The 112,951-nt window shown below is 70.9% G+C and carries 107 protein-coding genes and 2 tRNA genes (2 of these 109 running past the window's edge); 39 read left to right on the top strand and 70 right to left on the bottom strand.

The annotated features are described in order from the left end of the window. The 21 genes from nuoG to FHY05_RS03920 form a co-directional block, all read right to left on the bottom strand. Positions 1-1,257: the 5' portion of an NADH-quinone oxidoreductase subunit NuoG gene (gene nuoG, locus FHY05_RS04020; RefSeq protein WP_183943125.1), read on the bottom strand. It extends 738 nt beyond the left edge of the window; only the first 1,257 of its 1,995 coding nucleotides appear in the window; its start codon is at positions 1,255-1,257; its stop codon lies beyond the left edge, outside the window. Then, entirely contained in the window at positions 1,257-2,567 is a 1,311-nt protein-coding gene (nuoF, locus tag FHY05_RS04015) for an NADH-quinone oxidoreductase subunit NuoF (RefSeq protein ID WP_183943124.1), read from the bottom strand. Before nuoF ends, nuoG begins: the two co-directional genes overlap by 1 nt. Then, the gene (locus FHY05_RS04010; protein WP_132910437.1) at positions 2,567-2,800 is read right to left on the bottom strand and encodes a hypothetical protein; all 234 of its coding nucleotides are present in this window, start codon (positions 2,798-2,800) and stop codon (positions 2,567-2,569) included. The genes nuoF and FHY05_RS04010 overlap by 1 nt, the downstream gene beginning before the upstream one ends. Beyond that, complete coding sequence (locus FHY05_RS04005; protein ID WP_183943123.1) at positions 2,800-3,471, bottom strand: NAD(P)H-dependent oxidoreductase subunit E; 672 nt, start codon at positions 3,469-3,471, stop codon at positions 2,800-2,802. The genes FHY05_RS04010 and FHY05_RS04005 overlap by 1 nt, the downstream gene beginning before the upstream one ends. Next, positions 3,471-3,698 (bottom strand): hypothetical protein, encoded by a 228-nt coding sequence (locus tag FHY05_RS04000; protein ID WP_183943122.1) that lies wholly within the window; start codon positions 3,696-3,698, stop codon positions 3,471-3,473. The genes FHY05_RS04005 and FHY05_RS04000 overlap by 1 nt, the downstream gene beginning before the upstream one ends. Beyond that, positions 3,695-4,930: an NADH-quinone oxidoreductase subunit D gene (locus FHY05_RS03995; RefSeq protein ID WP_183943531.1), complete on the bottom strand. Its 1,236-nt coding sequence runs from the start codon at positions 4,928-4,930 to the stop codon at positions 3,695-3,697. Before FHY05_RS03995 ends, FHY05_RS04000 begins: the two co-directional genes overlap by 4 nt. Positions 4,931-4,971: 41 nt before the next feature. After that, positions 4,972-5,820, bottom strand: a complete 849-nt coding sequence (locus tag FHY05_RS03990; protein ID WP_183943121.1) for an NADH-quinone oxidoreductase subunit C — start codon at positions 5,818-5,820, stop codon at positions 4,972-4,974. Next, positions 5,817-6,407: an NADH-quinone oxidoreductase subunit B family protein gene (locus FHY05_RS03985; RefSeq protein WP_221190999.1), complete on the bottom strand. Its 591-nt coding sequence runs from the start codon at positions 6,405-6,407 to the stop codon at positions 5,817-5,819. The genes FHY05_RS03990 and FHY05_RS03985 overlap by 4 nt, the downstream gene beginning before the upstream one ends. Then, on the bottom strand, positions 6,377-6,751 hold the full coding sequence (ndhC, locus tag FHY05_RS03980; protein ID WP_183943120.1) for an NADH-quinone oxidoreductase subunit A: 375 nt from the start codon (positions 6,749-6,751) through the stop codon (positions 6,377-6,379). Before ndhC ends, FHY05_RS03985 begins: the two co-directional genes overlap by 31 nt. Positions 6,752-6,914: 163 nt before the next feature. Further along, the gene (locus FHY05_RS03975) at positions 6,915-7,727 is read right to left on the bottom strand and encodes an inositol monophosphatase family protein (RefSeq protein WP_183943119.1); all 813 of its coding nucleotides are present in this window, start codon (positions 7,725-7,727) and stop codon (positions 6,915-6,917) included. A 118-nt stretch (positions 7,728-7,845) separates the two neighbouring features. Continuing rightward, positions 7,846-8,409 (bottom strand): elongation factor P, encoded by a 564-nt coding sequence (gene efp / locus FHY05_RS03970; RefSeq protein ID WP_183943118.1) that lies wholly within the window; start codon positions 8,407-8,409, stop codon positions 7,846-7,848. Between the two features lie 68 nt (positions 8,410-8,477). Further along, the gene (locus FHY05_RS03965) at positions 8,478-9,080 is read right to left on the bottom strand and encodes a M23 family metallopeptidase (RefSeq protein ID WP_183943117.1); all 603 of its coding nucleotides are present in this window, start codon (positions 9,078-9,080) and stop codon (positions 8,478-8,480) included. A 7-nt stretch (positions 9,081-9,087) separates the two neighbouring features. Continuing rightward, the gene (locus FHY05_RS03960; RefSeq protein WP_183943116.1) at positions 9,088-10,089 is read right to left on the bottom strand and encodes a L,D-transpeptidase; all 1,002 of its coding nucleotides are present in this window, start codon (positions 10,087-10,089) and stop codon (positions 9,088-9,090) included. Between the two features lie 40 nt (positions 10,090-10,129). Then, positions 10,130-10,819 carry a thiamine phosphate synthase gene (gene thiE / locus FHY05_RS03955; protein ID WP_183943115.1) on the bottom strand — a complete coding sequence of 230 codons (690 nt, stop codon included), beginning with the start codon at positions 10,817-10,819 and terminating at the stop codon, positions 10,130-10,132. 186 nt (positions 10,820-11,005) lie between these two features. Continuing rightward, positions 11,006-11,914: a class I fructose-bisphosphate aldolase gene (locus FHY05_RS03950; RefSeq protein WP_183943114.1), complete on the bottom strand. Its 909-nt coding sequence runs from the start codon at positions 11,912-11,914 to the stop codon at positions 11,006-11,008. Positions 11,915-11,937: 23 nt separating this feature from the next. Next, a complete protein-coding gene (locus FHY05_RS03945) occupies positions 11,938-12,318 on the bottom strand; it encodes a type II toxin-antitoxin system PemK/MazF family toxin (protein ID WP_183943113.1) in 381 nt (126 codons plus the stop codon). Further along, positions 12,309-12,551, bottom strand: coding sequence for a ribbon-helix-helix protein, CopG family (locus tag FHY05_RS03940; protein WP_311732365.1), 243 nt, complete (start codon positions 12,549-12,551; stop codon positions 12,309-12,311). Before FHY05_RS03940 ends, FHY05_RS03945 begins: the two co-directional genes overlap by 10 nt. A gap of 285 nt (positions 12,552-12,836) precedes the next feature. Continuing rightward, positions 12,837-13,235: a hypothetical protein gene (locus tag FHY05_RS03935; RefSeq protein WP_183943111.1), complete on the bottom strand. Its 399-nt coding sequence runs from the start codon at positions 13,233-13,235 to the stop codon at positions 12,837-12,839. Positions 13,236-13,242: 7 nt separating this feature from the next. Beyond that, the gene (dxs, locus tag FHY05_RS03930; protein ID WP_183943110.1) at positions 13,243-15,162 is read right to left on the bottom strand and encodes a 1-deoxy-D-xylulose-5-phosphate synthase; all 1,920 of its coding nucleotides are present in this window, start codon (positions 15,160-15,162) and stop codon (positions 13,243-13,245) included. Positions 15,163-15,214: 52 nt separating this feature from the next. Continuing rightward, complete coding sequence (locus FHY05_RS03925) at positions 15,215-15,682, bottom strand: Fur family transcriptional regulator (RefSeq protein ID WP_183943109.1); 468 nt, start codon at positions 15,680-15,682, stop codon at positions 15,215-15,217. 46 nt (positions 15,683-15,728) lie between these two features. Then, a complete protein-coding gene (locus tag FHY05_RS03920; RefSeq protein ID WP_183943108.1) occupies positions 15,729-16,118 on the bottom strand; it encodes a MerC domain-containing protein in 390 nt (129 codons plus the stop codon). A gap of 111 nt (positions 16,119-16,229) precedes the next feature. Between FHY05_RS03920 and recJ the strand changes: the two genes are divergently transcribed. The 3 genes from recJ (at position 16,230) to FHY05_RS03905 (ending at position 18,842) form a co-directional block, all read left to right on the top strand. Then, on the top strand, positions 16,230-17,975 hold the full coding sequence (recJ, locus tag FHY05_RS03915) for a single-stranded-DNA-specific exonuclease RecJ (protein ID WP_183943107.1): 1,746 nt from the start codon (positions 16,230-16,232) through the stop codon (positions 17,973-17,975). 69 nt (positions 17,976-18,044) lie between these two features. After that, positions 18,045-18,119 (top strand) — tRNA-Glu (locus FHY05_RS03910). Between the two features lie 243 nt (positions 18,120-18,362). Beyond that, complete coding sequence (locus tag FHY05_RS03905; RefSeq protein WP_260181255.1) at positions 18,363-18,842, top strand: GNAT family acetyltransferase; 480 nt, start codon at positions 18,363-18,365, stop codon at positions 18,840-18,842. A gap of 102 nt (positions 18,843-18,944) precedes the next feature. Here the strand turns inward: FHY05_RS03905 and FHY05_RS03900 are convergent, their stop codons facing one another. From FHY05_RS03900 to FHY05_RS03835, 14 genes are all read right to left on the bottom strand, one after another. Further along, positions 18,945-20,168, bottom strand: a complete 1,224-nt coding sequence (locus FHY05_RS03900) for an SfnB family sulfur acquisition oxidoreductase (protein WP_183943105.1) — start codon at positions 20,166-20,168, stop codon at positions 18,945-18,947. Beyond that, positions 20,165-20,488: a hypothetical protein gene (locus FHY05_RS03895; protein ID WP_183943104.1), complete on the bottom strand. Its 324-nt coding sequence runs from the start codon at positions 20,486-20,488 to the stop codon at positions 20,165-20,167. The genes FHY05_RS03900 and FHY05_RS03895 overlap by 4 nt, the downstream gene beginning before the upstream one ends. Then, positions 20,488-21,666, bottom strand: coding sequence for an LLM class flavin-dependent oxidoreductase (locus FHY05_RS03890; protein ID WP_183943103.1), 1,179 nt, complete (start codon positions 21,664-21,666; stop codon positions 20,488-20,490). The genes FHY05_RS03895 and FHY05_RS03890 overlap by 1 nt, the downstream gene beginning before the upstream one ends. Next, positions 21,663-23,102, bottom strand: coding sequence for an NtaA/DmoA family FMN-dependent monooxygenase (locus FHY05_RS03885; protein WP_183943102.1), 1,440 nt, complete (start codon positions 23,100-23,102; stop codon positions 21,663-21,665). The genes FHY05_RS03890 and FHY05_RS03885 overlap by 4 nt, the downstream gene beginning before the upstream one ends. Next, positions 23,095-24,735: an ABC transporter ATP-binding protein gene (locus tag FHY05_RS03880; RefSeq protein WP_221191060.1), complete on the bottom strand. Its 1,641-nt coding sequence runs from the start codon at positions 24,733-24,735 to the stop codon at positions 23,095-23,097. Before FHY05_RS03880 ends, FHY05_RS03885 begins: the two co-directional genes overlap by 8 nt. After that, positions 24,732-25,691, bottom strand: a complete 960-nt coding sequence (locus FHY05_RS03875) for an ABC transporter permease (protein WP_221190997.1) — start codon at positions 25,689-25,691, stop codon at positions 24,732-24,734. Before FHY05_RS03875 ends, FHY05_RS03880 begins: the two co-directional genes overlap by 4 nt. A gap of 18 nt (positions 25,692-25,709) precedes the next feature. Beyond that, positions 25,710-27,059 (bottom strand): LLM class flavin-dependent oxidoreductase, encoded by a 1,350-nt coding sequence (locus FHY05_RS03870; protein WP_183943100.1) that lies wholly within the window; start codon positions 27,057-27,059, stop codon positions 25,710-25,712. 3 nt (positions 27,060-27,062) lie between these two features. After that, on the bottom strand, positions 27,063-28,361 hold the full coding sequence (locus FHY05_RS03865) for an acyl-CoA dehydrogenase family protein (protein WP_183943099.1): 1,299 nt from the start codon (positions 28,359-28,361) through the stop codon (positions 27,063-27,065). A 40-nt stretch (positions 28,362-28,401) separates the two neighbouring features. Then, on the bottom strand, positions 28,402-29,331 hold the full coding sequence (locus FHY05_RS03860; protein ID WP_183943098.1) for an ABC transporter permease: 930 nt from the start codon (positions 29,329-29,331) through the stop codon (positions 28,402-28,404). Beyond that, positions 29,328-31,028, bottom strand: a complete 1,701-nt coding sequence (locus FHY05_RS03855; protein ID WP_183943097.1) for an ABC transporter substrate-binding protein — start codon at positions 31,026-31,028, stop codon at positions 29,328-29,330. The genes FHY05_RS03860 and FHY05_RS03855 overlap by 4 nt, the downstream gene beginning before the upstream one ends. Then, the gene (locus FHY05_RS03850) at positions 31,025-32,731 is read right to left on the bottom strand and encodes an ABC transporter substrate-binding protein (protein ID WP_183943096.1); all 1,707 of its coding nucleotides are present in this window, start codon (positions 32,729-32,731) and stop codon (positions 31,025-31,027) included. Before FHY05_RS03850 ends, FHY05_RS03855 begins: the two co-directional genes overlap by 4 nt. Continuing rightward, positions 32,728-34,950, bottom strand: coding sequence for a TonB-dependent receptor domain-containing protein (locus tag FHY05_RS03845; RefSeq protein WP_183943095.1), 2,223 nt, complete (start codon positions 34,948-34,950; stop codon positions 32,728-32,730). Before FHY05_RS03845 ends, FHY05_RS03850 begins: the two co-directional genes overlap by 4 nt. Positions 34,951-35,581: 631 nt before the next feature. After that, complete coding sequence (locus FHY05_RS03840; RefSeq protein WP_183943094.1) at positions 35,582-36,496, bottom strand: NADP-dependent oxidoreductase; 915 nt, start codon at positions 36,494-36,496, stop codon at positions 35,582-35,584. Positions 36,497-36,708: 212 nt separating this feature from the next. After that, positions 36,709-39,036, bottom strand: coding sequence for an FdhF/YdeP family oxidoreductase (locus tag FHY05_RS03835; RefSeq protein ID WP_183943093.1), 2,328 nt, complete (start codon positions 39,034-39,036; stop codon positions 36,709-36,711). A 125-nt stretch (positions 39,037-39,161) separates the two neighbouring features. Here FHY05_RS03835 and FHY05_RS03830 point away from each other — a divergent pair, with 125 nt between their 5' ends. Next, positions 39,162-39,470, top strand: coding sequence for a hypothetical protein (locus FHY05_RS03830; protein WP_183943092.1), 309 nt, complete (start codon positions 39,162-39,164; stop codon positions 39,468-39,470). Between the two features lie 627 nt (positions 39,471-40,097). On the opposite strand, the gene FHY05_RS03820 is transcribed toward FHY05_RS03830, so the two are convergent. After that, entirely contained in the window at positions 40,098-40,268 is a 171-nt protein-coding gene (locus tag FHY05_RS03820) for a hypothetical protein (protein WP_183943090.1), read from the bottom strand. Positions 40,269-40,338: 70 nt separating this feature from the next. On the opposite strand from FHY05_RS03820, the gene FHY05_RS03815 reads away from it, so the two are divergent. Beyond that, positions 40,339-40,761: a response regulator gene (locus FHY05_RS03815; RefSeq protein WP_183943089.1), complete on the top strand. Its 423-nt coding sequence runs from the start codon at positions 40,339-40,341 to the stop codon at positions 40,759-40,761. Between the two features lie 480 nt (positions 40,762-41,241). Further along, positions 41,242-42,459: an NADH-quinone oxidoreductase subunit D gene (locus FHY05_RS03810; RefSeq protein ID WP_183943530.1), complete on the top strand. Its 1,218-nt coding sequence runs from the start codon at positions 41,242-41,244 to the stop codon at positions 42,457-42,459. 3 nt (positions 42,460-42,462) lie between these two features. Here FHY05_RS03810 and FHY05_RS03805 read toward each other — a convergent pair whose 3' ends face one another. The 10 genes from FHY05_RS03805 to FHY05_RS03765 all read right to left on the bottom strand — a co-directional run bounded on the left by FHY05_RS03805 (position 42,463) and on the right by FHY05_RS03765 (position 52,521). Beyond that, positions 42,463-43,203, bottom strand: coding sequence for a Crp/Fnr family transcriptional regulator (locus FHY05_RS03805; protein WP_183943088.1), 741 nt, complete (start codon positions 43,201-43,203; stop codon positions 42,463-42,465). A gap of 85 nt (positions 43,204-43,288) precedes the next feature. Beyond that, positions 43,289-45,151 carry a M61 family metallopeptidase gene (locus FHY05_RS03800; protein WP_183943087.1) on the bottom strand — a complete coding sequence of 621 codons (1,863 nt, stop codon included), beginning with the start codon at positions 45,149-45,151 and terminating at the stop codon, positions 43,289-43,291. 5 nt (positions 45,152-45,156) lie between these two features. Next, entirely contained in the window at positions 45,157-45,369 is a 213-nt protein-coding gene (locus FHY05_RS03795; protein WP_183943086.1) for a hypothetical protein, read from the bottom strand. Between the two features lie 249 nt (positions 45,370-45,618). Next, entirely contained in the window at positions 45,619-46,671 is a 1,053-nt protein-coding gene (locus tag FHY05_RS03790; RefSeq protein ID WP_183943085.1) for a zinc-binding dehydrogenase, read from the bottom strand. Position 46,672: 1 nt separating this feature from the next. Next, positions 46,673-47,686 carry a beta-propeller fold lactonase family protein gene (locus FHY05_RS03785; RefSeq protein ID WP_183943084.1) on the bottom strand — a complete coding sequence of 338 codons (1,014 nt, stop codon included), beginning with the start codon at positions 47,684-47,686 and terminating at the stop codon, positions 46,673-46,675. Beyond that, positions 47,683-48,057, bottom strand: coding sequence for an SDR family oxidoreductase (locus FHY05_RS22230; protein ID WP_221190996.1), 375 nt, complete (start codon positions 48,055-48,057; stop codon positions 47,683-47,685). Before FHY05_RS22230 ends, FHY05_RS03785 begins: the two co-directional genes overlap by 4 nt. Then, positions 48,003-48,398 (bottom strand): SDR family NAD(P)-dependent oxidoreductase, encoded by a 396-nt coding sequence (locus FHY05_RS22225; protein ID WP_221190995.1) that lies wholly within the window; start codon positions 48,396-48,398, stop codon positions 48,003-48,005. Before FHY05_RS22225 ends, FHY05_RS22230 begins: the two co-directional genes overlap by 55 nt. A gap of 1 nt (position 48,399) precedes the next feature. After that, positions 48,400-50,649, bottom strand: coding sequence for a hypothetical protein (locus tag FHY05_RS03775; protein ID WP_183943083.1), 2,250 nt, complete (start codon positions 50,647-50,649; stop codon positions 48,400-48,402). 29 nt (positions 50,650-50,678) lie between these two features. Further along, positions 50,679-51,095, bottom strand: a complete 417-nt coding sequence (locus tag FHY05_RS03770; RefSeq protein WP_183943082.1) for a DUF4383 domain-containing protein — start codon at positions 51,093-51,095, stop codon at positions 50,679-50,681. Between the two features lie 415 nt (positions 51,096-51,510). Beyond that, a complete protein-coding gene (locus tag FHY05_RS03765; RefSeq protein ID WP_183943081.1) occupies positions 51,511-52,521 on the bottom strand; it encodes a polyprenyl synthetase family protein in 1,011 nt (336 codons plus the stop codon). Positions 52,522-52,622: 101 nt separating this feature from the next. Here FHY05_RS03765 and FHY05_RS03760 point away from each other — a divergent pair, with 101 nt between their 5' ends. Next, positions 52,623-52,904, top strand: a complete 282-nt coding sequence (locus FHY05_RS03760; protein WP_183943080.1) for a chorismate mutase — start codon at positions 52,623-52,625, stop codon at positions 52,902-52,904. Between the two features lie 6 nt (positions 52,905-52,910). Here FHY05_RS03760 and FHY05_RS03755 read toward each other — a convergent pair whose 3' ends face one another. After that, positions 52,911-53,426 carry a GAF domain-containing protein gene (locus tag FHY05_RS03755; protein WP_183943079.1) on the bottom strand — a complete coding sequence of 172 codons (516 nt, stop codon included), beginning with the start codon at positions 53,424-53,426 and terminating at the stop codon, positions 52,911-52,913. 178 nt (positions 53,427-53,604) lie between these two features. On the opposite strand from FHY05_RS03755, the gene FHY05_RS03750 reads away from it, so the two are divergent. Then, positions 53,605-54,558, top strand: coding sequence for a cation diffusion facilitator family transporter (locus tag FHY05_RS03750; protein ID WP_183943078.1), 954 nt, complete (start codon positions 53,605-53,607; stop codon positions 54,556-54,558). Next, the gene (locus FHY05_RS03745) at positions 54,555-55,196 is read left to right on the top strand and encodes a hypothetical protein (protein ID WP_183943077.1); all 642 of its coding nucleotides are present in this window, start codon (positions 54,555-54,557) and stop codon (positions 55,194-55,196) included. Before FHY05_RS03750 ends, FHY05_RS03745 begins: the two co-directional genes overlap by 4 nt. A gap of 173 nt (positions 55,197-55,369) precedes the next feature. Here FHY05_RS03745 and FHY05_RS03740 read toward each other — a convergent pair whose 3' ends face one another. Continuing rightward, complete coding sequence (locus tag FHY05_RS03740; protein ID WP_311732364.1) at positions 55,370-55,990, bottom strand: DUF4893 domain-containing protein; 621 nt, start codon at positions 55,988-55,990, stop codon at positions 55,370-55,372. Beyond that, a complete protein-coding gene (locus FHY05_RS03735) occupies positions 55,987-56,772 on the bottom strand; it encodes a 3-hydroxybutyrate dehydrogenase (protein WP_183943076.1) in 786 nt (261 codons plus the stop codon). Before FHY05_RS03735 ends, FHY05_RS03740 begins: the two co-directional genes overlap by 4 nt. A 113-nt stretch (positions 56,773-56,885) precedes the next feature. Here FHY05_RS03735 and FHY05_RS03730 point away from each other — a divergent pair, with 113 nt between their 5' ends. The 3 genes from FHY05_RS03730 to FHY05_RS03720 all read left to right on the top strand — a co-directional run bounded on the left by FHY05_RS03730 (position 56,886) and on the right by FHY05_RS03720 (position 60,968). Beyond that, positions 56,886-57,797, top strand: coding sequence for a neutral zinc metallopeptidase (locus FHY05_RS03730; protein ID WP_183943075.1), 912 nt, complete (start codon positions 56,886-56,888; stop codon positions 57,795-57,797). Between the two features lie 275 nt (positions 57,798-58,072). Next, the gene (locus FHY05_RS03725) at positions 58,073-59,824 is read left to right on the top strand and encodes a methyl-accepting chemotaxis protein (RefSeq protein ID WP_183943074.1); all 1,752 of its coding nucleotides are present in this window, start codon (positions 58,073-58,075) and stop codon (positions 59,822-59,824) included. An 85-nt stretch (positions 59,825-59,909) separates the two neighbouring features. Continuing rightward, positions 59,910-60,968, top strand: a complete 1,059-nt coding sequence (locus FHY05_RS03720) for a hypothetical protein (RefSeq protein WP_183943073.1) — start codon at positions 59,910-59,912, stop codon at positions 60,966-60,968. Positions 60,969-61,112: 144 nt separating this feature from the next. On the opposite strand, the gene FHY05_RS03715 is transcribed toward FHY05_RS03720, so the two are convergent. Next, entirely contained in the window at positions 61,113-62,453 is a 1,341-nt protein-coding gene (locus FHY05_RS03715; protein ID WP_183943072.1) for a DUF2171 domain-containing protein, read from the bottom strand. Positions 62,454-62,690: 237 nt separating this feature from the next. Here FHY05_RS03715 and FHY05_RS03710 point away from each other — a divergent pair. From FHY05_RS03710 to FHY05_RS03700, 3 genes are all read left to right on the top strand, one after another. Beyond that, positions 62,691-62,766, top strand: a tRNA-Ala gene (locus tag FHY05_RS03710). A 55-nt stretch (positions 62,767-62,821) separates the two neighbouring features. Then, a complete protein-coding gene (locus FHY05_RS03705) occupies positions 62,822-63,589 on the top strand; it encodes an NUDIX domain-containing protein (protein ID WP_183943071.1) in 768 nt (255 codons plus the stop codon). A gap of 56 nt (positions 63,590-63,645) precedes the next feature. Beyond that, entirely contained in the window at positions 63,646-64,341 is a 696-nt protein-coding gene (locus tag FHY05_RS03700) for an extensin family protein (protein WP_183943528.1), read from the top strand. Positions 64,342-64,525: 184 nt separating this feature from the next. Here FHY05_RS03700 and FHY05_RS03695 read toward each other — a convergent pair whose 3' ends face one another. The 4 genes from FHY05_RS03695 to FHY05_RS03680 form a co-directional block, all read right to left on the bottom strand. Then, complete coding sequence (locus tag FHY05_RS03695) at positions 64,526-65,044, bottom strand: hypothetical protein (protein WP_183943070.1); 519 nt, start codon at positions 65,042-65,044, stop codon at positions 64,526-64,528. 427 nt (positions 65,045-65,471) lie between these two features. Next, entirely contained in the window at positions 65,472-65,765 is a 294-nt protein-coding gene (locus tag FHY05_RS03690; protein WP_183920974.1) for a hypothetical protein, read from the bottom strand. A 72-nt stretch (positions 65,766-65,837) separates the two neighbouring features. Further along, positions 65,838-66,620 (bottom strand): transglutaminase family protein, encoded by a 783-nt coding sequence (locus FHY05_RS03685; RefSeq protein WP_183943069.1) that lies wholly within the window; start codon positions 66,618-66,620, stop codon positions 65,838-65,840. A 105-nt stretch (positions 66,621-66,725) separates the two neighbouring features. Continuing rightward, entirely contained in the window at positions 66,726-67,466 is a 741-nt protein-coding gene (locus FHY05_RS03680; protein ID WP_183929298.1) for a Bax inhibitor-1/YccA family protein, read from the bottom strand. Positions 67,467-67,588: 122 nt separating this feature from the next. Here FHY05_RS03680 and thpR point away from each other — a divergent pair, with 122 nt between their 5' ends. Beyond that, on the top strand, positions 67,589-68,134 hold the full coding sequence (gene thpR / locus FHY05_RS03675; protein WP_183943068.1) for an RNA 2',3'-cyclic phosphodiesterase: 546 nt from the start codon (positions 67,589-67,591) through the stop codon (positions 68,132-68,134). A 9-nt stretch (positions 68,135-68,143) separates the two neighbouring features. Here thpR and FHY05_RS03670 read toward each other — a convergent pair whose 3' ends face one another. The 4 genes from FHY05_RS03670 to FHY05_RS03655 form a co-directional block, all read right to left on the bottom strand. Next, complete coding sequence (locus FHY05_RS03670; RefSeq protein ID WP_183943067.1) at positions 68,144-68,944, bottom strand: transglutaminase family protein; 801 nt, start codon at positions 68,942-68,944, stop codon at positions 68,144-68,146. Then, a complete protein-coding gene (locus FHY05_RS03665) occupies positions 68,944-69,879 on the bottom strand; it encodes an alpha-E domain-containing protein (protein WP_183943066.1) in 936 nt (311 codons plus the stop codon). The genes FHY05_RS03670 and FHY05_RS03665 overlap by 1 nt, the downstream gene beginning before the upstream one ends. Next, a complete protein-coding gene (locus FHY05_RS03660; protein ID WP_183943065.1) occupies positions 69,879-71,381 on the bottom strand; it encodes a circularly permuted type 2 ATP-grasp protein in 1,503 nt (500 codons plus the stop codon). Before FHY05_RS03660 ends, FHY05_RS03665 begins: the two co-directional genes overlap by 1 nt. A gap of 89 nt (positions 71,382-71,470) precedes the next feature. Next, a complete protein-coding gene (locus tag FHY05_RS03655; protein ID WP_183943064.1) occupies positions 71,471-73,495 on the bottom strand; it encodes a protein-disulfide reductase DsbD in 2,025 nt (674 codons plus the stop codon). 49 nt (positions 73,496-73,544) lie between these two features. Between FHY05_RS03655 and FHY05_RS03650 the strand changes: the two genes are divergently transcribed. After that, positions 73,545-75,188 carry an alkaline phosphatase family protein gene (locus tag FHY05_RS03650; RefSeq protein ID WP_183943063.1) on the top strand — a complete coding sequence of 548 codons (1,644 nt, stop codon included), beginning with the start codon at positions 73,545-73,547 and terminating at the stop codon, positions 75,186-75,188. 82 nt (positions 75,189-75,270) lie between these two features. Here FHY05_RS03650 and cutA read toward each other — a convergent pair whose 3' ends face one another. Genes cutA through FHY05_RS03635 form a run of 3 tightly spaced genes read right to left on the bottom strand, consistent with a single transcriptional unit; the run spans position 75,271 to position 77,578 of the window. Further along, entirely contained in the window at positions 75,271-75,585 is a 315-nt protein-coding gene (gene cutA / locus FHY05_RS03645) for a divalent-cation tolerance protein CutA (protein WP_183943062.1), read from the bottom strand. Beyond that, positions 75,582-76,670, bottom strand: coding sequence for an FAD-binding oxidoreductase (locus tag FHY05_RS03640; protein WP_311732363.1), 1,089 nt, complete (start codon positions 76,668-76,670; stop codon positions 75,582-75,584). The genes cutA and FHY05_RS03640 overlap by 4 nt, the downstream gene beginning before the upstream one ends. After that, positions 76,667-77,578 carry an alpha/beta hydrolase gene (locus FHY05_RS03635; RefSeq protein WP_311732362.1) on the bottom strand — a complete coding sequence of 304 codons (912 nt, stop codon included), beginning with the start codon at positions 77,576-77,578 and terminating at the stop codon, positions 76,667-76,669. Before FHY05_RS03635 ends, FHY05_RS03640 begins: the two co-directional genes overlap by 4 nt. Positions 77,579-77,642: 64 nt before the next feature. On the opposite strand from FHY05_RS03635, the gene FHY05_RS03630 reads away from it, so the two are divergent. The 8 genes from FHY05_RS03630 to FHY05_RS03595 all read left to right on the top strand — a co-directional run bounded on the left by FHY05_RS03630 (position 77,643) and on the right by FHY05_RS03595 (position 85,426). After that, positions 77,643-78,119 (top strand): prepilin peptidase, encoded by a 477-nt coding sequence (locus FHY05_RS03630; protein ID WP_183943060.1) that lies wholly within the window; start codon positions 77,643-77,645, stop codon positions 78,117-78,119. 49 nt (positions 78,120-78,168) lie between these two features. Continuing rightward, positions 78,169-79,197 (top strand): Flp pilus assembly protein CpaB, encoded by a 1,029-nt coding sequence (gene cpaB, locus FHY05_RS03625; RefSeq protein ID WP_183943059.1) that lies wholly within the window; start codon positions 78,169-78,171, stop codon positions 79,195-79,197. A 1-nt stretch (position 79,198) separates the two neighbouring features. Beyond that, positions 79,199-80,941, top strand: coding sequence for a type II and III secretion system protein family protein (locus FHY05_RS03620; protein WP_183943058.1), 1,743 nt, complete (start codon positions 79,199-79,201; stop codon positions 80,939-80,941). Between the two features lie 11 nt (positions 80,942-80,952). Then, the gene (locus FHY05_RS03615) at positions 80,953-81,585 is read left to right on the top strand and encodes a CpaD family pilus assembly lipoprotein (protein ID WP_183943057.1); all 633 of its coding nucleotides are present in this window, start codon (positions 80,953-80,955) and stop codon (positions 81,583-81,585) included. Position 81,586: 1 nt separating this feature from the next. Further along, a complete protein-coding gene (locus FHY05_RS03610) occupies positions 81,587-82,864 on the top strand; it encodes a pilus assembly protein CpaE (protein ID WP_183943056.1) in 1,278 nt (425 codons plus the stop codon). Positions 82,865-82,892: 28 nt separating this feature from the next. Then, complete coding sequence (locus FHY05_RS03605; protein ID WP_183943055.1) at positions 82,893-83,867, top strand: type II secretion system F family protein; 975 nt, start codon at positions 82,893-82,895, stop codon at positions 83,865-83,867. A gap of 1 nt (position 83,868) precedes the next feature. After that, entirely contained in the window at positions 83,869-84,864 is a 996-nt protein-coding gene (locus FHY05_RS03600) for a type II secretion system F family protein (protein ID WP_183943054.1), read from the top strand. A gap of 112 nt (positions 84,865-84,976) precedes the next feature. Then, positions 84,977-85,426 carry a hypothetical protein gene (locus FHY05_RS03595; RefSeq protein ID WP_183943053.1) on the top strand — a complete coding sequence of 150 codons (450 nt, stop codon included), beginning with the start codon at positions 84,977-84,979 and terminating at the stop codon, positions 85,424-85,426. A gap of 43 nt (positions 85,427-85,469) precedes the next feature. Here the strand turns inward: FHY05_RS03595 and ppdK are convergent, their stop codons facing one another. The 3 genes from ppdK to FHY05_RS03580 all read right to left on the bottom strand — a co-directional run bounded on the left by ppdK (position 85,470) and on the right by FHY05_RS03580 (position 91,208). After that, a complete protein-coding gene (ppdK, locus tag FHY05_RS03590; RefSeq protein WP_183943052.1) occupies positions 85,470-88,136 on the bottom strand; it encodes a pyruvate, phosphate dikinase in 2,667 nt (888 codons plus the stop codon). A 73-nt stretch (positions 88,137-88,209) separates the two neighbouring features. Then, positions 88,210-90,363, bottom strand: coding sequence for a glycine--tRNA ligase subunit beta (gene glyS / locus FHY05_RS03585; RefSeq protein ID WP_183943526.1), 2,154 nt, complete (start codon positions 90,361-90,363; stop codon positions 88,210-88,212). Between the two features lie 5 nt (positions 90,364-90,368). Next, complete coding sequence (locus FHY05_RS03580) at positions 90,369-91,208, bottom strand: glycine--tRNA ligase subunit alpha (RefSeq protein ID WP_183943525.1); 840 nt, start codon at positions 91,206-91,208, stop codon at positions 90,369-90,371. A 272-nt stretch (positions 91,209-91,480) separates the two neighbouring features. Here FHY05_RS03580 and FHY05_RS03575 point away from each other — a divergent pair, with 272 nt between their 5' ends. The 5 genes from FHY05_RS03575 to FHY05_RS03555 all read left to right on the top strand — a co-directional run bounded on the left by FHY05_RS03575 (position 91,481) and on the right by FHY05_RS03555 (position 95,010). After that, entirely contained in the window at positions 91,481-91,843 is a 363-nt protein-coding gene (locus FHY05_RS03575) for a hypothetical protein (RefSeq protein WP_183943051.1), read from the top strand. 95 nt (positions 91,844-91,938) lie between these two features. Then, on the top strand, positions 91,939-92,829 hold the full coding sequence (locus tag FHY05_RS03570; protein ID WP_260181175.1) for a TraB/GumN family protein: 891 nt from the start codon (positions 91,939-91,941) through the stop codon (positions 92,827-92,829). Positions 92,830-92,933: 104 nt separating this feature from the next. Continuing rightward, on the top strand, positions 92,934-93,557 hold the full coding sequence (locus FHY05_RS03565; protein ID WP_183943049.1) for a 50S ribosomal protein L25/general stress protein Ctc: 624 nt from the start codon (positions 92,934-92,936) through the stop codon (positions 93,555-93,557). Between the two features lie 194 nt (positions 93,558-93,751). Further along, complete coding sequence (gene pth / locus FHY05_RS03560; RefSeq protein ID WP_183943048.1) at positions 93,752-94,321, top strand: aminoacyl-tRNA hydrolase; 570 nt, start codon at positions 93,752-93,754, stop codon at positions 94,319-94,321. A gap of 104 nt (positions 94,322-94,425) precedes the next feature. Next, positions 94,426-95,010 carry a TIGR02466 family protein gene (locus tag FHY05_RS03555; RefSeq protein ID WP_183943047.1) on the top strand — a complete coding sequence of 195 codons (585 nt, stop codon included), beginning with the start codon at positions 94,426-94,428 and terminating at the stop codon, positions 95,008-95,010. On the opposite strand, the gene FHY05_RS03550 is transcribed toward FHY05_RS03555, so the two are convergent. Continuing rightward, a complete protein-coding gene (locus FHY05_RS03550; protein ID WP_183943046.1) occupies positions 94,994-95,857 on the bottom strand; it encodes an oxidoreductase in 864 nt (287 codons plus the stop codon). The two genes, FHY05_RS03555 and FHY05_RS03550, sit on opposite strands and share 17 nt — an antisense overlap. 106 nt (positions 95,858-95,963) lie before the next feature. Between FHY05_RS03550 and FHY05_RS03545 the strand changes: the two genes are divergently transcribed. After that, on the top strand, positions 95,964-97,640 hold the full coding sequence (locus FHY05_RS03545) for a DEAD/DEAH box helicase (RefSeq protein ID WP_183943045.1): 1,677 nt from the start codon (positions 95,964-95,966) through the stop codon (positions 97,638-97,640). A 215-nt stretch (positions 97,641-97,855) separates the two neighbouring features. Next, positions 97,856-98,899: an exo-alpha-sialidase gene (locus tag FHY05_RS03540; protein WP_183943044.1), complete on the top strand. Its 1,044-nt coding sequence runs from the start codon at positions 97,856-97,858 to the stop codon at positions 98,897-98,899. Positions 98,900-99,284: 385 nt separating this feature from the next. On the opposite strand, the gene FHY05_RS03535 is transcribed toward FHY05_RS03540, so the two are convergent. Further along, a complete protein-coding gene (locus tag FHY05_RS03535; RefSeq protein ID WP_183943043.1) occupies positions 99,285-100,385 on the bottom strand; it encodes a DUF2332 domain-containing protein in 1,101 nt (366 codons plus the stop codon). A 58-nt stretch (positions 100,386-100,443) separates the two neighbouring features. Here FHY05_RS03535 and hisG point away from each other — a divergent pair, with 58 nt between their 5' ends. Both hisG and hisD read left to right on the top strand, forming a co-directional pair. Next, on the top strand, positions 100,444-101,118 hold the full coding sequence (gene hisG / locus FHY05_RS03530; protein ID WP_183943042.1) for an ATP phosphoribosyltransferase: 675 nt from the start codon (positions 100,444-100,446) through the stop codon (positions 101,116-101,118). Then, positions 101,115-102,410 (top strand): histidinol dehydrogenase, encoded by a 1,296-nt coding sequence (gene hisD, locus FHY05_RS03525; RefSeq protein ID WP_183943041.1) that lies wholly within the window; start codon positions 101,115-101,117, stop codon positions 102,408-102,410. Before hisG ends, hisD begins: the two co-directional genes overlap by 4 nt. Positions 102,411-102,644: 234 nt before the next feature. Here the strand turns inward: hisD and serA are convergent, their stop codons facing one another. Beyond that, positions 102,645-104,222 (bottom strand): phosphoglycerate dehydrogenase, encoded by a 1,578-nt coding sequence (gene serA / locus FHY05_RS03520; protein ID WP_183921006.1) that lies wholly within the window; start codon positions 104,220-104,222, stop codon positions 102,645-102,647. A 128-nt stretch (positions 104,223-104,350) separates the two neighbouring features. Continuing rightward, entirely contained in the window at positions 104,351-105,505 is a 1,155-nt protein-coding gene (locus FHY05_RS03515; RefSeq protein WP_183943040.1) for a phosphoserine transaminase, read from the bottom strand. Positions 105,506-105,687: 182 nt separating this feature from the next. Between FHY05_RS03515 and FHY05_RS03510 the strand changes: the two genes are divergently transcribed. Together FHY05_RS03510 and FHY05_RS03505 are read left to right on the top strand one after the other, a co-directional pair. Next, positions 105,688-106,347 (top strand): extensin family protein, encoded by a 660-nt coding sequence (locus FHY05_RS03510; protein WP_183943039.1) that lies wholly within the window; start codon positions 105,688-105,690, stop codon positions 106,345-106,347. 49 nt (positions 106,348-106,396) lie between these two features. Continuing rightward, complete coding sequence (locus tag FHY05_RS03505) at positions 106,397-107,281, top strand: LOG family protein (RefSeq protein ID WP_183943038.1); 885 nt, start codon at positions 106,397-106,399, stop codon at positions 107,279-107,281. 135 nt (positions 107,282-107,416) lie between these two features. On the opposite strand, the gene FHY05_RS03500 is transcribed toward FHY05_RS03505, so the two are convergent. Then, entirely contained in the window at positions 107,417-108,706 is a 1,290-nt protein-coding gene (locus FHY05_RS03500; protein ID WP_311732361.1) for a hypothetical protein, read from the bottom strand. Positions 108,707-108,771: 65 nt separating this feature from the next. Here FHY05_RS03500 and FHY05_RS03495 point away from each other — a divergent pair, with 65 nt between their 5' ends. Then, a complete protein-coding gene (locus FHY05_RS03495) occupies positions 108,772-110,025 on the top strand; it encodes a putative DNA modification/repair radical SAM protein (protein ID WP_183943037.1) in 1,254 nt (417 codons plus the stop codon). A 204-nt stretch (positions 110,026-110,229) separates the two neighbouring features. Then, on the top strand, positions 110,230-111,633 hold the full coding sequence (locus tag FHY05_RS03490; protein WP_183943036.1) for a UdgX family uracil-DNA binding protein: 1,404 nt from the start codon (positions 110,230-110,232) through the stop codon (positions 111,631-111,633). A 300-nt stretch (positions 111,634-111,933) separates the two neighbouring features. On the opposite strand, the gene FHY05_RS03485 is transcribed toward FHY05_RS03490, so the two are convergent. Next, complete coding sequence (locus FHY05_RS03485) at positions 111,934-112,728, bottom strand: aldo/keto reductase (RefSeq protein ID WP_183943035.1); 795 nt, start codon at positions 112,726-112,728, stop codon at positions 111,934-111,936. 79 nt (positions 112,729-112,807) lie between these two features. On the opposite strand from FHY05_RS03485, the gene FHY05_RS03480 reads away from it, so the two are divergent. After that, positions 112,808-112,951 carry the 5' portion of a DedA family protein gene (locus tag FHY05_RS03480; protein WP_183943034.1) on the top strand. The gene runs 489 nt beyond the window's last position, so the window shows 144 of its 633 coding nt (coding positions 1-144); the start codon lies at positions 112,808-112,810; its stop codon lies beyond the right edge, outside the window.

The raw sequence follows: 112,951 nt of genomic DNA, 5'->3' as shown, positions 1-112,951 counted from the left end.
CAGGCTGCCGAGCACCGCCAGATCGGCGCCGAGCCACTCGACCTTGTAGGTCAGCTCGGTCTCGGGGCCGATCGCGAAGACCTTGGCGCCCTTCTTGATCGCCTTGCGGATGCGCGTGTTCACCAGCGGCGCTTCCCAGCGCAGGTTGGTGCCCACCAGCAGGATCGCGTCCGCCTCCTCGGCTCCCGCGATCGTGGTGTTGAAGTTCACCGCGGCGAGGCTGGACGCGTCATAATCCATGCCGGTCTGCCGCCCCTCGAGCAGCGACGAGCCGAGCTCCTTGAGCAGCGCCTTGGCCGCGAACATCGTCTCGCAGTCGACCAGATCACCCGCGACGGCGGCGACCGAACCGCCATGGTCGACCGATGCGATCGCCGCGAACGCCTCGTCCCAGGTCACCGGGTGGAGCTTGCCGTCACGCCGGACATAGGGGCGGTCGAGCCGCTTGCGCACCAGCCCGTCGACGGCGTGGCGCGTCTTGTCGGTCGCCCACTCCTCGTTGACCTCGTCGTTGACGCGGGGCACGCAGCGCAGCACCTGGCGGCCGCGGCTGTCGAGCCGGATGTTGGTGCCGACCGCGTCCATCACGTCGATCGTCAGCGTCTTGCGCAGCTCCCACGGGCGCGCCTCGAACGCGTACGGCTTGCTGGTCAGCGCGCCGACCGGGCACAGGTCGACCACGTTGCCCGACAGCTCGCTCGACACCGCCTCCTCGAGGTAGGAGGTGATCTGCATGTTCTCGCCGCGATAGATCGCGCCGATCTCCTCGACCCCGGCGACCTCCTCGGCGAAGCGGACGCAGCGCGTGCACTGGATACAGCGGGTCATGATCGTCTTGACGATCGGGCCCATGTACTTCTCGGTCACCGCGCGCTTGTTCTCGGCGTAGCGCGAGTGGCCGCGGCCGTAGGCGACCGACTGGTCCTGCAGGTCGCACTCGCCGCCCTGATCGCAGATCGGGCAGTCGAGCGGGTGGTTGATCAGCAGGAATTCCATGATGCCCTCGCGGGCATGCTTCACCATCGGTGTGGTGGTGAAGATCTCCTGGTTCTCCGCGGCCGGCAGCGCGCACGAGGCCTGCGGCTTGGGCGGTCCCGGCTTCACCTCGACGAGGCACATCCGGCAGTTGCCCGCGATCGACAGCCGCTCGTGGTAGCAGAAGCGCGGGATCTCCTTGCCGGCGAGCTCGCACGCCTGCAGCACGGTGGCGCCCTGCGGCACCTCGATCTCGACTCCGTCGACTTTGACCTTTGGCATTACTCGGCAGCTTCCTGCATCGGGGCCAGGTCGCCCCCGTTTCCGTTGCGGTCGTTGATGCGGCGTTCCAGCTCGGGGCGGAAGTGGCGGATCAGCCCCTGGATCGGCCAGGCCGCGGCGTCGCCGAGCGCGCAGATCGAGTGGCCCTCGACCTGCTTGGTGACCTGCTGGAGCATGTCGATCTCGGAGATATCGGCGTCACCGGTGCGCAGCCGCTCCATCACGCGCCACATCCAGCCGGTGCCCTCGCGGCACGGCGTGCACTGGCCGCAGCTCTCATGCTTGTAGAAGTAGGACAGCCGGCTGATCGCGCGGACGACGTCGGTCGACTTGTCCATCACGATCACCGCGGCGGTGCCGAGCCCCGAGCCGACCGCCTTGAGGCCGTCGAAGTCCATCGGCGCGTCCATGATATCCTTGGCGGGCACCAGCGGCACCGACGAGCCGCCAGGGATCACCGCGAGCAGGTTGTCCCAGCCGCCGCGGATGCCGCCGCAATGCTTCTCGATCAGCTCGCGGAACGGGATGCTCATCGCCTCCTCGACCACGCAGGGCGTGTTCACGTGCCCCGAGATCTGGAAAAGCTTGGTGCCTCGGTTGTTCTCCGCGCCGAAGCTGGAGAACCACTCGGCGCCGCGGCGCAGGATCGTCGGCGCGACCGCGATCGACTCGACGTTGTTCACGGTCGTCGGGCAGCCGTACAGGCCCGCGCCCGCCGGGAACGGCGGCTTGAGCCGCGGCTGGCCCTTCTTGCCCTCGAGGCTCTCCAGCATCGCGGTCTCTTCGCCGCAGATGTAGGCGCCCGCGCCGCGGTGGACGAAGACGTCGAAGTCGTAGCCCGAGCCGCAGGCGTTCTTGCCGACCAGCCCCTTGTCATAGGCCTCGGCGACCGCCGCGAAGAGCACTTCGGCCTCGCGGATGTACTCGCCGCGAATGTAGATGTACGCCGCGCGCGCGCGCATCGCGAAGCCCGCGACGAGCGCGCCCTCGATCAGCTTGTGCGGATCGTGGCGGATGATCTCCCGGTCCTTGCACGAGCCCGGCTCGGACTCGTCGGCGTTGATCACCAGGAAGTTCGGCCGGTCGGGCTTGGGCTCCTTGGGCATGAACGACCATTTGGTACCGGTCGGGAACCCTGCCCCGCCGCGCCCGCGCAGCCCCGACGCCTTGACGACGTCGATGATCTTGTCCTGCCCCAGCTCGAGCAGCGCCTTGGTATTATCCCAGTCACCGCGCGCCATCGCGGCGTCGAGCCGCCATGACTGGTAGCCGTAGACGTTGGTGAAGATGCGGTCCTTGTCGGCGAGCATCACGCGTTCCCATCCCGCAGGTCGATCCGGCGCTCGATCCGGTCGAGCCTGCCCTCGATCCGGTCCAGCCGATGCGTGATCCCGGCGTTGGACACGGTGAGGCCCGAGAGATGATCCTCCACCGACGCCATGCGCATCTTCAGGTCACCCAGTTCCAGGCCGAACGAGTCCATCTTGCCGTTCAATCGCTTGAGCAGCTCCAAGGTGTGGCTGGCGATGTCGATCTCAGCCATCACGCCCACTCCCCACGATAATCGTGGTTCTCGGTCACCATCGCGGTGAGCGAGGTCGGGCCGCCCTTGGGCTCGACGGTGTGGCGGCCGGGCTCCTGCGTGCCGGGCCTGGGCATCTGGCCATTGGCGAGCGCCTCGATGATCGCGACGGTGCGATCGTAATCGAGGTCCTCGTAATTGTCGTCGTTGATCTGGACCATCGGCGCCGAGGCGCAATTGCCCATACACTCCACCTCGGTGAGCGTGAACAGGCCGTCGGGCGTGGTCTTGCCCTTGATCAGACCCTTGTTCTTGCACGCCGCGAGCACGTCGTCCGAGCCGCGCAGCATGCACGGCGTGGTGCCGCACACCTGGACGTGGAAGCGACCGACGGGAGCGAGGTTGAACATCGTGTAGAAGGTCGCGACCTCGTACACGCGCATGTACGGCACGCCGATCTCGCGCGCGACGAACTCGATCACCGGCACGGGCAGCCAGCCCTGCGTCTGCGTATCGGCGCCGACCTGGCGCTGCGCGAGATCGAGCAGCGGGATCGAGGCCGACTGCTCACGGCCCTTGGGATAGCGCGCGAGGATCGCGTCGCGCTTGGCGCGGCTGTCGTCGTTCCACTGGAACGCGCCCCAGCGCGCGCGGGTCTCGGCCTCGTCGGGAATGGTAGGTGCGTCGGCCATTAAATCGCGTCCTTGATGTCCAGACGACGCTCGACCCGCGAAAGTCGTTCGTCGAAGCGATCCATTCGAGAATTTAACCCGACGATGCTGGTCTGCACGCTGGTTAGATGCTCTTCCACAGCGGTCATTCTGATCTTGATGTCCTGCATGTCGCCGCGCAGATCGCCCACGCCCTGATCGATCCGGCGGAGCCGCTCCAGGATCAGGTTCTCGACGTTCTCCGTCACCGATCGCACTCGCCGAACACGATATCCATCGCGCCCAGGATCGCGGTGGTGTCCGCGAGCATGTGGCCGCGGCTCATGAAATCCATCGCCTGGAGGTGCGAGAAAGCGGTCGGGCGGATCTTGCAGCGATACGGCTTGTTCGAGCCGTCGCTCACCAGATACACGCCGAACTCGCCCTTGGGGCTCTCGGTCGCGACATACACTTCGCCCGCGGGGACGTGATAGCCCTCGGTGTACAGCTTGAAGTGATGGATCAGCGCCTCCATCGAGCGCTTCATCTCGGCGCGCTTGGGCGGCACCACCTTGCGATCGGTCGAGGCGATCGGCCCCTCCGGCATCTCCGCCAGGCACTGCTTCATGATCCGCGCCGACTGGCGGACCTCCTCGACGCGCACCATGAAACGGTCGTAGCAGTCGCCGCGCGTGCCCACCGGCACGTCGAAGTCCATGCGGTCGTAGACGTCATAGGGCTGCGACTTGCGCAGATCCCAGGGGATGCCCGCGGCGCGGATCATCGGCCCCGAGAAGCCCCAGCGGATCGCGTCCTCGCGGCTCACCGTCGCGATGTCGACGTTGCGCTGCTTGAAGATGCGGTTGTCCGCGACCAGGCTGATCGCGTCCTCGAACAGCCGCGGCAGCCGCGTGTCGAGCCAGTCGGCGATGTCGGTCAGCAGCTTGAGCGGCACGTCCTGGTGGACGCCGCCGGGCCGAAAGTAGTTGTGGTGCATCCGCGCGCCGGTGGCGCGCTCGAGGAAACCGTAGCAATCCTCGCGTATCTCGAACAGCCACAGGTTCGGCGTCATCGCGCCGACGTCCATGACGTGCGAGCCCAGGTTGAGCATGTGGTTGGAGATGCGCGTCAGCTCGGCGAAGAAGACGCGCAGATACTGCGCGCGGAGCGGCACCTCGAGATCCAGCAGCTTCTCGATCGCGAGCACGAAGGTGTGCTCCATGCACGCGGGCGAGCAATAGTCGAGCCGGTCGAAGTACGGGATCGCCTGCGCGTAGGTCTTGTACTCGATCAGCTTCTCGGTGCCGCGGTGGAGCAGTCCGACGTGCGGGTCGATCCGCTCGATGATCTCGCCGTCCAGCTCCATGACCAGGCGCAGCACGCCGTGCGCGGCGGGATGCTGCGGGCCGAAGTTGATCGTGTAGTTCTGGATCGCGACGTCACCCTCGCTCGGGTGCGAGGCGTCGGTGGCGTGGACGATCTTCTCCAGCGCGGGATCCACCTCGCGGTCGACCGCCTGGTCCTTCTCGACGAGCATGTCGGTCATTGGTTCTGCCCTCCGCCCTTCGTCGGCACGACGTCGGGATCGGCCGGCTTGGGCGCGCCGGCGGATTCGCTGCGACCCGCGCCGGTCTCGGCGGTGCTGGTCGCGTCCTTCTTGGCGTACGGCTCGCTCGAGGCGGGCGCCGCCTGCTTCGGCGTCTCGGTCGCACCGGCCTTCTGGATCTCGGTCGCGGTCACGGGAGTCGGGGCGCCCTTGGACTCGGGCAGCTTCGCCTTCTCGTCGCCGGGCAGCACGTACTCGGCGCCCTCCCACGGGCTCATGAAATCGAAGTTGCGGAAGTCCTGCGCGAGCTTCACCGGCTCGTACACGACGCGCTTCTGCTCCTCGGAGTAGCGCATCTCGACGAAGCCGGTCAGCGGGAAGTCCTTGCGGAACGGATGACCGCGGAACCCGTAGTCGGTGAGGATGCGGCGCAGGTCGCGGTTGCCCGCGAACAGCACGCCGAACATGTCGTACACCTCGCGCTCGAGCCAGCCAGCGACCGGCCACAGCTCGGTCACCGACGGCACCGGCGTGTCCTCGGTCGCGCCGACATGGACGTGCAGCCGGTGGTTGCGGGTCAGCGACAGCAGGCAATAGACCACCTCGAACCGCTCCGCGCGATCCGGATAGTCGACGCCCGCGATCTCCATCAGCTGCTGATACTCGAGCCCCGGCGTGTCGCGCAGCGCGGTCAGCGCGGGCACCAGCGCCTCGCGCGTGACGTGCAGCTGCACCTCGCCAGCGATCTCGATCGCGTCGAGCAGGCCGGCGCCGATCGCACCGCGCGCGGACTCGATCGTCGCCTCGTTCAGATTGGCCGCGTAAGCGGGAGCGGGCGCCCTCACCGTTCGATGCTCCCGGCGCGACGGATCTTCCGCTGCAGCTGCATCACGCCGTACAGCAGCGCCTCCGCGGTCGGCGGGCAGCCGGGCACGTAGATGTCCACCGGCACGACACGGTCGCAGCCGCGCACGACGCTGTAGCTATAGTGATAATAGCCGCCACCGTTGGCGCACGAGCCCATCGAGATGACGTACTTGGGCTCCGACATCTGGTCGTAGACCTTGCGCAGCGCCGGCGCCATCTTGTTGCACAGCGTGCCCGCGACGATCATCACATCCGACTGGCGCGGGGACGCGCGCGGCGCGGCGCCAAAGCGCTCCATGTCGTAGCGCGGCATGTTGACGTGGATCATCTCCACGGCGCAGCACGCCAGCCCGAAGGTCATCCACCAGAGCGACCCGGTGCGCGCCCATTGGAACAGCTCCTCGGTCGAGGTGACCAGGAAGCCCTTGTCGTTGAGCTCGCCGTTGAGACCGTCGAAGAAGCCCTGGTCGGGCGCGACGATGCCGCCGGCGGGCTCGGGATTATTGACGAGCCCGATCGGCCCGGAGTGCGCCTCTACTCCCACTCCAGCGCTTCCTTCTTCCATGCGTACACCAGGCCGAGCGCGAGTTCGGCGATGAAGATCATCATCGAGATCCATGCGGTCCATCCGAGCGAGAAAACGCTTACTGCCCAAGGATATAGGAACGCCGCCTCCAGATCGAAGATGATGAACAGGATGGCAACGAGATAAAAACGGACGTCGAACTGCGAGCGGCTGTCTTCGAACGCGGGGAAGCCGCACTCGTACTCGGACAGCTTCTCGGGCGTCGGCTTGGCGGTGCCGGTCAGCTTGGCGACCGCCATCGGCAGGAACACGAACGCGCTCGACAGCAGGAGCGCCACTCCCAGGAACAGGAGGATCGGCAGATATTGCGACAGATCGACCACTATGTCTCTCTCGCCTCTCTCGCAGGTGCGAATGGAATGCGGACGCTCTAGACCCCTGCCCCATGAGGGGCAAGGCCGCGGGCGGTGAGAATGAATCGCAGGTGAACTGGCGGCGCGCCGGTGCATGCCGCGGCCGCCCGGGGCTCACCCCGTCAGGAAACGCTCAGCGCAGCGCCTGCGCCACCATCTTGTGCAGCTTGGAATGCAGTCCGTCGTTGGCGGCGAGGAACTCGTTCCGCTCGATCGGCTTGTCGCCGCCGCGGAAGTCGGTGACGAAGCCGCCCGCCTCCTTCACCAGCAGCATGCCCGCGGCGACGTCCCACAGCTTGAGGTCGCTCTCCCAATAGGCGTCGAACCGTCCCGCGGCGACCCAGGCGAGGTCGAGCGCGGCGGCGCCGAGCCGGCGGATTCCCGCGACCTGCGGCGCCACCGCGCCGAAGATCCGGGTCCATTGCACGAAGTCGCCGTGCCCCATGAAGGGGATGCCGGTCGCCACCAGGGCCTCGGACGGGTCGCGCCGCGACGACACGCGCAGCCGCTGGTCCTGCAGCCAGGCGCCGCGCCCCTTCTCGGCCCAGAAGCTCTCGTCGGTGAGCGGCTGATAGACCAGCGCCGTGGTGATCTCGCGCTTGCCGTTGGGGAGCGGCTCCTCGACCGCGATCGAGATGCAGAAATGCGGCACGCCGTGGAGGAAGTTGCTGGTACCGTCGAGCGGATCGATGATGAAGCGCGGCTTGCTCGGGTCACCCTCGATCGTGCCGCCCTCCTCCATCACGAAGCCCCAGTCGGGCCGCGCCTTGGAGAGCTCGTCGTACAGCGTCCGCTCGGCGCGCTGGTCGGCCTGGCTCACGAAGTCGGCGGGGCCCTTGCGGCTCACCTGGAGGTGCTGAACCTCGTTGAAGTCGCGGCGCAGCCGCGGCGCGGCCTTGCGCGCGGCGCGCTCGATGACCGTGAACAGGCCGGAATGGGAAGGCATGCGATCATTCTCCTCCCCCTGCCCCGGAGAGGATGCCGGGCCGGAGGAACATGGGGCGGTACTAGCTGGGGCCGCCCCTCACCCCGCCCGCCCTCATCGAGAGCGGGAACGTCTCTCATCAGTCGGCGCGGCGGACGTAGGTCTGCTCGTAGACGTCGACGACGATGCGCGTGCCGCTGCTGATGTGCGGCGGCACCATCACGCGCACGCCATTGTCGAGGATCGCGGGCTTGTAGCTCGACGAGGCGGTCTGCCCCTTCACCACCGCGTCCGCCTCGACGATCGTCGCCTCGATCGTGTCGGGCAGCTGCACGCTGATCGGCTCCTCGTCGTATAGCTCCATCACCACGTCCATCCCGTCCTGCAGGAAGGCGGCGGCGTCGCCGAGCAGGTCGCGCGGCAGCGTCACCTGGTCGTAGGTGTCCTTGTCCATGAACACCAGGCCATCGCCCTCGGCGAACAGGAACTGGAAGTCCTTGGTGTCGAGGCGGACGCGCTCCACCGTCTCGGCCGAGCGGAAGCGGACGTTGTTCTTGCGGCCGTCGCGCAGGTTCTTGAGCTCGACCTGCATGTACGCCCCGCCCTTGCCGGGCTGCGTGTGCTGGATCTTGACCGCGCGCCAGATGCCGCCTTCGTACTCGATGATATTGCCGGGACGGATGTCCACGCCGCTGATCTTCATGGGGCTGTGCCTATGTCAACAGAACTGGGGCACCGCCGCTGGTCAGCGGGGCGCCGGAAGGCGCGGCTCTAGCGGTTGGCGGGGCTTACGGCAAGGTAAGGAAAGGGATCGAGCGGCTCGCCCTGCCACCAGCGCGCGCCCGCGGGCATCCGGCTGAGGCCGAAATGGAGGTGGTAATTGCCCGCCGCGGCGTCGCCGGTGTCGCCCACATAGGCGATCACCTGACCGGCGCGCACTGCCTGCCCCTCGGTGAGGCCGGGGGCGTAGCCGGAGAGGTGCGCGTAGTAGAACTCCCACGCGCCGTCCGCGGAGCGCTGGTAGACCGTCGTGCCGCCGAGTCCGCTCTGGAACAGCTTATCGACGTGCCCGTCCGCCGCGGCGAGAACCGGCGTGCCGGCGGGCGCCATGATGTCGAGCCCCTGGTGCCCGCGCGTTCCACCGCCGCGCGCGTCGCCCCAGGACGAGCGCAGCGCCGCGCGCGCCACGCCCGCGACCGGGACGAGCAGCTTGCCGGGCACCGCCGCCACCGGCGTCGGCGCCATGGCCGGCGTGGCGGAGGCCGTCGGCGCGCCGCCATCGCCCCGCCCGGGACGATGCGGCTCGAGCAGTGACACGAAGCCCGCCACCGCGACGACGATCAGCGCCAGGATGCCCCAGCCGAGCTTCGTCACGCGCGCCTCACGCCTGGAACACCGCCTTGGCGCCGTTGCCGATCATCAGCGTCAGCCGCGCCACGTCCCAGTTCGCCATCCGGATGCAGCCGTGGCTCTCGCTGCGTCCGATCGTCGACGGCTCGGGCGTACCGTGGATGCCGTAATGCGGCTTGGAGAGATCGATCCACACCACGCCGACAGGCCCGTTCGGCCCGGCCGGCAGCATCGCCTTCTGGTCGTCCTTCTTCGCGTCCCAGAACAAAGCGGGATTGTAGTGGAACTTGGGGTTATAATCCTTCCCCTGGATCTTCCACGTGCCGAGCGGCAGCGGGTCGTGCTGGCTGCCGGTGGTCACCGGAAATTGCGCGATCAGCTTCCCCGCTTTGTCGAGCACGCGCAGCGAGCCCTCCGACTTGTCGACGACGATGCTGTCGCCCTGGGGTGAGGCGGCGTCGACGTTGAGCATGGTCAGCGTCTGGCGCCACTCCGGCTTGATGTCGCCGGGGTAATTGCGCGAGGTCGGCAGCGCGTTGGGGAAGGTCACCGTCGCCCCCTGCGCGATGCGGGTCGCGGGCGAGTTGAGCGCCATCAGCACCGCGGGGGTGGTATGGAACATCTCGGCCAGCTTCTCCATCGGCGAGCGGTAACCGAGCGTCGGCAGCTCGGCCTGCTTATTATAGTCGTGCGGGATCGCGCCGAGGAACGGACCGCGCACCATATCGGGGGTCAGCCTGATCGTGACGGTCGGCCGCGCCGCACGATAGGGGTAGAGCGCGCGCATCGTCGCCGCGTCGGGCTTGCCCGTCCTGGGCAGGCCACGGCTCTCCTGAAAGCCGCGCAGCGCGAGCTCTAGCGACTGGCCGCCGCGCCCGTCGAGGATCCCCGGGGCGAAGCCGAGATGGTCGAGGATCACCTGGACGTGGAGGATATTCCGGTCGAGCGGCGGCGCGGCGGCGGGCGCCTGCGCGGCGGACGCGACGGGAGCGAGTGCCGCGGCCGCGGCGATCAGAAGGAACTTGGAACGCATCGACACCACCTCTCACGGAACGTGTGAGAGGCGTAACGACTCAGCGGCTTCCCGGCTCCAGCACTGCGGCGAAGGCGCGCACCGCCGCCGCCTCGTCGCCGCCCCACACCGCACCCGACACCGCGAGGAAATCGGCGCCCGCAGCGATCAGCGGGGCGGCATTGGCGGGCGTGATGCCGCCGATCGCGACCGCGGGCAGCTCAAACACCGCCGACCACCACGACAGGATCACCGGCTCGGGGCGATGCTTCACTTCTTTGGTGGTGGTGGGATAGAAGCTGCCGAACGCGACATAGTCCGCGCCCGCCTCGCCCGCCTCCATCGCGAGATGCCGGCTGTCGTGACAGGTCACGCCGATCTGGACCGAGGGGCCGAGGATCGCGCGGGCCTCGCGCGGGTCATCGTCCTCCTGCCCGAGGTGGACGCCGTCGGCGCCGAGCCGCTTGGCGAGGCTGACGCTGTCGTTGACGATGAAGGCGACGTCGCGCGCGGCGCAGAGGCGCTGGAGCGGCTCCGCGAGCCGCGCCGCCTGGTGCTGATCCACGTCCTTGACGCGGAACTGGAACGCCGCGACCGGGCCGGCGTCGAGCGCGCGCGCGAGCCGGTCGGGGAAGGCGCCGGTCACGTCGAGCGGCGAGATCAGGTAGAGCTGGCACGGCGGCCGGCGATCGTCGCGCTGGAAGTTGACGGCGAAATCGGAGTCGAGCGGGCCGAGCGGGTCGTCTGTCATGTGGCTGCGCCTAGCGGGTCGGGCGCGCGGGGGGAAGCGGCGGGCGGTTCTGGTGTCAGCCCCTCGCCAACCGTGCCCCGGCGATGACCGGGGCCCCGTCGCGCGATGCTCGGCGAGCGCCCCGCGGCCCTCCCTCCAGGGCACCGCCGACACGGAGCCCCCCCGCGACGAGAAGATCGCCTTCCCTCACCCCTCGCCGCGGTAGATCGCGACCAGCTTCTCCAGCATCGCCAGCGCCTCGCCGCGCTCGCGCTGGAAGGTGTTGCGCCCGATGATCGAGCCGTTGCCGCCGCCCGCGAGGATGTCGCGCGCGTCCTGGTAGACCGCGTCGATCCCCTTGGCCGCGCCGCCCGAGAACACCACGATGCGCCGCCCCGCGAAGCTCGACTGGACGACGTGGCGGACGCGATCGGCCTGGTTCGACCAGTCGGTGCCCTCATAGGCCTTCTGCGCCTCGGGCTGCTCGATGTGCGCGGTCGGCAGCTTGACCTTGATGATGTGCGCGCCGAGCAGCGCCGCCATGTGCGCCGCATAAGCGCCGACGTCGAGCGCCAGCTCGCCCTCCTTGCTCAGCTTGCCGCCGCGCGGGTAGCTCCAGATCACGGTCGCGAGGCCCGCCGCGGCGGCTTCCTCGCGTAGCCCGCGGATCTGCTCCATCGACTCGAAGATGTCCTCCGAGCCGGGATAGATGGTGAAGCCGATCGCGGCGCAGCCGAGCCGCAGCGCGTCCTCAACGCTGCCGGTCTGCGCCTGCGCGTTGCGGGTCGCCCAGCTGTTCGAGCTGTTGAGCTTGAGGATGGTCGGGATCCGCCCCGCGAACGTGTCCGCCCCGGCCTCGAGCGAGCCGAGCGGCGCGGCATAGGCGGACAGGCCGGCGTCGACCGCAAGCTGGTAATGATAGTGCGGATCGTAGGCGGGCGGATTGACCGCGAAGCTGCGCGCCGGGCCGTGCTCGAAGCCTTGGTCGACCGGCAGGATGATCAGCTTGCCCGTCCCGCCCAGCTTGCCGTGCATCAGGATGCGCGCGAGGTTGGCTTTGATCGCCGGGCTGGTGGCCTCGTACTTGTCGAGGATGGACTTCACGATCGGGGTCATATTCCGTCCCTATCCAGTTGAACTTAAAGCGCTAACCAGCGGCGCAGCGCCTGATCGACCTGCTCCATGCGGGTCGCCGACGCGTGGCCGATCACCTTGACGATGCGATGACGCCGTACCGAGGTGATGCGATCGACCTGCACCTCGCACTCGACCGTCAGCCCGGTATGCTCCTGCGGCGAGACGGCGACGCGGAACAGCGACTCGCCCCCCACCACCGCGGTGAGCGGGCAGAGCGTGACGGTGGCGTGCGTTTCGTTGAAAAGATCGGCCTGGACCACGACGCACACGCGCGGGCCGCCCGCGGCGTCATCCGGCGCGGCGAGCTCGACGATCGCGCCGTGGGTGATCACGGGCGCGGTGTCGCCCGTATCGGCGAAGGGCTCGGCCAGCGTCACCGCCATGCCGAATCCTCCGCCTCGATCGTCTCCCAGAAGGCATAATCCTGCTGCGTGTCGCGCCGCGACGCGCGCAGCGACTGGCGGCGTGCCTCGCGCCGGAACGCCTCGTCGTGCAACTCGACATAGCGCCGCACGGCCTCGCGCGCGATGTCGCTCTTGCTGCGACCCTGGGTGCGCGCGACCGCGGCGAGCCGCTCCTCCAGTTCCGTATCGAGCCTGACCCCGAGCAAGCGCACCTCCGTTTAACGCGTTAAACGATAGGCCGTCGCGGCTAGGTTGGCAAGCCTCGTCTGTCCTACGTCGGCGAGGATGTGCGACGATCCCGTCGCTCTTTCTCACCGTCGATATAGCGGACGCGTTCGCCGGCCCGCCGCGGACGTTGAGTGGTGCTGCGCCAGCGGCTCAACTTTCTCAACATTCGCGCGGCGTGGGGAGCGGAATGCGTGAAAGCGTTACGGGTTGCGGCTCGTGACGCCGCGGCGCGTGAGACTCAGATCCTCCCCGCTCGCGGGGGGGATCTATCAGCTCATCCTTTCCGCCAGATACCGCACCAACGCCGCCACGTCGGGCAGATCCGTCACCAGCAGCGCCTCGCGCTCCACCTCGCGGCACAACCCCAGCCGCGCCGCCGCGTCGAGCGCCACGTCCTCCACCTCGCTCCGGTCGAGCTTGAGGAAGCGGCGCAGCGTATCCTCCGGCCGCGGCACCACGCCCGCGCCGTAATAAGGCGCCAACGCGTCCCGCACCGCCGGCGCGACGCGCGGGTCGAGCTCAGGAAAAACGGCGTCGAAGTCCGCCGCGGTCCAGGCGGCGCGCGCCGCCACCGCGCCGCGCACGCGCCGCACCATCAGCCAGTTGGCCCAGAGCGCGCCGATCACGTACAGTGCGGTGAGCGCGCCGACCTTCTCCCAGCCGGTCACGCCCGCGTCAGGCGCGCGCGACCGCGCCCGCCTCGTTGTAGCGCAGCGCGGTCAGCACGGTGCGCACGATCGCGTCGGCATCGAGCCCCGCCTCGGCGTATTGGACGTCGGGCTTGTCCTGGTCCTGGAACAGGTCGGGCAGCCGCATCGTGCGGATGCGCAGGCCGGCGTCGGTCAGCCCCTCGTCGGAGGCGAGCGTCAGCACGTGCGCGCCGAGGCCGCCGATCGCGCCCTCCTCGATCGTCACCGCCACCTCATGCGAGGTGAGCAGGCGTCGGATCAGCGCCTCGTCGAGCGGCTTGGCGAAACGAAGGTCGGCCACCGTCGTCGAGAGGCCCTTGGCGTCGAGCGCGTCGGCCGCCTTGAGCGCCTCGCCCAACCGCGTGCCGAGCGACAGGATCGCCACCTTCTTGCCCTCGCGCACCACCCGGCCCTTGCCGATCTCGAGCGCCCGCGGCTCGGCGGGCAGCGCCACGCCGGTGCCGTTGCCGCGCGGGTAGCGCACCGCGATCGGACCCGAGTCATGCTCGACGCAGGTCTGCACCATATGCGCCAGCTCGGCCTCGTCCGCCGCCGCCATCACCACCATGTTGGGCAGGGTGGCGAGATAGGTCACGTCGAAGCTGCCCGCGTGGGTCGCGCCGTCGGCACCGACCAGCCCGGCACGGTCGATCGCGAAGCGCACCGGCAGGTTCTGGATCGCCACGTCGTGCACCACCTGATCGTAGGCGCGCTGCAGGAAGGTCGAGTAGATCGCGCAGAACGGTCGCATCCCCTGCGCGGCGAGGCCGGCGGCGAAGGTCACCGCATGCTGCTCGGCGATGCCGACGTCGAAGAAGCGCTCGGGATGCGCGTTGGCGAACAGGTCGAGCCCCGTGCCAGAGGGCATCGCCGCGGTGATCGCGCAGATGCGCGGATCCCTGTCCGCCGCGGCGCTGAGCACCTGGCCGAACACGTTCTGATACGCCGGCGGCCCCGGCGGCGCCTTGGCCTGGGTGCCGGTGATCACGTCGAACTTCTGCACGCCGTGATATTTGTCCGCCGCGTTCTCGGCGGGCGCGTAGCCCTTGCCCTTCTTGGTGACGACGTGGACGAGGATCGGCCCCTCCTCCGCGTCGCGCACATTCTCCAGCACCGGGATGAGATGGTCGAGATTGTGGCCGTCGATCGGGCCGACGTAGTAGAAGCCCAGCTCCTCGAACAACGTGCCGCCCATCGTCATGCCGCGGGCATATTCGTCGGTCTTGCGCAGCGAGGTGTGGAACGGCCGCGGCAGCCGGCGCGCGAGCCGCTTCGCCAGCTCGCGCACGCTGAGGAACTCGCGGCTCGACACCATGCGCGACAGATAGGCCGACAGCCCGCCGACCGGCGGCGCGATCGACATGTCGTTGTCGTTGAGGATCACGACCAGCCGGTTGCCCGCCGCCTCGGCGTTGTTCATCGCCTCATAGGCCATGCCAGCGGACATCGCGCCGTCGCCGATCACCGCGATCGCCTTGCCGGGGGCGCCGCTCAGCTTGTTGGCGGTGGCGAAGCCGAGCGCGGCCGAGATCGAGGTGGAACTGTGTGCCGCGCCGAACGGGTCATATTCGCTCTCGCTGCGCTTGGTGAAGCCGGAGAGCCCCCCGCCCTGCCGCAGCGTACGGATGCGATCGCGCCGCCCGGTCAGGATCTTGTGCGGGTAGCATTGGTGACCGACGTCCCAGATCAGCCGGTCGCGCGGCGTGTCGAAGACATAATGGATCGCCACGGTCAGCTCGACCACGCCCAGGCCGGAGCCGAGGTGGCCGCCGGTGTGGCCGACAGCGGAGATCGTCTCCTGGCGCAGCTCGTCGGCGAGCTGGCGGAGCTGGTCGGGCTTCAGGGTGCGGAGCGCGTCGGGCGTCTCGACCGTGTCGAGCAGCGGGGTATCGGGGGCATCAGCCATCTACGCGGAATAGCTGAGCGACATCAGCCTGTCGATTACCGGTTTTGGCGGTTCAGTGCGTGGCGGCGGCACAGTCGCGGCACCGCCCGCGCAGTTCGATCACCGGCCGCTCGGCGGCGAAGCCCGAGGCCGCCGCGGCGTCGCGCAGGCCGCGCGTGAGCGAGTCGTCGTCGAGGTGGGTGGTGGTGCCGCAACCGTCGCACACCAGGAAGATACAGTCGTGGCGACAGCCTGGATGCGCGTTCGCGACATAGGCGTTGGCGCTCTCGACTCGCTGCGCCAGGTTGGCCGCGACGAAGAGGTCGAGGATGCGGTACACGCTGTTGGCGGCGATCCGCCGCCCCTGTGTCCGCGACACCTGCTCGGCGATGTCGTAGGCCGAGGCCGGCTTGGTGAAGCCGCTCAGCGCCGCGTAGACGCTCTCGCGCATCGCGGTCCACTGCTCGCCCGAGCGCTCGAGCGTGCTGCGTGCCGCGGCCAGCAGATCCGCGCCCTCGGGTTCGTGGTGACGATGCGCCATGGTCGATCCAGATTAAGAGCGGCGTGCCCGCACAGCAAGCGCCGGCTCAACCGTGCGCGCGTCGGTTGATCGTGTGTCCCGTCGCCAGCAGCACGACGCCCGCGATGGTCAGCAGCGACTCGACCAGGTGCGAGTCCCCGTGCGGCACGACGATCGCCGCCGCCATCAGTGCCAGACCGCCGCCGCCGAGCGCGACCGGCAGCAGCCGCCGGTGTGCCAGCACGCCGCGACCGAAGGCGAGCAGGCCGAGCGCGAGCGCGAGCACCAGCCCGACCTCATGGATCAGCGGGCTACCGAGCAACCCGCCCGCGGTCGACAGCAGCGCCACCGCGGCGGTGGTGGCGAGACAATGGACGACGCACGCGGCCGACAGCCAGACCGCCCAGCGGTCGATCCGACCGGGGCGCGCGCTGTGGGGGACGGGCGACGACGACATGTCGCGCCAATTAGGTCATGCGGCGCGATGTTACAATGTCTCATCGCTGATTTTTCTCGCGCACGCCGGGGCACGTGACTTGTCCCCGCTGGATGCGGTAGGAGCTCCGCGATGCGTCACGTACTCGATGTCGAGCGCTCGATCCTGGGCCAGCCGTGGCGCTGGCGCGCGCTGGCGGCGGACCAGCGCGACCGGTTCGTGCCCGACGATCTCCTCACCCAGCTGCTGCTCGCGCGCGGCTGCCCTCGGGACGGATTGGAGGCGCACAAAGCGCCGTCGATCCGCGGCTTCATGCCCGATCCCTCGATCTTCCGCGACATGGACGCCGCTGCCGAGCGGCTCGCCGACGCGGTCGTGGCAGGCGAGCAGATCGCGGTGTTCGGCGACTATGACGTCGACGGCGCCACCTCCTCGGCGCTGCTGGCGCGGCTGCTCGGCGCGCTCGGGCGCGGGCCGCGCGTGTACATCCCCGACCGACTGACCGAGGGCTATGGCCCCAGCGTGGCGGCGATGGAGCGGCTCGCGGTCGAGGGCGCGACGCTGATCGTCACGGTCGACTGCGGCGCGCAGGCGTTCGAGGCGCTCGCCGCGGCGCGCGCCGACGTCATCGTGGTCGACCACCACCAATGCGCCACCGAGCTGCCGCGCGCCCACGCCGTGGTGAACCCCAACCGCCGCGACGAGACCGACGGCGCCGCGCACGGCCATCTCGCCGCGGTGGGGGTCGCCTTCCTGCTCGGCGCGGCGCTGCTGCGCGTGCTGCGCGCGCGCGGCCATTTCGCGAGCCGGCCCGAGCCGAAGCTGCTCGAGCTGCTCGACCTCGTCGCGCTCGGCACGGTCGCCGACGTGGCGCAGCTGCGCGGGCTCAACCGCGCCTTCGTCGCCCAGGGGCTCAAGGTGATGGCGCAGCGGCGCAACATCGGCCTGGCGGCGCTCGCCGACGCGGCACGGCTGACGCGCGCGCCGACCGCGACCGATCTCGGCTTCGCGCTGGGTCCGCGGATCAACGCGGGCGGCCGCGTGGGTCGCGCCGACCTCGGCGTGCGGCTGCTGACCACGAGCGACCCGGTCGAGGCGCGAGCGCTCGCCGCCGAGCTCGACCGGCTCAACGAGGAGCGCCGCGCGATCGAGGCGATGGTGCAGGAGGCTGCCGAGGCACTGCTTGGCCAGGATCGCGCGGTCGGCGTCGTCGCCGGCAGCGGCTGGCACCCTGGCGTGATCGGCATCGTCGCGGGCCGGCTCAAGGAGAAGACCGGGCGCCCCGCGATCGTCATCGCGCTCGACGATCATGGCGTCGGCAAGGGCTCGGGCCGCTCGATCACTGGCGTCGATCTCGGCGCGGCGGTTCTCGCGGCGCGCGAGCACGGCCTGCTCCTGGCCGGGGGCGGCCACGCCATGGCGGCGGGGCTGACGATCGCCGCCGACCAGGTCGCCGCCTTCGCCGACTGGATCGAGGCCAGGCTGGCCGACACGGTGGCAGCGGCACAGGCCGGCCGCGCGCTGCTGGTCGACTCGGTGCTGGCGCCCGGCGGCGTCACCGCGGCACTGGTCGAGACGCTCGAGGCGGGCGGTCCGTACGGCAGCGGCTGGCCCGCGCCGCGGGTCGCGGTCGGGCCGGTGCGCACGATCAAGGTCGACGTGGTCGGCAGCGGTCACGTCCGCGCCATCGTCGCGGGCGACGACGGGCGCAGCCTCAAGGCGATGGCGTTCCGCGCCGCCGACACCGCGCTGGGCCAGGCGCTGCTCGCCGCCGGGCCGTCGCGGCGGCTGTGGCTCGCCGGACGCGCCCGGCTCGACGAGTGGAGCGGCCGCGGCGCCGCCGAACTCCACCTCGACGACGCCGCCTGGGCGGTGTGAGCCGTGCGGCGGAGCGGCGAAGCGCCTTGACCGCTCGCCGCTTTGCCCCTAACCGACCAGCCGCCTCACGGCCCCTTCGTCTAGTGGTTAGGACGCGGCCCTTTCACGGCTGAAACACGGGTTCGAGCCCCGTAGGGGTCACCATCTCTAAGCCGTCTCGGCGGAAATCGGCGGATGGAGGCCGGGGCGACGATGCTCGTCGCTCTCAGCGGGGCGAAGCGGCGGCACCGGCGAGCGTTGAACGCGCGCGGCGTGCCGCCTTTTGCATGATCTCCGCTCGGCGAGGCTGATCGTCGACCCGTCGCTCGTCGTCCGACGCATGCCAGCACCACGCCTCGAGAGCGAACACCCGTCCAGCCCGTCCGAGATCGAGCGGAGCAGCCGACGCTGGCTCCGCGGCGACAGGACGCTAAGGGCGAGGACATGGATGTGACAGTACGGACCGCCAGTCGCGCGGATGAGGAAGCGGTGATGGCACTCTGGCGTGCCTGCGGTCTCGTGACGGCGTACAATGATCCGGTGGCCGATCTCGCGCGTGCGATCGCCGGCCCGTCGTCCTGCGTGCTGGTCGCGGAGAAAGCGGCTGGGCTGATCGTCGGGACGGTGATGGTGGGGCACGACGGACATCGCGGCTGGCTCTACTACGTCGCGACGGATCCGAGCGACCGCAGGGCGGGTGTGGGCCGCGCGCTGATCGCTGCCGGCGAGGGCTGGTTGCGCGACCGCCAGATCGCCAAAGTGCAACTGATGGTGCGCGAGGCGAACGCCGCCGTCCTACCGTTCTATGAACAGCTCGGCTTCGAGGAGACGCCCCGCATCGTCATGGCGAAATGGCTGACGCCGTCCGATGGTGATCGGCAGAGCTGACGCCGCCACGCAGGCCGACGCGTCGGCGGTTTTCCTCCGACATCCGTCACCGCCCCGATGGGCATCCCCGACCGCCCCGACCCCGTGCGATCATGGCTGCCGTCACCGTCCGCGGCGTACCGGCTTCGCGGGGTAGACTCCATGAACAGCGTGCTCACCGACGAGGACCAGCCGCCAGTCATTGGCGTCGTGGATGGTGTGGACGCGGGCATTGCGCCAATGCCGATCATAGCCGTGGCGGCTCTCCGCGGCCGATGCGCCCGACAGCGCGAACAGCAGGTTGGCCGAATCGATCGCGACGTCCTCCGCCAGCGCCTTCACCGCGAAGGCGGCGACGGCGGCTCTGCCCGACGCCTCCTCGTCGATCCCGGCCGTCGCGGCTCGATCGTGCTGCACCGCCGTGGCGCCGAGCAGCGCCTCCAGCGCGTGGAGCTCGACCGCCGCACGCCCCAGCCGCGCCTGGAGGAGGCGATCCTCCTCTGCCGATGGCGCGCGCGCGCCGAGCCGCGGCCGCTGGCGCTGCCGCACCGCGGCGATCAGATCCTCCAGCGCCGCCCGCGCGATGCCGACGTCGATCGCGGCGTGGAGCAGCACACCGTAGGAGTGGAAGAGCGTCGGCCGGTCGAACAGCCGCCAGTGCGGCACCACATCGCCGGCGGAGACGAGCACGTTGTCGAAGCGCGCCGTCCCGCTAAAGGTGACGCGCTGACCGATCACGTCCCAGTCTCCGAGCACGTCGACGCCCTCGGCCTCGCGTCGGACGAAGGCGAGCACCTGCCGCTCATCCGCGTCGATGGCGGCGACCGGGATCCACTGCGCCGTCAGTGCGCCGGTGCAATAATATTTGGTGCCGTTCAGGCGAAAGGCGTCGCCGTCCCGCGTCAGTCGCGTGCGCAGGTCGAGCGCCGAGGACCCGCGCTCGGCCTGCGCGTTACCGAGGCGGGCGCCGCTGAGCACCTCGTTGAAGAAGCGGCGTTGCTGGTCGGGCGTGCCGTCCTGGCGCAGCGCCTCGACGAAGAGGAAATGGTTCTGCGGCAACTGGCCGATCGCCGGATCGGCGATGGACAGCAGCCGGAAGACCTCCACCACCGTGGCGTAAGCGGCATCGGCGCCACCGAAGGCGCGCGGCACGGTGATCGCGAGCAGACCCGAGGCAGACAGCGCGTCCAGTTCGCGCTGCGGCACGGTCCGGTCACGATCGCGCGCGATCGCCCCGGCCGCGATCTCCGCCGCGAGCGTGCGCGCCACTGCGATCGCCTCCTCATCGCCCGTGATGACGTGCGCCCTTCGCGACGGCGCTCGCTCGCGCGCAGCAGCGAGGCTCACAGCCGTGCCTCCGCGGCCAGCAACGCCCGTCCGATCGCAGCGTGGTGCAGGTGGAGCGCCTCGTCGCTACGCTCCGGCGTCCAGGTCACGCGGGTGGGGAACGTACCGAACAGGTCCAGGAGCAGCGCGCGCGCCAGGACCGCGGCCTCATCGCCCGCGCCGTCCCGCGCGGCCAGCGCGGCGGCAGCGTCGAGCCGGGTGCGCAGCCGGCCGATCTCGGCCAGCGTGCCGGGATCGTGGGCGAGCGCGTCGTCGGCAACGCCTGCGCTTACCTCGGCCAACAGTCGCTCGCCGGTCGCGAGGTCGTCACCTGCCGCCATCAGCTGGCACTCGCGACGGGCGCGCGCGTCTTCGCCGGCGCGAAGGGCACGTCGGCGGCCCCGCTCTCGGCGAGTCGACCGGCCGGGTGACGCCACAGACCATCGCGCTCGAGGATCGGCAACACACCCTCGCCGAACCAATAGGCCTCCTCGAGGTGCGGGACGCCCGAGAGCACGAACTCGTCGATCCCCACCGCGGCATATTCCTTGATGCGCTCCGCCACTTCCGTGTGGCTGCCGACGAGCGCGGTGCCGGCGCCACCGCGCACGAGCCCGACCCCCGCCCACAGATTGGGCGCGATCTCCAAGTTGGCGGTGGAGCCTTGGTGCAGCGCGATCATGCGCTTCTGCCCCTCGGACTCGCTTCGCGCCAGTCCCGCCTGCACCGACGCGATGGTGGCGGGATCGATCCCGCGGAGCAGCCGCTCCGCCTCGGCCCAGGCCTGTTCCGAGGTGTCGCGGCTGATGACGTGGAGCCGGATACCGTAGCGTAGCGTCCGCCCCCGCTGCGCGGCGAGATCCCGTATCCAGGCAACCTTCTTGGCCACCGCGTCGAGCGGCTCGCCCCAGGTGAGATAGACGTCGCTATGCGTCGCCGCGACCGGTCCCGCCGCGGCCGACGAGCCGCCGAAGTAGAGCGGCGGCACCGGATCGGGCAGGCGCGGGATCGTGGCACCGACGACGCGCAGGTGCTCGCCGTCGAAGTCGGCGCGGCCGTCGCGCCACAGCGCGCGCACGATCGTCAGGAACTCGTCGGCGCGCGCGTAGCGCTCGTCCTTGGACAGGAAGTCACCGTACGCCTGCTGCTCGTGCTGCTCGCCGCCGACCACGACGTTGAGCAGCAGCCGCCCCTGCGAGTGGCGCTGGAAGGTCGCCGCCATCTGCGCCGAGAGCGTCGGCGAGATCAGGCCGGGGCGGAAAGCGACGAGGAACTTGAGCCGCTCCGTCACCTCCACCAGCATCGCGGTGGCGAGCCAGGCGTCCTCGCACCACGCCCCGGTCGGGGTCAGCGCGCCGACGAAGCCGAGCTGCTCCGCGCTGCGCGCGATCTGGCCGAGATAGGCGATCGAGGCGGGTCGCGCGCCACCCGCGGTGCCGGCGGGGACGCCATGCCCGCCGCCGACGATCTCGCGGCTGTCGCCGTAGGTGGGCAGGAACCAGTGGAAGTCGAGCGTCATGACTGCATCCTCGCGTTGGCCTGGAGCGGCGCGGCCTCGACGAGGCGAAGCGGCGCCGCGGGATGGGAGAGCGCGCCCGGATCGCGGTAGCGCGCGCCGTGATGGTCGGCGGGCAGGCGCGCGTGGCCGGCGCCGAACAGCCGCTCGCGCAGCGTCTCGCCGGGCACGTAGCCGTCGCGGTAGCGGCCGCGGCGGCGCAGCTCGGGGATGACCAGCTCGATGAAGTCGCGCGCGGTCTCGAAGGAGAGATACTGGCGCAGGTTGATGCCGTCGATCCCGTCCTCGTCGAGCCAGCGCTCGATCGCGTCGGCGACGATCTCGGGCGTGCCCGCGACGAAGAAGCGGTCCTCGTCGAAGCCGGCGAGCGCGTCGAGCACGTCGCCGACCGTCACCGCGGTGCCGCCCGCCAGCGCCAGCCGCGCCCAGCGCGACGGATCGGCGCCGGGCACCTGGGCGAGCGGCGTGTCGCGCGGGTAGCGCGTGTAATCCACCTTCGACATGGCGTGGACCAGTTTGCCCTCGACGCTCAGCAGGCGGCGATAGGCGTCGAGCTTGGCGGCGACCGCGTCGCTGTCCTTGGCGACGATGATGCCGGCCTGGACGACGAACTTGATGCCGGCCGGGTCGCGCTCCTGCGCGACCGCGGCGACGCGCATCGCGGCGATGTTGGCGCGCACGTCCGCCTGGGTCGCGCCGCCGGTGAACACCACCTCGGCGTGGCGCCCGGCGAAGGCGATGCCCGCGCGCGAGCCCGTCGCCTGGTACAGGACCGGGGTGCGCTGCGGGCTGGGCTGGGTCAGGTGCGGACCGGCGACGCGGAAGTGCGTGCCGTGATGGTGGATGTAACGGACCTTGGCGGGGTCGGTGTAGACGCGGTTGGCGCGGTCGACGATCACCGCGTCGTCGTCCCACGAGCCCTCCCACAGCTTGTACAGCACGTCGAGGTACTCGTCCGCGATCTCGTAGCGGTGGTCGTGCGCGACCTCGTCGGCATGGCCGAAGTTGCGCGCCGCGTTGGGAAGGTAGGAGGTGACGATGTTCCACCCCACCCGCCCCTTGGTGAGATGGTCGAGCGTGCTCATCCGCCGCGCGAAGGCGAAGGGCGGCTCGTAGGTGGTGGAGAAGGTGACGCCGAAGCCGAGGTGCCGCGTCACCGCCGCCATCGCCGGGATGACGAGCAGCGGGTCGTTCGACGGGATCTGCACCGCCTCGCGCAGCGCGGTGTCGACGCCGTCGCGGAAGCCGTCATAGGCGCCGATGACGTCGGCGAGGAAGACGCCGTCGAACTCGCCGTGCTCGAGCAGCTGCGCCAGCTCAGTCCAATAATCGAGATCGTTGAATCGGTGCCGGTTGTTGTCCGGATGCACCCACAGGCCGTGGACGATATGGCTGACGCAGTTCATCTCGAACAGGTTGACGTGGAGCTGCTTAGGCATGGGCTGACCTCACGGGATCGAGCGACGGAATCGCGGCCAGGAGCGCGCGCGTGTAGGGATGCGCCGGCGCGGCGAAGAGCCGGTCGGCCGGCCCGTCTTCGACCAGCCGGCCCTCGTGCATCACCGCGATCCGGTCACTGACGCGGCGCACCACGCCGAGGTCGTGGCTGATGAAGAGGCAGGCGAGGCCGAGCCGCGCCTTCAGGTCGTCGAGCAGCGCGAGCACCTCGGCCTGCACCGAGACGTCGAGCGCGGAGACGGGCTCGTCGCAGATCAGCGCGCGCGGCTCGAGCGCGAGCGCGCGCGCGATCGCGACGCGCTGGCGCTGTCCGCCGGAGAGCTCGATCGGCCGGCGCGCGAGCAGCCCGGCGTCGAGCCGCACCAGCCGCAGCAGCGCCGCGGCGCGGTCGTGCCGATCACCGCGCGCGACACCGCGCAGCGCGAGCGGCTCGTCGAGCACGCGGCGCACGGTATAGCGGGGGTCGAACGAGGCGAGCGGGTCCTGGAAGATCACCTGGACGCCGCGGCGCCGCACGCGTCGCTCGCGCGCGGGCAGGTCGCGCCAGTCGTCGCCCGACCAGCGCACCTGGCCGGCGTCGGGCGCCTCCAGTCCGAGCAGCATGCGCGTCAGCGTCGTCTTGCCCGAGCCCGAGGCGCCGACCAGTCCGATCGTCTCGCCCGCGTGCAGCGCGAGGCTCACGTCGCTCACCACCGTGCGGCGCTGGCGGTCGGCGCCGGGATAGGACTTGCTCACGCCCGCGGCGGCGAGCAGCGGTGCCGCCGGCGCGAGCGGGACCACCGCGGCTGGCGAGGCGGCCACGCGCGGCCGGGCACCGTGGATCGCGGCCGCGGCCTCGACCAGCGCGCGTGTGTACGCATGGCGCGGTTCGCCGAGGATGGCGGCGGCGCTGCCCTGCTCGACGATCCGGCCGTGGCGCATCACCGCGATCCGGTCGGCCAGCTGCGCCACCACCGCGAGATCGTGGCTGACGACGATGAGCGCGCCGTCGCGCGAGCGCAGGCCGCGCAGCAGCTCGAGGATCTGCGCCTGCACCGCGGCGTCGAGCGCGGTGGTCGGCTCGTCGGCGATCAGCAGCGCGGGGTCACTGGCGATCGCGGCGGCGATCAGCGCGCGCTGGCGCAGCCCGCCCGAGAGCTGGCGCGGATGCTGGCGCGCGCGCAGCTCGGGCTCGGGCACGTGCACCGCGCGGAGCAGCTCGATCGAACGCTCGCGGCGCTCGGCGCGGGTCAGCCCGCCCGCGGCGCGGAGCGGCTCCTCGATCTCGGCGCCGACGGTGCGCAGCGGGTCGAGCGCGCCGAGCGCGTCCTGCAGCACGAAGCCGACGCGCCGCCCGCGCAGCGCGCGCCAGTCGCGCTCGCGATAGCCGAGCAGGTCGTCGCCCGCGAACGCCAGCCGGGCTGCCGCGGTGCGCGCGCGCTGCCCCGCCAGCCCGATCAGCGAGCGCGCGGTGACGCTCTTGCCCGAGCCCGACTCACCCACCAGCGCGAGGCACTCGCCCGGCGCGACGGTGAAGCTCACCTCGCTCAGCACCGGCGCGGCGTCGCCGAAGGCGACCGAGAGCCGGTCGACCTCGACGAGCGGTGCGCGCGGAGCGGGGAAGGCGATCGTCACAGCCCGCGCCCCTCGCCGTGGCGGATCGCGGCGCGGCCGAGCGCGGTGACCGCCAACACGGTGAGCGTGATCGCAGTGCCCGGCGCGGCGACCAGCCACCAGGCGTTGGCGAGGAAGTTGCGCCCGACCGCGAGCATCGCACCCCATTCGGGCGCGGGTGGCGGAGCGCCGAAGCCGAGGAAGCTGAGTGCCGCACCCGCGCCGATGCTCACCCCGACCCCCATCGCCGCGACCAACAGGACGGGCCGCACCGCATTGGGCAGGACGTGACGCCAGATCAGCACCGGGGCGGGCTGACCGAGCGTGCGCGCCGCCTCGACATAGCCGCTGGCGCGCACCAGCTTGGCCTGCGCCCGGACCATGCGCGCGTAGCGGGGGGTTGCCGCGACGCCGACCGCGACGATCGCGTTGCCGAGCCCCTGGCCGAAGAAGGTGATGATGACGAGCGCGAGCAGCAGGTCGGGGAAGGCCAGCAGCGTGTCGAGCAGGCGCCCGACCAGTGCGTCGGCGACGCGTCCGCCGAGACCCGCGACGAGGCCGAGCGCGGTGCCGGCCACCAGCGCGAGCGCGGTCGCGGCGAACCCCATCAGCAGCGACGGGCGCACGCCATGCACCAGACGCACCAGCACGTCGCGCCCGTTCTCGTCGGTGCCGAGCCAGTGCGCGGCGCTCGGCGCGTAGAAGGCGTCGCGCCCGCTCCCGACCAGCGGGTCGCCGCCGATCACCAGCCCGGGGGCGAGCGCGGCGACGAGCAGCAGCGCGAGGAACAGCGCGGCGAGCGCGAGGCCGAGGGGCACGGGTCGCCGCGCCACGGGTTCGATCGGCGTCACCGCTTGCGCCCCGTTTGGCTGCTCCGCCGCCGTGGCCGATAGGTCCAGCGCGGTGCCGACATAGGGCCAGGCAGCGGCACGCGCGGGGCCGGTCTCGGCGAGCGCGCGGATCGGATAGGTGCTCATGGCGGCGTCTCCGGTGGGTCAGGCGCGCGCGCGGGCGGCGGGAAGGGCGGCGACGAACTGGCTGGGCGGGCGGTCGAGCCCGAGATGGTCGCGCAGCGTCGTGCCGGCATATTCGTGGCGGAACAGGCCGCGCGCGCGCAGCAGCGGCACCACCTCGTCGACGAAGATCTCGGCGCCCGACGGGAACATGTCGGGCATCAGGTTGAAGCCGTCGGCGGCGCCGGCGCGGAACCACTCCTCCAGCGTGTCCGCGATCTGCTCGGGGGTGCCGACCGCGAGCCGGTGGCCGCTGCGGATCCGCCGCGAGAGCTGGCGCACGGTCAGCCGCTCGGCGCGCGCGAGGTCGAGCTGCGCCTGGAGGAAGCCGTGCGAGCCGGTGGTGAACGAGGCGACGTCGCCGATCCGCGCCCAGGGCAGCTCGGCGTCGGGGTCGAGCTCGGCGGCGGGGATGCCGACCCGCTGCGCGATCTGCGCGACCAGCCCGTCCTTACCGAGATAGGCGTCGAGCGCGTCACAGCGCGCCTGCGCCTCGGCCTCGGTGCTGCCGATCACGGTCGACAGGCCGGGCATGATCTTGAGCTGGTCCGGGTCGCGGCCCCAGGCACGCGCGCGCGTCTTCATCTCGCGGTAGAAGGCCACGCCGTCCGCCAGCGTCGTCTGCGTGGTGAAGATCGCGTCGGCGCGGCGCGAGCCGAGCGCCTTGCCGCCCTCCGACGCGCCCGCCTGCACCAGCACGGGCCGTCCCTGCGGCGAGCGCGGCACGTTGAGCGGCCCGCGCACCTGGAAGTGCGGGCCGACATGGTCGAGCCGGTGGACCTTCCCCGGATCGGCGAAGCGGCCCGCCGCGGCGTCGCCGATGATCGCGTCATCCTCCCAGCTGTCCCACAGCTTCTGGACGACGTCGACGAACTCGTCGGCGCGGCCGTAGCGGTCGCCGTGCAGCGGCGCGCCGGCGAGGCCGAAATTCTGCGCCGGCAGGTCGCCCGCGTTGGTGACGATGTTCCACGCCACGCGCCCGCCGCTGAGATGGTCGATCGAGGCGAGCCGGCGCGCGAGGTTGAACGGGTCGTTGTAGGTGGTCGAGCAGGTCGCGATCACGCCGATATGCGTCGTCGCCAGCGCTACCGCGGTGAGCAGCACGGTCGGCTCGAGCCGCCCGCCGGGGTTGGTCGCGACATTCTCCTGCAGCGCCGGGCCGTCGGCGAGGAAGATCGCGTCGAGCGTGCCGCGCTCCGAGATGCGCGCGATGTTGATGTAATAATCCTTGTCGAGATAGGCGGTCGGCGCGACCTCGCCGAGCCGCCACGCTGCCTGATGGCCGCCCAGTCCCAGGATGTTCATGCCGATGCTCATCTGGCGCTGTGCCATGGCTCAGCCCTCCTTCGCCGCCGTCGCGGAGTCTGCGGCCGCCTCCTCGCGCGCCTTGGCGAAGCGCTCCGCCCAGGCGGCGCGCGGGTTGGTGCCGTTGAGATGATAGTCGCCGAGCGCGCGCTCGCGCTGGATCGCGGGGTTGTGCGAGGCGATCACGCGCGCGTTGCGCCAGTGGCGGTCGAGCCGTCGCGCCTCCTGCGTCGCCGAGGCGCCGCCGACCTCGAACAGCAGCCCCGTCGCCTCCAGCACCAGGTCGATCGCGAGTTGCTGGCCGTGATAGGCGGCGATGTCGGCGGCGAGGAAGGCGGGATCGTCCGAGTCCGCCCCGTGCCGCCACGCCGCATGCGCCGCCTCGAGCCGCTCGGACACGCCGCCGACGATGCTGTCGAGCGCGAAGGACAGACTGCCGAGGCGCCCGACGACGCGCTGGACGAGCGGGTCGGCGGCGACGTCGGAGGTTCCGGGCACGCCGAAGGTGCGGGTCTTGGCGCGGACGAAGGCGACCGCGTCGCGCAGCACCGCGCGGCCGATGCCGGCGAAGGCGGCGAGGTGAAACTGCTGGTAGAAGGCGGTGAGATAGGTGTCCGCCTTGAACTCGCCGGCGGTGAAGCGGCGCAGGATCTGGTCCTCGGCGACGGTGACGTCCTCGAAGCGCGTGGTGCCGCTCCCGGTGAGGCGCTGGCCGAAGCCGTCCCAGTCGTCGATCCGGCTGACCCCCGGCGCGGTCGCCGAGACGATCACGCTCAGCCGCTCGTCGCCGTCGGCCGCGGCGGCGTGGATCCAGTCGGCGTAAAGCGTGCCGGTCGAGTAATATTTCTCACCGTCGAGGCGCCAGCGCTCGCCGTCGCGGGTCAGTTTCACCAGCGTCTCGGTCCCGGTGCTGCGCTCGGCCATCGCCGCGCCGAACAGCTCACCCGCCGCGATCCGCTCAAACCAGCGCGCGTTGGTCGCCGAGTCAGGGTGGTTGAGCCGCCCCTCGACGAAGGCGAAATGCGCGCGGAGCGTCTGCACCAGGTTCGAGTCCGCCTCGCCCAACTCGATCAGCAGCTGGAAAAGCTGGGTCAGCGTGGCGCCGGCGCCGCCCTGCGCGATCGGCAGCCGGATCGCGCCGAAGCCAGCCCGGGCGAGCGCGGCGACGGCGTCATAGGGCAGCTCGCGCTCGATCTCGCGTCGCACCGCCGCGCCGACGACTTCCGCGAACAGCGGGCGGAAACGCGCGGCGAGCGCCTCGTAGGCGGGCGGCCCGGCGCTGCTCGGTGCCGGCCGCGCCACGACGGGTTTCAGTTCGATGACGGCCATGACGGGCTCCTCGGAATAGCGGGAAGGACGGAGGCGACGCTCATGCGGTGGCCCCGCGCGGGTCGATCGCGGCGGTGAGCAGGTCGACCACGAGGTTGACCAGGACGTAGCTGGCGGCGACCAGCAGGGTGATGCCGACCACCATCGGGATGTCGGTCGCCGCGGTGGCGTCGGCCATCAGGCGGCCGATGCCCTGGCGCGCGAACAGCGTCTCGGTGATGATCGCACCGCCGAGCAGGTAGCCGAACATATGGCCGAACAGAGTCACCAGCGGCACCAGCGCGTGGCGCAGCGCGTGGCCGTAGCGGACCGCGGCCTCGCCCAGCCCCCGGGTGCGCGCGGCGAGGATGAAGGGCTGCTCCAGGATGGCGTCGAGCTCCTGGCGCAGCACCTGCGCCATCGTCGCGGCGAGCGGCAGCGCGAGCGTGACGACGGGCAGGATCAGCGCCGCGCCCCCCTCCCCCGCCACGGGCAGCAGCCGAAGCTGGAACGACAGCAGGAACAGCAGCAGCAGCCCGAGCACGAAGGTGGGCATCGCGGTCAGCACCAGCTCGGCGCCCGACACCGCGGCACGCGCGGGCGTCTCGCGCCCGGCGGTGAGCGACGCGACGACCACCGCGATCAGCAGCGCGAGCGCGCCCGCGGCGAAGGCCAGCCGCACCGTCGCGCCGGCCTGCTCGGCGATCGCCCCCGTCACCGGCACGCGCAGCCGGTAGGACTCGCCCAGGTCACCCGTGGCGAGCCGGCCGATGTAGCGCGCATATTGGACCGGCAGCGGCTGATCGAGCCCGTATTCGGCGCGCACCTGCGCCACGATCTCGGCGGTCGGCAGCGCCTCGGGGCCGCCGAGGATCGCGATGGCGGTGTCGCCGCCGGTGACGTTCATGGCGACGAAGGTGATGCTCGCGGCGGCCCACAGGACGCCGACGCCGGCGAGCAGCCGCCACAGGATGATGCCGACGAACCTCATGCGGCGGGTCCTTCCAGCCAGACGGTGGTGAAGAGCGGAGTGTTGTGCGACGTGTCGAACACCAGCCCGCGCACCTCGCGGCGGTAGGCCACGAGCGTGCTGTTCTCGATCACGGGGATCGCCGGCACGAGCTCGGCCAGTCGACGCTGCGCCTGCGCGTACAGGCCGGCGAGCGTCGCCTCGTCGCCGCCACGCCGCGCCGCCGCCAGCAGCGCGTTGAGGCGCGGGTCGTCGAGCCGGGTGATGTTCTGCCCCGTATACCCGCCGCGATTGATCTGCTGGCCGTGGTAGACGATGTAGAGTCCGTCGGGCGTGTTGGTGTGCCAATAGCCCGCGCCGGTCGCCTGATAGTCGTTCGCGGTGCGATGCTGCGCGAACTGCGCCGCGGGGATCGGCTCGAGCCGAAGGTCGAAGCCGATCTTGCGGAAGTCGGCCTGCAATCCGACGATCACGAAGCCGAGCGGACTGGCGTCGGTGGTCAGCACCGTCGCCTGGAGCCGCTTGCCGTTCCTGGTCCGGATCCCGTCCGCCGTTCGGCCGGTCCACCCCGCGGCGTCGAGCAGCCGCGCCGCGGCGGCGGGATCGTAGCCGAGGCCGCGCGTCGCCGCGGCATCGTAGAAGCGCGTCGAGGCGGACAGGAAGCCGGTGGTGGGACTATATTCGCCGAGCCCGGCGCTCCGCGCCAGCCCCTCGCGATCCACCGCCCGTGCCAGCGCCTGCCGCACCCGGACATCGTCGAACGGCGGCTTCTCGACGTTGAAGCTGATCCCGCGCAGCGGGTTGCCCAGGTTGATCCGGCTGCGCAGCACCAGCCCGGGGTCGGCGCGGATCGCCGCGGCGTTGGCGGCGGGCGCGTCAGTGGTGAAGTCGCGCTCCCCGCTCGCCAGCGCGGTGTAGCGCGCCAGCCCCTCCGGCACGGTCGCGATCTCGATCCGGTCGAGATAGGCCGGGCCGCTATGACGGATCACGTCGGGCGCCCAGTGGTAGTCGCGGCGCTTCGCCAGCGTCAGCACCTGGTTGCGGACGTAGCGCTCGACCGTGAACGGCCCGGTGCCGATCGGCCGCGTCGCGATCGTGCCCGGCGCCGCGCGGATCTGGCGCGGCGACACCATGCCGAACCAGCTCTGCGCCAGCACGTCGAGGAACGACGCGTAGGGCTCGCTCAGCCGCGCCTCGAAGACGAACGGCGCCACCACGCGCCCGCTGGCATAGGGCGCGATATAGGCCGTCGTCATCGCCGTGCGCGTCGCGGGATCGCGGATGCGGTCGAGATTGGCTTTCACGGCCGCGGCGTCGAACCGCTCGCCGTCCGAGAAGGTGACGTCCTCGCGCAGCGTGAAGGTGTAGGTGCGGCCGTCGGGCGAGACCGTCCAGGAGCGCGCCAGCCACGGCGTCGGCCGCCCGCGCTCGTCGAGGTAGACGAGATTGTCGAAGGTGGTGCGACCGAGCCACTTGGTGTTGGTGTCGGCGAGCAGCTGCGCGTCGAGCGTGCCGTTGTCGCGCGCGGCGACGACGCGCAGCGTGCCGCCGGGCCGCCCCGGCGCCTGCTCGACATAATCGCGGCTCGGATAGGTGACGGGCTGCCCGTCGGCGACGCGCGGCAGGGGATCGCTCGCGTCGCCCCCGCGTCCGCTATCGCCCGCGCCGCCGCAGGCGGTGAGCGCCAGCGCCAGCGGGAGGAGCGCGCGCCAGCTCATCGCGCCTCCCCGTCGAGCCAGGCGCCGGTCAGGACCGGCGTGTTGTGCGAGGTGTCGAAGATCACGCCGTTGAGCCGTCGCGCATAGGCGACCAGCGAGTGGTTCTCGTCGAGCGGGACACCGGGGACGATCTCGACGAGGCGACGCTGCGCCGCGCCGTACAGCCGGCGCAGCTCGGCGGGATCGCTGCTCTCGCGCGCGTGCTCGAGCAGGCGATCGAGCGCGGCGTCGCGCACGTGCGCGGTGTTCTGGCCGATCCGCTTGGCCGAGCTGATCTCGCCGCTGTGGTGAAGGATGTAGAGCGCGTCGGGCGTGTTGGTATGCCACACGCCGGCGGAGAGCGTCTGATAGTCGCCCGTATGCTGCCGCTCGGTATATTGTGACAGCGGCATCTCGACGATGCGCAGATCGAAGCCGATCTTGCGCAGATCGGCCTGTACCGCGACGTTGATCGGAGTCAGCGTCGGGCTGCTCCAGGTGAGTACCTCGGCGCCGAGGCGCTCGCCGCGCCGCAGGCGGTAACCCGCCGCGTCGCGCGCTGTCCAGCCGGCCGCGTCGAGCAGGCGATTGGCCGCGGCGGGATCGTAGCGCAGCACACCCGCGGCGGCCGGATCGTAGTAAGCGGTGGTGCCGGCGAGGAAGTCGGTCTTGGGCAGCACCTCACCGAAGAAGACGCTGCGCGTGATCGCCGCGCGGTCGACGGCCTGCGCCACGGCGCGGCGCACGCGCACGTCGGTCCAGGGCGCGCGATCGAGATTGAAGGTCAGGGCGCGGAACGGCAGGCCGGTGCGGATGCGGCTGTCGAACACCAGTCGCGGGTCGGCGCGGATGGCGGCGGCATTCTGCGGCGGCGCGTCGAACACCAGCTGCGTCTCGCCGGAGGCGAGCCCGGCATAGCGCGCCATCGCCTCGGGAACGAAGGCGATCTCGACCCGCTCGAGATAGGCGGGCCCGCGATGCCGGAGGTAATCGGGCGCGCTGTGATAGTCGGCCCGCCGGCGCAGGGTCAGCCCCTTCTGCCGCTCGTAGCGCTCGACCACGAAAGGCCCGGTGCCGCTCGGTCGCGTCGCCAGCTCTTCGGGATGGAGTCGGATCTGGCGCGGGCTCATCATCGCCAGCCAGCTCTGCGCGAGCACGTCGAGGAACGGCGCGTAGGGACGGCTGAGGTGCGCCTCGAACGTCGTCGGATCGATCACGCGACCGGCGACGTACGGGGCAATATAGGCGGCGGCGAGCGGTGACTTGGTACGCGGGTCGCGCATATGCTCGAGGTTGAGCCGCACCGCCTCTGCGTCGAACCGGCTGCCGTCGGAGAAGGTGACGTCGTCGCGCAGGTGGAAGGTATAGGTGAGCCCGTCGGGCGAGACCGTCCACGATCGCGCCAGCCACGGCGTCGGCTCGCCCTTGTCGTCGAGATAGACGAGATTGTCGAAGATCAGGCGCCCGATCCACTGCGCGTTGGTATGGCTGATCGCGTGGAGGTCGAGCGTGCCGGTGTCGGTGCCGACGCTGGCGTGCAGCGTGCCGCCCGGCTTGCCGGGCCGCTGCTCGGCATAGTCGGTCGCGGGATAGGTGAAGTCGCCGTTGGGACCGCCGCGGCGCGCGCGCGGGTCGGCGTCACCGCCGCCCGCGGTGCAGGCGGCGAGCAGGCCCGCGCTCGCGGCGAGCGCCAGCCGGCGCAGAAGGTGCTCCCACCGCCTCACAGCGCGACCGAGACCCCGCCGATCACGGTGAAGCCGTCGCCCGGCGTCAGCCGCGGGTTGGTGCGATCCGAGCCGTTGAGGTCGAACGCCGGGCTGACCACCGCGCCGTAATGCTTGTTGGTGATGTTCTGGAAGTCGGCGAAGATCCGGTAGCTGGTCTCGGGGATCTTGAGGCCGGCGGTGCCGCCGAACAGCTGATAGCCGCGGGTGGAGACGCTGTTGGCATAGTCGAGCCAGTTCCTCGCGGCGACGCTGGTGTTGACGTTGCCGTAGAAGCCCGAGGCATGGTCCACCGCCAGCTCGGCCTGGTAGATGTGCTTGGGGATGCCGGGCAGCTCGTTGCGGCCGAAGGTCGCGTCGCGGCGGAAGGTGAAGTCGTTGTAGGTGTACGACTGGCGCAGGCTGACGCTGCTCCCCGCCCCGTCGCGCCACAGCGGCGTATCCAGCGCCACCTCGACGCCCTGGTGACGGGTGGGCGAGGCGTTCGACTCCGCGGTGACGTTGAGCACCGTGTCGACCACGACCGAGAGCAGCTCGTTGCGGATGTCGGCGCGGTAGACGCTGAGGTTCCACCCGCCGAGTAGTGGCAGCGTGCCGCGCGTGCCCAGCTCATAGGTGGTCGCGGTCTGGTCCTTGAGGTCGAGCCCGTGCGCGGCGAGCCCCTGCGCCGGGTAGCCGGCCGGGATCGCGGGCGGCGTGGTCAGGAACGCCCAGTCGTTGGGCGGCTCGACCGAGCGGCTGACGTTGCCGAACAGCTGCACCTCGGGCGCGAGCTCGTAGCGGAAGCCGGCGCGATAGCCATAGTCCCAGCTCTCGCGGCGGTACGGCGTGGTGAGGTCCGGGATCACGGGATAGGTCACGCCGGTGCCGCGCTTGATGCGGATCAGCGACCCGCCGAACAGCAGGTGCAGCCGCTCGACCGGCTCGCTCTCGTTGGTCAGGAAGAGGTTGCCGTCGGTGCCCTTGTAGTAAGCGTCGCGCACCAGCGCGCCGACCGGCAGCCGCGCGGTCGCGCCCGAGGGCACGCGGACATAGTTGCGCAGATAGGCCTTGTCCGGGTGGGTGGTGTAGAGCAGCCCGAGCACCGTGCTGCTGTCGCGGCCGAACAGCGTGTCGGTGCGGGTATAGCGCAGCGAGCCGGTCAGGTCGGTGTAGCCCCAGCGCCCGCGGTTGACGCCGAGCTGCTGATCGATCGGATAGTCGTGATAGACGACGCCGAGCTCCAGCGCGGAACGGTCGCTCAGGTCGAACTCGGTCTTGTTGGCGATCCAGAACGATCCCGGCTGGATCCGGTCGGCGTCGAGCGCGACCTGCTGCGGGTTGGCGACGCGCGGGTCGGCCTCGACCTGCGCGACCGTGATCAGCCCCGGCGACTGGTTGGCGGTGCGGCGGTAGCGGAAGAAGAAGCGCGTGCGGACGGTGGGCGCGATCTCGTAGCCGAGATTGGCCTGCACGCCGAAGCTGCGGCCGCGCGTCTGCTGCTGATAGCCGTCGCGCTGCGCGCCGGTGACGCTGACGTAATAGTCGAGCGGGCCATAGTCGCCGCCCGAACTCACCTGGTACTTGCGATAGCCGTAGCTGCCGCCCTCCAGCCGTATCCCGAGCGGCGAGCTGAAGTCCTTGCCGGTGAGCGAGACATAGTTGATCACGCCGCCGAGCGTGACGGAGCCGCGATCGAAGCCGTTGGCGCCGCGCAACACCTCCGTGCGACTGTTGCCGAGCGGCTCGAACAGCTCGTACGGCGTGCCGCCCGGCCCGCTCACCGGGAGCCCGTCGAACTCGAACAGCGCGCCGGAGCGGAAGAAGCCGGAGCCGCGGTTGATCGCCGATCCGCGGATCGAGATCTTGATCCCGTCCGAGCCCCCGCCCGCCTGTGCGAAGATACCCGGCTGGAACTTGAGCAGGTCGGCGTTGGTGACCAGGCCGCGGTCCTCGGCCTGACTGTTGTCGATCAGCGCGGTACCGCCCGCCACGGAATCGAGTACCCTGCGCGCCTCCTCCAGCCGCCCGTTCCGATGGCCGGTGACGACGACCGTCTCACCCTCGTCGGACGCCCCACCGCGGGCATCGTCGGCGAACGAACCGGCGCCCTCCTCTCGCGGGCCGCCCTGCGCAAAGGCGGCCGCAGGCGCGAGCAGCAGCCAGGCGAGCGCGGCGCTGGCGAGGGCGCGGCGACGACGCGGTAGGCGCTCGGGTGAGAGATGGGTGTGGGTTGGCATGTGTCGTTCCCCCGAAAGCGCCGCGGACCCCAAGCCGCGGCGATGCGATGCCCTCGCTCCTTGCCGGCGCCGTCTGCAGCGACGTCCAGCCCCGCGACGGTGATCGACGCGACACCCGACATGTCCCTAATTCCCACCAACTTAGTCAACTTTATCTGTGCCTCGTGCGCAGCAAGATAATCTACTAGCATGATAGGGTATGAAAGATCGCCGACTCTGCTGGCATTCGGCGCAGGATGTGGCTGTTCCGTAGGGGAACCAAGGCCAGTCGGGACAACTGACATCACGCTCTCTGACGCAAATACCTACTTGTCTGATAGGTCATCAGATGGTGTACAGACCACGGGACGCGTGGGCGTCTCCCATTGTCGTCGTCCGCGCATCCCGACGGTGCGAAGACCGGGACGCCTTTCGGATCAGCAACGAGGATCGGGATGTCGCCGACGGCTCTCGTGAGCGCTCTGGCCGCGGTTTCGGCGAGCGCCACGAGGCGACGGCGCCGCCGCAGACGTCAGCCCACGCGTGCGCCTCGGTCCGCCAAGACACCGCCGCAGTCGGAGGTGATGCGGCGCCTAACCCGAGGTAGGACTCGCAGATCGACGCGCTGAGCGCGACGCGCGCTCGCTTCCGGTCAGATCGTCAGCACGACCTTGCCGCCCCCGCCCTTCTCCAGCCGCTCGTGTGCGGCGCGTGCCTCGCCGAGCGGCAGGCGAGCGCTCACCGGCAGGAGGAAGCGACGATCACGAACGTCGTCGGCGAACTCGCGCAGCTTCGACGCGTCCGGCCGGGCAAACACCCGCGTCACCTCTACCATGGGGAAGCGCGCCGCCGCATCGTCGGGCAGGACGGAAGCGAAGCCGAACCGGCCGCCGGCCCTCACCCTCTCGAACAATCTGGCCGCCGTATCACCCCCGACAGTGTCGGCGACGCCGTCGATCGGACCGAGCCGGCCGATCGAGTCCTCGTCGTCCAGAGCGAGCACCCCGTCGACATCGAGCTCAGCCGCCTCTGCCTGCTGGCGCGCGCGCACGCCCGCGATCACGCGCGCGCCGAGCTTGCGGGCGGTGTGCACCGCTGCGCGGCCGACACTGCCGAGCGCACCCGTGACAACGATCGTCTGCCCTCCCCTCGCGCCGGTCGCCACGCGGACGAGTTGTTCGCCCGTCATCGACACGAGCGGGAGCGCGGCGGCGTCCACCGGATCGACCCCGTCGGGCAGGTGCGTGAGAATGTCCGCGGCCACGGTGACGCGTTCGGCATAGGTCGCCTCCGCCAGCGCGATCACGCGATCGCCCGGTCTGAACGTCCGTACCGCGCTGCCGACCGCCCGCACGATCCCGCTCACGTCCTTGCCCAGGATCGCCGGTAGATCGAGCGGAAAGTCCTTCTGCCGCGCGCCGGATCGGATCTCCCAGTCGATCGGATTGACGCTCGTCGCCACCGACTCGATCAGGACGGCATGCGGCGTCAGCGTCGGCTCGGGCGCGTCGCTCTCATCGACCAGCACCTCCGGACCGCCGTAGCGGTGGATGCGGATCGCCCTCATCGTCTCTGCCTCCGCGTCATCTCGCCTCACTGGCCGACCATCAGAAGATGCACGACCAGCCGCGGTTCCAATCGGCCGCCCTCTCTTCCTGAACGACGCGGGGACGAGCCGGAAGCACCGTGCCGGCTTCTCAGCGCCAGTCCGACGCTGCCTTGATCCCGCCGGTGGCGGCGCTCATCCCCTGGCGACCGCCCCGGGCCGGTCCAAACTCGTCACCCGGTGGCGTATTCCATCTGCGGCTCCAGCACCGCGTCGCCGTCGCTGTGGATCGTCACCGGGATCGACTTCGCCGCCGGCGTCTTGCTGCCGACCGCATGATGCCACACCGGCATCAGGACATTGCACTCCGGATAATAGCCGCCGATGCAGCCGATCGGGATGTCATAGGCGACCACGATCAGGCCGGAGAGATGGCGGTCAACGCCGTCGTCGGCGACCGTGCGCAGCGTCACCGCCTGCCCCACCTTGAGCCCGAGCCGGTCGATGTCCGAGCGGTTCATCAGCACCACGTTGCGGATGCCGTCGATGCCGCGGAAGCGGTCGTCGTAGCCGTAGACGGTCGTGTTGAACTGGTCGTTCGAGCGCAGCGTCATCAGCCGGAGCACGTCGTGGCCCACGCCGGGCATGTCGAGGTCCTCGTCGAGCCCCTCGGGCGTGACGAACTGTGCGCGACCGCTCTCGGTATGCCACTCGCGCCGCTTGGCGGGCAGGTCGCGCTGGAAGCCGCCCGGCTCCCACATCCGGACCTCGTAGTCGTGGAAGCTGTCGGGCAGCGTCGCGGCGATCTCCTTCCGGATCTCGGCATAGTCCGTCATGTAATCGTCCCAGCGGACGCGGACGTTGGCCGGCAACACCTGCTTGGCCAGCTCGCACAGCAGCCGGATCTCACTGATAAGGTGCGGCGAGGCCGGCGCGCGCACCCCGCGGTTACCATGGACGCAGCCCGACGTATCCTCCATCGACAGCACCTGCTGTCCCGCCGCGGTCTCGTCCTTCTCCAACCGGCCGATCACGGGCAGGATATAGCTCACCTCGCCCGGGAGCAGCGCGCTGCGGTTCAGCTTGGTCAGCACGTTGACGGTGAGCCGGAGCGTGCGCCAGGCCGGCTCCATCTGGCCGTGGTCGGGGATGGCGCGGACGAAATTGCCGCCGAGCATGAAAAAGGCCTTCACCTCGCCCTTCAGGATCGCCTCGCACGCCTCGACCGTGTTGTAGCCCGGCTCCTTGGGCGCGACGAAATCGAACTGCGCGCCCAGACGATCGAGCGGGAACAGCTCGGGCTTCTCGGTGACCCCCATCGTGCGCTGACCCTGGACGTTGGAATGGCCGCGCACCGGGCAGATGCCGGCCCCGCGCCGGCCGATGTTGCCGCGCATCAGCAGCAGGTTGACCAGCATCTGCACGGTCTCGACCCCGGCGCGATGCTGCGTCAGCCCCATGCCGTAGACCCCGATCGTCGGCCCCGCCGCGGCATAGACGCGCGCGGTCGCCTCCATGTCGGCGCGATGCAGGCCCGAGCGGCGCTCGAGCTCGTCCCAGTCCTGCTCGCGCAGCCAGTCAGCGTAGCGCTCGAAACCGCTGGTGTGCTCGGCGATGAAGGCGAGGTCGAGCACCGCCGGCCCACCGCGTCCGATCGACTCGTCGTGCGCACTCAGCACCGCCTTGCCGATGCCGGCCAGCGCAGCGAGGTCGCCGCCGTTCTTCACCTGATGATATTGCGAGCTGATCCGCGTCTCCTTGCCGGTCAGCATCTCGGTCGGCGACTGCGGGTTGAGGAAGCGCTCCAGCCCGCGCTCGCGCAGCGGGTTGTAGGTGATGATCGGCACGCCGCGCTGGCTCGCCTCCTGCAGCGGGTGGAGCATGCGCGGCGAGTTGCTGCCCGGGTTCTGGCCGAAGAACAGCAGGCACTCGGTCTCGGCGAAGTCGGCGAGATCGACCGTGCCGACGCCCTGGCCGATGCTGACCGGCAACGCCACCGAGGTGGTCTCGTGGCACATGTTCGAACTGTCGGGCAGGTTGTTGTTGCCGTAGAGCCGCGCGAACAGTTGATACAGATAGCTCGCCTCGTTCGAGAGCCGGCCCGAGCTGTAGAAGACGGTGCCCTTGAGCTTGTCGTCCACAGCGCGCAGCTCGCGCGCGATCTCCTCGATCGCGTGCCCCCAGGAGACGGGCACATATCTGTCCGTCGCGGCATCGTAGCGCAGCGGATGGGTGAGCCGGCCCGGCTGCTCGAGATGATAATCGTCCCAGCCACGCAGTTCGGTCACGCTATGCTCGGCGAAGAAGGCGGGGGTGCAGCGGTGCGCCGTCAGCTCCCATGCGACCGCTTTCACGCCATTCTCGCAGAACTCGAACGGGAGCGGCGTGGCGGGCTTCACCCAGGCGCAGCTGTTGCACTGATAGCCGTCGACCTTGTTGTGGCGCGACAGCGCGAGGCCGGCGCTGCCGATGACGCCCTCGCGCCGCAGGATATTGGCGACCGAGCGCGCCGACCCCCAGCCGCCGGACGGGAGACGATAGGGTTTGAACGTCGGCTTCATGGGAGACCTCCGGTCGCGGCGCGAGGTCACGGAGCGCAACGTTCGCCGCGAGCTCACGTTGTTCCCGCATCGCCGGAGACCGTCGACCACATCGGTTAGGCTACTGGCGGAAAAGGAGTATTATCATGTCGGTCGGTCGTGACTACATGCTCCGCAAAGGCAGCGGCCCGTCCGCGCCGAAGGTCTTCCTCGACACGCAGGTGGTGCCGCGTCTGGTCGACGCGGCCGGCGGGGCCGAGGTGGCGCTGGACCGCGCCGCGCGCGCGACCGGCGTGCGGCCCAGTCTTCTGCTCGCCGGCGCGACGGGAGCGCTGTCGCTCGCTGCGGCGGCCGCGCTGCGCGCCGTGCTCCCGGGGCGCGGCGCCGGCGACGCGCGCGCCGACGCAGCCGCCGCACCTACCCAGATCAGCGACGTGCCGCTGTCCGCCCCCTAGCGTCGCCGCGACACGCCGCGAGAGAGAAGGACGTCGATGAGCGATGGACAGGGCGCCGCGAGACATCGACCGCACGGCGACGGCGAGATGCCGACGCGGATTCGCGCGCACGACTGGGCCGCGACACCGCTCTGGCCATCGAGACCTGGCCCCCTCGCTCCGCACCGCGGTGGAATTGATGCTCGCCATGGCGCGGCCGGCAACATCGGACCCGCAACTCGATGGACGCGGTTCGCCACCTGGCCGACCGCACCAGCCGCGCCAGCACCGACCTCGCGGATGTCGGCGCGCGCTTCCGCGACCGGCTGAGGGCGCGCGCGTCCAGGGGCTGCTCTCGCGGCTCGCCGACGTCGACCGGGTCACGTTCGAGGAGTTGCTCCGCAGCGAGCTGGTGTCGACGAGCGACGACATGCGCCCGGTGACGAGCTCGCCACCGACTCGGTGAATACGGCGCGCCCGGGCGGGCCGGTTAATCTCTCGATCTGCTGGCGGCCCGATGCGGCGGGTAGCGACGGCAGGTCATCGCTGCGCATGACTTGGCGGGAGCGCGGCGTGACGATACCGCTAACCGACGGGGTCGCGCGGCGGCGGACGGGGACGCGAGCTGATCGAGCGGGCGCTGCCCTATCAGCTCGGTGCCGAGACGAGCTGCGTTTCAGGACCCGAGGAGATCCGCTGCACCATCACGCTTCCCGTCTCCGCGATGATGGGGGTGCGGTGCGGGAAGCCGGTCAGTGTCCGCTCGATCACGCGCGCGATCAGGCGCGTGATGCACCGGTGGTAGCGCGAACTCAACATGGGCCATTATCCGCTGTAATAGACCGATGGTGCATCGACGTGACAATCCGGCGGAAACAAGGGGATAGTGATGATCGACCGCAAGAAGCTGAGTGGCTGTGTCGTCCTCGTCGTCGAGGATGAATATTATATCGCGAGTGATACCGCGGCCGCGCTGAAGGGTGCCGGTGCCGTCGTCCTCGGTCCCTGCCCCAACCAGGATGAGACGATGCGGGTCCTCGGCGAGTTCAAGCCGTCGCACGCGATCCTCGATCTGAACCTGGACGGCCAAGGCCCCAGCTTCGAGCTCGCCCGCGAGCTACAGGCGCAGGGCGTGCCGAGCATCTTCGTGACGGGATATGATGAGACCGTGGTGCCGAAGGACCTCGCGTCGACCCGATGTCTACAGAAACCGGTCACCTACGGTGAGGTCGTCTCAGCATTGAGCGCGCATGTCGGCAGCGGCGCCAGCCCTCATGTCATCGCCCTGCGACGGATGACGTCGACGCTCTGACCCTGGCCACTGCGTCCATCGCTGCCCGGACGCGCCGTCGACGCACCGCAGGTCGAGGCAAGGTCGCTCCGCTCGCCCGAGGCCGATCCGGGCAGCGGTCACGGTCGCTCTCCCGGGCGCCGCGCCCGTATCAAGGCCAACGCGTCTCCAGGATCGCGACCCCCGACGCGCCGCCTGATCTCGCTTAACATCATGTATCTGGAAGTTCATCCTCAGATACTTGCGACAGCGACAGGCGGCCCGACGAGTTCAGGTAGCAGCGAGATTATCCCCGATCGCGGGACAATACTTCCTCCCGTATTCCTTTTCCACTTCGATTGTTAAGCCATTTGAAAGCCGTGTCCCCTGCCGCGGGTTAGAGATGAGACGGAGAGCCGGGAGACGATCGTGAGCAGCACCGATGACGCCTTCACCCCGAGTGAGCGCCGGACCGATCGGCCGATCGACGCCGCCGACGTGCGCGCCCGCTCCGAGCGCGCGATGGAGACGCTCGATCCCGCACTCGATGGCGTCGCCGCCCACGACGTCAACATCCGCAACTACACGATCAACTTCGGCCCGCAGCACCCTGCGGCGCACGGCGTGCTGCGGCTGGTGCTCGAGCTCGACGGCGAGATGGTCGAGCGCGTCGATCCGCATGTCGGGCTGCTCCACCGTGGAACGGAGAAGTTCATCGAGACCAAGCCCTACCTGCAGACGATCCCCTATTTCGACCGGCTGGATTACTGCTCGCCGATGTGCATGGAGCACACCTACGTGCTCGCGATCGAGAAGCTGATGGACCTCGAGGTACCGCGCCGTGGCCAGTATCTTCGCGTGCTGTTCGCCGAGCTGACGCGGATCATGAACCATCTGCTCAACCTCGGCAGCCACATCATGGACGTCGGCGCGATGACGCCGAACCTGTGGCTGTTCGAGCTGCGCGAGGACACGATGAACTTCTACGAGCGCGCCAGCGGCGCTCGCATGCACGCCAACTATTTCCGCCCCGGCGGAGTGCGCCAGGACGTGCCACTCAAGCTGCTCACCGACATGGCCGACTGGCTCGACACCCGGCTGCCGCGGCTGTTCGAAGACTCGATCAGCCTCGTCGCCGACAATCGCATCTTCAAGCAGCGCAACGTCGACATCGGCGCCGTCTCGCGCGACGACGCGATCGCCTGGGGCTTCTCCGGCCCCTGCCTCCGCGCCTCAGGCATTCCGTGGGACCTGCGCAGGGCGCAGCCGTATGACGTCTACGCCGACATGGACTTCGAGGTCCCGGTCGGCACACGTGGCGACTGTTACGACCGGTTCATGGTGCGCGTCGAGGAGGTTCGGCAGTCGGCGCGGATCATGCGGCAGTGCCTGCGCGACATGCCTGACGGCGCGGTGGCGAGCGACGACCGCAAGGTGAAGCCGCCGCATCGCGCCGAGATGAAGCGCTCGATGGAAGCGCTGATCCACCACTTCAAGCTCTACACCGAGGGCTTCCACGTGCCCGCCGGGGCGGTCTATGTCGCCACCGAGAGCCCCAAGGGCGAGTTCGGCGTCTATCTGGTCAGCGACGGCAGCAACAAGGCCTATCGCTGCAAGATCCGCCCGACCGGCTTCAGCCACCTCCAGGCGATGGACTTCATGTCGCGCGGGCACATGCTGCCCGACATCACCGCGATCCTCGGCTCGATCGACATTGTCTTCGGCGAGGTGGATCGCTGACGCTCAGCGTACCGCCCCGCCACCCGCGGCGGGCCGCCGGCCGAGGTACAGGTAGCGCGGGTCGAACTCCGCGGTGCGCCACAGCGCGTCGCGATCGAGGATCGAGACGCGCCCCGCCGTGACCGACGCGGCCCTCGCCTCGCGCAGGTCGCGTAGCACGCGGTTGACCGACACGTTGGTGAGCCCGGTGCATTCCGCGATGTCGGTCTGGGTCAGCCGCAGGTCATAGCCGCGCGCGTCCGCGAGGCCGACGATCAGCAGACGCTGGTGCAGCTCGCTCAGCAGCATCGCGACGCGCGCCGCCGCGCTGCGGCGCCCGAGCGACACCTCCCACTCGCGATGGATCGACGCGTCGAGGTTGGTACTGAACCAATAGCTGCGCGCGAGCGACGGGAAGCGCTCAGTCAGCGCGAGCAGCGCGCGATGCGGCACGATCGCGACGCGGCACGGCGTCAGACTCATCACGTCGTGGTCCAGGTAGGTGAGCGTGAAGCTGTGCAGGTCGGCGAAGTCGCCCGCGACGTGAAGCTCGGTGATCTGGCGCTGACCGTTGCGCAGGTCCTTGTAGCGGCACAGGACACCGTCGAGCAGCAGCGTGCTGTGGTCCTGCACCTCAAAGGCGCGCACGACCAGGGTGTCCGCCGGAACGGTGCGAATCTCGGCGACGCTGGCGCGGACCGCCTGCTCCTCCTCCGACGACACCGTCCCGCGGGCACGAAGCTTGGCAAAATGACGCTCGATCAACGCGTGCTGTCTCCCGCTTCGACGCGCCGGTCGAGTGCGCCGTCGAGTCCTCTCGGAAAGAGACGGAGAAGCGTTCGTTCCGATTCTACACCTGAGTTACCCGCCTCGGCCGGAGGATGGCGCTCAGTCGGTCGGGCTGGTCGAGCACGCGCACCAGCCGAGGGTATCGCAGATGTCCCGGCGTGCGCAGCGCGATCGTGCGCACCGTCGCGCCGCGCCGCACCACCATCTCCACGCGCTTATCCGCGCGGTCGGTCAGGGCCGCGCGCAGCCGCTCGACCGAGAAGGGCAGCCGATCCACCGCGACGATGACGGTGCCGATCGTCACGCCCGCGTCGAAGGCGGCTCCGCCCCAGAGCACGTCGGTGACGCGACCGTCGCCGCCGACGCTCAGACCGATCGTATGGGTCAGGTCGGCGATGCCGGTCTCGCCCTCCAGACAGCGCTGGTAGGCATTGAGCGTGCCCGCATAATCGAGCCGATAGCCGCCGCGCGACAGGCCGCCCAGCAGCGTCCCCTCCCGCGTGTCGTGCACGGCCTCCAGGAGGAAGGCACGCCAGTGGAACGGCGCGATCGCGTCGAGCCGATCGGCCACCTCCTCGAGGTCATACGGCCGTGTCGACCAGTCGCCTTCCGCCCCGCCGAAGAAAGATCGTGCGAAATCATCGAGCGAGCGTGTGTCGCCCGAGAGTTCGCGCAGCCGCGTATCGACCTCGAGCCACAGCAGCGCACCTTCGGCGTAATAATCCTCGCTGCGCTGCCAGCTTGGCCAAGGGAGCGGGCTGCGCGCCGCGATGATCGGGTCGCGCGTCGTGTCGAGGAGCGGGCGCCAGCGGCTGCCGGGGCGCGCCTCGTAGCGCGCCGCGGTGAGCGCCAGCGCACCCAGCGTCTCCTCCTCCGTCCACAAGCCCGACCGCGCGCACAGCACGTTGGTCCAATATTGCGTCTGTCCCTCGTAGACCCATAGCAGATCGTTCCGGATCGGACGATCGAACGAGGGCGCGCACGAGTCGGCGCCGCGCCGGTGCTTGCCGTTCCAGCTGTGAACAAACTCGTGCGGGATGGTGTCGCGCCGGGTGACGTGCTTGTCCCAGTCGGTGACATAGCCGGGCACGGTGACTGCCTCGAACGAGCGGTGATGCTCCACCCCGGCCGCGGTCAGCGTGTCGCTGAGCGCGAGCAGCATCTCGAAGCGGTCGAACGACCGGGAGCCGAACAACTCCACCGTCTCCGCGACGACGGCGCGGTGGAGAGCAAGCTGATCATTCGCGAAGGCGGTCTGGCGCGGCTCATCGGCGGCGACGTGCAGGCTGACGTGTTTCTCGAGCGGGAAGGTCATCATGTGCCGTCCGGCGAGCACGGGCGAGTCGACCAGCGTGTCGAGCGCGCTCCGCTCGAAGACGACACGCTCTCCTTTCCGATGCGCCGATGCGATCGCGCACGCCGCGCTCCAGCCTTCCGGCAGCGTGAGGCTGGCGTCCAACATGATCTGGCCCGCGGCGTGGCCCGCGGGATAGAGGACGGTCGCGTTCCACGGCAGGAGCAGCATTTCGGGCGAGCTGATGACGCGTCCCTGCGCGGGATCGGTCGGCGACAGGAACTGGAACTCCGCCGTGACCGCTGCGACCCCGTCGGGCACGGACACGGCGAAGGCATGAACCATCACCGGGTGCCGCCGCCACTCCAGCGCTCGACCGTCCGCCTCGAAGTGGAGCCCGGCGAGCAGCTCGATCGGCGCCACCGGCGCGTGGAACCCCGGCAGCCATTTGGGATAGAGCAGGATCAGGTCGCCGGGGGCGTCGACGGGGACGCGCTCGCTCACCCGCAGGATCCCGCGCCAACGATCGCTCGCGTCCACATGGAGCGCGAGCGGATGCCCGTACGGCCGGTCGGCCGGCTCGGGAATGGTGAACGCTGCCGGCTCGTCGCCGGCGTCATCGACGCGCATCGCGGTCACGACATCGCAGCGATGGCTTCCGCGCAATAGATGCGCGCGACGATGACACCGTCCCGGTCGAGCACGTCGACCCTCCCCTGCGGGTCCAGTGTCGGCACGCGCGAGCCGACGAAGGAACGGTGAAGGCGTCGGTTAGCACAGGCCATCGCATGCCAGACGTCGGGCGCACGAAGGCGATGGTCCTCGAGCAGCCGACTGGTCTTGTCCATGAAGTGGAGCGAGAAACGAAGCATGTCAGACTAAACGCTTCACGCGGTACCCGGCCTCGCTCTTTAAAGTCCTTTAAGCTGATTCGCCCCGCACTCGATCACGTCGACGCTAGGTCTTGAAGTGCATCAATTCGCCCGTCCGATCGAGTGCTGGATGTTGCAGCGCATCAGCCGCCGGCGGCCGGCTCGAAGGTCGCCGCGGACGTCGGCCTTCAGTTCGCGGCGGCGAGGCTCCGGCGTCTCGACGCCTCAGAGCTCCACCGCGACGAAGATCGCGCCGGTGCGCTCCTTGTCCTGGGCGACGTCGAACGCCTCGTTGATCCGCTCGAGCGGGAAACGGTGCGTGATCAGCGGCTGCGTCTTCAGCACGCCGCGCGCGACCAGCGCCAGCACCTGACCCTGCTCGGGATCGATGTCGTGCAGCGCGAAGCTGGCGCTCGGCAACAGACGGATCTCGGACATCTGGATGCGCTGCCACTCGAGCGGGATCGCGGTCTCGCCCGCGTCGAAGCCGCCGACGATCACCACCGCCCCGCCGCGCCGCGCCATCCGCGTCGCCCAGGGCAGCGTCGTCGGCATCGACTCGCCGCCCGCGCACTCGAACGCCACCTCGACGCCGCGGCCATCGGTGAAGGCCAGCACCGCGGCGACGGGGTCGTCGCGATCGGCGCGCACCACCGCGTCGGCGCCGAGCTCCCGGGCCACCGCGAGCGAGTGCTCCACCGTGTCGATCACGATCGCGCGCGCGCCGCTCGCCTTGGCCAGCATCAGCTGCCCCAGCCCGATCGGCCCGGCGCCGATGATCGCCGCGCTGTCGCCGATCGCCAAGCCGGCGAGATGGTGCGCGTGGAGGCAGACCGAGAAGGTGTCGATCAGCGCCGCGTCGTCGAAGCCGACATGGTCGGGCAGCCGGTAGAATTTGTGCTGCGGTCCGACGACGAACTCGGCGTAGGCGCGCGACACGCTCCTCGTGCGCGTCGGATAGAGATCGGGGCAGCGATTGTACTGGCGCGCGCGGCACCAGTCGCACTGCCCGCAGCCCAGTACCGTCTCGATGACCACCCGGTCGCCGGGCGTGACGCGGGTGACGTCGCGACCGACCTCGACCACCTCGCCGGCGAGCTCGTGCCCCATGACGTGGCAGGCGAGCTCGGGCTCGTGCTTCTTCCAGTGGCGCAGGTCGGTGCCGCAGATGCCGGCGACGCGGACTCGCGCGCGGACCCAGTCGGCGGCGGCGAGTTCGGGCGGATCGATCTCCTCCACCGTGAAACGACCGTCGGCGGTCTTCAGCGCGGCGCGCATGTCATCGTCTCTCCCGGTCGGTGGCGAGGAAGGCGGCGCCGGGTACGTTCAGCCGCTGCGGCGTGCCGGCGGCGCGTCCGCCCTCGTCGAGGTCGAAGATCGCCACCGTCCCGTCCTGCTCGTGCGCGACGAGCAGCTGACCATCGAGCGGCAGCAGGTGGCGCGGCGAGGCGCCACCGCTCGGCACGCGCGCCAGCAGCGTCGGCAGGCCGCGGGCGTCGAGCGCGAAGGTGAGCAGCCGGTCGGTGCCGCGCGTCGTCACGTAGAGCCGCTGCGCGTCGGCGGAGAGCACGATGGCCCCACCCAGCGCGTCGCCGCTCGCCTCGGCGGGATCGAGCAGCGGCTCGCGATGCACGGCGACGAGTCCGTCCACGCCGGGAGCCAGCACCGTCAGTTCGGGGACGAGCTCGCTGACGAGATAGCCGATCGGCAGCGTCGGGTGAAAGGCGAGGTGTCGCGGGCCACTACCCGGTGGCGCGGCGTAGAGCTTGCGCGGCGGCGAGAGCGCGCCTCGCTCCTCGACCGCGTGAACCACGACCCGGTCCGCGCCGAGGTCGACCGCGATCAGCTCGCCGGAGGGGGAGAAGCCGACCCAGTGCGCGTGCGGCGACTCCTGTCGCTCGCGGTTGGGCCCGCTGCCCGCGTAGACGTACACGTCGTCACCCGCGGGCAGCCCGCGCGCGTCGAGCGCGAGCAACATCACGCTGCCGCTCGCGTAATTGGCCACCGCGAGGAAGCGCTCGTCGGCCGACAACGCGAGATGGCACGGCGCCTCGCCGCCGCTCGGCACCTCCGCGAGCAGCGCCCAGCCGCCGGCCGCGCTGTACACGGCGATCGTGCCCGCGACCTCGTCGACCGCATAATGGTGGCCGGACCGCGCCGATGTCAGCACGAACGAGGCGTTGGTGACCGGCACCGCCGCGAGCACCCGCCATGCGCGCTCGTCCCCGCGCGCGAGTTGCACCAGCCCGGCGCCGCCGCCTGCCGCGTAAGTGCCCACCAGCGCGCGAGTCACGGCAGTTCCTGCACGCGCGGCTCGACCCGCAGCGTCACCACGTCGACCCGCGGCGGGCGCGAGAGCACGAAGCCGATCGTCTCGGCGATGTCCTCCGCCAGCAGCATCTCGTGGCGGGCGACTTTCGCGCGCTGCTCCTCCGCCGTGCTCTCCTGCATGTCGGTGCCGACCGTGCCCGGCTCGATCAGGCTGACGCGCAGCCCGCGCTCTTCGACCTCCTTGCGTAGCGTCTCGGCGAAGGCGCTGAGCCCGGCTTTGGTGGCGGAATAGACGCTCTCGCCGGGCGCATGGATCGCGGCGCTGATCGAGCCGACGATCACCACTTGCCCGCCCCGGCCGAGCCGCGCCAGCGCCGCCCGGGTCGCCGACATGGCGCCGACCAGGTTGACGGCGACGACGTATCGCCAAGCCCCTCCTCCATCGCGTCGATCGGGTCGGCGCCGAGCGCGGCGTTGGACACCAGCGCGTCGAGCCCGCCGAGCCGCTCGTCCGCCGCGGCGAACAGCGCCTCTACTCCCGCGCGCGTGCCGAGGTCGGCGGTGATGCCGTGGACGCGGCCGGGCAGATCGCGCATCGACTCGAGCGCCGCGGCGAGCGCGTCGGCGTCGCGGCCGACGGTGACGACGTGCGCACCCTGCTGCGCCAGCAGCCGCACCGTCGCCCGGCCGATCCCGGTGGTGCCGCCGGTGACGACGATCCGCTTGTCCCTCATGCTATTCGCTCCAGGTGAGGATCAGTCGGCCGCTCGCGGGTACGCGATAGTCGACCCGGTCCTTCGAGGTGGCGACCGGGCGGAGCTGGTCGCCCCCCGCGGTGGTCAGCACGGCTTTGGGCAGGGTGCGGCGCTTGACCCGTACCAACGCGAGATCGGCGTGGCAGGTCTCGCCGCCGTCGAGCTGCAACGTCAGCGCGCGATCGCCGGTGCGCTCGATCGCGCGGACGAACAGGTTGCAGAAGAGTCGGAACGGCGCGCCCTCGACGACGTGCTGCGAGCGCGACGCGAACACCATCGCGGCGCCGCAGCCGTAGATCTCCTGCCCCACCTGCCCCGCGGGCTGGCCGTCGCCGTAGAGGTCCTCCAAAGGGAAGGAGAGCTTCGGCACGATGACGCCGCTCTGGTGTGGTGGCCCGGCGATCACCTCGGCGGGCAGCACGTCCGGATAATAGAACCAGGCGCGATCGAGCGCGTATTTGCAATATTCGCTGATCAGCATACGCGCCGCCGGCTCCAGATCGGGTCCGCTGTCGGCGAGATACGCCTCGAAGGCGACGAAGCTGTCGAAACACTCGTAGATCGCCATATAAGGCGCGTCGTGGAGACAGGTCGCCCCGAGGAAGGTGCGATAGTGGCGCGCGTGCCCGACGTCCGACTCCCACAACTCGCAATTGTGGAAGAAGCTGGCGAGATAGACGTAGCTCTGCGCGAGATAGCGGCCGTCGTCGGTGATGCGCCACAGCCGCATGCACGCGGCCGCGCCCCAGGCGGTGAGATTGGCCTGATACTCGAGGTTGAAGCGCATGCCGACCGCGGCGTCGATCGCGGCGCGCGCCTCGTCGAGGAAGCGCTGCTCGCCGGTCAGCGCGTAGCATTGCAGCATGACATAGGCGTAGAGCCCGCCGACGTCGGTCTGACCGAAGCGGTCGTCGTTGCGCGCGCGCGTCTTCACACTGAAGTCGCGCACGTCGTACATGATCGGCCAGACGTAGCGGAAATGGTGCGCGGCGCGGATGCCATAGTCGACCGACTTGAGCAGCAGGTCCCGTGCCAGCGCGTCGCCGTCGAGCGCCAACCGCGCGAGGTTGAGCATCGGGTGATAGAGGTACCAACTGTCGACCGCGTCGGCGTCCTTGTCGTCGCCGACGTTGGGCAGGTAGCGGCGGATCGTGCCCAGCTCGGCGTCGTAGAAGCGCGGCAGGCCGCGGCGCAGCTCGTCCTCGAGCGGCAGCGGCGCACCCGCCCAGCGGCCATGATCGTGCACCGCCGCGAGCACCGAAAGCTGCACCATCACATCGGGATATTCACCGCCGGGATAGGGCATGACGTAGCGGTGGCCATAGTGGCGCACGGTGGCCTGCGGCGCGGTCTCGAGGTCGCGCAGCGTCCGCTCGGCGCGCCAGAGCCAGTCGCGATAGTCGGTGCGCGGCAGCGGCAGCGCCTGGTACGCGGTGCCGAGCATCTGCAGAAACTGGCGCGCCATCTCCAGCTCGTCGTCGTAAGCGTGGTCGCGGAAGACCAGGATCGCGTCGGACAGCCGGACCTCCTCGCCCGCGGGCAGCGGATGAGTCGGCGGCGTACCGCTCTGCGGCGGGGTGGGCGGCAAATAGCCGAGCTCGGGCCACTCGCCGCCGACCGCGGCGTCCGGTACGGTCTGTGTGGCGGCGAAATAGTCGTTCAGCTCGGTCAGGTTCTGCAGGTACAGCAGGCTGCCGAAGCTGGGCGCATCGAAGCGCAGGTAGAGCAGGCCGCCGTTGACGCCGCGCTGCGCCGCCTCGACCCGGCCCTCGGCGCCGAGCGGGTCGTCGCGGCCATCGAGCACGTAGAGGTCGCGCGGGTGAAAGGGTACCAGCAGCGGTGCGCGCGGGGTGAGCCAGGCCTGTAGCTGCAGGCGGTGAAGGTCGGCCTGGGTGACGCGCACCGCCACGACGTGGCGACCGATGACACTGTCCGCCTCGAGTCGCAGCACTTCGCCGGGCATGGGGGTGATCAGCCGCGCGTCGAAACCGCCGTCGGGCGTATAGGCGGCACGCAGGGCGACACCGCCCCGCCCGCCATCGCGCCGCACCACCAGCCAGATCGAGTCGGCGCCCTGCAGCAGCTCGATCGACAGGTCGCCGAGTGCCTCGCTCGCGAGCCGTCGCATCGCGCCGCCGCGGAGCTCGGCCCGCAGACCGAGCACATAGGCGCTGACGCCGGGCACGTCCGCAGGAAGGGCAAGCACGTCCTGAAGCGTGGCGGCGGACATGGTGCGGTAGGCTCCTGCTCGCGTGATCGTCACTGCGCCGCGGGCCGGACGGACGGCCGCGCCACGAAGCCGGCGTAACCGGCGATGGCGGCGAGCAGCGCGTGAAGCCAGATGTCGTTGCCGTAGAGCGGGACCAGCCCGAACAAGGTATCGGCGCCCGGCACCAGCCCGGCGATCGTCAGTACGGCGTAGATGACCGCCACTGCTCTGGCGTAGAGCCGCGCCGCCGCCTCGCCGCGCGCCGCCGCCAGGCCCCACAGGCCGAACAGCAGGTGGACGAGATTGTGGAGCACGTTGACGGGAAAGAGGCCCAGGGCCAGCCGCGACGCGCCCGCGACCGCGACGCCAGGATGCGTGTGCTCGGGCGAGAGGCCGGGGATGAAGCCGGCGATCCCGGCGAGGAGGAAGACGGCCCCGTAGAGTGTGGCGAACCCGCGTAGCGTCATGTCCCGTTCCTCCCGATCCGCTCCCCTGCCTTCGGCGGCTGACGGCCGCTGGACGATGGAGGAGCGTCCGGCTTCCCGGGGTCGACGCCACGAGGGCGTCCGTGCCCATCCACCACCCTGCGGCTGGTTCGCCTCGCCGCGACGACGAGAGAGGTCACGCGAGTACGCATGATCGGGCGATGGGGTGCCCGGTCAGTAACGTAGGTTTCGCAGATTCTCGGCCTCTCCGGTGCGCCTGCGCGAGCAGGAGGACAGTGCCGCACGAAGCATGAGACGTTTCGCACCTGATCGGTGCCGGCTTTCACCGGACCGCCGTCAGAGGACGCGCCGGCTCACGACGATCACCAGCGGGAGCGGACGATGTCTGTGGCGTCTATCCTGGCGCGCATCACGCCGCCCAGATCTTCGCCGCAGCTCAATAGGCGCGCGCGACCGCGAACTCGACCGCCTCGATCATCGAATCCTTGGCCGCGCTCGCGGGGAAGAGCGCGAGCGAGTCGATCGCGAGCTGGCCATAGTGGCGCGCGCGCGCGAAGGTGTCGTCCACGGCGCGGGTCTGGCGCACCAGCGCGACCGCCTGGGCGAACTCCTCGTCCCCGGCGCGCCGCCCCGAGACCGCGTCGCGCCAGAAGGCACGCTCGTCCTCGCCGCCGCGGGCGTAGGCCAGGATCACCGGCAGCGTCATCTTGCCCTCGCGGAAGTCGTCGCCCGCGTCTTTGCCCATCGTGCCTGAGTCGCTGGTGTAATCGATGGCGTCGTCGACCAGCTGGAAAGCAATGCCGAGGTTGCGGCCATAGGAGTCGAGCGCCAGTTCCTCCGTCTCGCCGCGGTCGGCGACCACCGCGGCGATGCGGCAGGCGGCGGCGAACAGCGCCGCCGTCTTGGCTCCGATGATGTCGAGGTAACGCTCCTCGCCCAGATCGATCCGCCGCACCGCGGTGAGCTGGTTGACCTCGCCCTCCGCGATCACCGCGCTGGCGTTCGACAGGATCTCGAGCGCGCGCAGGCTGCCGCCCTCGACCATCAGCTCGAACGAGCGCGAGAACAGGAAATCGCCGACCAGCACGCTGGCGGGATTGCCCCAGATGATGTTGGCGGTGCGCTTGCCACGGCGCAGATCGGACCCGTCGACCACGTCGTCGTGGAGCAAGGTCGCGGTATGGATGAACTCCACCGCGGCGGCGAGCAGGTGGTGGCGCGTCCCGCCATAGCCCAGCAGCCGAGCCCCCGCGAGCGTCAGCATCGGGCGCAGGCGCTTGCCGCCGCCCGCGATCAGATGCCCGGCCAGCTCGGGGATGAGCGGGATCTCCGATCGCATGCGGTCGACGATCACGCGGTTGACCGCCGCCATGTCCTCGGCGACCAGATCGATCATCGGATCGAGCGACGGCGACGTGCCGGCGAGACGGTGGAGAGTGGCGCTCATCTACGCTCGCCCTTAGGGGCTCGCACGCGCGCAACGCAAGCGCGGGCTTGCTGTTCGTCATCTCGATCAGCATGGAGACCGCGCACGCGAGGGAGCCAGCGATGACCGACGACGTCCTGAGACGCTACCGCAAGAGCATCGACAACATCGATGCCGCCTTGGTCTGCCTGCTCGCCGAGCGCTTCAAGATCACCCAGGCGGTCGGCGCGCACAAGGCGACGACGGGCCTGCCCGCGGCTGATCCGGGGCGCGAGGAGGCGCAGATCGCGCGGCTGCGCCGGCTCAGCGAGGAGGCCGAGCTCGACCCCGAATTCTCCGAGAAGTTCCTGCGCTTCATCATCGACGAGGTGATCCGCCACCACCGCGCCGCGCAGCAGGGCTGAGCCGCCTCAACGCGCCTGAAGCCGTTCCAGCCGCGCCACCACCATGCCGGCCTGGCGGCGCAGATAGCCGCGGTCGCTGGTGGAGAAGCGCGCGCGCGGCTCCCGGTCGAAGACGCACAGGGTGCCGAGCGGCAGGCCGGCACCGGCGAGCAGCGGTGCCGCGGCGTAGAAGCGCAGCGAGTCGCGCTCGGTCAGCGCAGGGTTGCTGGCGAAGCGCTGGTCCGCGGCGATGTCGGCGACGTGGAACACCTCGCCCGGCGACAGGATGGCGTGACCGCACAGCGACGTGCGACGGCTGTAGGCACCGGGGGCGTAACCCGCCCCGGCGATGATGTAGTGCCAGTCCTTGTAGACGATCGACACCGCCGCGGCCTGGGTCTGCAGCGTCTCGCGGACGTCCTCGACCAGCGACTGGAGCGCGCCGTCGTCGCGGACGCCGAGCGCGCCCGATCCCTCGACAAGGCGCTCACGCGCCGGCTCGTCGGGCGGCACTGACGCCGGCTCGTAGACGGTGATTCCCATGAGATCCTGCTGCCCTGCCGCGGAGGCGCGAATGTAGCGCGGGAGTGATGAAGGGCGCGCTTACATCGCCTCCGAAACGGCAACGATCGCGCCGTACGTCGCGGCGACGCGGCACCTTGTCGCGCTCGCGCGTTGGCGGCATCACCGACGCGTCCCGCGCGGGATTCAAGGAGACGGCATGGCCACGCTCGCCGCGCGGGTGCGCGAGAATATCGTCCTCTACGGCGCGCTCGCGGCCAACGTCGGCATAGCGGTCGCCAAATTCGTCGCGGCCGCCCTCTCCGGCTCGTCGTCGATGCTGACCGAGGGTGTTCACTCGCTGGTCGACAGCGGCAACCAGATCCTGCTGCTCTACGGCCAGCGCAAGGCCCGCCGCGCCCCAAACGCGGCGCACCCGTTCGGCTACGGGCGCGAACTGTATTTCTGGTCGTTCGTGGTGGCGATCCTGATCTTCGCGGTGGGCGCGGGCGTGTCGATCTACGAGGGCTGGAAACACTGGCGCGAGCCCGAGCCCCTCACCGATCCGTTGCTCAACTATATCGTGCTGGCGATCGCCTTCGCGCTGGAGGGCACCTCGTGGTTCATCGCCATGCGCGAGTTCGCCGCCGCCAAGGGTGAGACCGGCTGGTGGCGCGCGATCCGCGAGTCGAAGGATCCGCCCGGCTTCATGGTGCTCTTCGAAGACTCGGCCGCGCTGGCCGGACTCGTCATCGCCGCGGCGGGCGTGTGGGCGAGCCATGCCTACGCCGACCCGCGCATCGACGGACTCGCCTCGATCGCGATCGGCGGCATCCTGGCGCTGGTGGCGATACTGCTCGCGCGCGAGAGCAAGGGCCTGCTGATCGGCGAGCGCGCCGACCCCGCGGTGGTAGCGGCGGTGCGCGCGGTGGTGGAACGCCAGCGCGGCGTCACCGCCGTCAATCATGTCCGCACGATCCACACCGCGCCCGACAGCATCTTCGTCGCGATCAGCGCCGACTTCGACGACTCGCTCACGATGGGCGAGGGCGAGCGGATGATCGAGGCGATAGAGGATCAGCTGCGCGCGGCGGAACCGCGGCTCTCCTCGATCTACATTCGACCGGAGCGACGCGAGGATGCCGCCGCCCTGCCCGCCGAGGCGCGCGCGTGATCGCCCGCCGCCTGACCGCGTTGACCGCGCTGCTGCTCGCGCTCGCCGCCTCGCCGGCCCAGGCGGCGGTGACGATGACCTTCTGGAGCCGCGACTTCGGCAACTACTTCCCGCACGCCTTCTTCCAGCTGCGCGGCACGCTCGACGCCGGGGGCGCGCCGGTCGACGCGAGCTACGGCTTCACCGCGCGATCGATCACGCCCGCGATCCTGTTCGGCAACGTCGCCGGACGGATCGAGCGGCCGAAGCTCGGCTACATGCAGGGGAGCAGGGTGCGCTTCGCGGTGACCCTGAGCGACCCGCAATATGCCGCGGTGCTGGCGCTGGTGCGCGCGTGGGACGCGACGACCGGCGATTCGACCTACAATCTCGGCAAGCGCAACTGCGTCACCTTCGTGCGCGAGGCCGCCCGGCGCGCCGGTCTGGTCACGGTGGACTTCCCCAAGCTGATGAAGAAGCCGACGAGCTTCCTTCGGGCCGTGGCGACGGCGAACGCCGCGCAGGTGCGCGTGATCGAGCAGGACGGCAGGACCTATCTCGCGGAGCACCCGCCGCTCGACGGCGTGGTGCCGGTGGAAGCGCCGGTGTCGACGCCGGGGACGCTGCCGGGGGAGAAGGCGGACGCGCCGAAGGAGTAGCGGCGCTGCTCACGCGGTCGCGTAACCGAGTATGCGGCCCTATTCCGTCCTGATGCGCTCGCCCCCGCGTTCAGGCCGCCGCGCGCGCCCGAGCCGTGGTGTACGCGGTGGCATCGGGCCCGGGTCACGCCCGGGGTAGCGGTCTAGGATCGGCCGCGTCATGCTTGTCTGCCCTATCCCGCGGGCACCAGCTCCACCACGTCGAGCAGCGACTCGAAGGCCGGCTGTGGCAGCGTCACGCGCCAGCGCGCGGGGCCGATCCGCTCGACCCAGCCCGCCAGGTCGCGCGCCGGCTCACGACCGTAAGGGTAGGGTCGCGCCTCGTCGCCGAGGATCATCACGCCCAGGAACACGGCGCGCAGCCCGTTGTCGGCGAAGATCACCCCGGTCGGTCGCTGCGAGCCCGTCAGCTTCTCCAGCCGGAGCGCGCCGTCGTCGACCGCGACGCGGCAGACGAAGGGAGGATAGTCGACATAGTCGAGCTGTCCTGGCTGCCGCGCGCCGAGCTTGTACACGCGGCACGCGTAACGGCCCGCCGGGGGGATCGGCTGGTCGAGCGCGCGATCATAGTCGAACAGCGCACCCTGCGCCGCGATCGCGTCGGGCGCGGCACGACGCGCCGCGGCGAGCGCGCGCTGCCAGGTCTGCCGCCAGGAGCGCAGCCGCTCGCGGTCGGTCGGGGTGGCGATCCGGCGCCAGTCGCTGCCGGCGGCGGGCGGGGCCAGTCGCGGCGCCGCGCTGTTGCCGCAACCGACGAGCGCGGCGGCGAGCGCGAGCGCCGTGGCGCGCCTCACGCCGCGGTCCAGCCACCGTCGACCGACAGGTTCGCGCCTGTGATCGCGCTCGCCGCGTCGCCGCACAGGAACAGGACGAGCGCGGCGACCTGCTCCGACGTGACGAACTGCTTGCTCGGCTGCGCCGCGAGCAGCACGTCGTCGATCACCTGCTCGCGCGTCAGCCCGCGCGCCGCCATCGTCGCGGGGATCTGCTGCTCCACCAACGGCGTCCAGACATAGCCGGGCGAGACGCAGTTGGCCGTGATGCCGTCGGTCGCGGTCTCCAGCGCCACGGTCTTGGTCAAGCCGACGAGGCCGTGCTTGGCGGCGACATAGGCCGATTTGTTCGGGCTGGCGACGAGGCTGTGCGCCGAGGCGGTCGAGATGATCCGACCCCACCCGCGCGCGCGCATGTGCGGCACCGCGGCGCGGATCGCGTGAAAAGGGGCGCTCAGCCCGATCGCGAGGATCGCGTTCCATTTGTCTGCCGGAAAGTCGGCGATGGGCGAGACGAACTGGATGCCGGCGTTGTTGACGAGGATGTCGGGGCCACCCCAGGCGGCATGGGCGCGCTGGATCATCGCCGTGATCTCGTCGGGTCGGCTCATGTCGGCGGAGTCGTGCAGTGCCTCGGCGCCGCTCGCTCCCGCGAGCTCGGCGAGCGCCGTCGCGATCCCCGCCTCCTCGCCGAAGCCGTTGATCATCACGTGAGCACCTTCGGCGGCGAGCGCGCGCGCGATCGCCAGGCCGATGCCCGAGGTCGACCCCGTCACCACCGCGCTCTTGCCTGCTAGGACCATCCGCTCGTCTCCTCCGCGCGCCCCATCGGTGAGCGGGCCCGCGCTTGCAACCCGCCCGCCCCTGAACGCATTCATGCCGCGACGGCAACGAAACGCCTGGGGGGACCCGATCGATGCGGCTCGACGATTATGACAACGACATCAACGTCGGCGAGGCGCGCGGCGGCGGCGGGCTGGGCGGCGGGGGCGGCGGCGGCGGGCTGCTGCTGGGGCTGCTGCCGCTCATCGGCAGCCGCTTCGGCTGCGGCGGCATCGTCGTGGTGCTGCTGCTGCTCGCGGTGTTCGGCGGGCTCGGCAACCTCGGCGGTCTGCTCAGCGGCGGGGGCAGCACCTCGGCCCCGACCGCGCAGGTCGGCACCTCGGAAGGCGGCGGCGTGCGCCAGATCTGCGATGCCTCGCCGCAGCGTCGCGAGACCTGTCAGGCGTTCAGCAACGCCCAGAATACCTGGGAGCAGATCTTCGCCAAGGAGGGCCAGCGCTTCAGCCCGCCGATGCTGCGCTTCTTCGACGGTAGCGGCCAGTCCGGCTGCGGCCAGGCGATGTCGGCGATGGGACCGTTCTATTGCCCGACCGACAACGGCATCTACCTCGACACCGAGTTCTTCGACGAGCTGACCAACCGCTTCAAGGCACCGGGGGACTTCGCGCAATATTACGTGATCGCGCACGAGTTCGGCCACCATATCCAGAAGCTGCTCGGCACCTCCGACCAGGTCCAGCGCGCCCAGGCGCGCGGCGGCGAGCGCGAGGGCAACGCACTGTCGGTACGGCTCGAGCTGCAGGCGGACTGCTACGCGGGCGTGTGGGCGGCGCAGAACCGGCAGCGGCTCGATCCCGGTGACGTCGAGGAAGGCATGCGCGCGGCGCAGGCGATCGGCGACGACACGCTCCAGCGCGAGGCGCAGGGCCGCGTCGTGCCCGACAGCTTCACGCATGGCACCTCGGCGCAGCGTCAGTCGTGGCTGCGCCGCGGGATGGAGAGCGGTGATCCGGCGCAGTGCGACACCTTCTCGGGGGCGATCTGAGCGGGCGCCGTCCGCCCCGCCCCTTCCACCGTCATCCGGAACTTCTTCCGTCATCCACGGGGCGGCGCACTCACCGGCCGGACCCAAGGGGAGCGCTGGATCCCCGAACAGGTCCGGGATGACGGTAAGAAGAGCGGGGTTCTTCTCGCCGTGGGTCACTCCTGACCCAAATTAGTAGCCGCATCTTAAGTATTTTCGATCACGTACGGCGAAGATCGGCGCGCCCGGCGCGCCCCCCTTAAGCTGAACGAAGATCGGGTCTGTACATGCGAGCAGTGGCGAAGACGCTGGCGGGGCGGGGCCTGTCCGCCAAGGTGACGATGCTGATCGTGCTGTCGCTCGGCCTGCTCGCCCTCGTCACCGCAGGCGTGACCGCCACCATCCTCGGCGCCAACGCCGAGCAGCGCGCCAACGAGCGCCAGGAAGCGAACATGCGCGTCGCCTGGGACGTGCTGCACCGCTACGGCCGCGCCGCCCAGCTCGACGGCGCCACGCTGATGATGGGCAGCCACGCGCTCAACGGCGACAATGCCGCGGTCGACCATGTCAAAGCGCTGGTCGGCGGCACCGCCACGATCTTCCGGGGTGACACGCGCGTCGCCACCAACGTCAAGAATCCCGACGGTTCGCGTGCGGTCGGCACCACGCTCACCAGCCAGGCGGTGCGCGACACGGTGCTGCGCGACGGCAAGCCCTATCGCGGCCGGGCCGACATCCTCGGAACCGCCTTCTTCACCGCCTACGACCCGATCACCGACTCCAACGGCAAGGTCATCGGCGTGCTCTACGTCGGCATACCGGCGGCGCAGTTCCTCGCCGACCTGCACGAGGTGCAGCTCAGCATCGCGCTCGCCGCGCTCCTCGTCACCGTCGTCGCGGCACTGAGCTGCCTCGCCGTGACGCGGCGCATGTTCCGGCCGCTGGGCGAGATGCGCGGCGCCATGGAGCAGATCGCGCGCGGGCAGCTCCAGGTCAGCGTACCCGGGCTCGACCGCGCCGACGAGATCGGGACGATGGCCAAGTCGGTCAGCGTGTTTCGTGAGGGAGCGCTGGCCAAGGCCCGGGCGGACGCGGAGCAGCACGAGGTCGTCGAGACGCTCGCGCGCCATCTCGCCGCGCTCGCGGCGGGGCAGCTCACCGCCCGCATCGACGGCCCCTTCCCCGAGAGCTACGAGCGACTGCGCGCCGACTACAACAACGCGCTCGACGAGATCCGCGGCGCGATCGGTGCGATCCGCGACGGCAGCGCGGCGGTACATGGCCACACCGCCGAGCTGAGCCAGGCTTCCGACGACCTCTCCCGCCGCACCGAGCACCAGGCCGCGAGCCTCGAGGAAACCTCGGCGGCGATGACCGAGATCGCCGGCACGATGCGCCAGGCCGCCGACGGCGCCTTCAAGGCACATGAGGCGATGGAGACGGTACACGACGAGGCGCAGCGCGGCGGCACGGTCGTGCGCGACGCGGTCGCGGCGATGGGGCGGCTGGAGCAGGCCTCGGCCGAGATCGGCGCGATCATCGCCGTGATCGACGCGATCGCCTTCCAGACCAACCTGCTCGCGCTCAACGCTGGAGTCGAGGCAGCGCGCGCCGGCGACGCGGGCAAGGGCTTCGCTGTGGTCGCCAACGAGGTGCGCGCGCTCGCCGCACGCTGTGCCGACGCCGCCACCGACGTGCGCCAGCGCATCACGCAGAGCGGCGAGCAGGTCGATACCAGCGTCCGCCTCGTCAACGAGACCGGCGCCGCGCTGGAGCGGATCACCGGGCAGATCGGCGCGATCGGCGGTCTCGTCGCGGAGATCGCGAGCTCGGCTCGCGCGCAGGCCAGCGGACTCGATCAGATCGACGTGGCGCTCAACCAGATCGACGGCGTGACGCAGCAGAATGCCGCGATGGTGGAGGAGATCACCGCGGTCGCGCGTAACCTCGAGACCGAGGCCGATTCGCTCACCCAGGAAGTGTCGCGCTTCGTCGTCGACATCCGCGCGAGCACCCGGATCGAGCCGCGCCGCCCGCTCGCCGCCTGACCCGATCCGGAGAAGATGGTGGTGTCACGCCTCTCACGATGCCGCTAGACTGACCGCGGGCGGAGCAGACCGTGGGGGAAGCGCGATGCGGACGATGGTCGGAGTGACGCTGACGCTGGCGGCCTTTCTCGGGAGCCCCGCGGCGGGCGCGGCGCGCACACTGGCGGTGCCCGCGGACAAGGGCTGGATGCACGCGCAGACCCGGGTCGTGCTGCGTCCGCAAGTCGCCGGCCTGACTCGCCGCTCGCTCAGCGATTCGACCGAGACCGAGCATGACGTCACCGCTCAGTTCGAGAGTGCCGACCACGCCACGTTCGCCACGCTATACCTGTTCCACTCGGCCTTACCCGAGGTACCAGTGTGGTTCGATCGGGCCCGAGCGGCGCTCGAGACGCGCGATCTCTTCCGTCACGCCGCACCGGCGAGCGAGGCGCCGATCGCTTTCGTCGCGAGCGGGACGATCCCGGCGGCATTGCGCCAGACCTACGCGATCGTCGACGGCCCCAATCGCAGCACTGCGCTGGCGGTCATGCCGCTGGGCGAGTGGCTAATGGTGCTGCGCATGACCGGGCGCGGGAACAGCGCCACCCTCGACCGACAGCTCACCGACTTCGTCACCGCGCTCCGCCTTCCCCAGGACGCCGCGGCGCACCCGGCCGCGCCGATCGTGGCCTGCCCATCCGCGCTCGCCTACGGCAAGGCCAAGATGGTCAAGCCCGAGACGACCGACCTGCTCCTGTCGTTCCTCGGTGCCATGGCGGTGGAGGAGAAGAAGACCGAGCCCGCACCAGTCTCCACGCGCCCGTGGTGCCGTGAGGGAGAGCCCGGTGACGGCTTCGCCGCTTATCGCCGCGAGGACGAGACCGACGGCTTTGGTCTCGCGCTCCAGGATGCCGGTCGGGTCGCCTGGACGCGGCTGAGCGTGGCGTCGCAGTTCGCGGCGCAGCAGCGTGCCGGCGAGCGACTGGTCAAGGCGTCGACCTGGGCGGTGACGCTCAGCGACGTCGACGGTCGCACGCTCACTTTCCCGTCCTTCACCGCGCTGCCCACGCCCAAGCAGGTGTTCGAGGACATCAGCAAGCAGCGACCGCTCGGCAGCGCACTCGGCAAGCAGGTGACGATCGACTCGAAAGCGATGCAGTAGAGCGCGTTCGATGCCGCGACGTCGCGCCTGACTGTTCGGTCCGGAACCGTCCGCCCCCTCACAGATCGAGAAGAAACCCCGGGCGTCGCCGCCCGGGGTTTCTCACCGCATGGGTCGGTGACCCGCGAATGCGATCAGCTCGGCTCAGTACGTGCCCGAGAAGCTGCGGTTGAGGTTGGTCGACCCGGTGCTGTCGCCCGTGGCCGCCGACCCCGACGTCGCACCGGAAGTGGCGCCGCCGGTCGTGCTGCCGCCCGACGTCGCACTCGTGCCCGAGGTCGTGCCGCTGCTCAGCGCGCTGTCGCGCTGGCGGTCGCCGTCACTGCCGCGATCGCCGTAGCCGAACATCGCCTGGTTCTTCTCCTCGGTACGCCAGTGCTGCTTGGCCTCGTCCGCGGTCTTGCTCAGCGTGACCTTCTTGTCCTCGACCGACTTGATCCAGCGCGACGGGATCGAGTGGTGCTGACCACCCGCGTCGGCGTCGTTCTTGGTCAGCAGGATGCGATCGCCGCGCACCTTGTCGACGGTGCCGACATGGCTGCCGTCGGAGCCGACGACCTCGTCGTGCTCCTGCACCTTGTCGAGCGAGTCCCGCTGGCCCTGGCGCTCGGTGCGCCACGAAGCGAACTCGTTGTGGAACTTGGTGCGGTTCTCCTGGCGGTACTCGTCATAGTCGCGGTCGAACGACGCGATCTGGCTCGAGCGCCAGCTGTGGTAATCGCCGTCGCGGTCGCGGTCGCGGTCGCCGTCGTTCCGCTGGTTGTAGTAGCGCTCATCGTAGCGGTTGTCGGCCTCGCGGCGGCGCTCGGCCTCCTCATCGCCGAACCAGCTGCGCACCTCATCCCCGGCGCGCGCGAGGAAGCCGCGCTCGTCATAGTCATAGCCCTGCGGCTGCCGGCCATAGTCGCGGCCGCCCTGCTGGCGCCCGCGGTAGTCGTCGTCGTCCGCATGACGGCGCGAACCGACGTCTTCGAAGCGCCGCCCGTCCGAGGCATAGCTGCCGTGATACTCGCTGCTACCCTGCCCCTGCTGACCGTAGCCGCGGCCCTGCTGCCCGTAGCCGCGGTTGCCGTAGTTCTGGTTGCCGTAATCCTGCCGCTGGAAGCGGTCGCGATCCTGGCCGTAGCCCGACTGGCCGTATTGCTGCGCACCGTAGCGGCCGCGATCACCGCCGCCGAAACCGCCCTCGCCGTAGCCGCGGTCGCCGTAGCTGCGGTCGTCGTAGTTGCGATCACCGTAGTTGCGATCACCGCGGTTCTCGTCGCGGTAGCCGCGGGCGTAGCCGGCATTGCCGTACTCGCGGCGACCGTAGGACCCGCGATCATCGTCGTCGCGGTCGAACGAGCCGGCGGCCTGATAGTCGCGCGCGCTCGAATAGCTCTGGTTGCGGCCCGAGCCGTAGTCGCGGCCGTAATCCTGAGCCTCACTGCGGCCGTAGTAATCGCCCTGCGAATTGGTACCGCGCGGATTGCGTTCGTAACCCATGATGGTTCTCCTACGTGACACGTCGCGCGGCGCGTTGCGTCGTCGCGAGCGAGCAACCTGATAAGGATCAGCCCGGCGGTTCGTTCCTACCGTTGCGCTGCCGCAACGGCGCCTCGTCGCGATCGGCCAACGGCTCGCCATCGCGGCAGGATTTCTCGGGCGGGAGCGATTCCGTGTTGCATGCCCCGGATGCGCCGGCTAAGGGCGGCGCTCCCCGGCGATGCTGGGGAAGCGGGCGGGGCTGTAGCTCAGATGGGAGAGCGCTGCAATCGCACTGCAGAGGTCAGGGGTTCGATTCCCCTCAGCTCCACCACCCGCCCGATCGCTCCCCACCGCGGCCGCTGAGACCCACCCCGCGGGGAGCGGACATGACCACCGATATCGAACCTGACGCGACGCTGCCGCCGGCGATCCCCGCCGCGACGCTGATCGTGTTCCGCGACCGCGCCGATGCGCCGTCCGAGCTGCTGATCGTAGAGCGCTCATCCCGGCTCGCCTTCGCGCCCGGTGCCACCGTCTTCCCCGGCGGGCGGATCGACCCGGGCGACGTGGCGCTCGCCGGCACGCTCGGATCGACCGCGCCGGCCGACGCCGCCGCGCGCCTCGCCGCGATCCGCGAGACGATCGAGGAGACCGGCGTCGCGCTCGGTGTGGCTGAGCCGACCCGCGTCCAGGCGATCCGCGCCGCGCTTCAGGAGGGCGCGACATTGGCCGACGCGCTGGGCGACGTGGCGCTCGATCTCGGCCGCCTCGTACCGTTCGCGCACTGGCGGCCGGGTGAGCGCCACGCGCGCGTGTTCGACACGCTCTTCTACCTCGCCCGCCTGCCCGCCGACGCCCCGCCCGCGCGGGTCGACTCGAGCGAGAACGTGCGCCTCGACTGGGCCAGCGCGCGCGACATCCTCGCCGCCGCCGCGCGCGGCGAGCGCGCGCTGATCTTCCCGACCCGGCGCAACTTGGAACGGCTGGCGCAGTTCGCGAGCTATGACGAGGCGGTGGCGCACGCGCGCGCCACGCCGCTGCGGCGGATCACGCCGTGGATCGAGCCTCGCGACGGAGTCGACCACCTCTGCATCCCGGACGATCTCGGCTACCCCGTCACCGCCGAACCGGTGGATCGCGTGCGACGCGGCTGAGCAACGGCGCGCGCCTGTTACGCGGCGCGCGGCGCGCGCTCACGGCGGCGACGGCGCTGGCGCTGCTCGCCGCGGCGGCGCTGGTGGCATGGAGCGGCCTGCGCGGGCGGCCGCAGGACCTGCCCTGGGCACCGCTCGAGCTAGGCCAGCCGGTCGGCCTGTTCACCGGGCGGAAGCTCGTCGCGCTGGGCGAGCAGCCGGTGCGGTGCAGTGCGCTGCTCACCCAGGCGGGCGTGCGCTACGCCGCCATGCCGCCGCGGCGGCCCGCGCAGGCGCAGTGCGGCTACGAGTCGGCGGTGCGGCTCGAGCGTGGCGGCGCCCGGCAGATCGCGCTCGCGCCCGCGACCGTCGCCGTCAGCTGCCCCGTCGCCGCGGCACTGGCGATGTGGGAATGGGACGTCGTCGCGCCCGCGGCGCAGCGTCACTTCGGCGCGCGCGTCAGCCGGATCGACCATCTCGGCAGCTACGCCTGCCGTCGCCTGTACGGTCGCAGCAGCGGCGGCTGGAGCGAACATGCCACCGCCAACGCGCTCGACGTCGCCGGCTTTCGGCTCGAAGACGGGAGGCGCATCAGCGTCCTGCACGACTGGCACGGCGAAGGTGCCAGAGCGGCGTTCCTGCGCGACGTGCGCGACGGTGCGTGCCGGGTCTTCGCGACGGTGCTCTCACCGGACTATAACGCCGCGCACCGCGACCACCTCCACCTCGATCAGGCCGCACGTGGCGCGACGGGCTGGCGCGCATGCCGGTAGCGTGACGTCCTCGTCGCACGCGAGGAACGAGATCGAGGCGCGGGCGGGAACGACGGTCCTTCTACTTCCACGCGCGGCCGGAAACGCGTCAGGCGGCGTGATCCGCGCGGCATGATCGGCGAGCAGCGCCAGCTCCATCCGCCGCCGCGGCCGCGCCCCCCGACGCGATCGCGGCGCCAGCGGCTCAGTGGGGTAGCGCGGTCACGTCGACCTTCTCGACCCAGGCCGGGAAGAAAGCCGGCTGGCGCGACGACCAGCCCGAGGCGGTCGCCGCCGCCTCGCTGATCGACTGGAGCAGCGCGCGCCGCAGCTCCGGGTGGAGGTGCGGCATCGCCGCCGCGGCACAGAAGGCCGAGGGCAGCCAAGGCCGCACCTGCGCGCCGACCAGCCGCTCGTAGAGGAAACGATAGGCCGAGAAGGTGGTGATCCGCCCCTGCCCCAGGTCGAAGGCAGAGAGCGTGATCAGCGGTGCGAGCAGCTGCTCGGCGGCCTCGAGCCCGCTGTCGTCGGGCACCAGCGCGCGGATCGCTGGCAGGCGGCGGTAGTGATGCGCCTGCGCGCGGATGCTCGCCGCCTCGACCACGTCGCGCGACCAGCGCGTCATCGCGTCGTCGCGGTCGAGCCCGACGTCGAGGCTGCGCCGCACGTACCGCTGCGTCGCCGCCGCGAAGCTGGCGAACTCCTTCATCTCGGCCAATGTCATCGCGCCCTCGGCCGGCTTCCTTCTGGCACCCACGATCCGTACCCCGCCCCAGCGTTTCAACCGGGAGGATCATGCGCGAAAAGGGTTAACGCAGCCCTTAACGCGCGTGCCTTCCGATTGTCATTAATCCATCACGATCCGTGCCGCACCGCAACATGGATGCGACCAGCGGTTGTATCATGGTGAAAAAGGCGGTGTCGGCGCGACTTTAAAGCAACATTCGATCGCTGGGGGTGGTGAAGTGATGTGCCGGCCGGGCAGTGGATCGACGGAGCGCCTCGGGTACCGTCACCCTGACGACGGCCGCGGTACGATACGGTGCGGCAGTCGAACTCACCACTGCCACCACCCTCCCCCGGACCCCGTCGTTCTTGGGATGACGGGGGTGAGGCACTCCGGCGCGACGCTGACGGCGCGCCCGCTACGCTCAGGCGTCGCGCTGACGCTCTGCTTCCTCGGCCTCGTCATAGCCCGAGGAGGGCGCCGGGTCGTTGCGCCCCGGCTGGGTTGCGGAGACCGGGTCGGACGCATCCATCGACTCGTCCAATCCTTGGTCGACCTTCGCGTCGGCGCTGTCGGGATGCTTCTGCAGCCGCTTCTCGATCGAGCGGTCCTGGCCGGCGTCCTGGCGCGGGTCCTTCGAACCGCCCGCGTTGCCGGCCTCCGGCGCCACCGAGAGGCTGTCGAGCGCGCGGTCGTCGATCGGGCTCTGGTCGGTCATGTCTCTCTCCTGCGATGCGAGCAACAGTCTGACACGCCCAACGCCGCGTCACGGGCGCGCGTTCCTGCGCGATCAGTCCGGCAGGCGCGCGACCTGCACGGTCTGCGTCCACAGATTGGCGGTGCCGAACACGGTCATGAAGGCGATGTCGGTGGCATCGCGCCCGACCGTGACCACCGCCATCTCGTCGGCGCGCGCCATGCCGGTGGCATCGACGAGGTGCCAGCCGCCGTCGAGCCACAGTTCGGCGACCGCGTGGAAGTCCGGCGGGTCCACACCGGGAGCGTAGACCGCGACGCAGCGCGCCGGGATCTCCGCGGCGCGGGCCAGCGCGACGAGCAGGTGCGCATAGTCGCGGCAGACACCTCGCCCCGACGCGAACGTCTCCATCGCCGTGGTGCGGGAGTCGGTTTCGGCCCCGTCATAGCGAAGGTGACCGCGCACGAAGTCGGCCAGCGCGAGCGCCAGCGCACCGCCGCTCAGCCCCTCGAAGCGGCGACGGACGAGATGCTCGAACCGGTCCGACTCGCAGTAGCGGCTCGGCAGCAGGTACGGGATCGTCACCGCTGGTAGGGACGTGACCGGCGTTGCGAGCAGGCCGGAGAGGTCGAGCGCCGCGCGCTCGATCGCGACCACGGCCTCATAGCGCGCCACCAGCCGACGCTCGCCGCGCGCCCAGCAGCGCTGCCCGACCCCCTCCTCGCCCGCCACCGCGCGGATCGGATGATCCGACTCGATCACCAGCGCCTGCGTCTCGAGCCGCTGCGCAGGCAGCGCCGCGGCCTCGATCTGAAGCAGCACGTCGGCGGGCTCGGGGAAGCCGTAGTCGAGAAGGACCTGGATCGAGAGGCGCATGGGACGGGTCTCCGGCCCGCCAGCGCGAACCCACAAGAGAAGGGGCCCGGCGGTCGCCCGCCGAGCCCCTCCGAAACGCCGCCGATCGAGGATCGGCTATGCGGCTCAGTCGCGATTGCCGCCGAACAGCCGCAGGATGAAGAGGAACATGTTGATGAAGTCGAGGTACAGGCTCAGCGCCGACATCACCACCGCCTTGCCGACCATCTCGGGGCCGTAGCCGGCGACCTGGAAGTACAGGCTCTTGGTGCGCTGCGTGTCATAGGCGGTGAGGCCCGCGAACAGCAGCACCCCGACGATCGAGATCACCAGGCCGAGCGGGCCCGAGTTCACGAAGAGGTTGATCAGGCTTGCGACGATCAGGCCGACCAGACCGATGATCAGGAACGCGCCGAACGCCGAGAGATCGCGCTTCGTCGTATAGCCGTAGAGGCTGAGCGCGGCGAAGCCGGCCGCGGTCGCCGCGAACGCCTGCGCGATCGCGACGGGCGAGTAGACGAAAAAGATCGACGAGAGCGACAGACCCATCGCTACCGCGAAGCCCCAGAACATCGCCTTGAGCGTCGAGGTCGTGAACTTGCCCTGCCCGAAGCTCATCGCGAAGACGAAGCCGAGCGGCAGCAGCGCGATCACCCAGCGCAGCGGCGACTGGAACGCGGCCTGGGCATAGCCCGACAGCGCGAACGCCAGCGCGACGATGCCGGTGAGCAGCACGCCCGAGGCCATGTAATTGTAGACGGACAGCATGTACGACCGCAGCCCGGCGTCGAACGCCGCGTCGCGGGTGCCCGAAGCGGTTCCGCCGAACGCGGCGGCGGAGGGCCGGGGATCGGACCAGTTGGCCATTGTCTCAAAACTCCTTCGCCCGGCACTCATGCCGGTTGCGACGAATATCGCCGCGCGCCGTTTCCTTTTCAAGGAACGGGCTCCCCGTTCCGACGACAGCAACCGTTCGTTACAGAGATTTCATGCACCGTCTGTTCGTCGCTCTGCGTCCCCCGCCGGCGATCCGCGCCATCCTGCTCGCCGCCTCGGGCGACGCTGTCGCCGGCGTGCGCTGGCAGGACGACGAGCAGCTTCATCTCACGCTGCGTTTCGTCGGCGAGGTCGAGCGGACCCAGGCCGAGGACATCGCCGCTGCGCTCGCCGGCGTGATCGCGCCGGTGCCCACGGTGCGGGTCGAAGGCGTCGGCGCGTTCGACCAGCGCGGACGAGTCGACACTCTGTGGGCACGGGTCGTGCCCGCCGCGCCGCTCGCCGCGCTCCACCGCAAGGTCGACCAGGCGCTGGCCCGGGCCGCGGTGGCGCCGGACCCGCGCCGCTACCTACCGCATGTCACGCTCGCGCGACTGGCGCGCCGCGGCGTCGATCCCGCCGCAGTGGCGCGCTGGACCGAGGCGCATGCCGCGCTCGCCACGCCCGACTTCAGGCTCGAGCACCTCCTGCTCTATGAGAGTCATCTCACCGCTGGTGGCGCGCGGTACGAGGCGGTGGCGCGCTGGCCGTTGGCGTAGAGCGGCGCTCTATTCCTGCGCGCTGACCTGGACCTCGACTTCCAGACACTCACGCCCTTCGCCGAGCCGCGAGCCCGCCACGGGCGAGGAGCCGGTCGCGTCGAGCGCCACCGCGACGCGGACGTGATGCTCCTCGGGTGACTCACCGAGCGTCGGGTCGAACCCCACCCAGCCGAGGTCGTCGACCCAGGCCTCGGCCCATCCGTGCGGCGTGGCGCGGCGGCCGTCCTGCAGGTCGCAATAGCCCGTGACGTAGCGCGCCGGCACCGCCAGTGCGCGCGCTGCCGCGACGAACAGCTGCGCGAGGTCGCGCGGGGTGACGCCGTCGCGCGCGAAGGCGTCGACCGCGGTGAGACCCGGATCGGGGCGCTCGGACGAGACGGCGAAACGCTCGTGCAGCGCGCGGTTGAGCGCGTGCAGCGCCGGGATCGGCGCGGCGCCGCTTACCGCCTCGCGCGCGAACGCCTCGATCGCCGCATCGGCGCTAGTGGTCGGGGTAGTGCGCAGGTACAACGCCGGCGGCAGCGGCTCGAACGTGCCGTGCAGCACGCCGCGCGAGGTGCTCGTCACCACCTCGCCCGCGACCGCGATGTCGATGCCGTCGAGCGGCCCCTCGGCGTAGAGCATCGTGGTGCGATTGCCGAAGCCGTCGCGATGCTCGCGCAACCGCGCGTCGCAGTCGATCGAGATGTGCCACTCGGCGACGGTCTGGTCGTGGCTGTTGCGCGGGGTCATGCGCAGCAGCTGGACGATGCGCGATTGCGGGGCGGTGAAGCGATAGCTCGTGCGGTGCTCGATCGAGAGGCGCATCAGGCGAACTTGAACTGCCGGCCGATCGCGTCGTGGAGCTGCGCATTCTCCACGATGATCGCCTGGAGGTGCTCGTGGAGGCCGGCGGTGATCACATCGCTGGTGCGGGTGCGCGCGATCCGCGCCTGGCGCGTGCGCGCGGTCCGGTCGGCCTCACCCTGCGTCCCACTGGACCGCGACAGGCCGGTGAGCGCCGTGACCGTCTCCTCGGTCGCGGCGGCGACGCTGCGCGGCAGCTCGCCGCGGCTGAGCAGGAGATCGATCACGTTGGCGGGCGCCAGCCCGTCGCTGTAGAGCCAGCGATAAGCGGTCACCGCCGACACCGTCTGGAGGATCGTGGTCCATTGATCGCGATCGACCGTGCCGCCCACCGGCTCGCCGGCGGGCAGCAGCAGGTGGTATTTCACGTCGAGCAGGCGCGCGGTGTTGTCGGTCCGCTCCACCGCCTGGCCGAGCCGGATGAACAAGGTCGTCTGGTTGCGCAGCATGCGGTGGACCGCGCCCTCGAAGCCGCGTGTCTCCGCCTTCACCGAGTCGACCAGCGCCAGTGTCGTCGCGGGATCGAGTCGCGCGACGCGCTGATCGAACAGCAGCCAGGCGCCGTTGATCGCCTGCCACGCCTCGCGGCTGAGCGCGGTGCGCACCGCGCGCGCATTGTCCCGCGCCATGCCGACGCAGCGTATGATCGATCCGGGGTGGCCGCCGTCGGCGAGCAGGAAGCGCGCCACCTCCTCGCGGGTCAGCTCGCCGCCGACCGCGGCGAAGGCGCGCTCGGTCTCGGTCACCGCCAGCGCCGAACGCCACGCGTCCTCGCCCGCGGGGCGGGTGGAGAGCACGTCGAGCCGCAGCGTCGCCTCGACCAGCCGCGCGATGAAGTCGGCCCGCTCGACGTAGCGGCCGAGCCAGTAGAGCGAGGCGGCGGTGCGGCTGAGCATCAGCCCTGCCCGCCGAGCGTCTGGGTCATGCCGCCCATCGTCTGGGTGCCGGGCGACTGGGACATCGTCGGCGCGCCGGGCATCAGCACGAAACTGTCCTTGGTGCCGCCACCCTGCGACGAATTGACCACCAGGGAGCCCTCGCGCAGCGCGACACGGGTGAGCCCGCCCGGCACCACCTGCACCCCGCGCGCGCCGCTCAGCACGAACGGGCGAAAGTCGACGTGGCGCGGCGCCACGCCCTGCTCCACCAGCGTCGGCACGGTGGAGAGCGCCAGCGTCGGCTGTGCGATATAGCGATGCGGCTCGGCCACCAGCGCGGCGCGGAAACGCTCGATCTCGGCGCTGGAGGCGGTCGGCCCGACCAGCATGCCATAGCCGCCCGAGCCATCGACCAGCTTGACCACCAGCTCGTCGAGATGGTCGAGCACGTAGCGCAGCGCGTCGGGCTCGCGGCAGCGCCACGTCTCTACGATCGGCAGCTTGGCCTCTCCGCCCGAGTAGAAGCGCACGATCTCGGGCATGTAGCTGTAGATCGCCTTGTCGTCGGCGATGCCGTTGCCGGGCGCGTTGATGATCGCGACGTTACCAGCGGCGTAAGCGGCGATCAGGCCGGGCACGCCGAGCAGCGACTCGGGACGGAACACCAGCGGATCGAGGAAGTCATCGTCGACTCGGCGATAGATGACGTCGACCTTCACGCGCCCGGCGATGGTGCGCATGTAGACGAGATCGTCGTCGACGACGAGGTCGGCCGCCTCGACCAGCTCGATTCCCATCGAGTCGGCGAGGAAGCTGTGCTCGTAATAGGCCGAATTATAGTGGCCGGGGGTCAGCAGCACGCAGTTCGGATGCTGCCCGCTACCGCGCGGTGCCACCGACTTCATCGTCTCGAGCAGCATGTCGGGGTAGCTGTCGACCGCCGCCACGCGGAACTTGGCGAAGAGCTCGGGGCACAGCCGCACCATCGCCTCGCGGTTCTCGAGCATGTAGCTCACCCCCGAGGGCGTCCGCGCATTGTCCTCGAGCACGTAGAATTGATCCGGCCCGGTGCGCACCAGGTCGATGCCGCAGATATGCGCCCAGACGTCATGCGGCGGGCGGATGCCGGCGATCTCGGGGCGGAACTGCGGGTTGCCGAGGATCAGGTCGGCGGGAAGCACGCCCTCCTTGAGGATGCGGCGCTCGCCGTAGATGTCGACCAGGAAGGCGTTGATCGCCTCGACTCGCTGCACCAGCCCCTCGGACAGGCGCGCCCACTCGTCGGCAAGGAAGACGCGCGGCACGATGTCGAACGGGATGATGCGCTCGCTCGCCTCGCTCTCGCCGTAGACCGCGAAGGTGATGCCGAGCTGGCGGAAGGTGACCTCGGCGGAGCGCTGGCGGCGACGCAGCTCGTCGGACGGCGTCTCGTCGAGCCAGCGACACAGGTCCGCCAGCTCGGGGCGGGCACCGTCACGATCGGCCGCCCCCATGATCTCGTCGAACGCCGTCTTCCCCATCTACCCCCGTCAACTCACGAGCCGAGCTTTCGACCCATGCTGGCGAAGTTGGTTGCGCTGCACAAGCGGCATATCGCCTCCGATCCGGCTCAGCGCTCGACGGGCAGCGCGGCGAGCATCCCGCTGGTGAGCACCTGGGGCAGCACGCGCGGCGCAGCGGCGCCGGGCTTGTACCAGAGATAGAGCGGCACGCCGGCGCGGTTGTGCGCCTCGATAAAGCGGCCGAGCACCGGGTCGCCGTCGGTCCAGTCGCCGACCAGCACCGCCACCTTGCCCCGCTCGAACGCGGTCGCGGTGGTGGCAGTCTCGATCGCGGCCTTCTCGTTGACCTTGCAGGTGAGGCACCAGTCGGCCGTGAAATAGGCGAAGACCGGCCTGCCCTCCGCCCGCAGCGCGGCGAGTCGCGCCTCGCTGAACGGCTCGGCGCCGGGCAGCCCCGCCACCGCGCTGGCGCCGCTCGCCGCCGGTCGCACCAGCGCGACGCCGCCCAGCGCGAGGAGCAGCGCGACGCCGGCGGGCCACCAGGCCGCGCCGCGCCCGGCGTGCTGGCGCAGCCCGGTCCACCACAGGCCGACCGCGGCGAGCAGGGTCGCGGCGAGGCCGAGCGTCATCCCGTCCACCCCGGCCTGGCGCCCCAGCACCCAGGCGAGCGCGAGCGCGGTCAGCCACATCGGCAGCGACAGGACGCGGCGCAGCCGAGTCATCCACGCGCCGGGCCGCGGCAGCCGGGCGCGGAGTGCGGGCACGAAGCCGATCAGCAGGAACGGCAGCGCGATCCCCAGCCCCAGCCCGGCGAACACCCCGAGCGCCGCCGCGGCGGGCAGCACCAGCGCGGCGCCGAGCGCGGCCCCCATGAACGGCCCGGTGCACGGCGTCGCCACGAACGCCGCCAGCGCGCCGGTCGCGAACGCCCCCGCCGCGCCGCTCTTGGCGGCGAACCGCGGCGTCGGCAGCTCGAAGAGCCCGGCGAGGTTGAGCGCGATCGCGGTGACGAGCAGCAGCAGCGCGCCGATCACGCGCGGGTCCTGCAACTGAAAGGCCCAGCCCGCGCTCGATCCCGCCGCGCGCAGCGCCAGCAGCCCCGCGCCGAGCCCGACGCACACCAGCAGCACGCCCGCGGTATAGGCCAAGGCCTCGCGCCGCGCGTGCGCCGCGCTCTCGCCCGAGCGGGCGAGGCCGAGCGCCTTGAGGCTGAGGATCGGGAAGACGCAGGGCATTACGTTGAGCAGCAGCCCGCCCAGCACCGCGCCGGCGAAGGCGACGAGCGCGGTCGCGAGCATGCCGTCGCCGCCTCGCGGCCCCGCGACCGTGCCGGGCCGAGCGGTGAGCGCCAGCCCGCCGCCCTCGCCGGTGGCGAGCACGCCCGTGATCTCCCCCGTCGCCGGCTGGGCCGCGGCCTTGGCCTCCACCGTCAGCGTGTCACCGTCGCGCGTGACCGTCTGCGGCGCGGCATAGTCGATCGCCCCGCCATTCGCCGGGTAGAACCACGCGCCGCTGGCAGGCGCGTCCGCCGGGATGGGCACCGCCAGCCTGAACCGGTCACCGGCGTGCTGCCACGTCGCGGGGGTCGAGAGCGGACGCGGCAGCGCGCGCCGCCAGCCGTCGAACACGGCCCGGCGCGCGGGATCGATCGCCCCCTCGCCCACCGTCAGGTCGAGCGTGAGCGTCTGCGTCTCGGGGACGCAGATCTCCGCGGTGCAGACGAGGTAGTCGAGCTTGGCGGCGAGCGGCAGCCGCGTGCCCGGCGCCAGCCCCGCGGGCAGGCGGAGGGTCGTCAGCAGCGCCCAGGGCTTCTCGTAGACATAGTTCATCAGCCCCGCGATCAGCAGCCGCGACGGCACCGGATAGTCGAGCTCGCCCGCGCGCGCGCCGGCGGGCAGCGTCCAGGTCACGCGGGTCGGCACGCCCGCGTCGCCGGGGTTGCGCCAATAGCCGTGCCACCCCGGCTGCGGCACGGCGCGGAACGCCAGCGCCACCTCGCTGCCGGCGGCGGGCCGGTCGCTCTCCGCCACCAGCGTCAGCGCGACGTGGCGCGCGGGCTGCGCGAGCGCACCGCTCGCGACCAGCAGTGTCACGAGGATGAAAAGCGCCGCGCGCACAGCTTGCCTGACCATCGGACGCGGACCATAGCCGCGGTCGCTCCCGCATGCATCAAGGTTGGCCATGAAATCGCTCCTCCTCGCCCTGCTCGCCACCGCCGCCGCGGTTCCCGCGACCGCGCAGACCGCCGCCCCCGCGGCGCCGGCCGCCGCAGCGGCGCCGCGCACGCCGCCCAAGCTGATCGTGGCGATCTCGGTCGATCAGTTCTCCGCCGACCTGTTCGCGCAATATCGCAACCATTTCACCGACGGCATGGCGCGGCTGCTGACCGGCGCGGTATTCCCCTCGGGCTATCAGAGCCACGCCGCGACCGAGACCTGCCCGGGCCATTCGACCATCCTGACCGGCATGCGGCCGGCCCATACCGGCATCGTCGCCAACAACTGGCTCGACCAGAAGGTCGGCCGCGCCGACAAGACGGTCTATTGCGCCGAGGACGAGCGCGCCGGCGGTGACCACGAGCATTACACGCCCTCGGATCTCCACCTGAAGGTACCGACGCTCGGCGACATGATGAAGCGTGCCGACCCGCGGTCGCGCGTCGTCGCGGTGGCGGGCAAGGACCGCGCCGCGATCATGATGGGCGGCCACACCACCGACCAGATCTGGTTCTGGGGCGAGCAAAAGTTCATCTCGCTGGCGGGGCGGCAGGAGCCGGCGGTGGTGACCCGCGCCAACGCCGCGGTGGGCGCGCTGCTCGCCGAACCGCAGGAGGCGCTGCCGCTGCCCGGTTACTGCAAGACGCTGTCGCGCCCGATCGCGGTCGGCGGCCAGACGCTCGGCACCGGGCGGTTCGAGCGCGCCGCGGGGGATGCCAAGGCGTTCCGCGCCTCGCCCGCGCTCGACGGCGCGGTGTTCGCGCTCGCCGCGGCGATGATCGAGGACATGAAGCTCGGCCGCGGCCCCGCCACCGACCTGATCGCGGTCGGCGCCTCGGCGACCGACTATGTCGGCCACTCGCTCGGCACGCAGGGGTCGGAGATGTGCATCCAGATGGCGCAGCTCGACGAATCGATCGGCGGCTTCCTCGCCGAGCTCGATCGCACCGGCGTCGACTATGAGGTGGTGCTCACCGCCGATCACGGCGCGCACGACATGACCGAGCGTCAGCAGCAGCGGGCGATGCCGATGGAGCAGCATGTCGCGCCCGAGGCGTCGGCGACGACGATCGGCGCCGCGATCGGGCGCGATCTCGGCATCGCCGGTCCGGTGCTGCTCGGGCCGGAGGGCGACGTCTATCTCGCCGACTCGGTGCCCGCGGCGAAGCGCGCCCAGGTGCTGGCGGAGGCGAAGAAGCGCTTCCTCGCGCAGCCGCAGGTCGCCGCCGCCTTCACGCGCGACGAACTCGCCGCCACCCGCATGGCAACCACGCCGCCCGAGACCTGGACGCTGATCGAGCGCGCGCGCGCCTCGTTCGATCCGGAGAGGTCGGGCGACCTGACCGTGCTGCTGCGCCCGCGCGTCACCACGATCAAGGCGCCGGGGCCGGGCTATGTCGAGACCCACGGCAGCCCGTGGGACTATGACCGCCGCGTGCCGATCCTGTTCTGGCGCAAGGGGCTCGCCGGGTTCGAGCAGCCGCTGTCGGTGGAGACGGTCGACATCGCGCCGACGCTGGCGGCGACGATCGGGCTGAAGGTGAGCGGCCTCGACGGCCGCTGCCTCGACCTCGACGCGGGCGCGGGCGACACCTGCCCGGCGGGGTGAGGTTCGCGGGTCACACCCACTCCCACCAGCGTCATCCTGAACTCGTTTCCAGGATGACGCACATGTCGGTGGTTCGGCGGCCTCACCCCACTTCCTCCTCCAGCCAAGCGAGATAATCCAGCCCCGCCGCGACGATCGGCTGCGCCAGGATCTCGGGCACGGCGTAGCTGTGCAGCGCGCGGATGCACGACGCGACCGCGTCGAAGCGGCGCGCCAGCGTCTTGGCGGTGAGCAGCACTTCGTCGCCGCGCTGGGTCTCGCCCTCCCAGCGGTAGACGCTCTCCACGGCGCTGAGCTGGACGCACGCGGCGAGTCGGCGATCGACCAGCGCGTTGGCGATGATCCGCGCCTGATCACGCCCGGCGCAGGCGCAGCTGATCGTGATCGCGCCGCTCATCGCGCGAACCGCTCCGGCGCGTAGCGCGCCGCGTCGATCGCCGACGGCGGCGTCTCACCGAGCAGCAGCGCGGCGCCGACCGCCGCCGCCGCGGGCGCGGTCTGGATGCCGAAGCCGCCCTGCCCCGCGAACCAGAAGAAGCCCGGTTCGGCGAAGCCGTATACCGGCAGCCGGTCGGGCGCGAACGAGCGAAGCCCGGCCCAGCTGCGCTCGACGCGGCGCACGCGCCAGTCGACCGCCCCCTCGAACCGGTCGATCGCCACCGCCACGTCGAGCTCCTCCGCGGCGACGTCGTGCGGGACGACGGGATGCTCGTCGTGCGGGCTCAACCACAGTCGGCCTCCTGCCTCGGGCTTGAAGTAGAAGCCGCCGCCGGCGTGGATCACGAAGGGCGTCGCGGCCGGCACCGGCGGATCGGTGGCGAGCTGCGCGACGGTGCGGCGGTACGGTCGGATGCCGAGCGGGCACGCGCCCGCGAGTTCCGCCACCGGATCGGCCCATGCGCCGGCGGCATCGACCAGCACCTCCGCCCGGATCTCGCGTCCGTCGGCCAGCATCAGCCGCCAGCCGCCGCCGGCCCGCTCGGCCGCGGCGAGCCGCGCCGCTGTCAGCAGCGTCGTACCCGCGCGCCGCGCCGCGCCGAGATAGTCGCCGTGGAGGCGCGCCACGTCGATATAGGCGCAGCTCGGCTCGCGCACGCCGAGCGACCAATCGTCGCGCAGTCCCGGCACCACCGGACGGGGGTCGACCGCGGTGAGCTCGACGCTGCTGCCCGCGAACTCGGCGAGCAGCGCGTCGATCGCGCGCGCGTCCTCCGCGCGCCCGACATGGATCGCGCCGAGCGGGTCGAGGTACCCGCCCGCCCGCAACCATGCCCCCGACCCGGTGGTGAGCGGCTGGATCGCCGGGCCGCCGTAGGTCTCCGACCAGAAAGCGGCGGAGCGGCCGGTGGCGTGATAGCCGGGCTGGTCCTCGCCCTCGAGCAGCAGGACCCGCGCGCGCCCGCCGATCGCCGCGGCGAGGCTCGCCCCCGCGATCCCCGCGCCGACGATGGCGATGTCCGCGGCGAGAATATCCGCGCTCACGCGGCATGCTCGGCGAGGAACGAGTCGATCGCGGCGAGCGCGCGGTCGCGCACCGCGTCGCGTTCGCGCAGCAGCTCGTGCGCCGCGCCGTCGCCGAACCGCACCAGCGTGGCACGCCGGAGCCGCGCCGCCACGCGCCGCGCCGCGCGCGAGTCGACCAGGCGGTCGCCGTCCGCCACCAGCAGCAACACCGGCACATTGAGCCGTGCCAGGGCGGGGTCGCGTCGCAGCCGCGCGGTCGCGGCGAAGGCCTCGTCGAGCCACGCCCAGCTCGGCGGCCCCAGCCGCAGCGTCGGGTCGTGCTCATACCACCAGGCCTCATCGGCGTAGCGCGCCGCGTCACCGGTGAGCAGCCGCTGGCGCTCGGCGACGCCGGGGCGCTCGCTCTTCCACGCCGCCCGAGCGGGATCGCCGCGCCGCCGCATCAGATGCGCGACTCGCCCGCCGAGCCACGCGCCGACCGGCGATGCCAGCCCGAGCATCGGCGCCGCCAGCACCGCCGCGCTCGGCCGGAGCGCGCCGTCGAGCAGCGCTCGCAACGCGAGGTAACCGCCCATCGAGTGGCCGACGATCACCTTCGGACCGGGCATCGCCGCGACCCAGTCGCGCCACTGATCGGCGAGGTCGCTCAGCCAGGGTGAGAAATCGTCGCAATGCCCGACCTGCGCGTCGGCGCACAGCCGGCCCGAGCCGCCCTGCCCGCGCCAGTCGAACGCCGCGACGCTCCACCCTTGTGCGTGCCAATGCGCGAACGACTCCAGATATTTCTCGAACACGTCGGCGCGCCCGGACTGGAACAGGATCGTGCCACGCCCCCGGCCGGCCCACTCGAAGCGGCGCAGCGGCCAGCCGTCCGCGGCGCGCGCGGTGGCGACTCGCGCCTGGGCGGGGATCAGGCGGCGGTTCACGGGGTCCAACATCATCCCGATCATGGTTACGGTTTCTCAAACCCTGTCGTCTAGCACCGCCGACATGGGTCAATCTCTCCTCGCCTGGCTGCTTCCCGCGATCATGGGGGCACTGCTGCTCTCGGCCGGCGTGGAGGACGCGCGCTCGCGCGAGATCGCCAATTGGAAGAACGCGGCGATCGCGCTGCTGGCACCCGTCTGGTGGTGCGCGATCGGGCTGTCGCCCTGGCCCGAGATGGCGCTGCAGCTCGGCGTCGCACTCGCCGTCTTCGCGCTCTTCATCGGCGCCTTCGCGATCGGGCAGATGGGCGGCGGCGACGTCAAGCTGATCGGCGCGCTGGCGCTGTGGCTCCCGCCGATGCGCCTGCTCGACACGCTGCTGGTCATGTCGGTGCTGGGCGGCGTGCTCACGCTCCTCTTCGTGATCGAGCGCCGCTGGAAGCCGAGCGAGGCCGCGGTCGAGGTGCCGTACGGGGTCGCGATTGCGGTGGCCGGGCTGATCACGTTAGCCGAACCGCTTCTTAACCAATTCCGCCCATAACTTACGTGACGTTGGCGCCGAGTGGCGCGCTCAGAGGATGCTCTCCCCGATGGACAGTCGCAAGCTCATCATGCTGGTCGGCGCGCTGGTGGTCGCGGTGGTGACCGCGGTCGCCGCTCGGACGCTGGTCGCCGGCGCCGCCGCGCCCGAGGCGGCCGCGGTGGCCGCACCGGCCGCGCCCGTGGTCGACGGCCCCGAGGTGCTCGTCGCGACGCGCGCCCTGCCCGTGGGCACCATCCTCGACGCCACCGCGCTGAAGTTCCAGCCCTGGCCCAAGGAGCTGGTCGAGAACGCCTATTACCAGAAGGACCAGACCGATCTGGCCAAGCTGATCGGCACCGTGGTGCGGCTGCCGGTCACCGCCGGCCAACCGGTGACGCAGGGCCAGCTGGTCAAGCCCGGCGACCGCGGCTTCCTCGCCGCCGCGCTCGGCGCCGGCATGCGCGCGGTCACCGTGCCGGTCTCGGCGCAGACCTCGGTCGCGGGCTTCGTCTTCCCGGGCGACCATATCGACCTGATCCTCACCCAGTCGGTCGACGGCGGCGGCGACGGTCCCCCGCTCAAGGCGAGCGAGACGGTGATCCGCAACCTGCGCGTGCTCGCCACCGACCAGCGCACCGGCGACCAGAAGGACGCGAACGGCAACACGGTCGTCCAGACCTTCTCGAACGTGACGGTCGAGGCGACGCCCAAGATCGCCGAGCAGATCGCGGTGGCACAGACGATCGGCACGCTGTCGCTGTCGCTGCGCTCGATCGCGGACAATGCCTCCGAGCTGGACCAGGCGATCGCCTCGGGCGCGATCAGCCCCGGCGACGCCAAGGACCCCAAGGCCGAGGAGGCGATGCTGAGCCGCCTCGCCAACACGCCGCAGGCGGGCGACAGCACCTATGCGGTCGGCGCCGACGTGTCGCGCTTCCAACGCCGCACCGTGCCCGCCAAGTCGGCCGCGCCGGCGGGGCCGGTCGTACCCGGCGCCCCGATCGCCGCCGGCGCCGCGCCGACGCCGGCCACCCCGATGGTGCGGATCGCGCGCGGCAACAACGTCACCGAAGTCTCCGTCGCAGGGAAGAACTGAGATGCGCCTCCACTCCCTCCTCGCGCGCAGTGTCGCGCTGGCCGCCGTGGCCGGCGTCGCGCTGCCCCCGGCGAGCGCCGCTCCCGCGACCCGCCGCAACGTCTCCGCCAGCGTGGCCGCGACCGGCCGCCCGGCGCGCGCCGGCCTGCCCCCGGTCGGCATCACCAAGCCTTCCGTCGAGAAGTGGTTCTCGGTCGGCGAGGGCGAGCTGATCACCTTGCCGGCGACGGTCAGCGAGGTGTGGACCTCCAACCCGGAGACGGCCGACGTCTATGTCGCCAACCCGCGCCAGATCCACCTGTTCGGCAAGGCGTTCGGCGAGTCGACGGTGTTCGCCACCGATCGCAGCGGCGCCGTGGTGTTCTCCGCCAGCGTCCATGTCGCGCAGAACTCGACGTCGATCGATCGCATGATGAAGGCGGCGATGCCGGGGGCGGACATCCATATCACCCAGGTCGGCCAGATCGCCGTGCTCAACGGCACCGTCGACTCGCCCGCCGACGCCGAGCAGGCGCAGCGACTGGTGCTGGGCCTGCTCAACCCCGGCGTCGACACCAGCGCCGACAATGCGGTGCTGAAGATCGGCGTGGTCAACCGGCTGCGCACCGCGACGCCGCTGCAGGTCAACCTTCAGGTCAAGTTCGCCGAGGTGAGCCGCTCGTTCCTGAAAAACTTCGGCAACAACATCACCAACCGCGACCACAGCGGCGGCTTCCTGTTCGGGGTCGGCTCGGGTCGCAGCCCCGGCACGATCGGCGACGTCGACGTCTCCAAGCTGCCGTCGCTCGACGCCTCTTCGCTGTACGGCCTGCCCGCGGGCTCGATCTCGCTGCCGTTCGATCCGGCGACGCGCCAGTTCGTCACGCGTCCCGGCACGCAATACTCGTTCGCCAAAGATACCAGCGGCACGCGCACGACGCTCAGCCTCGCCGGCCGGCTGCTGGGCATGGACGTACTGTCCGCGATCGATCTCGGCGAGACGATGGGCCAGGTGACGACGCTCGCCAACCCGAACCTCACCGCGCTCTCGGGCGAGACCGGCACCTTCCTGGCGGGCGGCGAGATCCCGATCCCGGTGAGCCAGGCGCTCGGCACCACCACGATCGAGTACAAGCAGTTCGGCGTCAGCCTCGCCTATACGCCGACGGTCATGTCGGACGGGCGCATCTCGCTGCGCGTCCGCCCCGAGGTGTCCCAGCTCGACTATGCCAACGCCGTCACGGTGGGCAGCGGGCGCGTCCCAGCGCTTACCACGCGGCGCGCCGAGACCACGGTGGAGCTCGGCTCGGGCCAGAGCTTCATGATCGCGGGGCTGATGCAGAACACGCACAACAACACGTACGACAAGACACCGGGCGTCGCGGACCTGCCGGTGATCGGCGCGCTGTTCAAGTCGAACGGCTTCCAGCGCAACGAGACCGAGCTGGTGATCGTGATCACGCCGTACCTGGTGAAGCCGGTCAACGGCAACGACATCAAGCTGCCGACCGACAGCTATCGCGCGCCCAGCGACCTCGAGCGCGTGTTCGTCGGCTCGCTGGAGGGCGGCGACCGCGCCGCCGACCGTCCGAAGCCGGTGATGCAGGCGCCCGCGCCCGCGGCGGCGCCAGCGGTCGGCGCGGTCGCGCCCGCCCCGGTCGTCCCCGAACCGGTCGCCCCGGTGGAGGCACCCGCCGATCGCAAGGCGGTCAAGCCATCGAACCGCAAGGCCGCGGCGCCCGCGCCCGGCTTCTCGATCAACTGAGGTTCCCGACGATGCTCCACCGCCCGCTCCTCCTCACCGCGCTCGCGTTCGCCGTGCCGCTCACCGGCTGCAACAGCTATCGCGGGGTCGAGTCGATCCACCAGCCGGTCGTGTCGCGCAGCGACTATGCGCTCGACGTGCAGACCACCGCCGACGGGCTCGCGCCGGGTGAGCCCGAGCGGCTGCGCGGCTGGCTCGACGCGCTGCGCCTCGCCTACGGCGACACCGTCGCGCTCGACCAGGGCGGCGCCGAGAACGGCGGCGCGCGGGCCGACGTCGCCGCGATCGCCGGTCGCTACGGCCTCCACCTCGCCGAGGCGGCGCCGATCGCCGGCGCCGCGATCGCGCCGGGAACCGTCCGGGTGACGGTGAGCCGCGCCACCGCCGCGGTGACGAGCTGCACGCCGCAGAGCAACCGCGGCATCCTGAACTTCGACTCGCACACCAGCGGCAACTACGGCTGCGCGGTCAACGGCAACCTCGCCGCCATGGTCGCCAATCCGACCGACCTGGTGCGCGGTGTCGCCGACAGCGGCGACTATGACAATGTGACCGGCGGCAAGGCGATCGCCGCGCGCCGCCGCGCCGCGCCCACGGGCGGCGGTGGCGCCACGGTGAAATCCGAGTCGACGGGAGGCAAGTGAGATGAACGCACCCTGGAAGCCCGGCGTTGCCGGCAGCCGCGCGCCCTTCCTCGCCTTCGCCTGCGACGACGGCTCGGTCGAGGCGCTGCGCCCGATCGCGGCCGAGCTCGGCTGGCCTACCGAGAACGTCTACAAGGGCGGGCTGCGCAACGCGGTGCAGACGCTCTCGGTGACGTCGAGCCCGCACGTGCTGTTCGTCGACCTCGCCGAGTCGAGCGACCCGCTCGGCGACATCAACGGGCTCGCCGAGGTGTGCGAGCCCGGCACGATCGTGATCGCGGCGGGCCAGGTCAACGACGTGCGGCTGTACCGCGACCTGCTCGCCAGCGGGATTCAGGACTATCTGCTCAAGCCGCTCCACCCCGAGGCGGTGCGCGACGCGCTCGGCCAGGCGCAGGCGATGCTCAACGCGCCCAAGCCGGTCGAGGTCTCGCTCGATCGCCCGCACTGTTCGGTGGCGGTGATCGGCAGCCGCGGCGGCGCGGGCGCCTCCACCATCGCCACCTCGCTGGCGTGGTTGATGAGCGAGCGCGGCAAGCGCGCCACCGCGCTGCTCGACCTCGACGTGCATTTCGGCACGGGCGCGCTCGCGCTCGATCTCGAGCCCGGCCGCGGCCTGACCGACGCGATCGAGAATCCCAGCCGCATCGACGGCCTGTTCATCGAGCGCGCCATGGTGCGCGCGTCGGACAAGCTCTCGGTGCTCTCGGCCGAGGCGCCGATCAGCGCGCCGGTGATCACCGACGGCGCCGCTTTCTACCAGCTGCAGGAGGAGATGCGCGCTGCCTTCGAGGCGACCGTGATCGACCTGCCGCGCCCGATGCTGGTGCAGCACCCGCACCTGCTCGCCGACGTCAACGCCGCGGTGCTCGTCACCGAGCTGACGCTCGCCTCGGCGCGCGACTCGATCCGGCTGCTATCCTACCTGCGCAGCAACGCCCCGCAGGTGCAGGTGACGGTGCTCGCCAACCGCGTCCACGCCGGCGCGCAGCCCGAGATCTCGCGCAAGGACTTCGAGGGCTCGATCGAGCGCAAGATCGACCTGATCGTGCCGTTCGACCAGAAGCTGGCGGCCCAGGCGGCCAAGCTGGGCAAGCCGCTCGCCGAGGCGGGCAGAGCGAGCAAGACGGTCGCGCCGCTCGCCGAGCTTGCCGACCAGCTGCTGCGCAGCGCCGACGAGGGTGAGATGCCGGCAAGCACGGTCCGCGGCGGCTCGCTGCTGTCCAAGTTCGCCGACCTTAAGGGGCTGATCCCCAAGAAGCCGGCCAAGGCGAAGTGATCGCCCGTCCGATGGTCCCGGAGCCGCCATGCCGATCCTGCCGCTGATCCTGCTCTTCGCCGGCGCCGCGCTGACGCTGCTGCTGCTCGTCGCCGCGCTCGCCGGGCCGTCGACGAACAAGGCGACGACGCGCCGGCTCGCCGCGCTGCGCGAGCGCCACACCGCCTCGCCGGCCAACGCGATCGAGGCGCAGATGCGCCGCATCACGGGCAAGAGCGCGACCCGCGCCGATCTCGCCGCGATGCGACTGCTGCCCAACGTGGCACAGCTGCAGAAGCGCCTGTCGATGACGGGGAAGAGCTGGACCGTCGGGCATTACGGCGGCGCCACGGTCGGCGTCGCCGTCGTCGTGGCGCTGCTGCTGCTGCTCAAGGGGATGCCGCTTCTGCTGGCGCTGTTCCTCGGCGCGGCGATGGGCGGGCTGCTGCCGCACCTCGCGATCGGCTTCCTGATCAAGCGTCGCATCGCCGCCTTCACCGCGAAGTTCCCCGACGCGATCGAGTTGCTCGTGCGCGGCCTGCGCTCGGGCCTGCCGATCTCGGAGACGATGCAGGTGGTCGGTGCCGAAGTCCCTGGGCCGGTCGGCGAGGAATTCCGCTCGGTCTCGGACAAGATGAAGATCGGTCGCGCGATGGACGTGGCGCTGCAGGAGACGGCGGATCGGCTCGGCACGCCCGAGTTCCAGTTCTTCGTCATCACCATCGCGATCCAGCGCGAGACCGGCGGCAACCTCGCCGAGACGCTGCAGAACCTCGCCACGGTGCTGCGCCAGCGCGGGCAGATGAAGCTGAAGATCAAGGCGATGTCGTCCGAGTCCAAGGCGTCGGCCTATATCGTCGGCTCGCTGCCCTTCATCGTCTTCGGCGTGATCTACACGATCAACGCGCCCTACATGCTCAACTTCTTCGCTGATCCGCGGCTGATGGTGGCGGGTGGCGGCGGGCTGGTGTGGATGGGGATCGGCGCCTTCATCATGGCCAAGATGGTGAGCTTCGAGATCTGATATGGAACCTGCGCACGCCACCTTCTTCGGCATCGACGTGGTCTGGGCCGCGACCCTGCTCTCCGGCATCGCCGCCGCGGCGGTCTTCGTCGCGATCTACGCCGCGCTCGGCGTGCGCGACCCGATGACCAAGCGCGTCCGCGCGCTCAACGACCGGCGCGAGCAGCTCAAGGCGGGCATCACCGCCTCGACGAGCAAGCGCCGCGCCAAGCTCGTCCAGAAGAACGAGACCGCCGACCGGCTGCGCGCCTTCCTGTCGTCGCTGCGCGTGCTGCAGGACGAGCAGCTCAAGGTCGCGCAGCACAAGCTGATGCAGGCCGGCATCCGCAAGAAGGAGTGGGCGGTCGCGGTCATCTTCGGCCGGCTGGTGCTGCCGATCGTCTTCGGCGGCCTGATGATCGTCTACGTCTACCTGCTCGACTCCTTCCCCGACTGGAGCCCGCTGAAGCGCTACGGCCTCGTCGCCTCGACGCTGGTGCTCGCCTACAAAGCGCCCGACCTGTTCCTGAAGAACAAGATCAACAAGCGCAGCGACGCGATCCGCAAGGGTCTGCCCGACGCGCTTGACCTGCTGGTGATCTGCGCCGAGGCGGGACTCACCGTCGACGCCGCCTTCCACCGCGTCTCGCGCGAGCTCGGCAAAGCCTATCCCGAGCTCGGCGAGGAATTCGCGCTCACCGCGATCGAGCTGGGCTTCCTCACCGACCGTCGCCAGGCGTTCGAGAACCTCGCGATGCGAGTCGATCTCGACGCCGTGCGCGGCGTGGTGACGACGATGATCCAGACCGAGAAATACGGCACGCCGCTGGCCAGCGCGCTGCGCGTGCTGTCGGCCGAGTTCCGCAACGAGCGGATGATGCGCGCCGAGGAGAAAGCCGCACGGTTGCCCGCGATCATGACGGTGCCGCTGATCCTGTTCATCCTGCCGGTGCTGTTCGTCGTCATCCTCGGTCCGGCGGCCTGCTCGCTCAACGACTCCTTCATCAACGCCAAGTGACCCTGGGCGATGTTCCGATGCGTTCCGACGCACCGGAACACCGCGTCGGCGCCGGTCGTTGCTATGACGTTATGGAGGCGCCGCGGGCGTCTCCGGCGGCAGGGAGGATGCCATGCTGTTCACGACGTCGACGCAATATATCGCGCTCGCGGTGGCACTGATCGCGGGTTGGCTGTTCGGGCTGGCGAGCCATCCGGGCGGGCGCAAGTGGAAGACGCGCTACGCCGCCGAGCGTGACGCGCACGCGGCCACCGCCAGGCGCGTGGCCGAGCTGGAGCGCGATCACGGCCGCCTCGCCGAACTGGAACGCGACAACGCGCGGATCGGCGACCTCGAGCGGGAGAACGCGCGGATCGCGGAGCTGGAGCGCGAGAATGAGCGCCTGCGTGCCGCGCCGCCGATGGTGGAAGAGCGCGTCGTACGAGACGAGCGGCCGATCCTGGGCGACCGGCCGGGCGACGACGAGCGCGCTTTCCGCGACGAGCGGGTTTATCGCGACGAGGGCGTGGTGCCCCGCTCCTCCGCGGCACCGGCGCACCCGACCGATCGCCGGATTATCTGAGCCTTCGATCCGGTGAGTGGGCTCCCGTTCGCACGGGAGGATGTTACCGCGCCGCGAGTGCCGCCTGCGCCGCCGCGAGCCGCGCGATCGGCACGCGGTACGGCGAGGCCGAGACGTAATCCAGCCCGACCTGCTCGCAGAAGGCGATCGACGCCGGGTCGCCGCCGTGCTCGCCGCAGATGCCGAGCTTGATCGCCGGCCGCGTCGCGCGCCCGCGCTCCGCCGCCAGCGCCACCAGTTCGCCCACCCCCTCCACGTCGAGGCTGACGAACGGGTCGCGCGCGTAGATGCCCTGCTCGACATAGGCGCCGAGGAAGCGCGCCGCGTCGTCGCGGCTCACCCCCAGCGTCGTCTGCGTCAGATCGTTGGTGCCGAACGAGAAGAACTCGCCGCTCGCGGCGATCTCGCCGGCCTTGAGCGCGGCGCGCGGCAGCTCGATCATCGTGCCGACCAGATAGTCCACCCGCCGCCCGCGCTCGGCGAACACCGCCTCGGCGGCGCGATCGACCACCGCCTTCATGAGGTCGAGCTCGCGCTTGGTCGCGACCAGCGGGATCATCACCTCGGGGATCGGCGCCTCCCCGCTCCGCTCCGCCACGTCGAGCGCGGCCTCGAAGATCGCGCGCGCCTGGGTCTCGTAGATCTCGGGATAGGTCACCCCTAGCCGGCAGCCGCGATGCCCGAGCATGGGGTTGAACTCGTGGAGCTCGGCGGCGCGGCGGCGGAGCACGTCCGCCGCCACCCCCGCCGCCTCGGCGACCTCGGCGAACTCCTTCTCCTCGTGCGGCAGGAACTCGTGGAGCGGCGGGTCGAGCAGCCGCACCGTCACCGGCAGGCCTGCCATCACCTCGAAGATCGCGGTGAAGTCGGCGCGCTGCGCGGGCAGCAGCTTCTCCAGTGCGGCGCGGCGGCCGCGCTCGTCGCTCGCCAGGATCATCTGGCGCACCGCGGTGATCCGGTCGCTCTCGAAGAACATATGCTCGGTGCGGCACAGCCCCACGCCCTCCGCGCCGAAGTCGCGCGCGGTGCGGCAGTCCGCCGGGGTCTCGGCGTTGGCGCGCACCTTCAAGCGGCGCACCGCGTCCGCCCACTCCATGAGCGTACCGAAGTCGCCCGCCAGCTCGGGCTGGATCGTCGCCACCGCGCCCGCCATCACCTCGCCGGTGGCGCCGTCGATCGTCAGCACGTCGCCCTCGCGCAGCTCGCGCCCGCCGACGCGCGCCACCTTGGCGCGGGCATCGATCGACAGCGCGCCCGCGCCCGAGACGCACGGCCGCCCCATGCCGCGCGCCACCACCGCGGCGTGGCTGGTCATCCCGCCGCGCGCGGTGAGGATGCCCTTGGCGGCGTGCATCCCGTGGATGTCCTCGGGGCTGGTCTCGGTGCGCAGCAGGATCACCGCGCGCCCGTCGGCGGCCCAGCGCTCGGCGGTGTCGGCGTCGAACACCGCCGCCCCCGAGGCCGCGCCGGGCGAGGCGGGCAGGCCCTTGGTCAGCACGTCGCGCGCCGCCGCGGGATCGAGCGTCGGGTGCAGCAGCTGGTCGAGCGCACTAGGGTCGACCCGCGCGATCGCCTCCTCGCGCGTGATCAGTCCCTCCTCCGCCATGTCGACCGCGATCTTGAGCGCGGCCTTGGCGGTGCGCTTGCCCGAGCGCGTCTGGAGCATCCACAGCACGCCCTGCTGCACCGTGAACTCGATGTCCTGCATGTCGCGGTAATGCGTCTCGAGCGTGTCGAACACGCGCGCGAGCTCGGCATAGACCTCGGGCAGCGCCTCCTCCATCGACAGCGGCCTGGCCCCCGCCCGCTCGCGCGCCGCGCGCGTCAGATATTGCGGCGTGCGGATGCCCGCGACGACGTCCTCGCCCTGCGCGTTGATGAGGAACTCGCCGTAATAGGCGCGCTCGCCGGTCGAGGGATCGCGCGTGAAGGCGACGCCGGTGGCGCTGGTGTCGCCCATGTTGCCGAACACCATCGCCTGGACGTTCACCGCGGTGCCCCAGTCGCCCGGGATGTGGTTGAGCCGGCGGTAGACCTTGGCGCGATCCGACTGCCACGAGCCGAACACCGCGCCCACCGCGCCCCATAGCTGGTCGTGGACGTCCTGCGGGAAGGCCCTGCCCCACAGCTGCTCGACCAGTCGCTTATACTCCGCGACGAGCGCGCGCAGATCGTCGGCGGACAGCTCGGTGTCGAGCGTGTAGCCGCGGTCCTCCTTGGCGATCTCCAGCGCTTCCTCGAACGCGCCGTGGTCGAGCTCGAGCACCACGTCGGCGTACATCTGGATGAAGCGGCGGTAGCTGTCCCAGGCGAAGCGCGCGTCGCCGCTCGCCGCCGCCAGCCCCTCGACGGTGGCGTCGTTGAGCCCGAGGTTGAGGACGGTGTCCATCATCCCCGGCATCGACACGCGCGCGCCCGAGCGGACCGAGACGAGCAGCGGGTCAGCCGCGTCGCCGAAATGCTTGCCGGTGACGCCCTCGATATGCGCGATCCCCGCAGCGACCTCGGCGCGCAGCGACTCGGGGAAGCGCTCGCCCTCCTCATAGTAACGCGCGCACATCGCGGTGGAGATGGTGAAGCCCGGCGGCACCGGCAGGCCGATCGACGCCATCTCGGCGAGGTTGGCGCCCTTGCCGCCGAGCAGGTTCCTGTCGCCCGCCTTGCCCTCCGACACCCCGCCGCCGAAGCGATAGACGTACTGCTGGGTCATGCTTCCAAGTCCTTGTTTCGGCGAGGGCGGGCGCGCGAATGTTGAGAAAGTTGAGTCGCTGGCGCGGTGCGACTCAACCTTCGATCTTGGCGAAATCGGCGACCGTGTGGACCGCGGCGCGGACGCGCGCGAGCAGCGCCAGCCGCGCTTCGCGCTTGGCCGGATCGGGGTCGTTGACGGTCACGGTGTCAAAGAAGGCGTCGATCGGGGCGCGGAGCGTCGCGAGCGCGGCCATCGCGCCCGCGAAGTCCTCGCGCGCGACCGCGTCGGCGGCGGCGGGCTCGGCCGAGTCGAGCGCGGCGATGAGCGCGGCTTCGTCCTTTTCCGGCGTGTAGGACAGGGATTTGTGCTGCGGCGTCGGCGCGTGCTGCTGCGCGGACACGTGCTCCTGCGCGAACGAGTGCTCCTGCGAACGCAGGAGCCCAGGGCCACCGGGCGCCTCGCCATCCTGGGCTCCTGCGTTCGCAGGAGCACGGTCGGGGATGCCCTCCTTCTTGAGGATATTGGCGGCGCGCTTGTAGCCGGCGAGCAGGTTGGCGCCGTCCTCGGTGCCGACGAACGACTGGAGCGCGCGCACCCGCGCGAGCAGCCGGACGAGATCGTCCTCGCCGCCCAACGCGAACACCGCGTCGATGAGATCATGACGCACGCCCGCCTCGCGCTGTTGCACCTTCAGGCGGTCGGCGAAGAAGTCGAGGACGTCGCGCGACGCGACCTGGCCGAGCGCGAAACGCAGCCCGTTGTCGAGGATCAGCGCGATCACGCCCAGCGCCGAGCGGCGTAGTGCGAACGGGTCCTTGGAGCCGCTCGGGCGCAGGTCGGCGGCGAAGAACTGCGCGATGCTGTCGAGCTTGTCGGCGAGGCTCACCGCCACCGTCACCGGCGCGGTCGGCACGTCGTCGCCCTGCCCGACCGGCTTGTAATGGTCGCGCACCGCCTCGGCGACCGCGGCGGGTTCGCCCTGCGCCGCGGCGTAATAGCCGCCCATCAGCCCCTGCAGCTCGGGGAACTCGCCGACCATGCCGGTGACGAGGTCGGCCTTGGCGAGCCGTGCCGCGCGCTCCGCCATGTCGGCCAGCGTTTTCACATCCTCTCCGATAGCGGGAAGGATCACGCCCTCTTCCACCAGCCAGCGCGCCAGCTTGGCGACGCGCTCCACCTTGTCGGCAACCGTGCCGAGCTTCTCGTGGAACACGATCTTGCCGAGCTTCTCCGCCTGCTGCGCGAGCGGCACCTTGCGATCGGTCTCGTAGAAGAAGCGCGCGTCGCTCAGCCGCGCCGCGAGCACCTTGCGGTTGCCGTCGACGATCCGCGCGCCGCCGTCGCTCGCGGCGATGTTGGCGGTGCACACGAAGGCGTCGGCCAACCGCCCCTCGCGGTCGCGGCAGACGAAATACTTCTGGTTCACGCGCGCGGTGAGCTGGATGACCTCGGGCGGGACGTCGAGGAAGGCGGGGTCGAAGCGGCCGAGCAGCGGCACCGGCCACTCGGTCAGCCCGGCATTCTCCGCCACCAGCCCCTCGTCCTCGACCAGCACCAGCCCGGCCTCGGCCGCCAGCGCGGTGGCGCGGTCGCGGATCAGCGCGGCGCGCTCCTCCTGGTCGACGATGACGTGGCAGGCGCGCAGCTTCTCGACATAGTCCGCCGCCGAGCCGATCGTGATCGCGCCAGGATGATGGAAGCGGTGCCCGAGCGTCGCCGCGCCGCTCTCGACGTCCGCGACGCTGACCGGCACGACCTGTTCGCCGAACAATGCGACGATGCCGTGCAGCGGGCGGACCCAGCGCAGGCTCTCGGTCGAGCGCGACTCCGCGCCCCATCGCATCGACTTGGGCCAGGGGAAGGCGCGGATCACCGCCGCGACCGCCTCGGCGAGCACCTCTACGGTGGCGCGGCCGGGCTTGTCGCTCACCGCGTAGAGCACGCCGTCGCGCTCGGTCAGCTGCTCGCGGCTGAGCCCAGTCTTGCGCAGGAAGCCCTCGAGCGCCTGTGGCGGGGCGGACGCGCGCGGACCCTTGATCTCCTCCGAGACGGCGGCGGTCGCCTCCGGCAGGCCGCGCGCGATCAGCGCGAGCCGGCGCGGCGTGGCATAGGTGACGGTCTCGGTCACAGCGAGCCCGGCGCGCGCGAGCTCGGCGGCGAACAGGCGGGCGAGGTCCTCGCGCGCCTTCGCCTGCATTCGGGCGGGGATCTCCTCCGAGCGGAGTTCGAGCAGGAAGTCGGTCATGTGGTTCACGCCGCCCACCCGTTCTTCTCCATCCACGCCCCGCAGGCGCCCTTCGCCAGGTCACGGACTCGGCCGATATACGCCTGGCGCTCCGCCACCGAGATCACGCCGCGCGCCTGGAGCAGGTTGAACGTGTGGCTCGCCCTGATCGCCTGCTCGTACGCCGGGATCGGCAGCCCGGCCGAGAGGCTGTTCTCGCACTCGGCCGCGGCCTTGCGGAAGGCATCGAACAGCGTCTCGGTGTCGGCCACCTCGAAGTTCCACGCGCTCATCTGGCGCTCGTTCTCGAGGAAGACGTCGCCGTAGCTGACGCCCGCGTCGTTGAAGCGCAGGTCGTAGACGTTGTCGACGTCCTGGATGTACATCGCCAGCCGCTCGAGCCCGTAGGTCAGCTCGCCCGCGACCGGCTTCATGTCGAAGCCGCCCATCTGCTGGAAATAGGTGAACTGGGTCACCTCCATCCCGTCGCACCAGACCTCCCAGCCGAGCCCCCAGGCGCCGAGCGTCGGGCTCTCCCAGTCGTCCTCGACGAAGCGGATGTCGTGGACGCCCATGTCGACCCCGATCGCGGCGAGGCTGCCGAGGTACAGCTCCTGCAGGTCGGGCGGGCTCGGCTTCAGGATCACCTGGTACTGATAGTAATGCTGGAGCCGGTTGGGGTTCTCGCCGTAGCGCCCGTCGGTGGGGCGGCGGCACGGCTGGACGAAGGCGGCGTTCCACGTGTCCGGCCCCAGCGCGCGCAGCGTGGTGGCGGGGTGAAACGTGCCCGCGCCCATCTCCATGTCATAGGGCTGGAGGATCACGCAGCCGCGCTCCGACCAATATTGGTGGAGCCGCAGGATCATCGCCTGGAAGCTGAGCGGGCGGTTGGCGCTGGTGTCGGTCACGTCGGCGCTGTGGCGGAAGCCCGGCGGGGAATCAAGCGAGGGACGCGGGGCAGCGATGGCACCCCCTCCCGCCCGATGCGGCCAAGCCTCTGACAATGGTAGCGCAACAAGATGCCTGCCCGCGTAAGGCGCACGCTGGCTGTGCGCACGACGCGCAAGTCCAGTCGGCCGCGGTTCAGCCAGCCGTTGCTAGCGCTCCCATCACCAGATCAACGAAAGGAGTGATCCTCTTGGCCTATCCCTTTCTCGTCACTGCGATTCTCCTCGGCGCGTCGCCCTCACCGTCGGCCTCCACCGCTTCGACTACCGCCGGACACACCGCGCGCGGGCTACCGGCCTGCCGCCCGCTCGGGCTCGCCCCCGGGGTCGTGCCCGCGACCTCGGTGCTGGCGGCGCGCGCCAACGTGCTCGAGACCGGCATCGCCGCGGCGCGCAAGGCGCGCACGCTGACGCAGCCGCAGGCCGACGCACTGTGGCAGCAGGCCGATCAGGTGCGGCAGCGCGTCGCGGGCAAGGTGCGCCTCCCGGTCGCCACCCGCGCCGAGGCGCGTCGCACGCTCGAGTCGATCGCGACACGGCTCTGCCACCGCTGACGCTCCGCCCGACGTGCGCCGCGCTTGCCGTGCGCGGCGCCCGCGCCGATAGCGCACCCTTTCCTTCGCCGGGACGCCGCCGCATGAACGCTGCCATGAAGACCGCTCTCTCCGCCCTCGCGCTGCTGCTCGCGCTCCCCGCCTGCGCCCAGCAGGCGCCCGCCCCCGCCGCGCCGGCCGACGCCGATCCCGCGCTGTGGGTGGTCAGGGACAAGGACACGACGATCTATCTCTTCGGCACGATCCACGTGCTCAAGCCCGGTCTGTCGTGGTTCGACGAGGGCGTGAAGAAGGCGTTCGACCGCTCGCAGACCCTGGTGCTCGAGATGGTCGAGCCCGACCAGCAGACGGCGCAGCAGATCGTCGCGGCCAAGGCCTTCGCGCCCGCGGGCAGCGCGCTGACGACGCAGCTGCCGCCCAACTATCGCCCCGCCTTCGCCAAGGCGATGAGCGAGGGCGGCGTCACCGCCCAGGCCTATGACAAGATGCGGCCGTGGTTCGCCGCGGTGACGCTGTCGCTGCTGCCGGTGCAGAAGCTCGGCTACCAATCCGCCAACGGCCCCGAGAAGGTACTGACCGAGGCGGCGCGCGCCGCGGGCAAGCAGGTCGTCGGGCTGGAGACGTTCGAGGGCCAGCTCGGCATCTTCGACACGCTGTCGCAGCCGGCGCAGCTGCAGCTGCTGGAGAGCACGCTCGACGAGCTGCCCACCGCCGAGCGCACCTTCGACCGGCTCGTCACCGCCTGGTCGAAGGGCGATCCCGACGGCGTAGCGAGCGAGATGAACGACTCGCTCAAGGACTCCCCCGAGGTCGCCCAGGCGCTGCTGGTCGACCGCAACAAGCGCTGGGCGGCCTGGATCGCCGAGCGGATGAAGCAGCCGGGCACCGTCTTCGTGGCGGTCGGCGCCGGGCACCTCGCCGGCGCGCAGAGCGTGCAGGCGCAGCTCGGCGCGTACCGGCTCAGGGCGGTGCGGGTGAACTACTGATTGCGTTCCGGGCGCGTCGCGGCTAAGCGCGCGCACTTCCGTCATGGTCATCCCTGGAGGCGTGGCGGAAGCATATCAGTCATTCCACGTTTCGGAGCACCAACATGAGCGATACCATCACGCTCGCGGCCGAGACGCGTGACCGGGTTGGCAAGGGAGCCTCCCGCTCGCTGCGTCGCGAAGGCCGCGTCCCCGCCGTGATCTACGGCCAGAACCAGGCGCCGTCGGCGATCCACCTCGAGGAGAAGGCGCTGGTCAAGGCATTGATGACCGGCCACTTCATGAACTCGGTGATCATGGTCGACGGGCAGCGCACGCTGGCCAAGGACGTCGCCTTCCACCCGGTGACCGACCGCCCGACCCACGTCGACTTCCTCCGCATCGCCGCCGACGCGACCGTCACCGTCGCGGTGCCGGTGGTGTTCGCCGACGAGGAAGAGTCGCCCGGCCTGAAGAAGGGCGGCGTGCTCAACGTCGTGCGCCACGAGCTCGAGCTGGTGGTCGACGCCAGCAACATCCCGACCGAGATCACCGTCTCGGTCGCGGGCAAGGACGTGGGCGACACGATCCACATCAGCGAGGTGACGCTGCCGCAGGGCGCGCACCCGGCGATCGAGGACCGCGACTTCACCGTCGCGACGCTGGTCGCGCCGTCGGCGCTGAAGTCCGAGGGCGCCGCCGACGAGGCGGAGGACGCCGCGGCGACCGAGGGCTCGGGCGAGGCCTGATCGGCGCGCTCGCTGTGAGCCGTACGGGGGCAGGGTGGCGGCGACGCTCCCCTGCCCTTCGCCTTTATGGGGCGACCGCGCCCATCCCTTCTCCGTCATGCCGGGGATCAAGGCCGGGATGACGGCAAGGCCGACGTGACGGAAGGGTGAGGCGCGGCCGGTCGCTGCGCTCGCCCCATCAGGAGACCGAGATCGTGCAACTCTGGGTCGGGCTCGGCAATCCGGGCGCGCAATATGCGATGCACCGGCACAATGTCGGCTTCATGGCGGTCGACTCGATCGCCGAGGTTCACGGCTTCGCCGCGCCGGCCAAGAAGTTCCAGGGCTGGCTCCAGGAGGGGCGCGTCGATGGCGTGAAGGTGCTGCTGCTCAAGCCGGCCACCTTCATGAACGACAGCGGCCGCTCGGTAGGCGAGGCACTGCGCTTCTACAAGCTCGGCGTCGAGGCGCTCACCGTCTTCCACGACGAGCTCGATCTCGCGCCGATGAAGGTGAAGGTGAAACAGGGCGGCGGCACCGCGGGGCACAACGGGCTGCGCTCGATCGACCAGCACCTCGGGCCGGATTTCCGCCGCGTGCGGATCGGCATCGGGCATCCGGGGCACAAGGACCGGGTGACCGGCCACGTGCTCGGCAATTACGCCAAGAGCGAGATCGACCCGCTCAGCGACCTGCTCGGCGCGGTCGCGGGCGAGGCGGGCTGGCTCGCCAAGGGCGACGACGTGCGATTCATGAACGACGTGGCGCTGCGGCTGGGGGCGTAGGCGGACGTCGCGAGCGAGTATCAAATCCTTCCCGCTTCTCGGGGAGGATCTGTCCCCGTCGGTCGCCCTTGGCCAAGCCCCATACCCATCACGAAAGCCCTACTATGCCGACCCGCCAGCTCTTCCCGACCCACTTCTACGAAGCCCGGCTCGACCAGCCCGCGCTGCTCGCCGAGCTGGCCGACTCCTGCCGCGCGCTCGCCACCGAGGACCTCGCCGGCAAGCGCTGGTCCAAGGCGCACAATTACCGCGGCTATACCAGCTACGCCTCGCTCGACGACCTGCCGCAGCGGGATCCCGCCTTCGCCGACCTCAAGCGCCTGCTCGACCGCCACGTCGCGACGTTCGCCGCCGAGGCCGGCCTCGATCTCGGCGGGCGCAGGCTCAGGCTCGACAGCCTGTGGGTCAACGTCATGAAGCCCGGCGGCACCCACTCGGGTCACCTCCACCCGCACAGCGCGGTGTCGGGCACCTTCTACGTCGCGGTGCCGCCCGGTTCGGGCGCGCTCAAGCTGGAGGACCCGCGGCTGGCGATGCTGATGGCGGCGCCGCCGCGCGACGGCACCTTCGTCTACGCCGAGCCCGCGCCGGGCACGCTCTTCCTGTGGGAGAGCTGGCTGCGCCACGAGGTGATGCCCAGCACCGCCAAGGAAGAACGCGTCTCCGTCAGCTTCAACTACCGCTGGTAACGTCGGCCGGGAAGTCGGCGCCGAGCGCGGCGTCGCGCTGCGCCTCGATCTCCGCGACGCGCGCGTGCAGCCGCTCGGTCACGGCGTCATAGCCCCACTTCCCGAGCACCAGATGGCGCGGCGGGGTGTCGCGCTCGACCGCCGCGATCATCGCTTCCGCCGCGCGGACCGGGTCGCCCGGCTGGTTGCCCGAGACAATCTTGGTCGACTCCATCCGCGCCTTGGCGGTCTCGGCGTAATCGGCGATCGTGCTCGGCGTCTGCCGCAGCGAGCGCCCCGCCCAGTCGGTGCGGAACGGCCCCGGCTCGACGCAGGTGACGGCGATGCCGAGCGGCGCCACCTCGGCGGCGAGCGAGTCGGAGAAGCCCTCCACGGCGTGCTTGGAGGCGGCGTAATAGCCCGAGGACGGGAAACCGACGAGGCCGGCGACCGAGGTGATGTTGACGATCGCGCCGGCGCGGCGCTCGCGCATGCCCGGCAGCACCGCGCGGGTGAGCGCGAACAGACCGAAGACGTTGGCGTCGAACTGCGCGCGGATCTCGCGATCGTCGCCCTCCTCGATGCTCGACTGATAGCCGTAGCCCGCGTTGTTGACGAGCACGTCGATCCGGCCGAAGTGCGCGGTCGCGGCCGCCACGGCGGCATCGATCTGCGCCTGGTCGACGACGTCGAGCGACAGCGCCAGCGCGCTGTCCCCGTATCGGTCGACCAGATCGGCGACCCGGCCCGAGTCGCGCGCGGTGACGACCGCGCGCCAGCCCCGCTCCAGCACCAGCCGCGCGAGCTCGCGCCCGAAGCCGGTCGAGCAGCCGGTGATGAACCAGGCGGGGTCGTTGACGAGCGCCATATCGCGTCTATCCTACCGTGATCAGGGGAAAAGCGCCGAACGTCCCGCGCCATCGCGCCGTTCCCACTGGCAATTTTCCGCCATCGCGCCCATGTGCGCAGTCCTCATGGACTTTCCGAATCTTCCTGCCGCGCTGGGCAGCGCGCTCGCCGCGCGTGGCTATGCCGCGCTCACTCCCGTCCAGTCCGAGGTGACGGCCGAAGCCGCGCACGGCCGCGACCTGCTCGTCTCCGCGCAGACCGGCTCGGGCAAGACCGTCGCCTTCGGGCTCGCCATGGCCGAGCAGCTGCTGAGCGAGGACGGCGCGCTGCCGCCGGCCGCGGCGCCGCTGGCCCTGGCGATCGCGCCGACGCGCGAGCTCGCGCTCCAGGTCGCCAAGGAGCTGGCGTGGCTCTACGCCGACGCGCGCATCGCCACCTGCGTCGGCGGCATGGACGCCAGCCGCGAGCGGCGCGCGCTCAACCACGGCGCGCACATCGTCGTCGGCACGCCGGGCCGCCTGCGCGACCACGCCGAGCGCGGCGCGCTCAAGCTCGGCCAGCTCCGCGTCGCGATCCTCGACGAGGCCGACGAGATGCTCGACATGGGCTTCCGCGACGACCTCGAGGCGCTGCTCGACCAGACCCCGACCGAGCGCCGCACCCTGCTCTTCTCGGCGACGCTGCCGCGCCCGATCGTCCAGCTCGCCAAGACCTACCAGCGCGACGCGCTGCGCATCTCCACCGTCAGCGAGCAGCGCGGCCACGGCGACATCGCCTATCGCGCCGTCACCGTCTCGCCCGCGGACATCGAGCACGCGGTGATCAACCTGCTGCGCTTCTACGAGGCGGAGACCGCGATGTTGTTCTGTGCCACGCGCGACAACGTCCGCCACCTCCACGCCGGGCTGGTCGAGCGCGGTTTCGCCGCGGTGGCGCTGTCGGGCGAGCATTCGCAGAACGAGCGCAACCAGGCGCTCCAGGCGCTGCGCGACCGTCGCGCGCGCGTCTGCGTGGCGACCGACGTGGCCGCGCGCGGGATCGACCTGCCGACGCTCAGCCTCGTCATCCACGTCGAGATGCCGCGCGACGCCGAGGTGCTGCAGCACCGCTCGGGCCGCACCGGGCGCGCGGGCAAGAAGGGCACCGCGGTGCTGATCGTGCCCTATCCGCGGCGCCGTCGCGTCGAGATGATGCTGCGCGGCGCGCGCATCGCGACCGAATGGGGCGAGGTGCCGAGCGCGGAGGAGATCCGCGCCAAGGACCGCGAACGCCTGCTCGAGACCTTGCTCGCGCCGGTCGAGGTCGACGACGACGACCGCGCGCTCGCCGCCGAGCTGCTGGCGCAGCGCTCGCCCGAGGACATCGCCGCCGCGCTGGTGGCGGCGCAGCGCGCGGCGCTGCCCGCGCCCGAGGAGCTGACCGGCCAGGCGCCGAGCGAGAGCGCGCAGAAGGGTCATCGCGACGGCTTCGACGACGTGGTGTGGTTCCGCATGAACATCGGCCGGCGCCAGAACGCCGACCCGCGCTGGGTGCTGCCGCTGCTGTGCCGCCGCGGTCACGTGACCAAGAGCGAGATCGGCGCGATCCGGATCGGGCCGATGGAGACCCAGTTCCAGGTGCCGCGCGCGCTGGCGGGACGTTTCGCCGCGGCGGTGCGCGCGTCCGCCAACAGCGACGGCGAGGACGAGAACGGCGTCCGCATCGAACAGATGGAAGGCGCCGCGCCGCCGCGCGCCGCGCGCGTGCCGCAGCGGCGCCCGGGTGGCGCCGCGTCGGGGCCGCGTGGGCCGCGGCGGCGGTGAGAGGGTAAGGGCGCGCGGGGAGGCGCAGGAGCGCTTCGCGTGCAGTGTTCCCCGGCGCAGGCCGGGGCCCAGTTGCGACAACTCTCGTAAGATCCACTGCCGTTCCCCAACTGGGCTCCGGCCTGTGCCGGGGAGCAATAGTGGACGCGCAGGTTCGGCATGACGCCGTCGTCCTCGCCGCCTACACCCGGCATCTCCCTCACCGAGGCGACGCCATGACTCTTCCCCGCGCGCTCGCGCTCGCGCTCGTCACCGCGCCCACGCTCGCCGCGACCGCCCCCTCCGCGATCGTCGCCAGCGAGTTCGTCGACCCCACCCCGTCCTACCCGCAGGCGCATGCCTCCACGATCGTCCAGCTCGCCGACGGCGCGCTCGCCGCGGCGTGGTTCGGCGGCAGCGGCGAGGGGCGCGGCGACGTCCGCGTCTGGTTCGCGCGCCGCACCGCCGCGGGCTGGGACAAAGCGCGCGCGGTCGCCGCGGGCGACGGTCAGCCGACGTGGAATCCGGTGCTGTTCCAGCCCGCGGGTGCTCCGCTCCAGCTCTTCTACAAGGTCGGGCCGAACCCGCGTGACTGGTGGGGCATGGTGATCGAGTCGCGCGACGGCGGGCGCCACTGGGGCGCGCCGCGCCGGCTGCCCGCCGGCGTGCTCGGCCCGATCAAGAACAAGCCGATCGTGGCACCCGACGGCGCGTGGCTCGCGCCGTCGAGCCGCGAGGTCGGCAGCCCCGCGCACAACCGCTGGTACGCGCTGGTCGAGCGCTCCACCGACCGCGGGCGGACGTGGCACGCGCTGCCCGCGATCGCCTCACCGCGCGGGCTAGAGGCGATCCAGCCGAGCCTGATGACGCTGCGCGACGGGCGGCTGCTGGCGGTGGCACGCACGCGGCAGGGCGTGCTCGCGCAGAGCTGGTCACGCGACGCGGGGCGGCACTGGTCGCCACTGACCGCGCTCGCGCTACCTAATCCCAACGCAGGGACCGACGCGGTGACGCTGGCCGACGGGCGCCAGCTGCTGGTCTACAACGACAGCACCAACCGACCCGGCAGCGATACCGGCCCGCGCTGGCCGCTCGCGGTGGCGCTGTCCGACGACGGGGTGCGCTGGCGCAAGGTGCTGACGCTGGAGCGTGAGCCCCGGCCGGACGGCTATGCCTATCCGGCGGTGATCCAGGCGCGCGACGGGCTGGTGCACGTGACCTACACGTGGAACCGCGTGCGCATCCGCCACGTCGCGATCGACGCGCGACGGCTGCGGTAGCGTCTGATCCACCTCATCTATGCCGCCAGCGTGCTCCGGCGAACGCCGGAGCCCAGAGCCACCAACACGGCCGCCTGCCGTTCTGGGCTCCCGCGTGCGCGGGAGCACGGTTCGGCTTGCGTGGAACGGACTCCAGGGCGAGTTGGCTGAGTCTCGCCAGCCGACGACTCCCCGCGGAAAAGGCGCCGCATCTCGAACGCGGCCGCCCTTCACCAACGTCATCCCGGGCTCGACCCGGGATCCATCGTCCCGCGTACACCCACGCCGATGATCTCGCCGAAGCATGGATCCCGGCTCAAGGCCGGGATGACGGTAAAAGGTTGCGGATCAAGTTCGCTGGTCGATCATGGGAATCAAGGGCGCCCGACTGACCAAGGACCTCCGCTCACCGCGGCTCGCTCAGCGCCGCGTCGGGCAGCGTGATCCCCGGCCCCTCCTCCGCCGGCGCGCCCGGCGCGACCCACGCCGCATGCGCGTGCGCGCTCGCCACCGTCTCCCACCCGCGATCGTCCGGCCAGGTGCGCACGCGCACCAGCTGGCGTGCGCTCGCGCGGTCCGGCTCCATCATCACCCAGGCGAGCGGACGCTCAGGGGTCGCGCGCGCGCCCGCCGCGGCCATCGCCGCGCGGACGCGGTCGGCGCTCTCGGCGGGCAGATATTGCCACACCACCGAGTGGAGCAGCACGCGGGTCAAGCCCGCCGTCTGCGGCTCGGCCAGTCGTGCCTCGAGCCAGTCGGCGGCGTCGGCGCGGTCGAGCGCGACGCCGTGCGCGCGCACCATCGTCACCGCCGTGCGCAGCCGCTCGAGCCGCTCGGGCGCCTCCGGCCACACGTAGGATTCGAGCCGCCGCGCCTGCGCCGGGTCGCGCGCGTCGAGCGGGGCGACGTCGCAGCCGCGGGTCGCGACGATGTCGAGCGCCACCTTCGCTGGCGGCTCGCCGCGCCACGCGGGACGGAGCGTCAGCGGCGCGTCGGCGGGGCCGACCAACGTCCCGCCAAGATCGAAACGATAGCGGTCGATCAGCAGGTTGAGCCCGGCGCTCGCACCGATCTCCAGCGTCTCCAGCCGCGGCCCGAGCCGCCGCGCCACCGCGATCAGCCCGACCATCAGCGCCGCCGCGCGCCCGGGCTCGTTGGTCTGCGGCGGCCCGTCGAGATACGGCAGCAGCCGCGCGGCGTGGCGCTCCAGCGTCGCGGCGAGCACCGCGGCGATCGCGTCGGGGGCGATCACCGCGCCGGCGAAGACCGCCGCCAGCGCGTCGTCGGCACCGTCGAGCACCAGCGCGTGCAGCCCGCCGATCAGCCGGAGCGGCAGCGCGTCGCGCGTGGGCTCGCCCGGCCAGTCGAGCACGCGCCGCGCCACCTCACCGTCGCGCGCGAGCCGGTCGGCGATCACCTCGCACAGCCGCGCGTAGATCGGCGCGTCCATGCGCGCGCAGTAGAAGGCCTGGATCCGGAACGCCTCGCGCACCGCGGCTTCGCTCATCGTCGCTTCCTCCTGCCTGCCCGTTGCTCCCGCGCGGGTGCCGCCGTAAAGCCCCGCCATGTCTCAGCCGTCCGCTCCCGAGCCGATCGTCATCGCGGTGCCCAAGGGCCGCATCCTCGGCGAGGCGCTGCCGCTGCTCGCCGCCGCCGGGATCGTGCCCGAGCCCGCCTTCGGCGACGAGAGCAGCCGCGCGCTGCGCTTCCGCACCGCCGATCCGAGCATAGAGCTGATCCGCGTCCGCGCCTTCGACGTCGCCACCTTCGTCGCGCATGGCGCCGCGCAGCTCGGCATCGTCGGCTCGGACGTGCTCGCCGAGTTCGACTATCCCGAGCTGTACGCGCCGGTCGACCTCGACATCGGCCACTGCCGCCTCTCGGTCGCCGAGCCGGCCGAGCTGGCCGCGCGCGACGACCCGCGCGGCTGGAGCCACGTCCGCGTCGCGACCAAATACCCCCACGTCACCGCGCAGCATTTCGCCCGCCGCGGCGTCCAGGCCGAGTGTATCAAGCTCAACGGCGCGATGGAGCTCGCGCCGACGCTCGGGCTCGCGGCGCGGATCGTCGACCTCGTCTCCTCGGGGCGGACGCTCAAGGAGAACGGCCTTGTCGAGGTCGAGCCGATCATGGCGGTGTCGGCACGGCTGGTGGTGAACCGCGCCGCGATGAAGACGCGCGCGCACGTCTTCCCGCTGGTGGAGGCGTTCCGCGCCGCGGTGGGGAAGAAAGCGGCATGATCCGGCTCGACACACGCGACGGCGACTTCGCCGCGCGCTTCGACGCGCTGGTCGACGCGCGCCGCGAGACGGCGGTGGACGTCGCGCGCGACGTCGCCACGATCGTCCGCAGCGTGCGCGACGGGGGCGACGCCGCGCTCCACGCCTTCACGCAGAAGCTCGACCGCCACGATCTCGACCAGACCGGCTGGCGCGTCGACCGCGCCGCCTGCGCCGCGGCGTTCGAGGCACTGGAGCCCGAGCTGCGCGCCGCGCTCGAACTCGCCGCCGCGCGCATCCGCGCCTATCACGAGAGGCAGCGGCCGACCGACACCGACTTCACCGACGCCGCGGGCGTGCGGCTCGGCGCGCGCTGGCGCGCGGTCGACGCCGCGGGGGTGTACGTGCCGGGCGGTCGCGCGGCTTACCCCTCGACGCTGCTGATGAACGCGATCCCCGCCAAGGTGGCGGGCGTGGAGCGGCTGGTGGTGGTGACACCCACCCCCGACGGGGCGATCAACCCGCTGGTGCTCGCCGCGGCGCATCTCGCCGGCGCGGACGAGGTGTGGCGCGTCGGCGGCGCGCAGGCGATCGCCGCGCTCGCCTATGGCACCGAGCGGATCGCGCGGGTCGACGTCGTCACCGGGCCGGGCAACGCCTGGGTCGCCGAGGCCAAGCGCCAGGTCTATGGCGTCGTCGGCATCGACATGGTGGCGGGGCCGAGCGAGATCGTCGTCGTCGCCGACGGCGCCAACGACCCCGAGTGGATCGCGGCCGATCTGCTCAGCCAGGCCGAGCACGACACCACCACCCAGTCGATCCTGTTCACCGACGACGGCGTCCTCGCCGAGCGCGTCGCGCAGGCGGTCGAGCGCCAGCTCGGCGCGCTGCCGACCGAGGCGGTGGCGCGCGTCGCCTGGGAGGACAATGGCGCGATCGTGGTCGTGCCGACGCTGGCCGAGGCGATGCCGCTGGTCGACCGGCTCGCGCCCGAGCACGTCGAGCTCGCCTGCGACGACCCGCGCGCCCTGTTCGACCTGCTGCGCCACGCCGGCTCGGCCTTCCTCGGGCGGCACACGCCCGAGGCGATCGGCGACTATGTCGCGGGGCCGAACCACGTGCTGCCGACGGGGCGCCGCGCGCGCTTCGCCAGCGGGCTGGGCGTGACCGACTTCATGAAGCGCACCAGCTTCCTCCAGCTCGACGAGAGCGCGCTCAACGAGTTGGGGCCGGCGACGATCGCGCTGGCGCGCGCGGAGGGGCTGCCGGCGCACGCGCAGTCGGTGGCGCTGCGAATCCGGACGAACCGGTGAGATGCTCCTGCCCGCGTTCGGGAAGAGGGTGCCGGCTGAGTAAGACGAGTCGGCCGAGTGAGACGATCCGTTCCGGTACGGGGGTGGGACCATGCGCAGCATGGTGGAGGGGAAGTTCCGCAGGCGCTGCGCTGCGGGAAGAACCCCTCCACCACTCGCCTTCGGCGAGCGTTCCCCTCCCCGTGCCGGGGAGGATCTACGCGCTATCAGGACCCGTGCGCCCTCACCTCCCGCTCAGAACGCCAGCCCCATCGCGGTCTTCACGCCCGGCAGCGCCTTGACGCGCGCGAGCAGCTCGGCGTCGACCGGCTGGTCGACCGAGAGCAGCAGCACCGCCTCGCCACCCGCCTGGCGCCGCCCGAGATGGAAGGTGCCGATGTTGACGCCCGCCTCGCCCAGCAGCGTACCGATGCGGCCGATGAAGCCCGGCGCGTCCTCGTTGACGACGTAGAGCATCGCGCCGGTGAGATCGGCCTCGACCTTGATCCCGAACAGCTCGACGAGGCGCGGCGCCGAGTCACCAAACAGCGTCCCCGCCACCGAGCGCTCGCCGTCGGCGGTGCGCACCGCGACGCGCAGCAGCGTGTGATAGTCGCCCTCGCGCTCGGTGCGGATCTCGCGCACCTCCATGCCGCGGTCGCGCGCCAGCACCGGCGCGTTGACCATGTTCACCGTGTCGGTCTGCTGGCGCAGGAAGCCGGTGAGCACCGCGCTGGTGAGCGGCTTGGGGTTGAGGTCCGCCGCCGCGCCCTCGCGGTGGATCGAGACGCGGTCGATGGCGCCCGTCGCGAGCTGGCCGACGAGCGAGCCGAGCTTCTCCGCCAGCCCCATGTACGGGCGCAGCTTGGGCGCCTCCTCGGCGGAGAGGCTCGGCACGTTGAGCGCGTTGGTGACGCCGCCCGAGACGAGATAGTCCGCCATCTGCTCGGCCACCTGGATCGCGACGTTGACCTGCGCCTCCGTCGTCGACGCGCCGAGGTGCGGGGTCGAGACGAAATTGGGCGTGCCGAAGAGCGGGCTGTCTTTGGCGGGCTCGGTCACGAACACGTCGAGCGCGGCGCCGGCGATATGGCCTGAGTCGAGCCCCGCCTTGAGCGCCGCCTCGTCGATCAGGCCGCCGCGCGCGCAGTTGACGATGCGCACGCCCTTCTTGGTCTTGGCGAGGTTCTCGGCCGAGAGGATGTTGCGCGTCTGGTCGGTCAGCGGCGTGTGCAGCGTGATGAAGTCGGCGCGCGCGAGCAGCTCGTCGAGCGTCACCTTGGTCACGCCCAGCTCGACCGCGCGCTCCTCGGTGAGGAACGGGTCGAAGGCGACCACCTTCATCTTCAGCCCGAGCGCGCGGTCGGCGACGATCGACCCGATGTTGCCCGCGCCGATCAGCCCCAGCGTCTTGCCGGTGACCTCGACGCCCATGAAGCGGTTCTTCTCCCACTTGCCCGCCTGGGTCGAGGCGTCGGCCTCGGGCAGCTGGCGCGCGAGCGCGAACATCAGCGCGATGGCGTGCTCGGCGGTGGTGATCGAGTTGCCGAAGGGCGTGTTCATCACCACCACGCCCTTGGCAGAGGCGGCGGGAATGTCGACGTTGTCGACGCCGATGCCGGCGCGGCCGACCACCTTGAGGTTGGTGGCGTGCTCGAGGATGTCCTTGGTGACCTTGGTCGAGCTGCGAATCGCGAGCCCGTCATACTGGCCGATGATCGCCTTGAGCTCGTCCGGGGTCTTGCCGGTGATCTCGTCCACCTCGACGCCGCGCTCGCGGAAGATCTCGGCGGCGCGCGGGTCCATCTTATCGGAAATGAGTACCTTGGGCATTGCAGTGCCTTTCGATTTCGGCCGTCATCCCCGCGGAGGCGGGGATCCAGAGCCGCTGACGATGCGACTCACTCGACGACCTGCGTGTCTGGATCCCCGCCTACGCGGGGATGACGGATGGGGGTGAGTTAGGCGGCCGCCTTGGCGGTGGCGTAGGCCCAGTCGAGCCACGGACCGAGCGCCTCGATGTCGGCGGTGTCGACGGTCGCGCCGCACCAGATGCGCAGCCCCGGGGGCGCGTCGCGATAGCCGCCGATGTCATAGGCGGCGTGCTCCGCCTCGAGCAGCGACACCATCTTCTTGATGACGGCCTCGTCGGCGTCGACCGTGAGGCAGACGCTGGTCTTCGACCGCGACGCCGGGTCGGCGGCGAGATGCCCGAGCCAGTCGCGCTCGGCGACGATCGCGTTGAGCGCGGCGGCGTTGGCGTCGGAGCGCGCGATCAGCCCGCCCTGCCCCAGCGACTTGGCCCATTCGAGCGACCAGATCGCGTCCTCCACCGCCAGCATCGACGGCGTGTTGATCGTCTCGCCCTTGAACACGCCCTCGGTGAGCTTGCCCTTGGAGACGAGGCGAAAGACCTTCGGCAGCGGCCAGGCCGGGGTGTAGCTCTCCAGCCGCTCGACCGCGCGCGGGCCGAGGATCAGCACGCCGTGCGCGCCCTCGCCGCCCAGCACCTTCTGCCAGGAGAAAGTGGCGACGTCGATCTTGTCCCACGGCAGGTCGTAGGCGAACACGCCACTGGTGGCGTCGGCGAAGCTCAGGCCCTCGCGGTCGGCGGGGATCCACTCGCCGTCGGGCACGCGCACGCCGCTGGTGGTGCCGTTCCAGGTGAACAGCACGTCGTGGCTCCAGTCGACCTGCGCGAGGTCGGGCAGCTGGCCGTAGTCGGCGCGGATCACAGTGGGATCGATCTTGAGCTGCTTGACCGCGTCGGTCACCCAGCCCTCGCCGAAGCTCTCCCAGGCGAGCGCGGTGACCGGGCGCGCGCCCAGCATCGTCCACATCGCCATCTCGTAAGCGCCGGTGTCGGAGCCGGGGACGATGCCGATCCGGTGCGTGTCGGGCAGGTTCAGCAGCTCGCGCATCAGGTCGATGCCATATTGCAGCCGCTGCTTGCCCAGCTTCGAGCGGTGCGAGCGGCCGAGCACGTCGGTGGCGAGCTTGGCGGGATCGTAGCCGGGTGGCTTGGCGCACGGGCCGGACGAGAAATGCGGGCGCGCCGGCCGGGTGGCGGGCTTCGCGGGCGCGAGGGTGGCGTCGGCGGCGGTCGTATCAGTCATGTCTGACTCTCCTTACAGAGAGCACGCGCGGCGTTGGGACCGCGTGGCCCGTCGACCGCGCTACAGACGCGCGATGCCGCTGGCAAGCCGCATGATCGTCGCGCGTGCGGTTCGGCCAGCGGATCAGGCGTAACAGCGGTCGTCGCCTTTAGCTCGGCGCGATCCGCCGTTACACGGGGCCGATGGCGTCGTGGCGTAACCATACTTCCCTCATCCTCCTCGTGGCACTCGTGCTCGCCGGCTGCGGGCGGGTGGAGCGCCCCGCCCTGCCGAGCACGCGCGCTGAGGTCGAGGGACCGAGCCCGCGCGAGACGCGCCAGTGCTTCGCCGACCTGCGCGCGCTGGGCGTCGACTTCCAGCCGCTGCCCGACAAACAATATGGCGGTGGCTGCGCGCTGGTCGGCACGGTCAAGCTGCTCGACATCGGCGTGCCCACCGCCAATCTCGGGGCGGTGCGCTGCGGCGAGGCGCGCACCTACGCCGCCTGGGCCCGCAACGGCGTCGCGCCGGCAGCCTATCAGATCCTCGGCTCGGAGCTGTCGCGAATCGTCAGCATGGGCAGCTACGCCTGCCGCAACACGATCGGGACCAAGGGACCGGCGCGGCGCTCGGGCCACGCGCTCGCCAACGCGATCGACATCGCCGCGTTCGAGCTCAAGGATGGGCGCCGCATCTCGATCCTGGGCGACTGGCGCTCGCCCGATCCGGCGGTGCAGCAGTTCCTGCGCACCGTCCATGCCTCGGCCTGCCGCCGCTTCGGCACAGTGCTGTCGCCCGATTACAATGCGGTGCATCGCGATCATCTGCATCTCGAGGACGACGGCGCGCGCTTCTGCCGCTGACGTGCCCCATGTTCTTGCGACCGTCATCATCCCGTCCTATCGGTCCGCGATGACAGATACCCGCGTACCCAGCCGCGTCTTCCCGCGCGCCAAGCAGGATGCCGAGGTCGCCAAGACCAACGTCTCCACCCCGCAGACCGAGAGCCCCGCCTATCGGCTCGCCTTCCAGGACATGGACTTCCTGCTGCGCGAGGACCTGCGCCCGGTCCGCTTCCAGCTCGAGCTGCTCAAGACCCAGCTGATCTTCGAGGAAGCGCACATTGGTTCGACCTTCGTCTTCTACGGCTCGGCACGCATTCCCGAACCCGCCAAGGCACAGGCGCTGCTCGATCTCGCCACCGACGAGAAGAGCCGCCGCGTCGCCGAGAAGCTGGTGGCGAAGAGCAGATATTACGACATGGCGCGCGAGCTGGCGCAGCTCTGCTCCAATTTCCCGCGCGACGAGGCCGGCAAGCGCCACTTCGTGGTCTGCTCGGGCGGCGGCCCCTCGATCATGGAGGCGGCCAACCGCGGCGCGGCCGATGTCCACGCCGAGTCGATCGGGCTCAACATCGTGCTGCCGCACGAGCAGGCGCCCAACCCCTATGTCACGCCGGCGCTGAGCACGCAGTTCCACTATTTCGCGCTGCGCAAGATGCACTTCCTGCTCCACGCGCGGGCGCTGGCGGCCTTCCCGGGCGGGTTCGGCACGTTCGACGAGCTGTTCGAGCTGCTGACGCTGATCCAGACCGGCAAGGTCGAGCCGATCCCCGTGCTGCTGTTCGGGCGCGAGTTCTGGGAGCGGGTGGTGAACTTCGAGGCCTTGGTCGAGGAGGGTGTCGTGTCCGAGCGCGACCTCGGCATCTTCCGCTACGTCGAGAGCGCCGCCGAGGGCTGGGCGGTGGTGCAGCAATTCTACCGTGACCGGCACGAGCGGGGCGACGTGCCGCGGTGATCGGTGCCGCGGGGAGGACGGATTCGCTGCAGGGGCCTTCCTTCACCTGCGCCGCCGTGCCTCCACGCCTCCCCATCGTCAGCCCTGCGCCGGCACGGATCCAGACACGCTTAGGCCGGCGCAGGACGGGCGACGTCAGCGCGTCTGAGTCGTCGCCGGCGCGGGGATGACGGCGCCGGAGAGGGCGCGCGCTCCGACCTGCCCCGCCGCCGTTCCCGCGCCGCCCGCTCCCGGCACGCTCACCCACCCCGGGGCGGGATCGCGTACCGCGGCATGGATGAGCCACAGCAGCGCTACCGCGCGAACGCTCGCGGCGACGAGAACGTCCGCCTGAGTCGCCGAGACATTCGCCCCTTCCCAACCCGCGAACAGCCAGAACTCGGCGAAATACGCGGCCAGATCCCCGAGCAGGAACAAAGCGAGCGGGCGAACGCGGGTCGCGGTGAGCACCAGCAGCGGCCATAACCACACGTCGAACTGCGGCGAGTAGACCTTGTTGGTCAGCAGGAACCAGGCGAGCACCGGGGTGAACAGCAGCCACGCGCGCGCGCCGTGGCGGCGCCAGCCGACCGCCACGATCGTCGCCGCGCCGCCGAGGAACAGCAGCAGCGACCACAAATTACGCGTCGACACGTCGGTCTGCCACCAGCCGAACTGCGCCATCAGCTCCCAGACGCTCGCCGCGGTACCGCCGCGCTCGCCCGAGAAGACGTAGAACTCGCCCCAATTCTCGCGAGCGAACCAGGCCACCGGCAGGTTCACCGCGCCCCAGGCGCCGACCGCCACCGCGACCAGCACCGCCGCGCGACGCACGCGCGACGGGATGTCGCCGCGACCGACCACGGCACCGAGACCCAGAAGCGGCAGCAGCAGCACCGGGAAGAGCTTGGCCGCGCCCCCCAGCGCGGCCAGCGCCGCCGCGCGCGGCGCCTGCTCGCGCGACGCGGCGCGCATCGCCGCGACCGCGAAGGTGGCGGCGAGCAGGTCCCAGTTGTGGCCGAGATAGAGCACCAGCGGCGGCGCCAGCGCCCAGGCATATTGGCGTGCCAGGCTCGCACCCGCACCCCGGATCACTTCTAGGATGACGAAGGCGAGAAGGGCGTTGCCGAAGGTCACCGCCACGAGGAAGTCGCCCGCGTTCGCGCGCGGACCGTCGAGAAGACGAGCGAACAGCCCTTCCACCCAGATCAGTGCGCCGGTGAGCACGGGATATTCCATCCGGGCCTGGAAGTAGGGCACCTGCCCGGCAGAGACCCCGCGCGAGCCCCAGAACGGCACCGCGTCGCTGTAGCAGCCAGTGACATATTGCTCACTGCCGCTCCAGGCCGCGCCGCAATGCGCCTTGAAGCCCCAGCCGAGCAGGCAGGTCAGCGCCAGCGCGAGATAGGGACCGTTGGGTCCGAGCCGATCGACGATCCTTCGCACGGGGCTGATCCATGGCAGGTCGCTTCGCCCTCGACAAGGCGAGGAAGTGAACATACATCGAACACATGGCGCAGCTCGATGTCCGCCGGAAACTGGAAATCCTTGCCGACGCGGCGAAGTACGACGCGTCGTGCGCGTCGTCGGGGACCTCGAAGCGCACCTCGGCCGACGGCAAGGGGCTAGGCTCGACCGAGGGCATGGGCATCTGCCACGCGTACGCGCCCGACGGCCGCTGCATCTCGCTGCTCAAGATCCTGCTGACCAACAGCTGCGTGTTCGACTGCCATTATTGCATCAACCGCAAGAGCTCGAACGTACGCCGCGCCCGCTTCAGCGCGCAGGAGGTGGTGAACCTCACCCTCTCCTTCTACCGCCGCAACTATATCGAGGGGCTGTTCCTCTCTTCCGGCATCATCAAGTCGACGAATTATACGATGGAGCAGCTGGTCGAGGTCGCGCGCTCGCTGCGCGAGGATCATCATTTCCGCGGCTATATCCATCTCAAGACCATCCCGGACGCCGACCCCGAGCTGGTCCATCAGGCCGGCCTCTACGCCGACCGCGTGTCGATCAACGTCGAGCTGCCCACCGTCGGCGGGTTGCGCCGACTCGCGCCCGAGAAGGATGGGGCGCGGATCGAGGGCGCGATGGGCGAGATGAAGGCGGCGATCACCGACACCGCCGACGCGCGCTCCCGCTACAAGTCGGCGCCGCGCTTCGCGCCGGCGGGCCAATCGACCCAGATGATCGTCGGCGCCGACGCCGCGACCGACGGCGACATCGTCCGCAAGGCGTCTACGCTGTATGATCGTTTCGGGCTGCGGCGCGTCTATTATAGCGCGTTCAGCCCGATCCCCGACGCGTCCGCGGTGCTGCCGCTGCAGCGCCCGCCGCTGATGCGCGAACACCGCTTGTACCAGTCGGACTGGCTGATGCGCTTCTACGGCTTCTCCACGGACGAGGTCGTCGCCGCGGCCGATGAGGGAACGGGGATGCTCCCGCTCGACATCGACCCCAAGCTCGCCTGGGCGCTCAAGTTCCGCGATCGCTTCCCGGTCGACGTCAACCGCGCGCCGCGCGAGCTGCTGTGGCGCGTGCCGGGTCTCGGCACGAAGGCGGTGAAGAGCATCCTGACGGCGCGGCGCTGGCGACGACTGCGGCTGGACGACGTGGCGCGGCTGACGGTCTCGATCGCGCGGGTGCGTCCGTTCATCATCTGCGAGGACTGGCGGCCGGTGGTGCTCGCCGACCGCGCCGAGCTCAGACCGCTGGTCGCGCCCAAGGCGAAGACCGAGCAGCTCGAGCTGTTCGCCGCGTGAGAGTGACTCGCGGGTGAAACGGATCGTCGCAGTGGCGCGCTGTGACGAGGTGATCGTTCGACGTGGCCCAGCGGTGAAGCATACCTCTTCCCTCCCCTTCAGGGGAGGGGTCGGGAATGGGGCGTCGCCGCGAGTGTTTCACCTGCGGGAGCTCCCCACCCCGACCCCTCCCCTGAAGGGGAGGGGCTTGGACGTTCGCTAGCCTTGCGCGTCGTCACCCTCTCCGCGCCCGACGACGTCGACGGTTGGCGCGATGCCGCGCGTGGGCTGCTCGCCGAGCATGTCGCGCCCGAGGCGGTCGTGTGGCAGGTCGGCACCGCCGCCACCGATCTGTTCGCCGCGACGGCCGCCGAGCCGCCCGCTGCCCCGCGCCACGACGCCACCGCGCCGGCGACGCGCGTGCCGCGCGCCTTCCTCGATCTCGCCAACAGCGCCGCGCTGCACCGTGACCCCGAGCGGTTCGCGCTGCTCTATGCGATGCTCTGGCGCCTGCGCGAGACGCCGCGGCTGACCGACGACCATGCCGACCCGCTCGTCCGCCGCATCGAGGCGCTCGCCAAGTCGGTGCGGCGCGACATCCACAAGATGCGCGCCTTCGTGCGCTTCCGCTCGGTCAGCGACGACGCGGGCGAGCGCTACGTCGCCTGGTTCGAGCCCGAGCATCACATTGTCCGCGCCAACGCGGCGTTCTTCGTCAACCGCTTCGCCAGCATGCGCTGGTCGATCCTGACGCCCGAGGTGTCGCTCCACTGGGACGGCGCGGCGCTCCGGGAGGGGCCGGCGGCGGAGCGCGGCGACGCGCCCGAGGGCGATCCGATCGAGGAAGTGTGGAAGACCTATTACGCCAGCATCTTCAATCCGGCGCGCGTGAAAGTCGGCACGATGCTCCGCGAGATGCCGCGGAAGTACTGGAAGAACATGCCGGAGACGGCACTGGTGCCGCAGCTGCTGGCGACCGCACAGGCACGGGAGAGCGGGATGATCGACAAGGCGCGCGCGAGCGCCGTCGGCGACAATGCGTTGGCGGCGTGGGAGGCACTTCGGGACGAGGCGTCGGCGTGCACGCGCTGTCATCTCTACAAGCCCGCGACGCAGACGGTGTTCGGCGAAGGCCCGGTCGACGCGACGATGATGTTCGTCGGCGAGCAGCCCGGCGACCAGGAGGATCTCGCCGGTCATCCCTTCGTCGGCCCCGCGGGGCAGGTCTTCGACCGCGCGCTCGCGGCGGCGGGAATCACCCGCGCGGAGACCTATATCACCAACGCGGTCAAACACTTCAAGTTCGAGCCGCGCGGCAAGCGCCGGATCCACGCCAAGCCCGATGCGGGGGAGATCGAGGCGTGCCGCTGGTGGATCGAGCAGGAGCAGATGCTGCTGCGCCCGAAGGTGACCGTCGCGCTCGGCGCGACCGCGGCGCGCAGCCTGTTCGGCAAGGTCATGACGATCGGCCGCGAGCGCGGCCGCGAGCTGCGCCTGCCCGACGGCGGCGCGGCGTGGATCACGGTCCACCCGAGCTACCTGCTGCGCCTACCCGACGAGGCGGCCAAGGCGAGCGAGTATGAGCGCTTCGTGGAGGACCTGCGGATGGCGCACGCGGCGGCCGGGTGAGAAGACGATCCGTCGGGCGAGAGCCGCCTCGCTCACGGGGAGGGGACCAGCCGAAAGGTAGCGGACGGGGTCTCCGCGAGCGACCGTCGCGTTGATGAGGAACCCCCTTCACCACCGCGTCAGAGTGTGATCGATCGCAGCGGAAGCGTGCTCCCGCGAACGCCAGAGGCCGGGGCGGCGGGGACAGCGTTCGTGTCGCTCAGCTCCTGGCGCAGGAGCACGCCCGTATGACCAACGTGGCGGATCATGCTCGAGCGCGCGGCGATCTCCCCGCCAAGCGGGGAGGATTTCACTCGTGCCTCACAGCTCGCGCGGGTCCGGACCCATCCGCCCGTCGGGATCTTCCATCGCGTCGATCGCGGCGACGTCGTCCTCGCTCAGCCGCAGCTCGGTCGCCCGCCAGTTGCTCGCGAGGTGATCCGGGTTACCGGCCTTGGGAATGACCGCTAGCTCCTTCGCGAGGTGCCAGGCGATCAGCACCTGAGCGGGCGTGGCGTCGAGTCGCTCGGCGATCGCGACCACGCGCTCGTCGCGCAGCGTCTCGCCCTGCCCCAGCGGCGACCAGCTCTGCGTGACGATGCCGCGCTCGCGGTTGTAGGCCTGGACCTCGCGCTGTTGGAATGTCGGGTGCAGCTCGATCTGGTTGACCGCGGGCACCACACCGGTGGCGTCGATGATCGCGTCGAGATGCTCGGGCAGGAAGTTCGAGACGCCGATCGAGCGCGCCTTCCCCTGCTCGCGCAACGCCACCAGCGCCTTCCACGCGTCGACGAAGCGGCCGCCCGAGGGGTGCGGCCAGTGGATCAGGTACAGGTCGACCTGATCGCGCCCGAGCAGCGCGAGGCTCGCGTCGAGCGCGCTCTCCGCGTCGCCGTGCTGGTCGTGCCACAGTTTCGTGGTGAGCCAGACGTCGTCCTTGCCCAGCCCCTCGCCGACGCCGCGCTCGTTGTGATACAGCGCGGCGGTGTCGACCAGGCGGAAGCCGAGGTCGAGTCCGGCGCGTACCACCGCGGCGACCTGGGAGTCGGGGATCTGATAGGTGCCGAGCCCGAGCTGGGGCATCCGGCGGCCGTCGTTGAGCGTGAGATCGGTCATGCGCGTCGAACCGTTGCTGGACGGCACGGTTCCACTTTGCGGCTTCCCTTTCGCAGCCGCGTGACGCAAGCGCAGCATCATGGTCGAGAAGATCCTTACCGCGCTCGCCGGCTTCGCCATCGCCGTGATCTCCGCCGGCGGCTATTGGGGAATCGCGCTACTGATGGCGATCGAGAGCGCGTGCATCCCGCTCCCGTCCGAGATCATCATGCCGTTCGCGGGC

Origin of the sequence: Sphingomonas sp. BK580 (genome assembly GCF_014194975.1) — a bacterium.
GTDB lineage: Bacteria > Pseudomonadota > Alphaproteobacteria > Sphingomonadales > Sphingomonadaceae > Sphingomonas.
Note: the sequence above shows the minus strand (reverse complement) of the source record. Positions and strands in the feature narration are given on the sequence as shown.

Coding starts and splice junctions, on each gene's coding strand:
- FHY05_RS03945 (WP_183943113.1), bottom strand. CDS start 12,318: ATGGCGGTGACGCTGGCCGAGCCCTTCGCCGATACGGGCGACACCGCG.
- FHY05_RS03810 (WP_183943530.1), top strand. CDS start 41,242: ATGGAGACGCTCGATCCCGCACTCGATGGCGTCGCCGCCCACGACGTC.
- FHY05_RS03705 (WP_183943071.1), top strand. CDS start 62,822: ATGACCACCGATATCGAACCTGACGCGACGCTGCCGCCGGCGATCCCC.
- FHY05_RS03655 (WP_183943064.1), bottom strand. CDS start 73,495: ATGGTCAGGCAAGCTGTGCGCGCGGCGCTTTTCATCCTCGTGACACTG.
- FHY05_RS03775 (WP_183943083.1), bottom strand. CDS start 50,649: ATGTCCGCCGCCACGCTTCAGGACGTGCTTGCCCTTCCTGCGGACGTG.
- FHY05_RS03680 (WP_183929298.1), bottom strand. CDS start 67,466: ATGGCCAACTGGTCCGATCCCCGGCCCTCCGCCGCCGCGTTCGGCGGA.
- FHY05_RS03665 (WP_183943066.1), bottom strand. CDS start 69,879: ATGCTCAGCCGCACCGCCGCCTCGCTCTACTGGCTCGGCCGCTACGTC.
- FHY05_RS03960 (WP_183943116.1), bottom strand. CDS start 10,089: ATGCGTTCCAAGTTCCTTCTGATCGCCGCGGCCGCGGCACTCGCTCCC.
- FHY05_RS03895 (WP_183943104.1), bottom strand. CDS start 20,488: ATGGCGGCAGGTGACGACCTCGCGACCGGCGAGCGACTGTTGGCCGAG.
- FHY05_RS03875 (WP_221190997.1), bottom strand. CDS start 25,691: ATGAGCACCTATCCGATCCGCGCGCTCGCCGAGACCGGCCCCGCGCGT.
- FHY05_RS03890 (WP_183943103.1), bottom strand. CDS start 21,666: ATGACGCTCGACTTCCACTGGTTCCTGCCCACCTACGGCGACAGCCGC.
- FHY05_RS22225 (WP_221190995.1), bottom strand. CDS start 48,398: ATGAGGGACAAGCGGATCGTCGTCACCGGCGGCACCACCGGGATCGGC.
- FHY05_RS03615 (WP_183943057.1), top strand. CDS start 80,953: ATGCTCCACCGCCCGCTCCTCCTCACCGCGCTCGCGTTCGCCGTGCCG.
- FHY05_RS03950 (WP_183943114.1), bottom strand. CDS start 11,914: ATGACCCCGATCGTGAAGTCCATCCTCGACAAGTACGAGGCCACCAGC.
- cutA (WP_183943062.1), bottom strand. CDS start 75,585: ATGAGCGGCGCGATCACGATCAGCTGCGCCTGCGCCGGGCGTGATCAG.
- FHY05_RS03840 (WP_183943094.1), bottom strand. CDS start 36,496: ATGAGGGCGATCCGCATCCACCGCTACGGCGGTCCGGAGGTGCTGGTC.
- FHY05_RS03565 (WP_183943049.1), top strand. CDS start 92,934: ATGAGCGATACCATCACGCTCGCGGCCGAGACGCGTGACCGGGTTGGC.
- FHY05_RS04010 (WP_132910437.1), bottom strand. CDS start 2,800: ATGGCTGAGATCGACATCGCCAGCCACACCTTGGAGCTGCTCAAGCGA.
- FHY05_RS03815 (WP_183943089.1), top strand. CDS start 40,339: ATGATCGACCGCAAGAAGCTGAGTGGCTGTGTCGTCCTCGTCGTCGAG.
- FHY05_RS03735 (WP_183943076.1), bottom strand. CDS start 56,772: ATGGTCCTAGCAGGCAAGAGCGCGGTGGTGACGGGGTCGACCTCGGGC.
- FHY05_RS03580 (WP_183943525.1), bottom strand. CDS start 91,208: ATGATCCTGCGGCTCCACCAATATTGGTCGGAGCGCGGCTGCGTGATC.
- FHY05_RS03545 (WP_183943045.1), top strand. CDS start 95,964: ATGGACTTTCCGAATCTTCCTGCCGCGCTGGGCAGCGCGCTCGCCGCG.
- FHY05_RS03800 (WP_183943087.1), bottom strand. CDS start 45,151: ATGCGCGTCGATGACGCCGGCGACGAGCCGGCAGCGTTCACCATTCCC.
- FHY05_RS03660 (WP_183943065.1), bottom strand. CDS start 71,381: ATGGGGAAGACGGCGTTCGACGAGATCATGGGGGCGGCCGATCGTGAC.
- FHY05_RS03885 (WP_183943102.1), bottom strand. CDS start 23,102: ATGCCTAAGCAGCTCCACGTCAACCTGTTCGAGATGAACTGCGTCAGC.
- recJ (WP_183943107.1), top strand. CDS start 16,230: ATGCGTCACGTACTCGATGTCGAGCGCTCGATCCTGGGCCAGCCGTGG.
- thiE (WP_183943115.1), bottom strand. CDS start 10,819: ATGACAGACGACCCGCTCGGCCCGCTCGACTCCGATTTCGCCGTCAAC.
- FHY05_RS03555 (WP_183943047.1), top strand. CDS start 94,426: ATGCCGACCCGCCAGCTCTTCCCGACCCACTTCTACGAAGCCCGGCTC.
- FHY05_RS03620 (WP_183943058.1), top strand. CDS start 79,199: ATGCGCCTCCACTCCCTCCTCGCGCGCAGTGTCGCGCTGGCCGCCGTG.
- FHY05_RS03685 (WP_183943069.1), bottom strand. CDS start 66,620: ATGCGCCTCTCGATCCAGGTCCTTCTCGACTACGGCTTCCCCGAGCCC.
- FHY05_RS03820 (WP_183943090.1), bottom strand. CDS start 40,268: ATGTTGAGTTCGCGCTACCACCGGTGCATCACGCGCCTGATCGCGCGC.
- FHY05_RS03830 (WP_183943092.1), top strand. CDS start 39,162: ATGTCGGTCGGTCGTGACTACATGCTCCGCAAAGGCAGCGGCCCGTCC.
- FHY05_RS03795 (WP_183943086.1), bottom strand. CDS start 45,369: ATGGACAAGACCAGTCGGCTGCTCGAGGACCATCGCCTTCGTGCGCCC.
- FHY05_RS03570 (WP_260181175.1), top strand. CDS start 91,939: ATGAAGACCGCTCTCTCCGCCCTCGCGCTGCTGCTCGCGCTCCCCGCC.
- FHY05_RS03550 (WP_183943046.1), bottom strand. CDS start 95,857: ATGGCGCTCGTCAACGACCCCGCCTGGTTCATCACCGGCTGCTCGACC.
- hisG (WP_183943042.1), top strand. CDS start 100,444: ATGTCTCAGCCGTCCGCTCCCGAGCCGATCGTCATCGCGGTGCCCAAG.
- FHY05_RS03835 (WP_183943093.1), bottom strand. CDS start 39,036: ATGAAGCCGACGTTCAAACCCTATCGTCTCCCGTCCGGCGGCTGGGGG.
- FHY05_RS03765 (WP_183943081.1), bottom strand. CDS start 52,521: ATGAGCGCCACTCTCCACCGTCTCGCCGGCACGTCGCCGTCGCTCGAT.
- FHY05_RS03790 (WP_183943085.1), bottom strand. CDS start 46,671: ATGCGCGCCGCGCTGAAGACCGCCGACGGTCGTTTCACGGTGGAGGAG.
- FHY05_RS04005 (WP_183943123.1), bottom strand. CDS start 3,471: ATGGCCGACGCACCTACCATTCCCGACGAGGCCGAGACCCGCGCGCGC.
- FHY05_RS03515 (WP_183943040.1), bottom strand. CDS start 105,505: ATGACTGATACGACCGCCGCCGACGCCACCCTCGCGCCCGCGAAGCCC.
- FHY05_RS03695 (WP_183943070.1), bottom strand. CDS start 65,044: ATGACATTGGCCGAGATGAAGGAGTTCGCCAGCTTCGCGGCGGCGACG.
- FHY05_RS03510 (WP_183943039.1), top strand. CDS start 105,688: ATGGCGTCGTGGCGTAACCATACTTCCCTCATCCTCCTCGTGGCACTC.
- FHY05_RS03650 (WP_183943063.1), top strand. CDS start 73,545: ATGAAATCGCTCCTCCTCGCCCTGCTCGCCACCGCCGCCGCGGTTCCC.
- FHY05_RS03920 (WP_183943108.1), bottom strand. CDS start 16,118: ATGTCGTCGTCGCCCGTCCCCCACAGCGCGCGCCCCGGTCGGATCGAC.
- FHY05_RS03540 (WP_183943044.1), top strand. CDS start 97,856: ATGACTCTTCCCCGCGCGCTCGCGCTCGCGCTCGTCACCGCGCCCACG.
- dxs (WP_183943110.1), bottom strand. CDS start 15,162: ATGGCTGATGCCCCCGATACCCCGCTGCTCGACACGGTCGAGACGCCC.
- nuoF (WP_183943124.1), bottom strand. CDS start 2,567: ATGCTCGCCGACAAGGACCGCATCTTCACCAACGTCTACGGCTACCAG.
- FHY05_RS03975 (WP_183943119.1), bottom strand. CDS start 7,727: ATGCCTTCCCATTCCGGCCTGTTCACGGTCATCGAGCGCGCCGCGCGC.
- thpR (WP_183943068.1), top strand. CDS start 67,589: ATGCACCGTCTGTTCGTCGCTCTGCGTCCCCCGCCGGCGATCCGCGCC.
- FHY05_RS03760 (WP_183943080.1), top strand. CDS start 52,623: ATGACCGACGACGTCCTGAGACGCTACCGCAAGAGCATCGACAACATC.
- FHY05_RS03730 (WP_183943075.1), top strand. CDS start 56,886: ATGCGGCTCGACGATTATGACAACGACATCAACGTCGGCGAGGCGCGC.
- hisD (WP_183943041.1), top strand. CDS start 101,115: ATGATCCGGCTCGACACACGCGACGGCGACTTCGCCGCGCGCTTCGAC.
- FHY05_RS03485 (WP_183943035.1), bottom strand. CDS start 112,728: ATGACCGATCTCACGCTCAACGACGGCCGCCGGATGCCCCAGCTCGGG.
- FHY05_RS03605 (WP_183943055.1), top strand. CDS start 82,893: ATGCCGATCCTGCCGCTGATCCTGCTCTTCGCCGGCGCCGCGCTGACG.
- FHY05_RS03505 (WP_183943038.1), top strand. CDS start 106,397: ATGACAGATACCCGCGTACCCAGCCGCGTCTTCCCGCGCGCCAAGCAG.
- ppdK (WP_183943052.1), bottom strand. CDS start 88,136: ATGACCCAGCAGTACGTCTATCGCTTCGGCGGCGGGGTGTCGGAGGGC.
- FHY05_RS03535 (WP_183943043.1), bottom strand. CDS start 100,385: ATGAGCGAAGCCGCGGTGCGCGAGGCGTTCCGGATCCAGGCCTTCTAC.
- FHY05_RS03610 (WP_183943056.1), top strand. CDS start 81,587: ATGAACGCACCCTGGAAGCCCGGCGTTGCCGGCAGCCGCGCGCCCTTC.
- FHY05_RS03595 (WP_183943053.1), top strand. CDS start 84,977: ATGCTGTTCACGACGTCGACGCAATATATCGCGCTCGCGGTGGCACTG.
- FHY05_RS22230 (WP_221190996.1), bottom strand. CDS start 48,057: ATGTCGGCGACCCGGGCGGCGCTGGCGCGGCTCGGCCGGGGCGGGCAA.
- efp (WP_183943118.1), bottom strand. CDS start 8,409: ATGAAGATCAGCGGCGTGGACATCCGTCCCGGCAATATCATCGAGTAC.
- FHY05_RS03670 (WP_183943067.1), bottom strand. CDS start 68,944: ATGCGCCTCTCGATCGAGCACCGCACGAGCTATCGCTTCACCGCCCCG.
- FHY05_RS03855 (WP_183943097.1), bottom strand. CDS start 31,028: ATGAGCTGGCGCGCGCTCCTCCCGCTGGCGCTGGCGCTCACCGCCTGC.
- FHY05_RS03845 (WP_183943095.1), bottom strand. CDS start 34,950: ATGCCAACCCACACCCATCTCTCACCCGAGCGCCTACCGCGTCGTCGC.
- FHY05_RS03755 (WP_183943079.1), bottom strand. CDS start 53,426: ATGGGAATCACCGTCTACGAGCCGGCGTCAGTGCCGCCCGACGAGCCG.
- glyS (WP_183943526.1), bottom strand. CDS start 90,363: ATGACCGACTTCCTGCTCGAACTCCGCTCGGAGGAGATCCCCGCCCGA.
- FHY05_RS03770 (WP_183943082.1), bottom strand. CDS start 51,095: ATGACGCTACGCGGGTTCGCCACACTCTACGGGGCCGTCTTCCTCCTC.
- FHY05_RS03925 (WP_183943109.1), bottom strand. CDS start 15,682: ATGGCGCATCGTCACCACGAACCCGAGGGCGCGGATCTGCTGGCCGCG.
- cpaB (WP_183943059.1), top strand. CDS start 78,169: ATGGACAGTCGCAAGCTCATCATGCTGGTCGGCGCGCTGGTGGTCGCG.
- FHY05_RS03495 (WP_183943037.1), top strand. CDS start 108,772: ATGGCGCAGCTCGATGTCCGCCGGAAACTGGAAATCCTTGCCGACGCG.
- FHY05_RS03600 (WP_183943054.1), top strand. CDS start 83,869: ATGGAACCTGCGCACGCCACCTTCTTCGGCATCGACGTGGTCTGGGCC.
- FHY05_RS03750 (WP_183943078.1), top strand. CDS start 53,605: ATGGCCACGCTCGCCGCGCGGGTGCGCGAGAATATCGTCCTCTACGGC.
- serA (WP_183921006.1), bottom strand. CDS start 104,222: ATGCCCAAGGTACTCATTTCCGATAAGATGGACCCGCGCGCCGCCGAG.
- FHY05_RS03860 (WP_183943098.1), bottom strand. CDS start 29,331: ATGAGGTTCGTCGGCATCATCCTGTGGCGGCTGCTCGCCGGCGTCGGC.
- FHY05_RS03690 (WP_183920974.1), bottom strand. CDS start 65,765: ATGACCGACCAGAGCCCGATCGACGACCGCGCGCTCGACAGCCTCTCG.
- FHY05_RS03985 (WP_221190999.1), bottom strand. CDS start 6,407: ATGGAAGAAGGAAGCGCTGGAGTGGGAGTAGAGGCGCACTCCGGGCCG.
- FHY05_RS03630 (WP_183943060.1), top strand. CDS start 77,643: ATGGGTCAATCTCTCCTCGCCTGGCTGCTTCCCGCGATCATGGGGGCA.
- FHY05_RS03865 (WP_183943099.1), bottom strand. CDS start 28,361: ATGGCCGTCATCGAACTGAAACCCGTCGTGGCGCGGCCGGCACCGAGC.
- FHY05_RS03870 (WP_183943100.1), bottom strand. CDS start 27,059: ATGGCACAGCGCCAGATGAGCATCGGCATGAACATCCTGGGACTGGGC.
- FHY05_RS03715 (WP_183943072.1), bottom strand. CDS start 62,453: ATGGGTTACGAACGCAATCCGCGCGGTACCAATTCGCAGGGCGATTAC.
- FHY05_RS03720 (WP_183943073.1), top strand. CDS start 59,910: ATGCGGACGATGGTCGGAGTGACGCTGACGCTGGCGGCCTTTCTCGGG.